Genomic DNA, 114,338 nt, shown 5'->3' with positions numbered 1-114,338 from the left:
ACACCAAACCGCTCGCCGTCCAGCGCGGCGAATTTCCCCTGGCGGTCTCCTTGGAGAACGCGCTCCGCTACCCGCCGCCGGGGCTCGTGCGCGCCCTGGCCGAGCCCGTCCCCGCGGGGACCTACGTCCGTGAGCCCGCGACCCAGGCGCCGCCCCTCGTGGCCCGGCGCGTACCCGGCGCGGGGCCGATGCCCTACGAGCGGTTCGGCTACGCCCTGCTGCCCGACTATCGTGGCATCGATAAACCGGAATTCCTGTCGCCGCCTGCCGCCGGGACCCTGTGGCAGGACCAGCAGGCCGAGCGCGGGCGGTCCGAGAACTCGGAAGGGAAGCGGTTCCAGATGCCCGGCCGCTCGGCCTACGACACATCCGCCACGACCGAGCGGACCACCCCGTGAGGCGCGCGGCGATCCGCTCGGTCCGGCTCTTTGCCGTGGCGTGGCTCCTGCTGCCTGCCGGCGCGCGGGCGCAGACGGTGCCGGTCCTGACGCTGCCCGGCGCCGGGGCGCTGACCGCGGTGATCGAGACCCGCGAGCGCGACGGGTTCGACCAGCGGTTGCGCTACGCCGGCGGCGACGGTCGCAATCACGCCGAGATCGCCCTGCGGCGGGAGACGGCGGACCTGCTCCTCGCCTTCCCGCCGCGGCTGGCCAAGCCCAGCGAGTTCGGGATCGCGGGTGAGATCGCCGTCCGGTTCCCCGGGCAGGCGATGACGGTGCGGCCGCCGCTCCGGAACGCCTACGGCCCGGTGGGCATCGCGCTGGGTACCGACTGCCTCTACGCGTGGCAGTGGATCGGGGGCGGCCGCGGCGCCGCTGTCGCCGGCGGGCAGCCGCCCGCTCTGTTCCAGGCGGAGCCGACCGCGCGCCGCGCGATCTCCCTGCGGATCCGGCTGTGCCGCACCGCCGACGCGAGCCTCGGGGACCTCGTGCGGTCGGTGGAGAGCCTCCGGATCACCTTGCCGGGCACCCGCCCGCCGCCGGCCGTCGTGCGCGAGCGGCCGCGCCGGGCCGTGCCCCGAACCGTCGTCCGGCGCCCGAGCCGACCGGCCGCGGCCGAGGCGCGGAAGGACGAGGCCCCGCCGCCCCGGGCGCCCGCCGCGCCACCGCCGCAGACGCCGGTGGCGCCGCCCGTCGCGCCGCCCGTCGCACCCCCTCCCAGCGCCGCGACGCCGGATCAGAAGCGGTACATCGTACCGCCAACCCCCCAGGCCCCCGCGGCGGTCCTGCCGGAGCCGGGCGGCCAGCGCTACATCACGGAGGGGAGCGGCAGCGGGATCGCGCCCAAGCCTGCCCCGGGGCAAGCCCCCGGCGAGACGTTCTTCCGCGACCTGCCGCCGGAGGCCTATCGGCCGCCCAATTGAGCCTGCCGGACTGCGTCATCAGAGCACGAAACGCCCCAGCTCGTTGGCCGGGAAGGTGCGGAAGCGCCGGTATCCGCTCTGCACGGCCTGGGCGACGGCCGCGATGCCCTCGAGATCGCCCCGGTCGGCCCGACGCGAATCCTCTTCGGTGAGGACGAGGCCCACCGTGATCGAGACCGCGCCGATCGCGACCGGCACGGCGAGAACGTGGCGGCCGGTCTGACCGTCGGAAGCGGCCACGTCGACCGCGTAGAGGCTGAACCGGTAGGCGCGCTCCGCGATCAGCGTCCGTGCCGCCGCCAGGACGTAGCGCGGCTCCGCTCCCGGGAGCCGACGGTATCGGGACATGTCCGGTGCTATCACCCCACCGCGAGACCTGACGTTGCTGGACGGGACGCGGGGCTCGGAAGCCCCCGTGCGGCCGGCGCCGCGACGATCAGGCGGCGATGCGCTCCGGCTTGTCCGCGCTCGCGTCGGGCTCCGGCTCCGCGCGGCCTTGGCTGGCGCGGAAATGATCGAGGAGGCTGTCGCCGAGGCCGTCGAGCACGAGGTCGGTCGCGGCCTGGACCTCCGGGTCCAACCCCTCCGGGCGATACCAGGCCAGGATCTGTTCGGGCAGCGCGTCGAGGATCGCGCCGACCGGGTTGACCGGCTCGACCTCGGGCGGGACGTCCGCGGTTTCGGGGACCGCGACGACGAGCGGGGCTTCCGTATCGGCCTCCTTCGCGAAGGCGGTCGAGCGCTGGGTCTCCAGGGCGGCGCGCCACGCGGCGTCGGCGGCCTCGGCCTCCCGGCGGGCCGTCTCGCGCGCCAGCGCCTGGGCGGCGATGGCGCGCGCCACCTCGCGGGCCTCGTCGCGCGCCGCCTCGGCCTCGTAGCGGTTGAGCAGCGCGATCACCGGATGCATGTCCGGATCCGACAGGTCACCGCAGGCCGCGATGGCGGACTCGATGAGGCGCCGGGACAGGCCGGTCCCGCGAACGGGGGCCGCCTCGCGGACGAGATCCTGCCACGCGGACAGCGCCGCCTGCATCGCCGGCAGGAGCGCGCCGGGCAGCCCGGCGCGGTCGTGCAGGTCGGCAAACAGGCGCGGGTCGCGCATGGCCCGGGCGACGCCGGCATGATCCTGGCCCGACAGGTCGGCCAGGGCGGCCAGGGCGAAGTCCGTCCGGCCGGACAGCACGGCGCGCAGGATCAGGCCCGCGGTCAGCTGGCGGGTCGCGCGCAGGTGCGTCACCAGCCGCGTGACGGCGGCCGCGCCGAAGCCGTCGCAGGCCTCGAGCGCCACCCGCTCGCCGGCCTCGCGGCTCATCCGGTCGCAGCGCTCGGCGCCGAGCCAGGCGCGGTCGGTGACGAACCCCGTCAGCGCCCGCGCCACCGCGATCCCGAGGGCGTGGCGCACTTCCGGAGGCAGGTCGGCGCGGGTGAGGAGTGCCTCGCGCAAGGCGGCCTCGTCGCCCCGCCGCTCGATCATGCGCAGCATCCGGCCCGCGGTGATCTTCGCCGTCGGATTGGCCGCGAGCACGACCAGCGTGTCGGTCTCGCCGATCTCGGAGAGCGCGCCCGCGACCGCGTGGGACAGGTGGTGCCGGGCGGCGATCACCGCGCGGGTCGATTCGTCGCCGAGGGCGGCCGCGTCCACGAGGTCGGCATCGGTGAGGACCGGCGACCGCGCGAGCACCGGCCGCGCCACTTCCGGAACGTCGCAGGACAGGGCGACGACCAGCGGCCGCGGTGTCCGCGCCGAGGCGGCGCAGGTCTCGGCGAGCGCCCGGCGCACCCGGGGCGACGGGTCGTCGAGGAGCGCGAGCAGCGCGGTCTTGGCCTCCCAGGCCGCCTCGGCGCCCAGGTCGCCGTACAGGTAGGTCCGGGCCAGCGTCGCGGTCGCCTCGGCCCGGCGCTCGGCCGAGGCGTCCTGAGTCCAGGCCAGAAAGTCGCGGATGATCATCGACCGCTCCGGGGCGCGAACAGGCTGGTCCTGTTGCCGGACATGGACGCTGCGGCCGCGAGTTCCGCGGGTCGGCGGGGCGGCAGCGGCGGATTGAGGAGGGCGGCGCCCGGCGGCGTCGCCGGTTCGCTGAGGGCGCCCGTGACGTCGGGCTCCACGGCGGCGACGCGCGGCGGCGGTTCCGAGTCGGAGCGCGGGAAGTAGGTGGGCGCCGCGTGCTGCACCGGCGCAGCGCCGTTGCGCGCCTGCCAGAGTCGGGCCGCGGCGTCGGAGGCCGCGCCGCGCTGGTCCGTCTGGAAGAGGCTGCGCAGATCCGAGGTCCCGCCGAAGGCGGTCGCCGCGCTGGCGTAGGCCGACACGGCATGCGGCGCCGCGGCGCCGTCCTGGCGCAGGCCGGTCAGGTCGGTGGCGGCGGCGCCCTGGGCCGCCGCCGCGAGGCTGGCATAGAGTTCGGCGGCGCTTCGCGGCCGGCCGGCGCGGTCGTAGAACAGCGCCCGGTTGGCGCCGGCCGCCTCCGGCAGGTCGAGGGCGGCGGCGCGCTCCGGAAAGGCGCGGGCGGTCGAGATCAGGGCGGCCGCGCCCTTCGCGCCCAGCACGTGCGCCGCGTAGAGATCGCCCGCGGTCGGCTCACGGCCGAGGGCGCTCGTGAGGGCGTCGGCGTTCTGCTGAGTCAGGGCGCCGGCCAGCGTCGCGGAGATCTTGGGATCGCGGCGCAGGTCGAGGATCGCCTGCCGCTGGCTCGCGTCGGGCACCGTGTAGGTGCCGTCCGACTGCCGGGTGATGGCGTCGGCCTGCGCCTGCAGCCCGAGCCGCGGCCCGGCATTCTTCATCACCCCGAGCCAAGTCTGCTCGATGAACTGGAACAGGCCGGTGGCCGAGGAGGTCCCGGCCTTGGCCGCGGGATCGAGGGCGGATTCGCGCCGCGCCGTGGCGAGGAGATAGTCGAAGCCGACGCCGCTCGCCGTCGCCCCGTCACGGATGGCCTGGACCACCGGCCCGGAGGCGGGCGTGCCCGGCAGCGCCCGCGCCTGGGGCGGCGGGTTCTCCGGTGGGCTCGACGGCGTGGTGAACAGGAACATCCGGGCGGGCACGGTGCTGGAGACCGCCCGAACCTGCGCCCGCTATGGTAAACAAGTCCTCAATCGGCCGCGCACAACCGGTTCCTGTTTCAGGACCCGGTGAACTCGCCCGCGCCCTTCGGCCGGCGCATCTGGAAGCGCGTGTCGGCGGTCGCGTGGAAGTAGTCGAAGTATCCGCCCCGCATGATCGGATGCATCGCCGCCGTATCGACCATGCCGTCCGTCACGAAACGTTCGTCGACGTAGATCGACACCACCTGTCCGATCACCAGGAAATTCTCCGCCTCGCCGCCCCCGAGAGGCACCAGCGGCACGGTCTGAAGCCAGCGGCACTCCAGAGCCGCCGGTGAGGCGGCCACACGCGGCGGCCGCACCTTCCGCGAGGGGGCGGTCTCCAGATTGGCGAAGGCGAACTCGCTCGTTCCCCGCGGCAGCGGCGCCGAGGAATCGTTCATCCCGTCGCGCAGGTCCCAGGTGGCGAGGCTGCAGACGAATTCCCGGCCCTCCTCGGCGAAAGTCATCGCGTCCTTCCGGCCAGAGGACGAGAACGCGACCATATTGTCGGCCACGGCGTTGAAGAACGAGTAGGGCGCGAGGTTGAGCGCGCCGTCGTGATTCATGGCGCTGATCCAGCCGATCGGACGCGGCGCGACGATGGCCTTGAGCGGGTTGTGCGGGAGGGCGCGCGCCTCGCGCGGCAGGTCGAGATCGTAGTGCACGGCCGGTCCCTTCAGAGGTAGGTGACGATCTCGTCGAGCGCCGGCCGCGGCCGGTCGGAGGGCACCTCGCGCGCCCGGCCGATATGGACGAAGCCCGCGAGTTTCTCGGTGGGCGCGAGGCCGAGGGCGTCGAGGACGCGGCGGTCGTAGGCGAACCATTCGGTCAGCCAGGACGTGGCGAAACCGGCGGCGTTCGCGGCGATCAGGAGGTTCATGGTCGCGGCGCCGGCGGAGAGCACCTGCTCCCATTCCGGGATCTTCACGTGCGGCCCCGCCCGCGAGACCACCGCGATGGCGACCGGAGCGTGGGTCAGGCGGGCCCGTTCCTGGGCGAGCCGCTCGGGTCCGGCGTCGGGATTGTCGGCCGCGAAGGTCGCCGCGATGACCTCGCCCACCTTGGCCCGGGCGTCGCCGGCGATGACGATGAAGCGCCAGGGCGCCAGCTTGCCGTGGTCGGGTACGCGCGCGGCGGCGGTCAGGATGGTGTCCAGCTGCGCCCGGTCTGGCCCGGGCTCGTCCAGCAGCACCGGCGGCACCGAGCGGCGGGTCTTCAGGAGATCGAGGGTGGCGGTCATGCGCTCCGTCCCGGTATCGCGTCCCGACCGGGATGTGGCATGCGCGGGCCGCCTGTGGAAGAGCGGCCTTGCCGCCGCCATGGTCGGGGGTCAGAGGCGGACCCGGACGATCCGGTGTCGCGACCGGCGTGACGAGCAGAGAAGGGCCGACCGATGCGCATGAGGCTTGCAGCGACCGCGCTGGCGATTCTCGCCGCCGGCCCGCCGGCCGCGCGCGCGCAGCAGGACCCGTTCCAGAACCGGCTCGGCGGCGCTCTGCCGTCGCCGTCGATCACCACCCCGAACCTGCCGCCGTCTCTTCCCCCCGCCGAGCCGGAGGCGCAGCTGTCCCTGTCCGCGCTCCTGTCGGGCCCTGGCACGGCCCTGCGCCAGGGGCTCGCGTGGCGGATCTACGAGGATCGCGGTGACGGCACGCGCCCGTCGATCGTCGCCCGCTCGACCGAGGCCGAGCCGCACTTCACCCTCGCGCCGGGCGCCTACGTGGCGACCGTAACCTACGGTTTCGCGAGCGCGTCGAAGCGGATCGTGATGGGCGGTCAGCCGACGACCGACACGCTCCGGGTGGCCGCAGGCGCCCTCAAGCTCGCGGGCGCGGTGGGCGACCAGAAGATCCCGCCCGGGCAGGTGACGTTCTCGGTTTTCGTCCCGGTCGGGACCAACTCCGAGGGCCGGCTCGTGCGCGCCGGCATCAAGACCGGCGAGCTGCTGCGCCTGCCGGAGGGTACGTATCACGTGGTCTCGACCTACGGTGAGTCGAACGCGATCCAGCGCGCGGACCTGCGCGTCGAGAACGGCAAGGTCACGGAGGCGACGCTCAACCACCGCGCCGCGACGGTGACCCTGAAGCTTGTGGCCGCTCCCGGCGCCGAGGCCTTCGCGGGCACCGCCTTCTCGGTCCTGACCCCCGGCGGTGACACGATCCGCGAGGCGATCGGCGCCTTCCCACAGGTGACTCTCGCGGAGGGCGACTACGTGCTGATCGCCCGCCACGACGGACAGGTCTACACCCGGGAGTTCAAGGTCGAGAGCGGCCTCGACCGCGACATCGAGGTGGTGGCCAAGTCCGGCTGACGAGGGCCGGCCGACGGCGCCCGGCCCGCTCTCAAGCGAAGCGCCGCGCCAGCGCCACGCAGGCCGCCACTGCCAGGGCGGCGCCGATCATCGCGGGCTCGATCCGCTCGCCCAGGATCAGCGCGGCGACGCCGAGGCCCAGGAAGGGCTGCAGCAGCTGGAGCTGTCCGACCGACGCGATGCCGCCGCGCGCCAGAGCCCTGTACCAGAACACGAATCCGATCAGCATGCTGAACAGGGCGACGTAGCCGAGGCCCGCCCAGGCCGGCAGCGGGATCGCGGCCAGCTCGGCAGGCCGGAGCAGCAGGGCGAGGGGCAGGCTGACCGGCAGCGACAGGACGGTGGCCCAGGCGATCACCTGCCAGCCGCCCAGCCTGCGGGCCAGGACGCCGCCCTCGGCGTAGCCGAGCCCGCAGAGCAGGATCGCGGCCAGCATGAAGGCGTCGCCGGCACAGGGTGGTCCGTCGAGCCCGCGCGCGGCGAAGCCGACCGTCACCAGCGCGCCGGTGATCGAGAGCAGCCAAAAGATCGGCGACGGCCGTTCGCCGGAGCGCAGCGCACCGAACAGGGCGGTGGAAAGGGGCAGCAGGCCGACGAAGACGGTGCCGTGCGCGGCGCCGACCGTCCGTAGGGCCAGGGCGGTGAGGAGCGGGAAGCCGACCACGACGCCCGCGGCCACGATGGCGAGCGCCGGGAGATCGGTTCGACGCGGGCGGGCCTGTCGGAGCGCCAGCAGAGCTGTTGCGCCGGCGAGGCCCGCGAGCGCAGCCCGGGCCGCGCTGAGGAACAGCGCGTCCATGCCGGTCAGCGCGAGGCGTGTCGCCACGAGCGAGGCGCTGAAGATCGTGACGCCGATGAGGCCGTCCACCCAGGCGCCGGTCGCCGATCCGCGCCTCGTCTCGAGCACTCCTCCCGCCACGGTGTCTCCTCCCGACCTCTGCGAGTCCCGGCATGCCGTCCCGGGGTAAGGTCGGCCAGGAACGATCGGTGCGCAGTCGGGCGATCTGTCCCGGCCGATCTTCAATACAGTTGCCGCTTCGCCCACGGCGTGGCCGCGTTGCCACCCTGCCCGCGCACCGGGCGAAGGTTCCATGTTCCGCGCATTAACATTTCCGTGTTGTCGCGGAACGATGCGATCGAGGCGACGATTTCCGAGCACCCATACCGGGCCATTGGAGTTCACTATGCGCCGCCTCGTCCTCGCTGCCCTCGCATCCGCCGCCCTCGCCGGCCCCGCCTTCGCCGCCAACGAGGCGCCCGCGACGGTCGCGCCGAAATTCGAGACCGTCCCGCAGGACGCGGTGCTCAGCTACAACCTGATCGGCCTCAACGTCACCGACGCGCAGAACAACACGGTCGGCGAGATCAAGGACCTCGTGATCGATCACGAGAAGCTGGCCGGATACATCGTCTCCGTCGGCGGCTTCCTCGGTATGGGCGAGCGCTACGTCGCGGTGGCCCCGAGCTCGATCGCGATCGGCTACGACGCCGACGCCAAGAAGTGGAAGGCCATTATCGGCGCCAGCAAGGATCAGCTGAAGGCGGCGCCCGAGTTCAAGTACGAGGGCAAGTTCAAGCGCTGACGCTCACCAACGCCGCGGCCGGGCGCAGTGCCCGGCCGACCCAGCGGTCCCGCGGCCCCGACGCGGCGCGACCGCGCCTAGAGGGGTGTGTCGAGGGCCTGACGCGCCAGCCGGGCGACCAGGGCCTCCCGCTTGGCCTGACGCAGCACGATCCGCGCCGCGGCTCGCGCGTTGGACGCGCGCAATTCGGCCCGCGGACCGCCGTCGCGCAGGGCCCGCCACGCCAGCGCGCGGAACCACCGGACGTTGGCCAGCGCCGCCGCCCGGCGGCTCAGCGGCCCACCGACATCCAGCGGCTTCTCGAGTGTCCCGGACATCATTGTCTCGATCCTGAAGCGCGACCCGCCGCTTGTCCGATTACGGAACAAGAGATGGCGATTCCACGGGAGCTGGGCAATAGTGTTGCCAACGTGAACTTTTGAATCGACAGCGAAGACTGCGCATCCACGAAATGTGGTAAGCGCGTCGCCACGAAGCGTACGGCGTCACGGCGCCGCGCGGCGGGCGCGGCGGCCGGTTGAGCGGGAACGCCGCGGCGGGCGGGCGAATTCCCGGAGCGGAAGGCCGGCGCGGCGTAGCTTCGGGTCGGTCGTTCTGGGGAGCCGGGTGCGTGCCGACGATCTTCGATGCCCATACCTTCGCCCTCACCGCGCATGCGGGCCAGCTCGACAAGGGCGGCGAGCCGTGCATGCGGCACTTGGAACGCGTCGCGAACGCCGCCCAGGCCCGGGCCGGTCACGCCCGACTCATCGACGGGCTCGACATTGACCCGATGCGAGTCATGCAGGCCGCGCTCCTGCACGATGTGCTGGAGGACACGCCGCGCACGGCAGCCGACCTCCGCGCCGCCGGCTTCGAGGCGGACATCGTCGAGACGGTGACGCTTCTCACCAAGCCGCCGAGCCGGACCGCCTATTCCGAGCGGGTCACGGCCCTGATCGCCGCCGGCAATTTCGCGGCGCTGCTGATCAAGATGTCCGATACCGAGGACAACCTCTGTCCGAGCCGGATCCCGCCCAACGCCGCGTTCCTGCGCGAGCGCTACGCCACGGCGTTCGAGCGCCTGAAAGAGGCGGCCGCAGCTTCGGGGTATACAGGTCGCTGACGGCGTGCGTCGGACGCGCTGACACGACGTCGGATGAAGGCGCCGGCCTCGTCGAGGGCGCGGGTCGCCTCGGGGATCGGCGCCCCGACGAAGACGTGGCACTGGCCGGGATACCGGTACAGCGCCACCTCGCGCCCCGCCCGCGCCAAGCCGTCTGACAGGCGCAGGGCATCCGGATGAAGGATGTCCCGCGTGCCGGTGACGATCGCCGTCGGTGGGAGCCCCTCGAGGGACCCGAACAGCGGGCTGATCCGCGGATCCGTCAGCGGCGTGCCGCCCGCCCAGAGGCGCGCCGCCTCCCGGCAGCCGGGCACCGCCAGCATCGGATCTCGCGGCGCGATGGCCGCCACCCCGGGATCCGAGAACGTCAGGTCGAGCGCGGGTGAGAACAGCAGCAGACCTGCGGGGAGCGGCTCCCCCCGCGCGCGCAGCCGCTGCGCGATTCCGAGGGACAGGCAGCCTCCCGCCGAATCGCCCGCGACGATCAGCCGGTCGCGCGCCTCAGCGCCGATCGAGCCCAGGAGCTCCTCGAGGAACGCGTAAGTTTGGCGCCAGGTGCTCTCGGGCGCCAGCGGGTAGCGCGGGAGGATCACCCGGGCACCGGTGCGCGCGATGAGGGCGTCGACGATACGCCAATGCGGACCGAGAACGTCGAACACCCAGGCGCCACCGTGAAGGTAGAGGATCGTGATGCCCGAGCTTCCGCCGCGCGGGCTGACCGTGATCACCTCCGCGCCGTCCAGTAGGTCGGTTCGGACGCTGCGCTCGCGGCGCTGCCAGAGGGTCGGCCGTGCGGGCTCGATCCGCCGGTGCCGGGCGATCTCGCGCCGCAGCCCCTGCGCGTCGCGCGCCCTGCGCTTCATGCCGCACAGCGGCAGCGCCACGTCGTTCACCAGCTTGGCACGGACGCTGACCCGGGAACGCCGGGCCCAGGCGACGAGGCCGACGGCTGCGAGCGTGACGGCTCCTGCCGTCAGCGCGGCGACACGCGACGAGCCGTCCAAGAGAATCCTCCTCTGCGCCGAACCCGCCGCTTTAATGAACGGCGGATCGGCCTGTTCCCGAGTCCGAACGTACCGCCGCGGCACCGCTCCCGCAGGAACACCGTCGGACCCGCAGGGTTGGCCAGACATCGCCGACCGGTTTCGTGCCGCGCGGATCTTCGGAGAGACGGCCAGCGCGGCGGGCGCATCAGCAGGAACGGTATGAGCACATCGAAGAAGACCCCCGCAGCCGACCGTCATCACGGCGGACCGGGCAGCAGCCATCAGGATGCCACGAAGCCGCACGACGCGGCGGAACACGGGCCCGCGCCGGGAAGCCCGACCAACGACTCGAAGTCCCACGTCTCCGGTGGGGGCGGCGAGCGGGACAGCCACCATACCCACAGCACGAAAGGCCGAGCACCGGATCGCGCCGATCGATCGCACTGACGCGGGAGCGGCGGGCATACGGCCTGGCGCACGCCCGTGACCGCAGGCGTCAGCGGAAGCGCGTGCAGATCGGCGAGCGGGCGTTCCGGCAGATCGGGCCGGGCGGCTCTGCTTTAACCACCGCCCATCCCTCTGCACAGGTCGTCGACAGAACGACCTCATACCGACCGACATCGCTCGGCCACGCGAGAGCGTAGGACCTCGCCTGGCGGCCGGAGCCGGGAACATTCGGCTCCGGCCGCCGGTACATCCTGCATCGAAGCAGCTCCGTCCGCCGAGGATCCCGGCTTGATCCCGAAGACCCCGCAAGCGACGGCCCGAATCGCAGGTCACCCCATCCACGTGATGCTGGTCCCGATCCCGGTCGTCTGCTTCGTGGGGACGCTGGTGACCGACATCGCCTACTGGCTCACGGCCAACATGCAGTGGGCGAATTTCTCGGCCTGGCTCCTCAGCGTCGGCCTGATCGCGTCGACCTTGGCCGCGGTGGCGGGGCTCATCGACTTTCTCGGCGATCGCGGTATCCGCCGCCTTCGGCCGGCCTGGATCCACGCCGCCGGCAACGCGGTGGCTCTGGTCCTGAGCCTCATCAACGTCTTGGTGCACAGTCGCGACGCCTACACGTCGGTCGTGCCGACCGGTCTGATCCTGTCGACCGTCGTCGTGCTGATCCTGCTGGTCACTGGCTGGAGCGGCGCCGCGCTGGTGCACCGGCACGGTGTCGGCATGCGAACGGAGGAGCCGGCATGATCCGGCGCGTCCCGCTCCTCGTCGCCGGCGTTCTGCTTCCGCTCGCCGCCTGCGGGCCCGATCCCATCGACCCGCAGACCCAGGTCGGACCGAACCCGCCACTGCCCGATCTGCATCAGTACCTGCTGCCGCCGATGCACGTCTCGAGCGCGGTCGGCTGGAAGGACGGCGAGACGCCCGAGGGCGAATCCGGGCTGCAAGTGAAGGCCCTCGCAACGGGCCTGAAGAACCCGCGCTCGCTCCTCGTCCTGCCCAACGGCGATGTCCTGGTGGCGGAGAGCGGCGGCCCGACGCCGCCGATCAACCGGCCCAAGGAGATCATCATGGGCTGGCTCGAGCGGAAGTCCCATTCCGCGGAGACCCCGGGTCAGCGCATCACCCTGCTGCGGGATGCCGACGGCGACGGCGTCGCCGAGCAGCGGACCGTGCTGCTCGACAAGCAGAACGCGCCCTTCGGCATGGTGCTGGTCGGCGGCGACCTCTACGTCGCGGAGACCGACGCGGTCGTGCGCTACCCCTACAAGTCCGGCGACACCGCGATCACCGAGCCGGGCGTGAAGCTCGTGGACCTGCCGGCGGGCCGCATCAATCACCACTGGACCAAGAGCCTGACCGCGAGCCCGGACGGCTCCAAGCTCTACGCCGGCGTCGGATCGAACAGCAACATCACGGAGAACGGGCTGGACGAGGAGAAGGACCGGGCCGCAATCTGGGAGATCGACCGGACATCCGGCGCGCACCGGCTCTACGCCACGGGCCTGCGCAATCCCAACGGCCTGACCGTCGAGCCGCAGACCGAGACCCTGTGGTGCGTGGTCAACGAGCGCGACGAGCTCGGGCCCGACCTCGTGCCCGACTACATGACCTCGGTGAAGGATGGCGGCTTCTACGGCTGGCCCTACAGCTACTGGGGCAACCACGTCGATCCGCGGGTGATGCCGCAGCGTCCGGACCTAGTCGCCGCCGCACTCATGCCCGACTACGCGCTGAGTTCGCACGTGGCGCCCCTGGGAATGACCTTCTCCAGCGGCGCGGGTCTGCCGCAGGCCTATCGTGCCGGCGCCTTCGTGGGCGAGCACGGCAGCTGGAACCGTGAGCCGCTGAACGGCTACAAGGTGGTCTACATCCCCTTCGAGAACGGCCGGCCGGCCGGTAAGGCCCAGGACGTGGTGACCGGCTTCCTCACGGATGACGGACACGCTCGCGGGCGCCCGGTCGGGCTGGCGATGGACGGTCACGGCGCGCTCCTCATTGCCGACGATGTCGGCGGCGCCGTGTGGCGCGTCACCGCCTCCGGCTCGCAGATGCGGGCCGAGCCGGCCCCGATCGTCCACTGACCCGGACCGCGATCGAGACGTCAGTGCTGGAGAAGTGCCGATGACGCCATCGACCCGTTCACCCGCCGCGATCAGCGACGAGGGGCGCCACGCCCGCGATCGCGGCGATCCGATCACCGCGAACCCCTATCCGCCGGACTCGGAGGCGTGGGCCACCTGGGATCGGGGCTACCGGATGCCGGACGAGCAGGCGCGTGTAGCTACCCCGGCGGCAGTCCGGCCGGACGCGCCGCCGGAGGCATCCTGATCCGGCACCCGCGCGGGCGCGTCGAAGACGTGGCCGGAACAGGCGCGGCGGCGTGCGGTTGCCCGGATGACCGGTAACGGCTCCGCGAGCGCGATTGCCGGACCAGAGGGAGATCCGCCATGAAGCTCACGAGTCTCGCCATCGCCGCCCTTCTCGCGGCCGCCATCCCCGCAGCGGCCGCGGAGAATACCGGCGGTGCGACCAGCCGGTCGGGCACGGCCAACAGCACCGGACCGAGCGATGCGGGGTCCGGCTCCACGCCGGGCGCCGCCGGGAGCGGACCGTCGACCGGCTCGATGAGCCGCTCCGGCACGACGAACAGCACCGGCCCGAACGATGCCGGATCCGGTTCCAAGCCGCCGGCCGGCAGCCGCTGACGGGACCGCGTCACGGCGCGAGCGGCGCTGTCCCGCCCGCGGACGGGCGCCGCTCACACGCCGCAGGGAGGATCCATGACGGTAGGAACGCGCATCGCGCTCGCCGGGCTACTGCTGCTCAGTCTCGCATGCTGCGATGACAAGCAGGCCCAGAACAGCACGCCGACCAAGCCCGACTCCACTAAGATGGAGCCGCAGACCGACCAGTCGGCACCGAACACGCAGAAGCGCTAGGCGCGCTCACGCTCGGATCGCATTTGCGCCGGTCTCGGGCGTGCCGGTATTCGAGCTCGCGGGCGGATCGCCGGACGGGTCGACGATCAGCGGCACGGCCGCGCCGAAACCGAGGGCGGCCTCGACGACGGAAGTCAGGAATCGATTCATCGGCCACCTCCCTCCCGCATCCCGGGGCGCCGTCGCCGGACGGCGGCGTCCCGGGATGCGGTCTTCATCCGCTTCGCACCCGCCGTCTCAGACGAAGTGCATCGGGAGGGCGCGGTCCAGGATCTCGACGTAGGTGCCGGCGAGAACCGCGACGGTGGCGGCGGCAGCGGCAGCGGCGAGGGTGAAGCGGGCAACGCGGGTCATCGAAGTCTCCATCAGGTCCGCGACTGTGTTCGCGGTATGACCCTGATGTAAGCTCAAGCTTTCCCCGCCGAGGTGCTGCGGCACACCCCGGCGATTGACTATCGAGCGCTGCCCTCGTCGCGCGGCGCGTCAGGCCGCGCGCACGGTGGCGAGGAACCGTCCGACCTCGGCCGACAGGTGTTCGGACTGGCGAGACAGCTCGGAGGCGGCGCCCAGAACCTGGCTCGCCGCGGCGCCGGTCTCCTCGGCGGCACCGGCCACGCCGGCGATGTTGCTCGTCACCTCGCCCGTGCCCTGCGCGGCCTGGGTGACGTTGCGGACGATCTCCTGCGTCGCCGCACCCTGCTCCTCGACGGCGGCCGCGATCGAGGTGGCGACGCCGTTGATCTCGCGGATGCGCCCGGTGATCGTCCCGATGGCGGAGACCGCCTGCCCGGTGACGCCCTGGATCCGGCCGATCTGGGTGGAGATCTCCCCGGTCGCCCGGGCCGTCTGCTCCGCGAGGGCCTTCACCTCCGAGGCCACCACCGCGAAGCCGCGGCCCGCCGCGCCCGCGCGGGCGGCCTCGATCGTGGCGTTCAGCGCCAGGAGGTTGGTCTGACCGGCGATCGAGGAGATCAGGCCGACCACGTCGCCGATCTTGGCGACGGCGGTGCTGAGTTCCTGCACGAGGGCCCCGGTCTCGTCCGCCTCGCCGGCGGCGGAACGGGCCAGCTCGGCCGAGCCCTGGACCTGACGTCCGATCTCCTGGACCGATGCGCCGAGTTCCTCGGCGGCCGCCGCGACGGTGCTGACATTCGAGGCCGCCTCCTCGGCGGCGGCCGCGACCGCACCGGACTGCGCCGAGGTCTGCCCCGCCATGGCCGACATGGAGCCGGCGGTGGCCTGCAACTCCGTCGCGGAGGCGGAGACTTGCCCGACGATGCCGCCAACCGCGGCCTCGAAGCTGTCGGCCATCTGGCGCATGCCGATCCGGCGCTGCTCTTCGGCGGCGAGGCGCGCCTGGGCGGTCTCGGCCTCCAGCGCCTTCATCTGGACGAGCCCCTGCTTGAACACCGCGACGGCGGACGCGATGGTGCCGATCTCGGTCTTCTCGCCCTGGTACGGGATCTCGGCCGACAGGTCGCCGGCGATCAGCGCCTGCATCGGCCGCACCACCGAGGCGATGCCGCGGGTGACGCCGAGGACGATGATCACGCCCGACAGCACCGAGACAGCCACGGCGAGACCGATGGCGACGAGGCTCAGCGTCCAGGTCTCGTTGAAGATCGCGGTGCTCTGAGCCTGCGCGGCGTCGGCGCCGGCGTTGTTGATGGCGATCAGCTTCTCCAGGGCCTTGGACGCGGCGCGACGCGGGATCAGTCCCTTCGTCTCGTAGAGCTGATAGGCCTCGGCCTTCTTCCCCGCCCGCGACAGGTCGACGACGTCGTTGCGCACCGTCTTGAAGGTCTGGGACTCCTGGTTGAACGCATCGAAGAGCGTCCGCTCGTCGGGGGAGCTGATCAGCCCCTTGTAGACGGCGATCCGGTCGGCCAGCTTCCGATCGAAGCTGTCCATGTCCTTCTCGATGGTGGCGAGCAGCGCCGGATCGGTCGCCTGTGTGTGACGCAGCAGGAGACCGCTGCTGCGTGCGGTGAGCGTGTCGATCTCGCCCAGCGCGCGGATGCTCGGCATCCAGTTCGTATCGATCTCGACCGCCTGCTCGCGGAGCTTGCGCGTACTCATGAGCCCGAGCATGCCGAGTCCGACCACGAAGACGGTCAGAATCGAGAATGCGACCACGAGTTTTGTGCGAATTGAGACACTCTGTAGCGACACGGCGGCCTCGCGGCAGCCGAATAGAACAATTCTGCGGCTGCAGGGCGCACGATTAGCCGAATGTATTTAATATCCCATAAATTGAGCTTGCTCGCCGGCGTGGGCCGGCGCCGGCCTCGCGGCATGGATCCTCGCCGCGGATCGGAGCCACTCGGACGCCGTGGCGCGCGCCGCAGAGATTAGGACGGGGTGCGACGCGCGTGCGGCGTGTGCGGAGCTCCCACAGCCTCTCCCACGCCCGACGAGCCTGTCGAGACGCCTATCGGGGCGCCGGCTGGGGCATCTTCACGATCTTGCCGTCGGGCAGGATGATGTCGCCGGGGCTCTGTCCAGCCTCACAGGGACCGATATAGGTGGCGTCGATGACCATCTGGCGCCGCATGGGCTCCTTGGCGTTCGGCAGGCCCGTCAGCGTCGTATCCACCTCCATGTGGATCTTGCTGTTGAAGTCACCGGTGATGACGGTGTTGCCCGCGGCCGAGATCGGGCCGAGCTTGCACTCCGTCTCGCCCTTGTAGCCGGTGCTCGTCTTCACGATGGTGCGCTTCGAGCAGTTCTGCCCACCGCCGAACGCGGCCTGCGCGATCTGATCGGTCTTCTCATCGATGCATTGGCGCGCCGTCGTGTTGCCGTCGGTCGAGGTGGTCTTGCTCTCCCACAAGCCGGCCTTGCGTGCCGGCAACGTTTCGGCGGATGCCGCGCCGGTCATCACCGATAGAGCCGTCGCGATCCCGACACCGACGATACGTCCTCGCATGGATAATTCCTGGGTCTCCGCGGCTCAGACGCCGCAACGGCGCTTGGCTAACCGATGCGATACAGGCGAACAAGCCGGGATCTGAACGAGGTACGACGCCGAACACTGGATCCCAACGGCGCTTCGGTGCTGCGGATACCCCGCATGTCCGGCCCGAATAGCCGCAATATCTGCGACGCGCGCCGGCGCAACTTTGCCCCGACGAGAACCCGGCTCACACCGCCCGCTTCAGACCGACCGCGCCGGCGCCGAGACGCGCCTGGATCACCTGCACGATGTACTCGGCGTCCCGGCCGACCGCGCCGAAGCGCCCCGAACCCCAGGTGTTCAGCCAGGGCAGGCCGACGAAGGAGATGCCCGCCTCTTGCGTGACGCCGCGCCGGTGCTTCGGCCGCCCGGCGCCGTTGAACACGGACGCGTCGAGCCACCGGAAATCCGGCGCGAAGCCGATGCACCAGACGATGCTGGTGATGCCGGATCCTTCGAGGGGAAGCGCGGTGACGGGCTCGCCCGGCTCCCAGACCGGGCTGTAGGGCGCCTGGACAGGCGCCGCGATGCCGGCCTCGGCGATGTAGGCGTCGATGGCCGCGTTGATGCCGTTGTAGGTCCGGTCGGCTTGGTCGAGCGAGCGCCGCAGGTTGTCGCGGAAGCGGAGCGCGCCGTCGGCGTAGTCGTCGAGAATGCCGTGCAGCGCCATGCCCTCCAGGGCGAAGCGGCGCAAGTCGATGTCCCGGCCACCGTCGCGACCAGTCACGTAGTGGTTGGTGTTGTCCCGGACGCCGTCGCGCAGCGGGTGATCGTCGACGGTCTTCTCGTAGTAGCCCATGTCGGCGAGCCACGCGACGACGTCGCGGCCGCGGTAGAATCGGGCGCAGCGGGGCGCGTCGCCGACGGCGAGGTGCACCTGCCGACCGGCGAGATGCAGGTCCTCGGCGATCTGCGCGCCGGACTGCCCGGAGCCGACGACCAAGACCGCGCCGTCGGGCAGTTGCGCCGGATTGCGGTACGCGTTCGAGTGAATCTGGGTGATCGCGGGCGGAAGCCTCTCGGCCAGGCGCGGGATGATCGGCGTGTGGTAGCCGCCGGAGGCCACCACGATCTCGTCCGCGGTGTAGTCGCCCTCCGAGGTCTGGACCGCGAACAGACCGTCGTCGCGCCGCGCCACGCGCGTGACCGCCACACCCTCGCGGATCGGCGGCCTCACCTTGGCGACGAAGGCTTCGAGGTAGGCGACGATCTCATCCTTCCTCATGAACCCGTCCGGATCCGGTCCATCGTAGCGGTGGCCCGGCAAGTCGCACTGCCAGTTCGGCGTGACGAGGCAGAACGTGTCCCAGCGCTGCGTCGCCCAGGTATGCGCGGCCGTGTGCTTCTCGAACACGAGGTGCGCGATGCCCCGCTGCTTGAGGTGGTAGCTGACCGAGAGGCCGGCCTGCCCCCCGCCGACGATGGCGACGGGAACGTGACGGGTCGTGGACGTCATGGCTCCAACTCCGTGAGGGCTGCCGGACCGGCGAGAGACTGGGAGCGCCCGGCGGCCGCGCCGCGGGCGCACCCGGCGTAGGCGTCGAGGTGGCGCGCGGCGCAGGCGCGCCAGGAATGGGTGGCCGCACGCGCCAGCCCCGCCGCTCGCAGGCGGGCGCGGGTCCGCGGCTCCAGCGCCGCCGCCATGGCGTCCGCGATGGCGTCCGGGTCGGCGGGATCGACGAACAGCGCGTCGGTCGGCGCGAGGTACTCGGTGAAGGGGGGGCGGTCGGAGACGATCGCGGGCGTTCCGCAGGCCATGGCCTCAAGCACGCACAAGCCGAACCCCTCCGTCCACGACGGGAAGGCCAGCAGGTCCGCGGCTCGGTAGAGCGCCGGCATGTCGGCCTGCGGGACCGGGCCCGTCGCGACGACCGCGAGGCCGCGACCGACCTCGAGGCCCGCGGCGGCCAGGGCCGCGCGGCAGCGGTCGCGATAGGCGGCGTGGTCGAGGAGCGAGGCGCCGCCGGCGACGACGAGCTGCGCGCCGGGGTGGCGCGCCCGCAGGCGCGCGAAGGCCCCGACGATGCCGAGCGCGTTCTTGCGCGCCTCGAAGCCGCCGACGCTCAGGATAATGGGCCCCCCGCCGAGACCCCACCGGTCCCGGAACGCGGCGTCCGCCCCGGTCGGCGCGGGCCGGTAGACCGACAGGTCGACCCCGTTGCCGACGATCCCGGCCTCCGCGCCGAGCGTGTCCCGGATCCAGTCGGCCCAGAGGCGGCTGACACAGAGCAGCCGATCGGCCTCGCGGATCGCGCGGTCCTGCCACGACGCGAGCACGGGATCGGCGAAGCTGTCGACGTGATGCACGGTGCGGACGAAGCCCGGGATCAGGCGCCGGTGCCTGAGCGTCGCGAGGGCGTTGCCGCCGATCCCGTCATGGGCGTGGAAGACGTCGAAGTCGCAGGCGGCCGGCGTCGCGAAGTGGCGCAGGTAGTCGTGGATGCGGGCCCGCACGAGATCGACCGTCGCACCCTCGACCGGCTCGGCCGCCACCGCCACCGTGGGACAGGCCGCGTCCCGGTAGAAGCCGCGGCCTGCCGGGTCGGGCGCGTGCACCACCGCCTCGTGGCCGAGGGCGCACAGGGCCTCGGCGAGCGCGAGGCTGTGGGCGACGCCGCCGCGCGGGTTCGTGGAATGGGTCAGGATCGCGACGCGCAGGCCCGTCACGGCACGGCCTCCGCTCTTTCGCGGCCGCAGCCGGTCAGCGCGTCGGCAGCGAAGTCCCAGACGACGGCCTCGTCGCACGTCCGGTCGCGCACCCGGGCGACCCGGCTGCCGTCGAGGCGCCCGATCTGCGCCGCCGCGATGCCGCGCGCGGCGAAGCGCGCCACCACGGCCGCCGTGCGGTCGGGTCGGACGCTCACGAGGTAGCCGAAGCTCGGGAAGGCGTTCACCCAGCGCGGCAGCGGGACGTGGTCGGGACGCGGGATCGCGTCGAGGTCGATGACTCCGCCCACCCCCGAGCACTCGAGCAGCATCAGCGCCGTGCCGACGATGCCGGCCATGCTGATGTCCTTCGCGGCGTGGGCCAGGCCGTCCTCGGCGAGGCCCGGCAGCAGCGCGAGGTCACCGCGCAGCCGCGCGCCCGGCGCGCCGGTGGAGGCGTCCCAGTACGGGTGCGGGTCGCGGAAGCGCCCGCGCAGGTCGATGGCGGCGACGAGGTCGTCGCCGGGCGCGGCGTCGAAGCTCGTCAGAAGGCGCGGCCCCGCCCGGCCGAGCACCGCGACCGCGAGGTTGCCGGCGGCCGCGCGCGTGTTGGTGTGGCCGCCGACCACCGGGACGCCGTAGAGCGCGGCGGCGTCGGACAGGCCGGCCAGGACCGGATCGGCGGCCGCTCCATCCGGGCTCCAGAGGGCGTCGACCACGGCGAGCGGGCGGCCGCCCATGGCGGCGACGTCGCTCAGGTTGACCATGATCCCGCAGTAGCCGGCGAAGTAGGGGTCGTCCGCCACGAAGCTGTCGAGGAAGCCCTCGATGGCCAGCAGGAGGTGCCCGTCGCCGTCGGGGATCGCCGCGCAGTCGTCGCCGACCGGCACGGCCGCGTGCCGGCTTCCGAGACCGAGCCGCCGCACGACCGCGTCGATGTCGCGCTTGTGGCCGACCCCGCGGGCCTCGCGGATCTGGCGGGCCAGCGCCCGTGTGTCGACCGCGGCGGTCACGCGGCCCTGCGGAAGGTGAGGAGCCCGTTCTCGGGATCGTGCATCGGCGGGTAGGCCGCGAGATCCGCCTCCATCAGGCGGTGGGGCCGCCCGTGCAGGTCCAGGGCGTCGAGGCTCTCCCAGTGCAGGGCCTCGAACAGCGCGACGTTGCCCTCCTGCACGTGCGCGAGGAAGCGGGTGCAGCCCCGCGCGCGGGCCGAAGACACCGCGACCCGGATGAGCCCGGTCCCGAGGGCGGCGGCGCTGCGGAAGGGCTTGGCGACGGCGAGGCGCGAGCCCCACCACGTTCCCGGACGCGCGCGGTCCTCGTGGATCCGCACGGTGCCGACGACGGCGTCCGCGTCGCCGCCGAGCGTCGAGAGGGCGCAGATCGGGAGGGCGTGCGCGTCGATCGCGTCGCAATCGTCCTCGGCGAAGATCCCCTGCTCCGCGCAGAAGACCTGCCGGCGCAGGGCCGCGCAGGCGCGCCGCTCCCAGGGCGCGACCGCGAACTTCACCCGGAAGTGGCTGGGCCGGTACGGCGGCACGGGGTCGAACATCACGCCGCCCCGCCCGCGCGCTCGTAGGTGGAGAGCGCCGAGCAGGCGCCGCACCGCCCGCAGCCGGCCTTGATGTCGGCGGAGCGCAGGTCCGCCCGGCCCAGCATCTCCGCGAGCGGCTTCAGGACGGCGTGCATGAAGTCGGGCCCGGGGGCCGGATGGCTCTCCAGCGGCGTGCCGGAGATCGGCACGAAGGGCACCACGAACGGGTAGACGCCCATCCCGATCAGACGGTCGGCCGTCGCCAGGATCGCGTCCGGCGCGTCGCCGAGGCCGGCGAGGATGTAGGTGGAGACCTGGCCGCGCCCAAAGACCGGCACGGCCGCCGCGAAGGCGTCGAAGTAGCGCTCCAGCGGCACGCTCGCCTTGCCGGGCATGATCCGCGCCCGCACCTCGGGCGTGACGGCCTCCAGGTGCATGCCGAGCGCGTCGACGCCGGACGCCCGCATCCGCTCGAACCAGCGGTCGTCGTCGGGCGGCTCGCACTGGGCCTGGATCGGCAGGTCGACGGCGGCCTTCACCGCGAAGGCGCTCTCGCACAGGATCGCGGCGCCGCGGTCGGTAGCGTTCGGCGTGCCGGTGGTCATGACCATGTGCTTCACGCCGTCGAGCAGCACGGCGGCGCGGGCGACCTCGGCGAGCTGCTCGGGCGTCTTGCGCGCCACGGTCCGCCCGGCGGCCAGCGACTGGCCGATCGAACAGAACTGGCAGGTCTTGGCGCGGCTCTGGTAGCGGATGCAGGTCTGCAGCACCGTCGTGGCGAGGACGTCGCGCCCGTGCAGCACCGCGATCTTCGCGTAGGGCACGCCGTCGAAGGTGGAGAGGGCATAGAAGCGCGGGCGCCCCGGGAAGGTGACGCGGCCGACCACGACGCCCGCGTGCTCGATCACCGCGATCCCGTCCGCGTCCGGCGGGCGCACGAGGAAGGGCGAGTCGAAGGCGGCCTCGGTATGGACCGGCACCATCACGGTGCGGCCCGCGATGGTCATCGCCTTGTGATCCGACGGCCCGGCGCCGCCGCGGCGGCTCGGCGCCCCGGCGCGGCTGTCGGCGAGCCTAACGCCGTAGGATTGCAACGCGTTGATCAGGCGCTCCGTCGGCATCCCGATGAGGCCCGTCGGGACCGGCGGGGACGCGCGACGACTCGTCGGAAGCGGGCTGCTGCTCATGGTCGAGGCTCCGGTGGGCGGGCTGCGAACGGGCCGGCCGCTGCACGGAGGCGGCCGGGCGGTCGTCGTGGAGCAGGCTGAGGAGTTCGGGCCGCGCGTAGTGGCCGACCGAGTCCATCATCCGCTTGCGCTTGGTCACCAGCGCGAGGTCCATGTCGGCGATCAGGATGCCCTCGCCCGGCCCGAGAGGATCAGCGAGGTGCTTGCCCTCGGGCGACACGATGGCGGTGCAGTTGCCGCCCCGGCAGGCGCCGCGCAGGCGCTCGTCCGGGCAGACCTGCGCGACCTGCTCGTCGGTGAGCCAACCCGTGGCGTTGACCACGAAGCAGGCCGCCTCCAGGGCGTGGTGACGGATCGTCACCTCCATCTGGTCGGCGAAGATCTGGCCGACCAGGGAGCCCGGGAACTGAGCGGCGTGGATCTCCTCGTGGCGCGCCATGAGGGCGTAGCGGGCGAGCGGATTGTAGTGCTCCCAACAAGCCAGCGCCCCCACGCGGCCGACTGCCGTCTCGACCACGGCGAGCCCGGCGCCGTCGCCCTGACCCCAGATCATGCGCTCGTGGTAGGTCGGTGTGATCTTCCGGCGCTTGAGCTTCAGGGCGCCGTCCGCGTCGAAGATCAGCTGCGCGTTGTAGAGCGAGCCGTGGTCGCGCTCGTTCACGCCCAGCACGATCACCGCACCGTGGCGCCGCGCGGCCGCCGAGACCGCCTGCGTCACCGGGCCCGGCACGGCGACCGCGCGCTCGTAGAGTCGCAGATGCTCGGGCCCCTGGAGCGCGGGCGGAAGGACGAATGAGAAGTAGGGGTAGTAGGGCAGGAAGGTCTCGGGGAAGACCATGAAGCGCGCGCCCTTGGCGGCGGCCTCGTCGACCGCATTGAGCACGCGCTCCAGGGTGCCGTCCGGGCGGTCGAGGTCCGGCGCGATCTGGACCGCGGCAGCCCGCACGATCTGCGTCTCTGACATGGGTGGTCCTCCGGCTGAGCCGGCGGCCGCGCGCGTCCCGCGCGGCCGCCGGGAGCGTTAGCGCGGTCGTCAGACGGTCCAGGTGTCGATGATCACCGCGTTGTCGCGCTTGTGCAGGAGGATGCAGTCGAGCACGTCGAGGGGGTTGATCATGCGGATGCCCTCGATGAAGGCCGCCTCGCCGTGCCCGTACAGGGCCTGTGTCGAGAAGCGGCAAGCGTAGACCTTGCCGCCTTCGGCCATGAACTTCTCGAGCTGGTTGTTGAAGTTGAGATGGCCCGGGAAGGCCTCGTCGCCGAGCCGCGGGAAGCCCCGCTGGACACCGAGGGTGATGCCGGGGCCGTAGAGCAGGATCGAGGTCTCGAAGCCTTTGCGCTGCAGGCGCGTGGCCTGGAGCAGGTTGACGAGGCCGATCGAGCCCTCGAACGCGACGGTGTGGAAGGTGACGAGCGCCTTCTGACCCGGTTCGGCCTTCACGTCCTCGAAGACCTTCTCCTCGTAGTCGACCAGAACGTCGCCCTTCTTGTGCGGCTCGCGATTCACGGCAGGCATTGCTCACGCTCCTCGGTGATCTGGACCGCTGCAGTCGGCGCTGCGCGCGATCAGCCGAGGCAATGGCAAGCGGTGTGCCAGAACAGCGCGATCATGGATCCAGTCAATGCGTCGCCCTGCGATACATACAATATTGCGATCAATGGACAGTCGGCGACCGGCGAAGATCTATTTCCTTTCGCACATTTCATCACCAAGTCGTGCGCATGCCATGGTCAATCGACGCCTGTTTCGGCGTCGAATATTGTACGCATTGAACGGATCGTATGAGCCGTGACACGCGATGCGGCGCCCGGTACGGTGCTTGCAAGCCATACAATCGATCATTGATCGCTTTTCACGACGCGGGTGCAGGACGGATGAGGGCGAGCGGGCGGGGAGTTCGGTTCGTCGATAGGGGCGGCGCGGACAATGTCTGGACGCCCGACCTCAAGCGCTGGGGCAAGCCCCATTACCTCGCTATCGCGGACGCGCTGGCGGACGATATCCGGACCGGTCACCTGCTGCCGGGCACGCGCCTGCCGACCCAGCGCGCGCTCGCCGCCACGCTCGACCTCAACTTCACGACCGTGTCCCGCGGCTATGTCGAGGCTCACAGGCGCGGCCTGATCGAGGGGCGGGTCGGCCGGGGCACCTTCGTGGTCGACCCGGCGGACACGACCCGTCCCGCTGAGGCCGCGCACGCCCGGCGGCCCGGACCGGTCGACTTCACCATGAACCTGCCCCCGGAGCCCGACCTGCCGGGCCTGCAGGCCCGCATGCGGTCGTCCTTCGCGGAGCTGTCCGGCAATCTCGCCGACCTGCTGCGCTACCAGGGCTTCGGCGGGACGGAGGCGGACAAGGAGGCCGCGCTGCGCTGGCTCGGGGGTCGCGGGATCGTCGCGGCGCGCGAGCGCCTCCTGATCTGCCCGGGCACGCACAGCGCCCTCTCCAGCATCCTGGGACAGGTCGCGCAGGCCGGCGATACCATCTGCGCCGAGCGCATCACCTATCCGGGCATCCGGACCCTCGCGGCGCATCGGGGCCTGCGCCTCGTCGGCCTGCCGATGGACCGCCACGGGATCGACCCCGACGCCTTCGCGGCCGCCTGTACCCGCGGCGCGCCGAAGGCCCTCTACCTCAATCCGCTCCTTCAGAACCCGACCACGGCAACCCTATCCCGCGCGCGGCGCGACGCCATCGTGGCCACAGCCCGCCGCTACGCGGTCACCATCATCGAGGACGACGCCTACGCGCGGATCTGCCCGGCACCGCCGCCGAGCTTCGCCGAACTGGCGCCCGAGATCACCTACTACGTGGCGGGCGTCGCGAAGTGCCTGGGCGCGGGGCTCCGCCTGGCCTTCCTGGTCGCGCCGAACGCGCGGGCCGCCCTGCCCCTCGGCGATGCCCTGCGCGCTGCGACCGTGATGGCGTCGCCGATCTCGACCGCGCTGACCACGCGCTGGATCGTGGACGGGACGGCGGACGCCATCGTGGACTTCGTCCGCGCCGAGTCGGCCGCGCGCCAGAGCCTCGCGGCCGCGCTGCTGCCCGCCGAGGCCTACGTCGCGGACCCGCACGCCTTCCACATCTGGATCACCCTGCCGGCTGGATGGACGCGCTCGGCCTTCGCCAGCCAGGGCCGCGCGGCGGGTCTCGGGGTGGTCGGCAGCGATCCCTTCTGCGTCGCCGGAGCGCCACCCGAGGCCGTCCGGCTCTGCCTCGGAGGCCCCTCGACCCGACAGCAGATCGCCCACGGCCTGGAGAGACTGGCCCACGCCCTGGACGGCTCGCCGGCGCTCGCCTCGACCTACATCTGAGCCGCCCGGCCGCGTTCCCACGCCCAAGGATCGTGGTCGGCAGAATCTTTCCGGCGTGTCGCGTCCAGCTCGCGTCGCGCGGGCGGTGCGCCGAGCTGGCCGTGAAGATCCGAAGTCCTATCCGGCGGATCGGTGTTGCCAAGCGCCACGGAAGGTACGCCGTGGCCGGCTCTCAGCGCCGAAATCCGTGCTCTCGACTGCACCAATCTCGGTCATTGAAGTCGAGAATTGGGTGAAAGTCTATCGCGATCGCAAAACACGGCCGCCCGCTGCGTCGGGACCATCGCGGGCGGCACGGCGGCGGTCGCGCGGGCCGACGAGCAGGTCGCCCCGTCCGGTTTCGTAAGCGCGGATTCGCGAGCCGGCCGCTTTGGCCGGGACCGGTCGCCCGTGATAGCGAGGGCGCGGCTCCGATGCCGACCCGGGTCGGCGACGCGACGCGCGGGAAACGACCTTGGCGGCGATTTGGCTGACGGCCCTGATCCGGGCGCTGACCTCCGGGACCGTGGTGGTGCTCGCCTCCGTCCTGGCCGAATGGCTGGGGCCGGTCTGGGGCGCGCTCGTCGTCAGCCTGCCGGTGTCGGCCGGGCCGGCCTACGTGTTCATGGCGATGGAGCACGACGCCGCGTTCGTCGCCGGGGCGGCCCTCAACGGCTTCGCGGCGAACGCCGCGACGGGCCTGTTCCTGATCGTCTACGCCCACCGGGCGGCCGGTCGCGACATGATCGCCACCCTCGGGCCGGCGATCCTGGCGTGGCTCGCGGCGGCCCTGCCGGTCTCGGCGCTCGCGTGGACGCCGACGACCGCGTTCCTGCTCAATGCCCTCGTCTACGGGGCCGGCGCCGTCTCGACCCGGCACGTGGTGCGCGCGACCCTTGTGCGGAGCGCCGTCGTCGCGAGGCCGCGCCCGCTGGATCTGCTCATCCGCGCGAGTGCCGTCGCGCTGTTCGTCGCGGCCCTGCTGGCGCTCAGCACCGCCCTCGGTCCTGCCCGGACCGGGGTGATCGCCGCCTTCCCGGTTACGATGACGAGCGCCTTCGTCATCCTTCATCGCCGAATCGGAGGCGCGGCGATGGCGCGCTTGGCGAGCGTCGCGATCCGCGGGGTGTTCGGCTTCGGCCTGACCCTGCTGACGCTCCACGTGATGATTCAACCGTTCGGTGCCGCGCTCGCGCTGACGGTCGCGCTCCTCGTCTCGCTGGTCTACTCGGCCGGACTCCTCGTGGTTCAACCCCGTCCCGGCCGGCAGGAGCCGAGCATCGTCACGCGCTGACGCGGCCCCTGCGGCCGCGACGGTGCCGTCTCCCGGTCCGGACGGGCGGGGGCTACGCGGGTTCTCGGTGACCGAGATCCTCGGCGAGGCGCACGAGGTACCCGTCGGGATCCTGGACGAGGAATTCCCGCTGGCCGCCCTCGACCGGACCCGTCCGGTACCAGGCCTCCCGCGGCGCCTCGAACAGCGGCCATCGCGCGCCGGCGAGCGCCGAGAGGATCGGATCCAGCCGATCGACCATGATCTGGAAGTTGACCCCGCGGCCGCAGGGCGGATCCAGCGGGCCCGTGCTCCAGCGGCCGTTGTGCTGGCACAGCATGATCTGCGCGCCGCCTCGCGTCAGATAAGCGAAGCGCGCGGCCGGTCGATCGTAGGCGACCGTGAAGCCGAGCAGATCGCACCAGAAACGCAGGCTCACATCGAGGTCCCGGACGCTCAGCTCGGGGGTCAGGGCGGCGAATCCGCCCTCCGGGGGCTGACCCGTACCGGGAGAGCGAGCGCGCGCGATCGGGTCGGTCAGCGGTTCCATCGCGCCGATCAGGCCACGCTGGAGAGACGATGGTCAAGGCGCGGGCAGGCGGTGTCGTCCGCCGCCGGCGCGCGCGCCCCGCCCGTCGACCGGGCGCCGTCGACGGTGCGCCGGCACCGCCGCCGCGTTGGCCGGATCGCCTCAGAGCCGACCGGCCTCCGTCTGCAGGGCCCGCTTGCGCCAAGCCGTGAGGAGCGTAGCGAGCGTGTCGGGATCCAGTCCATAGTTCTCCGGCAGCACCGCGTTGCGCCCGATCAGGCGACGGTTCATTGCCCCGAGGCGGGTCGTGATCGCGCTCGCGTCGTCGAACGTGACGAGACGTTGGCCCGAGCCGGCCGCGGCGACCGCCGCGAATTCGCTCACGTCATGCCACCGTACGCGCCGCGACCGGCCCAACTGCACGACGGTGAATCCGGTCTCGTCGAGGTGCAGCGCCGAGCCGCGGATCGCCGTGAGGATGAGGACCGGGACGCCTCCGAGGAAGAGCACGACACCCGGCCACAGCAGCAGGTGCATCGTGGTTGAACGCGTCTCGTGCAGCAGGATCCAGAGCGTCACCCCGCCGAAGCCGGCGGCCATCAGGGCGAGGAACAGGAGTCTCTGCAACGAGGCGCGCAAGGTCACTGGGGCAGGAAACTGGGCCGCCAGTGACCCCGCCGACCGGCTCTCCGATTCGAGGAGGTCCGGCCGCAGCTGCCAGACGGCGACGGCCGCGCAGACGCCGAAGAACACCGTCGTCGCGACGCCGCCATCCGCGCCGGTGACGATCATCCCGAGACCGGCGGCGACGAAGAGGAGGCTGATGCCGAGCAGCACGAGGTTCCGGCCGCGGTCGCCGCGCGCTTGTTCCAACACGAACGCCATGTCCTCCCGCGAAACCCGTGGCCTGCCGTCGCCACCGGATTCCGGAAAGCGACCATATCGGAGCGGGTCCGGCAATTCCCGGTCCTGCGGAGGCTGTCGCCCCGCAGCCTCTCGCGCTTCGCGCCGATCTCACACGCCGCTCCGCGAGGCCGCACTCACGCGCGCCGTGCCGCGTCGCCGTTCGCGCCCAACATCGCCAGCACCTGCGCGGCCCCCTCCTCCGGGGCGATGCGGGACGTGTCGAGGAGCGGCAGCCGCAGCTCCTCCGCGAGCGTCCGGTAGCCGGCGATCCGGTCCTCGGTCATGTGCTCCGACGGGTTGGGGACGCCGCGCGCGACCATGCGGGCGATGGTGGTGGGACGGTCGGCCCAGCACATGACGGTGAACGGGCGCGGCTCCCATCCCGGACGATAGGCCGGCGACAGGAGCTGCGAGGCGGTGAACCAGTGCCGATCGAAGACGACCGGTCCCGGCGGCGCGTTGGCGATCGCCGCCGCGACGGCCGCGTGCGCTACGTCGTCGGCGAGCGCGTGCTGCCCCGTCCGGGCCAGATGGACCAGGATCGCGCCGACCTGACCGCTGAAGGGATTGAGCACTGTCGCACCGAGCGCCTCGGCGACGCGACGCGCGATGCTCGACTTGCCGGAGCCGTCGAGCCCGTCGACCGCGAGCGCGATCCGCGATGCCTGGGCGGCCTTCTGCTGCGCCCGCGTCAGGTTCGAGGGGTAGATCCGGCCCTCCCGCCGGCCGTGCTCGAGGTAGTGCAACTGCCCCTGCCACGCGTGCTCGAACAGCGCCGCGAGGTCCGGATGCAGCCGGATATAGCCGAGCGCGTCGAAGTCCTCCGGCAGCGCCCCGTCCCGGCGGGCGAGGTCGGCGAGGCGCAGCACGGTCTCGCGGGGCGGCGTGCCGGACGGGCGCGCCGCCGTGGCCCGGTCGGCCCGCAGCGCGATCGCCTCTGCGACGGCGGCGAGCAGCCCGTCCGCGTAGGTGTCCCAGTCGAGCGCCCGGATCCGCGCCCGTCCCGCCTCGGCGCGGGACGCGGCGGCGGCGGGATCGGTGACGATCCGGTCCGCGGCCAGCGCGACGGCGGCACCGAGCGCCGCGTCCGGACCGTCCGGCACCACCAGGGCGGTCACGGCGTCCTCGGCGAAAGCCAGCGTGCCGTGCACGGTCGTGACGAGCGGCGTGCCGCAGGCCATCGCCTCCGCGGCCGGGTTGCACCAGCCGGCATGCGCCTCCGCGCTGCAGAACGCGTCGAGCCCGTGGTACCACGCGGGCAGGTCGGCCTCGACCAGCGGCCCGTGGACGACGAGGCGGCCCGAGGCCACCAGATCGGCGCGCGCGCCCACGAGCCCCCAATCCGGCCGTCCGAACCAGTGCAGCGCCCACGCGTCGCCGAGCCTGTCGAGCGCGGCGAGCTGCGCGGCGGGGCGCTTGTTGGCGATGCCGCCGAGCCGGTGCCGCGCGCCGCGCGCCGGCCTCGAGACGGGCGGCGCGAACAGGCCGGCATCGACTGCACCGACGAGTCGGCGCCACGGCAGGCCGAGGGCGTCGAGGGCCGCATCGTCCCAGTGGGCGTTGTTCGCCACGACGAGGTCGGGCGCGAAGGTCCGCGTGACGCGCGCGTAGGCGTCCCGTCGCGCCGGGGCGTTGAGGAAGTGCTGAATCCGGGCGCCGAAGTTCGGGGCCCGCAGGTCCGCGAAACCCTCGATCGTGGCATCCGGGAAACCGCCGCCCGGCACCATGACGGCGTCCCAGCTCTCGCGCGCGGCTTCCTCGGGGTGCAGGACGCGGTGACGCGTCTCGAACCCGTCCTCGCCCGTGCCGAACGTGAGGAAAGAGAACGTGTGCCCGCGACGCGCGAGCACGCGCCCGACCCGCTCGAAGCGCAGGAGGCCGCCCGTCAGCGCGAGGTGGTCACAGGCCACGAGCAGCCGCATCACGGGGTCCCTCTGAGCAGGCGCAGGAGGCGAAGGGGCAGACGGCGCCCGTAGGCGGACGAAGCGCGGCGGGCGTCGAGCGTGTTTTGGAGGTGGTCGCGCGCGCGGTGCAGTTCGGCCGCGTAGGCGATCACGCGGTCGGTGCGACGGGCGCTCTCGCACTCGGTGTCCGCATGCGCGGCGGCGTCGGCGGTGCGCGCGGCGCGCAGGGCCGCATTCTCCTCGCGCAGCCGGGCGATCTCGGCGGACGCCTCGACGAGCGCCGCGCGCGGATTCGCGCCGCTGCGGGCCGGACCGCCGGCCGGCAGGCGCGTCGCCGCCGCCCAGCCCAGACCGCGCTCGATCACGCGGTCGCTGACGATGGACTGGAACCGGCTCTCCCGGGCCAGCCGGTCGGCGAGCTGCGCATCGTCCAGGGCGTATCCGAGCCTCGGCAACAGGGTGCGCAGGGCGTCCAGCAGGATCAGGCCGGACCCTCCGCCGGGCCGCCAGTCCGGCGCGTCGGTCAGCGCGTTGACGAGGCCGCGCACGGCGAGATGACCCGCGTCCAGAGGGACGCCGAGGTCCCATTCCAGGTCTATGAACGTCCGGTTTGTACCCGAGACGAGGTTCTTCGGGATCGCGTCGAGCGCCCGTGCTGGGAGGAACGTGTCCGGTCCCATCCGCGCCCCGGCCGCGAAGCAGCGGGAGACGGCCTCCAGCCACGTCCCGGCCCAGGAGGCGACCGCGTCCGGGCACCAGCCCTCCCGCGCGAGCCGCGCCTCGAGATCCGCCGACCAGAGGGAACCGGGCGCGTAGGTCTCCGATGGCAACAGGTTCGTCACCCCTGCGACCGCGGCGGGAAGATCAGGGTTCACGCGCGCGCGGCGCACCGCGATCCGCGACCCGGCATCCGCGAAGGTCACCAGACGCTCGAATTCCGGGCGGCGGCGCAGTCCGAGGTGGATCGCCAGCCGGTCATCCGGCGGCAGCGGCGCTTCCGACGCCGCGACCGCGAAGGCCGGCGCCAGATCGCCGGTGAGCCCCAGATCCGCCACCGGCCCCCAGGCGCGCCGGGGCGAGAAAAGTGCGCCCGCGCAGGCTGCGGGTTCCGGGCCGGCTGCGCCGATCGCGAGCATTCCGGGGTCGAACCCACCCGGCCGCGCCAATCCGCGCTCGGCGACGAGGCTCAGGGGTCGCCCCTGGTCCGGAAACGGGAACCACCAGTCCTGATGGACCAGGCCGCGGGCCCCCAGGGACCGCTTCAGACCTGCCCGCGTCGGCAGCCGGGCGCCGTCGGATCGGGGGCGCCCTTCGAGGCTCGGGAAGCCGCGTTCCCCCGCCGTCTCGGACCCCGAGGCGAGGCCGTGGAGCGACAGCGCGTTGTCGACGACGAGGATCAGCCGCCCGCCGGGTCGCAGCCGCTCCTGAGCCCAGGCGATCGTCGCGTCGAGCGCGCACCCGCCCCCGTCGTCTCGTCGGAACAGGAGACCCAGCAGAACGACGGCATCGAAGCGCGTCGAGGCCGGAAGGTCGGCGCCATCCGCCGTGTGGACCACCGCGGCGGTGGGTGCCCAGCGCGCCCTGCTCCCCGCGTCGGGCCTCGGTCCCACCAGCAGAAGGCTGCCGGTCAACCACGGCAGGAAGGGGTGCAGCACCTCCGCGCACGGCTCACCCGGTGGGGTCGGCGCGCCTATTGCCAGTTTATCCCGTTCCATACTTCCTAATTGCCAACAGTAGACTGCCCGGAATTTCCCGCGCGACAGGAGAGTGGGGGAAATTAATGTCCGAAATGGACACGCGACAGTTGCGTGTCTACTTACAATTGGCGTTAACCTGCAAACAAAACTGGCCTGTCTCGCCGAGGTCAATAGGGATGAATTTCGTCAGCGCGATCTCGTTGGCCGGGCCGCACGTGCTGGTCACGAGCACCTTCCCCGATGCGCTCAATCGAAATCCCGGGATCCGGAGCGATCTCGCCGAGGGCTTTGCCGAACTTCTCGGTGCTGAGCGGGTCGCGCAGACGCCTCTGGAACTTGCGGACGCGGCAATCCGCGCGTCTCGCCCGGATGTCGTGGTCGCGGTCGGAAGCCTCGTGCCTGACCTGGCGGATCTGCGCGCGCTTCGCCGGGCGGTGGACGCCGTCGGTGGCGTGCTGATCTTCTGGCTGACCGATGACCCGTACGAGTTCGACTACGCCTTCAAGGCGGAACTCTACGCCGACATCGTCGTGAGCAACGATTCCTGGGCGGCGCAGCATTACCGTCACCCGGACGTCCATCACCTGCCCCTGGCGGCCGCGCCCAACCGGCACTTCCGACCGATCGTCCCGGTCGCGGAGCGGGAGACCGTCCTGTTCTTCTGCGGCGTCGCCTACCCGAACCGTATCGCCCTGATGCGTCGGATCGACGATCTCCTGTGCCGCCACGTCGTGGAGATCCTGGGCGCCGGGTGGCCGGACACGCTCCGGTGCGCGGTGAACCGCCGCCTCACGCCGGCGCAGATGGCCGACTACGCCGCGGCGGCCCGGCTGACGCTCAATATCGGCCGCGACCTCGACGTGGCCAATCGCCGGCTGTCGCTCCCGCAGGCGACGCCGGGGCCGCGGACCTTCGAGGTCGCCCTGTCGGGCTCGGCGCAGGCCTTCTTCGTCACGGGCCTGGAAGTCTGCGAGCATTTCGAGCCGGATACGGAAATCCTGCTGGTGGACGGCGCGGCCGACATCGCGCGCGCCATCGAGCGGTCGCTCGACGAGCCCGCCGCCATCGAGGCGATCGCGCGCCGGGCGCAGGCGCGGGCGCTGCGCGACCACACCTACCGGCACCGGGCGGCCCGCCTGCTCGATCTCAGCCGCCTGACGGTCATGGCCTGATCACGTCGCCACAGAGCAGACCCGACCGACCATGTCCGACCTGTCGATCCTGTTGCTGGACACCGAGCCGCAGACGCACAACCGCTACCTCGTGCTCGCCATCGCGGACGCGCTGCGGCGCCATCCGGCGGTCGGCCGGGTCCAGGTCGGCGGGCATGGCGATGCCCTGGTCACCTTCGTCGAGCAGGGCCTCGACACGCTGATCGCGTTCGGCGGCGCCCGCGCGCACGCGCCCCTCGTCGGGCGGCTCGCGGGGCTCGCCCGCACCAGCGTGCTCTGGACCACGGAGGATCCGTACGAGCGCGAGGCGAACGTGCGCGGGTCGGCGGCCTTCGATCTGGTCTTCACGAACGACCGGGCCACGGTCGCGGCCTATGGAGGTCGGGCCAACCACCTCGCGCTGGGCGCCTCGTCGCTCTTCCACGATCTCGCGGTGATCGAGGACGACGCGCGCTACCGCTACGATCTGCTCTTCATCGGAACGGCGTGGCCGAACCGGGTCGCGACCCTGAACGCGCTGTCGGCGAAGCTGCCGCGGGACGTGAAGTTCAAGCTGGCGCTGCCGTGGAACGAGCATATCGGGCCGCCCGAACTGGAGGACGAGGCGCTCGTCACGGACTGGCGCTGCGGCAACCGGGACTTCGCCCTTCTGGCGAACCGCAGTCGCGTCGTGCTGACCCTGCCCCGGATCTTCTCGTCGGCGCGCGCCGATCAGGCGACCGGCTCGACGCCGCCACCGCGGCTGTTCGAGACCGCACTCGCCGGGGGCTACCAAGTCGTCGTCTCGCCCGAGCCGGAGACGGCCGCGTACTACGCGCCCGGCGCCGAGATCGCCCTCTGCGGCGACGAGGCCGCTTCGATCGACGCGATCCTGGCGGCCCTGACTGACCCGGAAACCCGCATCGCGCGCGCCCGCGCCGCGCAGGCCCGGACCCGCGCCGAGCACCTCTACGACCACCGCGTGGCGACCATCCTGGACGCGGTCATCGACCACCGGCAGACGCAGACGCGTCGGCCGCACCGGGCGGCGACCGCGACCCGCACGGTCCTGATGCTCACCCACAACCGCCTGGGACATCGGCACGGGGGCGGGGTCGAGGTCTATCAGGAACTGCTGACTGAACTCGGCGAGCCGTACCGGATCCTGTTCCTGTTCCCCGTCTTCGGCGACGGGCGCTGGGCGCTGCGGCTCGAGGGTCCGGGGATCGCGGAGAGCTTCGCCTGCGGCGCCGTCACGCCGCCGCTCTCAACGGACCCGTTCGTGGAGGGGCTCTTCCAGCGATTGCTGTTCGAGCATCAGGTCGATCTCGTCCACATCCATCATCTGATGCACGTCCCGCTGTCCCTGCCCCTCATCGCGCGGGCCTGCGGCATACCCACCGTCTATCACCTGCACGATCACTTCCTCATCTGCGAGCGCTGGCTGCTGCTCGATCACACCGGCCGATTCTGCGACGTCGTCAATCGCGGCGCGGACCAGTGCGACGCCTGCCTGATCTCGGGCAACAACTATCCGCCCGGGTCGAAGGCGCGCCGCGACGGCATGATGACCCTGGTGACCGACGTGATCGACGCGTTCGTCACGAGCACACCGGAGACGGCGCGATACCTCAGGCGCTACTATCCCGCCATTCCGGCCGAGCGGATCGTCGCGATTCCGATGGTGGCGCCGAGCGCCGCGCCCGCCGAGGTGCGGTCGGTCGCCCGGCGCAAGCGCGACGCCGATCGGCTGACCGTGGCGATCCTCGGCAACCTCGCGGCCCACAAGGGCGGGCAGCAGGCGATCAACCTGATCCGCAGCTGCGAGGCCTATCCCATCCACTTCAAGGTGATCGGCCGGATCGACGACCCGTACCGCGACGCGGTCGCGGGCTTCGGATCGGATCAGGTGAGCGTCACCGGCGCCTACGAGCAGCACGCGATCGGCGGCCTGCTGGCCGGGTGCGATGTCTCGCTCCACCTCTCCACCTGGCCCGAGACGTTCGTCATCGCGCTGACCGAAGCGTGGCAGGCGGGCCTCGTCCCGATCGTCGCCGATATCGGGGCCCTTGCCGAGCGCGTCGCAGAAGGGATCGACGGATTCAAGGTGCCGCCTGACGACGCCGGCGCCGTCAGGGCGCGTCTCATCGGGCTACACTACGATCGCGCACGCCTGGGCCGGATGCAGGCCCTCATCGGCCGCAAATCCTTCCCCGACGTCGGCAGCCACCTCGTATCGGTACGCACCCTCTACGAGCGCCTGATCGAGGCCCGGCCCGTCCGCCACGGACGGGTACCCAGCCACCTGCGGCACGGGTTCGACCTCCGGCTCGAGACCTTGGGGGTGCGGACGAACGCCGCCTCGTGGACCAGCGGCGCGATCCAGTGGGACGAGGCCGCTCGTCCTCCGGCCGCGCCGTCCACCGCAACGGCGGGCGCACGGGCGCGCCCGCTGCCGGATCTGCCCGACGAAGTCCGGCGCCTGACATCGAGGCCGATCCGGCGCAGCGAGTGCGGATGGAGCCTCGACGTGCTGCGCACGGACGAGCGCCTCAACCGAAGCCTGGATCTCTCGTCGGTCGTCGCGCGGGCCTCCGTGTTTCTGCGCGGGTGGCTGCACGTCTCGGGACCGGCGCCGAAGGCGATCTACCTGCGGCTGACGGGTCGCAGCGGGACATCGTGGGTCGCGCTTCAGAGCGATCTGCGTCCGGACGTGGCCAAGTGGTATGGCGAACCCGCCGCCGCGACGTCCGGCTTCACCGGCCAGATCGACGTCGCGGGAATGACGTTCGGTCGCTACGCGCTCGCCATCGTCCAGGTCGCCGACGGCTGCCTCCGAACCCTGGACGACGTCGCGTCGATCTTCATCGCACCCGACACCGAGCCGCCGGCGCGCTTCGTTCCGGAGCCGCGCCAACTCGTCGGCGGGCCGCCGCACAGTCTGACCCTGCACCACAGTCTCCCGGACACCGACGAGGCACCCCAGGTCTCGCCGGGGCAGCTCTGGGCCGCGGAAGTCGCGTTTCCGGGAACCGCGCCCAAACTCGGCAAGGACACGCTGGCGGTGTTCCGGGCCGCCAACGGTCAGACGTGGCGGGCGCCCGTGCTCCAGATCGACGAGCGGACGGTGCGCATCACCGCCGCCGTCCCCCACATCGATCCGGGCGCCTACACGGTGTCGCTCGCCGAGCCGCACAACAGGACGTTGCGGAGTCTCGCGACGCTGTTCCGCGCGCAGGTCGCGCGTTCGGAGTGAGGGGAACACCGGGAAGCGCGGCGTCGCTCCCCGATCCCCGCCGACCAAGCCTCGACGCGCTGACCGCAGAAGATGCAGGCGGTCGGGAGCTCGAAGATGAAGCAGCGGCTGAGCTTCGGCGGAGCGGCGGCCTCGTCGAGGCGGGCCTGGGCTCGGCGGTCAGGCGCCCCGCCAGTCGCGGGCGACCTCGGCCGCGAAGGCGCGGTAGCTGCGGGGCCTGCGGCCGAGCAGGGTGGCGAAGCGCTCCACCTCGGCCTCGGTCGCGACGGCGCCGTCCTCCTGGTAGCGGCGCATCATCACCCGCAGGTCATAGGCGAGCCAGGCGGGCGCGAAGCCGCGGAGCCGCTGCTCCAGCCCGTCGAGATCGTCGCCGCCGTAGCGCACCGCGCGCCCGAGGGCCTGAGTCCAGATCTCCGCCAGCGCGTCGCCCGTCAGGGCATCCGGCCCGACGACGTCGTAGGTCTCGGCCGGCAGCCTCTCCGGCGCGCGCTCGCGGCGCAGCAGCGCGATGGCGGCCGCCTCGGCGATATCGCGCACGTCGACCATCGAGACGCCGGCCTGCCCGACGGGCACGCCGAAGATTCCCGCTCCGAGGAGCGGCTCCTTCTGGGCGAAGTCATTCTGCATGAAGTAAGAGGGTCGCAGCACCGTGGCGGGCAGGTCGAGGGCCGCGATCATCCGCTCGACGGCGTGCTTGCCGGTGAAGTGCGGGGCGTCGACGTAGGCCTCGCTCTTGAAGACCGAGAGATAGACGATGCCGCGCACGCCCGCGTCTCGGGCCAGGCTGAGCGTCGTGATCGCCTGGGTCAGCTCGTCCGGCACGTTGGCGACGAGGAGAAACAGGGTATCGACACCCGACAACGCCGCGCGCATCGCGTCGATGTCGGCGGGATCGCCGCGGACGGCCTCGACGCCCGACGGGAAACGCGCCGTCTCGGGCGCGCGCGTCAGGGCGCGCACGGCGGCGCCCTCCGCCACGAGGTGATCGACGACGGCGGAGCCGATGCGGCCCGTGGCACCGGTGACGAGGATGGTCATGACGAATCTCCTTGAAGCGCGGAGGCCCGGGGCGGGCCGCCGATGTCCCGAAGATGCGCCGTTCCTATTCTGAGCCATAGATGGCAGGATCGGGACTGGGTGTCCCGCATATGGAACAGCTTATGGACCTCTCGGCGCTCGCCGACTTCAACCTCGTCGCCACTCACGGCGGCTTCGGCCGCGCCGCCCGGGCGAGCGGGCGGGCGAAGGCGACGCTGTCGCGCCGCGTGTCCGAGCTCGAGGCGAGCCTCGGGGCGCGGTTGATCGAGCGGGGCGAGCGCAGCCTGCGCCTGACCGAGGCGGGCGCGCTCCTCCATGCCCGGACGGGGCCGCTGCTCAGCGAGATCGCGGAGGCCGGCGCGGTGGTGGGTGGCGGCCTGGACCGGCCCCGTGGGCGCCTCCGGGTGAGTGCTCCGCTCCTCCTGTCCGACACGCAGCTCGGCCGCGTCGCCGCGGACTTCGCCCGCGCCTATCCCGAAGTCGAGCTGGAGATCTGCGCCGAGGACCGGTTCGTCGATCCGATCGAGGAGGGTTTCGACGTGATCATCCGGGTCAATCCGAAGCCGGACGAGCGGCTCGTCGGGCGCTGCGTCCTGCGGGACGAACTCTGGCTGGTGGCGCCGCCGGATCTCCCGCGCCCCGATACGTCGGCCGAGAGCGACGTGACGCCTGTGCCGGCGGCGGTCCGCTGGACGCCGCGTCCGGAGGAGGCGTGGCAGGTCCATGATGGCCGGACACGTCGCGCCTTCGCGCCCGTGCCGGTCCTGCGGCTGTCCTCGCTGCCGACGCTGCGCGACGCGGTGGTGGCGGGCGCCGGCGCCGCCCTGCTGCCACGCTCGCTGGTCGGGGGTGACGTGGCGGCCGGACGGCTGGCCTGTTGGGGCTGGCTCGAGGGGCCGCCGACGGAGCTGTGGGCGCTCCACACGTCCCGACGTCTGGTCAGCCCCAAGGTGACCGCCTTCGTGGCCCACCTGGCGACCGCGCTGTCGACGGATCTGTCCGCCAACCGATAGAGCTTCCGTCCGGGATGAGGGGGCGCCGGGCAAGGCCGTCGCGCGTGCCGGACGCGTCCCTATTCGCGGTTCAGCGCGCCGTCCGGGAGGAACGGTTCGGGCGAGCCCGGCGGCCCCGCCATGCTCTGGCCGAGCCAGTCGACGAAGGCTGCCGCCGGCCCCGCGGGCGGCAGGGCACGCACGAGAACGAAGTACCGGAGCCCGCTCATGACGGCCTCGCCGCAGGCGGGCACCAGGCGCCCGTCGGCGCGATAGGGCGCGACGATCAGTGACCGTCCGAGCGCGATGCCCGATCCGCCGAGCGAGGCCCGCAGCGCCAGTTGCGCGAGGTTGAAGTAGAGGTTCTGGATCCGGCCGTCCCAGGGCGCCCCGTGGACGCGCAACCAGCGATCCCACTCCTCCGAGACGGTCGCCGCGGCCTCCCACGGTGTCGCGTCGTGGAGCAGGACGACGGCCCCGCCGGGCGTCGCGGCCGCATCCCGGTAGGCCGGGGCGCAGACCGGGTAGACGGGCTCGGGATGGTCGAAGACGACCGTCGCACCGGGGGGCGGCGCCGGGCCGTAGCGGATCGCGACGTCGATGCCGGACTGCGCCATGCGGTCCGGGTCCAGGTCGTGGGTCTCCCCGAAGACGGCGACGTCGATGCCGGGATGCCCGTCGCTGAAGGCTTTCAATCGGGGCGCGAGCCACTCCGATGCCAAGGAGGGTATGCAGCTGATCCGGAGCGTCTCCCGGCCCGCGCGCCGCTCCGCCCGGAGCAGGGCCTCGCCCATCCCGTCGAAGCCGTTCCGCGCCGCGGCGAACAGGTCGTGGCCCTCGGCAGTCAGGCGGATCTCGCGGGCGCCCCGCTCCAGCAACGGGTAGCCGAGGCGCTGCTCCAGCCGCTGGATCCGCTGCGTGACCGCGCTCTGCGTCACCGCCAGGCGGTCGCCCGCCCTGGCGAACCCGCCCGCCTCGACCAGAGCGCGGAAGAAGAACAGGTCGCCGACCAGGCGCGCATCGAGCCTTACGGGCATGCGCGATCATAAGCTGGCCTAATAGGCTGCACCAGAGAATATAATTGGCCGCCCGTCGGTCTTTCGCGCAGGTTCGGCGCGCACGTACCCAGCAGGATCGGAAGCGCCATGGCAGCGGCCGTCGAGATGCAGTCCCGACAGTGGGGCGACCGGATCCCGGATGCCGTCAGGCATGCCAGCCCCGCGATCTGGACGAACCCGTCGCTGACCGCCACCGCCTCCGTGCTGCCCGATCTGGCGATCGGCCGCGCCGACGTGGACGGGGCCGTGGCGCGCTGGAACCGGTTCGCACCGCTTCTCGCCCGGCTGTTCCCTGAAGAGGGTGCCGGCCGGATCGACTCGCCGCTCGTCCCGCTCGACGGACCGCTGGCCCGGGACATCCTGGACGGGGCCGCCGGGCGCGTGCTTGTGAAGGCCGACCACGCGCTGCCGGTGACCGGCTGCATCAAGGCGCGCGGCGGCGTCTACGAGGTCCTGGCCTACGCCGAGGAACTGGCCCTACGGGCCGGCCTGCTCGCCGAGGGGCAAACCTACGCGGCCTTCGCCGATCCGGACTTCCGCGCCCTGTTCGCCCGCCACATCATCGCGGTCGGCAGCACCGGCAACCTCGGATTCAGCGTCGGACTGATGGGCCGGGCGCTCGGCTTCGCGGTCGAGGTCCACATGTCCCACGACGCCAAGGCGTGGAAGAAGCAGCGCCTGCGCGAACTCGGCGCCCGCGTCGTCGAGCATCGCGGCGATTACGGCGCCGCGGTCGCTGCGGCGCGCGGCGCCTTTGCCGGCCGGGCCGACGCCCATTTCGTCGACGACGAGGATTCGGTCGATCTGTTCCTCGGCTACGCGGCCGCGGCCCTCGACCTGCAGCGGCAGCTCGCGGAGGCCGGTATCGCGGTGGGGCCGGCGCATCCCCTGTTCGTCTACCTGCCCTGCGGCGTCGGCGGTGCGCCGGGCGGCGTCGCCTTCGGGCTGAAGCTGCTGTTCGGCGACGTGGTGCACCCGGTCTTCGTCGAACCGGTCGCGTCCCCGTGCATGCTGGTCCAGCTGGCCGCCGGCCTCGACCGCTCAGTCAGCGTCTACGATGTCGGCCTCGACAATCGCACCGCGGCGGACGGGCTGGCCTGCGCCTCCGCGTCGATGCTCGTCGCCCGGACGCTGGAGAAGCTCGTCGCGGCCGTGGTCACGGTGCCCGACGACGCGCTCTATCGCTGGCTCAAGGTGATGTGGACCGAGGCCGCCGTTCGCCTGGAGCCCTCGGCGGCGGCCGGCTTCGCGGCTGCCGGGCGCTTCGCCGCCTCACTGCCCGCGGAGGCGCGCGCCGACGCCACCCACGTGATCTGGACGACCGGCGGCGCGCACCTCCCGGCCGAGGAGTTCGAGGCGGCCCTCGCCCGCGGCTGAGGCGCGAGCCGGCGCATCGATGCCGGCTGAGGATCGGAGAACGCGCGGCCCTCGGCGCCGCGTGCACGGGCGGCCGAGCCCGACTCGGCAACCTGCGCGGGGATTCGGCTCCGCGCGCGCTTTATCGAACCGGAGCCAGACCATGGACCCCGCCCAGCCCGCGCGACCGGGCCGACCCTATCTGGGTTTCGCGCTGCTGTACGCCGCCTACTGCATCTCCTACGTGGACCGCGCCGCGATCGCGCTGGCCCTGACCCAGATCGGGCGGGAGTTCGGCCTCAGTCCGACCGAGTACGGCGTGGTCCTGAGCGTCTTCTTCTTCGGTTACTCGCTGATGCAGCTGCCCGGCGGCTGGCTGGCGGACCGGTTCGGGTCGAAATACGTCGTCATCGGCACGGCCGTCGCGTGGTCGATCTTCACCGCGCTGACCGGGCTCGCGTGGTCGTTCACGTCCCTGATCGTCATCCGGCTGATCTTCGGTCTGGCCGAGGGCGGCTTTCCGGCGGCCTGCATCAAGGCGGTCTCGGAGCAGTTCACCGGACCGGCACGCCCGAAGATGTCGTCGCTGATGATCTCGTCGAACTACGTCGGAAGCCTGCTCGCGCCCCTGGTGATGGCCCCGCTGCTGATCTATTTCGGCTGGCGCCACGCCTTCTTCATCGTCGGCGCCGCGGGCCTCATCTTCGGGCTCGTCTATGACCGCATGATCCCGCACCGCCCCCCCGCAGAGGTCCCCGGCGCAGCCCGCGCCGGACGCGGCCCGTCGGCTCCGGCGCGCGAACTCCTGCGCAACCCGCTCCTGTGGCAGCTGATGCTCGTCTGGTTCGGCCTCGGCTGCATCAACAAGGGCCTCGACGCGTGGATGCCGACCTACCTGCTTCAGGCGCGCGGTCTCGACCTCAAGGCGGTCGGCCTGCTGACGCCCCTCCCCTTCATCATGGCGAGCATCGCGACGGCGATCGGCGGCTGGGTCATGATTCGATTCTTCGATGGCCGGGAAAAGTACATGATCGTGGTCAGCACGATGCTGACCGGAATCTTCCTCTATCTGATGTACCAGGCACCGACGATCGCGGGCGTGATCACCTTCCAGTCGATCACCTACTTCTTCAAATCGTTCGTCTTCGCCGCGGCCTTCGCCCTCCCGACCAAGCTCATGCGGGACGATCAGATCGGCACCAGCATCGGCATGGTCAATCTGGGAGGCCAGTGCGCCGGCTTCATCGCGCCCCTGGTGATGGGCCTGCTGGTCGATCACTACGGCACTTACGACGCCGCGTTCGACTTCCTGCTGACCGCCGCCGCCGTCGCGACCCTGGTCGCATTGACCATCCGGAGCCGCTCCACCGCCGTCGTGCCGCAGGCGGCCTGACGACGTTCCCATCGATCCGCGTGCCGAATTCTGACGGAGATGACGCCGTGACCGACCTTTGCGACATGTCCGCGGTGGACCTGCGCCGCCTCATCGGGCGCGGGGATATCTCCCCCGTCGAACTCCTGGACTCGTGTCTCGACCGGATCGCCCGGATCAACCCGGCAGTGAACGCGGTCGTCGCCCTCGATACCGAGCGGGCGCGGGCCGCGGCGCGGAGAGCCGAGGCCGCGGTCCGCGTCGGCGAGCCCCTTGGCCCGCTCCACGGCATCCCGGTCGGCATCAAGGATACCGAGGACACGGCCGGGCTGCGCACGACCTACGGCAGCCCGATCCACGCCGACAACGTCCCGGCGCGGGACCTCGGCCTCGTCGCGCGGCTGCGCGAGGCCGGAGCCATCGTGCTGGCCAAGACCAACACGCCTGAATTCGCGGCCGGCGCGAACACGCGCAACACCGTCTACGGTGCCACCGGCAACGCCTTCGATCCGACGCGCTCCGCGGCGGGTTCATCGGGTGGCTCGGCGGTCGCCCTCGCCTGCGGCATGGTCCCGCTCGCGTCCGGCTCGGATACCGGGGGGTCGCTGCGCAACCCGGCCGCCTACGCGGGGATCGTCGGGATGCGCCCGTCCTCCGGACTGGTCCCGAACGAGCGTCGCGGGCTCGGCTGGGCCAATCTTCCGGTGAACGGGCCGATGGCCCGGACGGTGGGCGATGCCGCCCTCATGCTCGGCGCGATGGCCGACGATGATCCGCGCGATCCCCTCGCCTACACGCTGCCGGGCGAGCCGGTGCGCGGGCGCGCGGATCGCTACGACCCGCACCGCGCGCTCGACCTCGGCGCCCTCCGCGTCGCGTTCACGGAGGATTTCGGCTTCGCGCCGACCGAGCAGCACGTCCGGCGCGTGTTCCGTCACCGGGTCGCCTCCCTGTCGCCGCTCTTCGCCACCGCCGAGACGGCGACACCGGACTGCGCGGGGGCGGATGAGGCCTTCGCGATCCTCCGGGCCGCGCAGTTCCTCGCGCTCCACCTCGACAATTACCGCACCCGGCCGCACCTTCTCGGACCGAATGTCCGCACGAACGTCGAGGAAGGCCTCGGCTACACGCTCGCTGACTATGCCCGGGCGGCGAGCGTCCAGACCGCCATCTACCGGACTTTCGTGGACTTCTTCCGTCGGTACGACCTGCTGATCAGCCCGACCATCACGCTCTCGCCCCGCCCCTGGACCGAGCTGTACCCGACAGAGATCGACGGTGCCGCCACCCGCTCGTACTTCCACTGGCTGGCCCTGGCCTACGGCGTGACCCTCGCAGGCCACCCGGCGATCAGCCTGCCGCTCGGTGTCGACGAGGCCGGCCTGCCCTTCGGCGTACAGGTCGTGGCCCGGCGCGGCGGCGACGCCGACCTGCTCGCGGCGGCGGCGGCCATCGAGGCCCACTGCGCCGGCCGACCGGAGCTGACCCGTCCGAGACCCGACCTCGCTGGACTGGCCGGGCGGGCGCCGATCGCCCGGAGCCCCGGCTTCTTCGATCTCGGCTGATCGATCGCGCCCCAGTGGAGCCGTCGGCACCGGCCGGCGGTCACTCCATCAGGTCGGTCAGAGCCCCGATCTCGTCGGCATTCTTCCAGACCGTCTCGCAGCCGATGACCTTGTCGGTGGCGTCGATGGTCAGCGTGAACGCGGAGGGAACCCGATCGGTCCCCACGAGCCTGAGGCGGACGCCCCACCGCGACATGTCGTGCACCACGCAGGGGATGGCGGGGTGGCCGGCCACCGAGATGCGTCCGTTCAAGTTGACGGATACGCGCCGGGCGTTGCGCTGGTTATCCATAAGTACTCCGCGCTCAAGCGCCGAAGACTAGACCGCCACAGTTCAATAAGCCGTTCACAAACTGACGCCAATTGCGCTTAGAACCCGCGTCGGGCCGCCTCATCCTGGGGCTTTCGGTTGCCGGTTGGGAAGCCACCGGGAGACGAAGGGTAGCGGCCGCACCGCCCCGGACCGGGTGCCGGCATCACCGTGCGCCTCGTCCGGAAGCAGCGACGCGATCAGATCGAGCAGCTTCTCCCGCTCCTCCCCGGTGAACAGCACGAGGAACGAGCCGAGATCCAGCTGCACCTCCGGCGCGTCATCACAGGGGCGATGGGAGACGTAGGGCTGCCCGGACTGGCCGTCGCGCATCAGCGCCCAGCGTTCGCCGCCGACACCGACATGGAATTCGCGCGCGATCCGTGGGGCCTGTTCAATCATCGCTCATCCAGCGCGCGATCAGCGTGCAATGTTCGATGAAATAGAGTGCACAAAGGCGACGAGATATAACCTGGTACAAGGATTCACAGTTTTCGGCGGCCGCCGCGTGGTCGCGCGGGACAGCGCGTCGTTTCCCAGGTTGCGCGCCGCCGTCGAGGGGTTTCCGCAGCGGCTCCGACCGGGCCGGCCGCGGTAGGGACGCGATGTTCGGCCCCGCGCGTGTCGTCGGCCACTGCAACGGCGACCATGTCGACCACGGCGCCCGGGATGGCATGCTCGGCTGGACTCCATCCCGCACGTCGATTGCCGGGGCGCGGACCGTCGGGTGCGCCGGATCGTGCGCGGGCGGCACCCGAGCGCCGGTTTCGCGCCCCGCTACGGCAAGGGGCTGCACGACTCTCTGACCTGATCGCCTCCGGTCCGGCGGGCTCTGTCGCGCGCTCGGCGCGGGCTCGTCGCCCGCTCTCGGCCCCTTCGACGAACGGCTCTAGCGATACGCGTGCGGGCGAGAGCGCTCGAAGGCGTCCGCGCAGGCGGTGTCGAACAGCTTGCAGGGCGGCTGAGCGTCGCCCGGCTCAGCCATCATCGGCTGTCCGCGGATGTCTCCGGCGGAGTGGACCTGCGCGTACCGCGATCGCGGATCGAAATAGGGATCCGCGGTGTAGCTGCTCATGAACGCACCGCCCGCCGGCATCTCGCTCTCGGACAGCGCCGGGCCGATCTGCAGCGGAAGCGACAGCGCCAAGACGAGGAGCCGTGAACATCGTCTGACCATGGGCGCGTTTCTCCCCGAGCGCGCGTGATCGGCAGCGCGCAGGCCGGTCGCCGAGTTTCTCAGGCTGGAATGACGTCGCCGCCGCGAGATAGGCGGCCGGTCTATTCAGGAGGGACCACCTTCACGCGGGCATTCCAGGGACAGCTTTCCGCTGCGCATTCAGCATAACCGCCCCCCCCCCGCCCCGACCGCTTTCGCCGGATCGGCCAGTCCCGTTTTCGGGACGATCGTACAAGATGACCTCGGGCCGCAAGAAAATAAGATTTACGCCAGCAAAGATCGAATTTCTTTTCAAAATCTTTTTTCAATACCCGGTGCGAGAAACGGCGATAGCGATCCGCTGCGCAGGATGGGCCGGTGGCGGATCAGTCTCACACTTCAGAGAACCGGTGTCGTTTTAAGTTTCTTAAAACCGCTTCAGTTTGTCGTGCCGAATTCATTCGAACAGCGATTTTACGAAGGCTATATCTGCGTCGCGCCGGGCTATTGCCCAGGCTTCTCTTCGCAAACGAGGCTCGATCGGCTCGTTGTCCAGCGGACACGCCGCGCGGAACGAGGCCAGGCCACGGCAGGACATCCGACTGATCTCATGGAACTCGTCCGGTTCGCCCTGAAATTTCGCAAGAGCTTCTATGTTCTCGCCGTCCTCATGTTCCTCACGGGGCTCGGCTCGATCGCCGTCGCGCCGAAGGATGTGCTGCCCGCCGTCGACATCCCGGTGGTGGTCGTGGTGTGGACCTACAACGGTCTCGACGCGACCGACATGGTCCAGCGCATCACGAACTACAGCGAGTTCTCGCTGTCGAGCAACGTGAACAACATCCGGCGGATCGAGTCGACGGCGATCCAGGGCACGGTCACCGAGCGGATCTACTTCGACTCTGCCGTCAGCATCGACTTGGCGATGACCCAGGTCGACTCGGCGATGAACGCGATCCGCTCGCGCATGCCGCCGGGCGTGCAGCCCCCGGTCATCATGCGCTTCTCCGCGTCCTCGGTGCCCGTCATCCAGATGGCGCTGTCGTCCTCCAAGCTGCCGCTCACCGAGGTCTTCGACTACGCCCAGTACCGGACCCGCCGGCGGCTCGCCGAGGTGCCGGGCTCCACGCTGCCGTCGCCCTACGGCGGGGCGCCGCGTCAGGTCATGGTCGATCTCGACCCCGCCAAGCTGCGCGCGATCGGCATGACACCGCTCGATGTCCTGAACGCGGTCCTCACGCAGAATCTCGTGGTTCCCTCGGGTCTCGCGAAGATCGGGACGCAGCAATACACGGTGCGGCTGAATTCGAGCCCGCAGCTGATCGATCAGCTCAACCGCATCCCGATCAAGGTCGAGAACAACCAGCCGGTCCTGCTGCGCGATGTCGCCCACGTCCGGGACGGCGCGCCCCCGCAGATCAACGTCGTCCGCGCCGACGGCCACCACTCCGTCCTGCTGCAGGTCCTCAAGAACGGCGCGGCCTCGACCCTGGACGTCGTCAACGCTGTCAAGGCCGCCCTGCCGGACATCCACGCCGCCGCGCCGAAGGGGATGATTATCACGCCGCTGTTCGATCAGTCGGTCTTCGTCTCCGACGCCATCTCCGACGTGGTGCGCGAGGCGGTGATCGCGGCGGGGCTCACCGGTCTCGCCATCCTGCTGTTCCTTGGCTCCTGGCGCTCGACCATCGTGGTGCTGGTCTCGATCCCGCTCTGCATCCTGACCTCCCTGTCGATCCTCGTCGCCCTGGGCCAGACCATCAACGTGATGACCCTGGGAGGCCTCGCCCTGGCCGTCGGGATCCTGGTGGACGACGCGACGGTGGCCATCGAGAACACCTTCCGGATGTTCGAGGAAGGCTTCTCGTTCCGGCGCTCGGTGGTGGAGGGCGTCGCCGGCATCGCCAAGCCGGCCCTGATCTCCACGCTCGCGATCTGCTCGGCCTTCTCGGCCGTCTTCTTCCTCACCGACGCGCCCCGCTACCTCTTCGTCCCGCAGGCCGAGGCTGTGGTCTTCGCGATGCTGACCTCCTACCTGCTGTCGCGGACGCTCGTGGCGATCCTCATCGACGTCCTCGTCGCCCCGGAATACGCACGGCACCACGGCGGCCCGATCGCTGAGACCGAAGGGGCGTCGCCCCGCCGCTCCGTCCTCGGCCGGATTCTCGGCGGCGTGACTCGGCCCCTCGCCTGGATCCTCCGGTATCCGCTGCGCGGGCCCCTCGCCTTCCGCAACGCGTTCGAGCGCGCTTTCGCGCGCTTCCACGCCGGCTATGTCGGCCTCCTCTCCGCCGTGCTCGGCCATCCCGCCCGCGCGCTGTGCGGCGCGCTCGCCGTCGTCGCGGTGACAGCTGCGATCTTCCCCTTCGTCGGGCAGGACTACTTCCCGCAGATCGAATCCAGCCAGATGACCCTGCACATCCGCACGCGGCCGGGTGAGCGAATCGAGCAGGCGGAGAAGACCTTCGCGCAGGTCGAGGACGTCGTCCGACAGGTCGTCCCGAAGGACGAGCTCGGGCTCATTCTGGACAATATCGGCCTACCCGCCTCGAACTACAATTTCGCCTTCATGGACGCCTCTTTCGTCGCGTACAATGACGGACAGATGCTGATCAACCTGAAGGGCGAGCACAAACCGATCTCCTACTACGAGAAGCGGCTGCGCCAGATCCTGCACGAGGCCTTCCCGGACGATACCTTCTATTTCCAGCCGTCCGACATCATCACGCAGATCCTGAATTTCGGGACGGTCGCGCAGATCGACGTGCAGGTGTCCGGGCGTCACGATGCCGAGGACCTCGCGCTAGCGCAGGACCTCGTCCGCCGCATCGGGGCGGTCCGGGGTGCGGTCGACGTCCACCTGCATCAGATCGTCGACGCCCCGCAGATGTACGTGAACGTCGACCGCAGGCTCGCCTCGGAGATGGGCGTGAGCGAACAGTCCATCGCGCAGAACCTCAACGTCTCGCTCTCCGGCTCCTTCCAGGTCAGCCCGAACTTCTGGGCCGATCCCAAGTCCGGCATGCCGTATCAGCTCTGGGTCCAGACGCCGGAATGGCGCAACGCCGACATCACGCAGCTGATGAACACGCCGGTCTCCGTGCACGCGACCGCGCATGACAGGCCCGGCATCCCGATCCTGCTGTCGAACATCGCCACCATGCAGCGGCGTCCCGAGCAGACGGTGATCAACCACGTCAATCAGCAGCCGACCTACGACATCCTCGCCAACGTCCAGAACGCCGATCTCGGCAGCGTCCGCAACGCCGTCGACCGGATCGTCGCCGAGGAGCAGGTCCGGCTCCCGGCTCCGGACAAGATTCTCGTGCGCGGCCAGATCGAGAGCATGGAGAGCGCCTTCTCGCGCATCGAGATCGGGCTCGGGATCGCGCTGGTCGCGGTCTATCTGCTGCTCGTCCTGAACTACCAGACCTGGGTCGATCCCTTCGTGGTCATCGCCGCCCTGCCGCTGGCCTTCTGCGGCATCGTGATGAGCCTGTTCATCACCAGCACGGCGTTCTCGATCCCCGCCCTGTTCGGCGCGATCATGTCGGTCGGCGTGGCGAGCGCGAACTCGATCCTGCTCGTCACCTTCGCCAAGGAGCATCGCGAAGCCACCGGCTGCTCGGCCAGCGAGGCCGCCCTGATGGCCGGCCATACCCGCCTCCGGCCGGTGCTCATGACCGCCTCCGCCATGTTCCTGGGACTGATCCCGATGGCGATCGGGGCGGGCGAAGGCGCCGAGCAGAATGCCGCCCTCGCCCGCGCGGTGATGGGCGGGATCGGGATGGGCACCGTCTCGACCCTGCTGTTCGTCCCCCTTCTCTACACCCTGCTCCGCCGCAACCCGATCAAGCCCCTCGAGGATTATTGATGACCGACTTCAACGACGCCCCCGGGAGCGGCGCCGAAGCCGCCGCGCGGGCGCACCGGCTTGCGGTCGAGATCGACCCGCTGCGGCAGGACCAGGCCGGCGAGGCGCTGGTCCACGCCGTGCCGCCGCCGCCGCGCAAGCGCCCGTTCCTCGTGGCGCTCCTGGCGCTCGGAAGCGCCCTCGGGCTCGGCGCGTGGCGCCACTGGGAAACCTATCAGGCCTCTCTGTTGACGCAGTCGGAGGCCGTGAACTTCGTGCCCAACGTCCGCACCGGGCCGGCGCAGGTGGATGACGGGCCGATGATGCTGACCCTGCCGGGCCAGACCGAGGCCTTCGACCATGCCGACATCTTCGCCCGCGCCACCGGCTACATCGCCGAGCGCCGGGTCGACATCGGGTCGCGGGTGAAGAAGGGCGATCTCCTGGTCCGGATCACCGCGCCCGACCTCGATCAGCAGGCCCGGCAGGCCGAGGCCCAACTCGGCCAGTTCGAGGCGCAGCTCGCGGTCGCGCGGGCCGACGTGGAGCAGGCCGAGGCCAGCGTGACGCTCGCGAACGTCACCGATGCCCGCACCGCGACCCTGGCCGGGCAAGGCTGGGCCTCGAAGCAGAATGCCGACCAGACCCGGGCCGGGATGCTGACCGCCACCGCGTCACTCGCCGCCGCGCAGGCGAAGGTGAAGGTCGCGGAGGCCAACATCACCGCCCAGCAGGCGACCGTCGACCGGCTCCGGACGCTGACCACATTCGAGAACGTCGTCGCGCCGTTCGACGGCATCGTGACCGCCCGCAAAGTCGATGTCGGCGATCTCGTCCACGGCGATGCCGGCTCCGGGACGCCGCTCTTCACGATCGACAGCACCGATGTGCTGCGCGTCGCGGTGCAGGTGCCGCAATCGGCCGCCGTGGGCATCCGCGACGGGGTGAAGGCGCGCGTTCAGGTCGCGCAGATCCCGGACCGCGCGTTCTCCGGCTCGGTGTCGCGCAGCTCGGTCGCTCTCCGATCCTCGGTGCGGACGCTCGACACCGAGGTCGACGTCGCCAACCCGGACGGGGTTCTCCGGCCCGGTCTCTACGTCGCCGTCACCTTCGCGGTGCCGCGCACGCATCCGCGCGTGATCGTGCCGTCCGAGGCGCTGATCTTCGACGCGGACGGGACGCGGGTCGCCGTGGTCGGGGCCGACGGCACCGTCCGGCTGCGCCCGATCACGATCGCGCGCGATCTCGGCACGCGCCTCGAATTGCGCAGCGGCCTCGAGAGCGGCGACACCGTGGTCCTCAACCCGCCCGCCGGCCTCCAGGACGGCAGCCGCGTCAACCCCAGGAGTTCCGTCGCCTCGCAGGGCCCGACAGCCAAGCTCTCAGAGCAGGCGAGCGCGGAGTGAGGCGCATGGTCCAGAGCCCCCGCTCTCCCGTAAGCTTCGCCGCCCCGATGATGCAGACCGCCGGCCGCGATCGGACCCCATTTGACTCCGGGACCGAAGAGGATAATTGCACTCCTCCCTCCGAGCCGCAGGAGACCAGACAGGGCCGGCGAATACAAAATAAGAAGGAAAAACGAATGGCCAACGTATTGGTAGTCGAGGACGACCGGCGGGTCGCCGCCGAGATCGGGTCGGCCCTCGCGGAATACGGATTTCAGGTAGACGAAGCGCCGAGCGGCAGCATCGGACTACGCAAGGCCCTCGACGGTAACTTTGACGTGATCGTGCTCGATCGGATGCTCCCGGAGATCGATGGCCTGTCGCTGCTCACCGAGCTGCGCGCCGCCAAGGTCTCGACGCCGGTCCTGATCCTCAGCGCCCTTTCGGCCGTCAACGAGCGCGTCGACGGGCTGCGCGCCGGCGGCGACGACTACCTCGCCAAGCCGTTCGAGTTCATCGAGCTGACGGCGCGCGTCGACGCGCTCGCCCGGCGCAAGATGGCGGCCGAGGCGGTGAACGAGCTGGTGGTCGGCGATCTCCGCCTGGACCTGATCGAGCGCGTCCTCTACTGCGCGGGGCGCGAGATCGAGCTCCTGCCCAAGGAGTTCGCGATCATCGAGTTTCTGATGCAGAACGCCGGCACGCTGGTCAGCCGTAAGATGATCTTCGAATCCGTCTGGGGCTACAGCTTCAACCACCAGTCCAGCGTCATCGACGTCCATATCGGCAAGATCCGCAAGAAGTTGGATCCCGACGGGCTGAACCCGCGAATCCACACGGTGCGCAACACCGGCTTCATTCTCCGTGCGCCTTCTTGAGATCCGGCGCACCAGCGGCTTCCGGGTCGCCTGCCTGTTCTTCGCGACCTTCGGGACCGCGTCGCTCGCGCTGTCGGGCTTCCTATACGTCGACACGCGCAGCTACGGCCGCAAGGCCGCGTTCGAGTGGGTCGGGTGGGAGTCGAAGCACCTCCTGAGCCTGTCGCCGCGGGCGCTGCGCGAGCGCATCGACGCCTCCGAGGATTTCGCCGAAGGCGGCCGTCCGCTCGTCCTGTTCGGACCAGACCACGTGCGCCGGGCGGGCGCGCCGATCGACTTTCCCGATCAGGCGCCGATCGGGAGGCCGTTCATCCTGTCGCAGCCGGTGGACCACCGCAGCCGCACGCTGTTCAGCCAGCTCACCGAGCTCCCGAGCGGCGAATACGTCCTGGTCAGCCGCTCGGCCCAGGATCTTCAGGCTCTCGAGAAGGCGCTGGTCGAGACCTTCGTCTGGGGGATGGCCGCCACCATCGTCATCGGCCTGATCGGTGCCGTGGTCTTCGGCGCCGGCTCACTGCGGCAGAACGATGCGATCACCAAGGCGGTCGAGCGCATCATGCGCGGCGACCTGAGCGAGCGCCTGCCGACGCGCGGCGTCTCGGCCGACCTCGCCCACCTGACCCGCGTCGTCAACGACATGCTGGATCAGCTCGAGCGGCTGATGCTGGAGATCAAGGGCGTCAACGAGAACATCGCCCACGACCTGCGCACGCCGCTGACCCGGGTGGTCGGCACGCTGGAGCGCTCGCTCCGCAAGGCCGACAGCGTGGAGACCTTTCGCACCTTCAACGAGGACGTCCTCGCCGAGGTCAAGACCATCGTCGTCCGGTTCTCGGCCCTCTTGCGCATCTCCGAAATGGAAGACCGTCTGCGCCGGTCGGGCTTCACGCAGGTCGATCTCGGTCGGCTGCTCGAGGACGCGGTGGAGTATTACGAACCCCTCGCCAACGAGCGCGGCATCGAACTCCTCTGGGACCGCCCGGAAGACACCTGTGCGATCGAGGGCGACCGCAGCCTGATCTTCGAGGCGGCGAGCAACCTGATCGACAATGCCCTGAAGTTCACGCCGGCCGGAGGAGTGGTGACGGTCGCGCTGATCCGGAATCCGCTGGGAATCCAGGTCACGGACACGGGCTGCGGCATCCCGGCCGAGGAGCTGAGTGCCGTCCGGGCCCGGTACCGCCGCGGGGCGCTGAAGACCGACAAGAGCGGCTTCGGGATCGGCCTGAGCCTGGTCGACTCCATCGCGCGGCTGCACAGCGCCGCCTTCGACATCGCCTCCGACGGGACCGGCTGCCGCGTGACCCTTAGCTGGACCCACACGGTCGGGACTGATCCGTCCGTCGATCTCCTGCCCGCCGCGTCCCACTGACGCCGTCGCGCCCGGCCGATCCCGTCCCGCGGGATCGGCCGGGCGCATGGCCTCGGAGGGGTCTCAGTAGGACAGCTGACCGCGCCGACGCTCGCGGCTGTTGAGGCGGCTCCACTGCCGATTGGCCGGGACGGTCTCGATCGCGCTGGGCCGCTGGACCGCGGCGCTGTAGCCGGTCGCGCCTTCCCACATGCCGCCCGCCTTGTCGTTGCCCTCGGACGCGGACCATGGGTCGAGGCCGCTGCCGTTCGTCCGGATGATGAGGCTCGGATCGATCGCCGCGCCCGCGTTCTGGGCGAAGGCGGGACCCGCGACCAGCACTGCGCCCATCGAGCAGGCCAGGACGATGTTCTTCATGATGTTCTCCCGCTTCTCGAGCTGTCGCCCAACGGCGACGTACCTGCAAGATGCCGCATGACTGATTTAAACTCTATATTTTATTGAATAATAATTCTTCTACTCTTTGGGTAGTTTTCAATATTACAAATATTTTTGTTTTCCCGGGTGCAGTGGTACAGATCCGCCAGGATCGCGACCACCGCGACCGCGTGTGGGGCTGCGCCGCTCGATTCTCGCGGACTGCCGCGCACGGCGGGAGCATGCAGCGGACATGAAAAAGCCGACCGGTTGCCCGGTCGGCGAAGTCTTATGGGTCTGAAGCTCTGGGTCAGACGGGCCATGCCCTGGTACCCGGGACAGCCACTCTGAAACCATAGCATCCGCTCGCTCGGCGGCGAAGCAGGCCGCTGAAGAGCTGCCCTCTTTGTAGATGATTCCGCGCGATGCGCAAGCAAAAGATCTTTTATTTGTTTAATGTACTCGAATTCATTCGACGATGTATGTCCGCAGCCAAATATAAAAGCCCGACCTCGCGGTCGGGCTCAAGATTAGATCGTGCGTTCGCGATGAAGCGTCACATCGGCTCAGAAATCTCGCTGCACGCGGAACCGGAATTGGGCCGCGTCCTGCGAATTGACGTAGCGTAGCGCGTTCTTCGAGATGTCCGGCGTGACGCCGCTATTCAGCGCCGTGCGGATGTACTCGCCCTCGACGCCGATATCGAGGTCCTTCACCGGGGTCCAGATAAGGCTGGCGCCGGTGATCATCTGGTTGTTGCCCCGCAGGATGGGGCTCGTGGCGAAGGCCAAGGCGTTGGACGCGCTGGCCCCGGCCGGGGCGAAGCCGAAGCCTAGCAGACCCAGCGCGTTGCGGCCCTTGGAGTTGTAGTCGATCTGCGCGTAGCTGCCGAAGAAGGCCGATCGCCAAGCGGGCGACCAGTAGTGGAGCAGGGACGCCACGGCGGAGAACGAGGTCGATAGCTCGAGTCGACCGGTCGTCGGGTTCAGCACCGCGTCCGCATAGTATTGCGCGAACGAGCCGCCGCCGACCGGCGCCGCACCGAGAGCGTCGTACGGCGCCGTGTAGTTCGAGATGCCCGTGTAGGCGATGGCACCCTGCCCGTAGGCGCCCTGCAGGTAGAGCGTGTCGCCCGTCGCGATGAACGGCAGGTTGACCTTCAGGCCGCCCTGAACTGCCCAGCCGTAGGCGTTGGAGGCGCGTCCCGTGGGCGAGATGCCAAGACCGGCCGTCGCGGTGGTAATGCCCGCGACCGTGCTGCCGGCGTCGCCGGCATTGATCTCGTGAACGGCGGCGGAAAGCTGTGCCGAGCCCCAGGCTTGGTCGATGCGGGCCACGCCGATGAAGTCCGGCATGCGGCTCTTCTGCGTGACGTCGACGAAGGCGACGTTGCCCGCACCGACGACGATCGGCGCGAGCCAGGTCGACGGGGTGAACGGGTTGAAAGCGTTGCTGTAGCCGGCAAACCCGCCGCCCGCCGTGAACGCACCGACCGCCGAGCCCGTGCCGAAGATCGGAAAGCGCCGGTAGGTCGGGTCCTCCATCGAGGCGGTCAGCGTGATGCCGTTTCCGAAGACTGCCGAGTAGGCGAGCAGGTTCGTGCTGAACGTATCGGAGCCGGCTGTACCGCCGATCAGCTCGAAATCGTGCGCGTAGAAGTCGAAGAACGAGGACGCACGGCCCGCGGTGAGTCCGGCGAACTGGATGAAGGCCTTGTCGGCATTGACGTAGGTCTGTGTGCGGCCGAAGGCGTCGGCGCCGAGGCCCGCAATGGCCAAGCTCTCGCGCTGCCGGGATCCCGAGGTCAGGAACGGCCCGCTGCGGTTGGCGACGTCGATGCGCAGGAACGCGCGCAGGGTTCCGTAATCGGTCTGGGTCCGCGAATCGAGATTCAACCGCATCAGGCCGAGATAGCCGGTGAGGTCGCCGCCGCCGCCCGTACGAACCTTGCTGGTCTGATACAGGAAGTCATACCGCGCTCTTCCGGACAGCCGGATGCAGGTATCGGTCCCTGGGATGTAGAAGAATCCGGCGCCATAGGCGTTGCAGACGCGTACGAACTCGACCGGCGCCGCCTTGAATGTCGGGAGATCGGCGGCGTACGCACCGCCGATCGGGATCATCAGGGCCGAGCAGCCCAGTAGCAGCGCCTTGATTCTGGTCATCATAACCCCGCATCCGACGCCGTGGACGTGCCACTGCAGGCGTCAACCCAACAATCCGCGTTCACGCACGTGTTCGGGTGCCGACACGATGCGACGTCGCAGTGGTTTGGAGAATTGGCCGCTCTATCGAGAGGCAGCTTGACCGTATCCGTCAAGGATTGATTTTACAAATAAATTGCGCTTCTATAATTCAACGGGAATTGACTTCATGAAATTTGTTTCGGTATCTTAAGCGATCGCGAGAAGGTGAGCGCGCGTTCGGCGCATCCCGGCCATCGCGGCCGCGTCGGATTGGCGGAACGGGTCGGGCCGCACGAGAGGAGCCGCCCTGCAAGAGGACCTCGCGGGCCGGATCGTGTTCAGATCTCGATGTTGAAGTGGCGCGGACCGAGACCCGCCGCGCTGCCCGTTGCGGGCAGCGGCGAGCGACCGTCCGCCACCCATCAGGGGACAACTGATCCGACGACAGAGTTGGGGGCGGCCTCGGAGAACGCGTTCCGAAACGGCCACGAAGAAGAGGCCGCTGCCGCGTACGGGTCCGCTATCGCGCGGATAGCGAGGCCTATCGGCCTCGTCTGACGATGTGCGCCGTCGGCGCGCCTTGTCCTGCCGGCGCTGCGGCGGGGCGGCAACGCCGCGGGCCCGCCCGACGCGCGCGGACGATCGCGCCCGTTAAGCATGTTCCTCAAGAGTTCAAGATTGCAAAGCTCGGCTATATCCGCGAGCCGTCATCGTGATTTACAAAGTTCTAACGTAGCGAGTCCAATTTGCGGCGACGGTGCGGAGAAACGAATGTCGGAACCGCTGACCCTCTCGCCGCATCCGCCCGGCGGACCCGACGCCGCCTCCGGTTGGCGCAGCACGCCCGCCGCGCGGGCCGACCGGCATCCTCGCTCCGATGTCGGGACGATCGTCATCCACTGGATCGTCGCTATCGCCATGGTGGCGAGCCTGCTCACCGGCCTGCGCATCTCGGCCGACGCGCCCGTGGCGCGGACCGCGAAGTTCCTGGCGCCGATGCTCCCGCAGGGAGAGGTCTGGACCGTCCATTTCGTGGCCGGCCTGACCCTGTTCTTCGGCATCACGGCCTATCTCGTCTACCTCGTGCGCGGGCGTCTCACCGACCGCAACAGCCTCTCGCGGCTCCGCGCCCTCCGCGTCAGCGGGCGGACGAAGGCGGCCCGGAAGGCCCGGTGGGGCGGCATCAACGTCGCGCTGCACTGGCTGATCTACGCGGTCACGCTCATCCTGACAGGCACAGGGGTCGCGCTCTACCTGGGCTACGGCGGCTGGGTGGTGTGGCTGCACGCCACCTGCGCGCTGGTGGCGATGGCCTACATCGCGGTCCATACCCTCGCGCACTTCATGTACGGCGGGCTCTGGCAGCTCCTGCGGTTGTTCCGTCCCGCGGCCCTGGCGGACGGCGCGGCGCGGCGGCGGCGGCCGCTCCTGGCGGCCGCCGTGATCGGTCTCCCCGTCGTCGGCGGCCTGGCCTTCGCGGACGTGAAGGGCCGCTCCACACTCGTCGTCGACAAGGTGTCGGCCGGACCGGACCTGTCCAAGCTCCTCGAAGACCCGGTCTGGCGCACGGCGCGGCCGGTCTCGGTCCGGACGATGCAGGGCGCCAATTTCGGCGGGACCGGCGAGACGACCGTCGAGATCCGCGCGGTCCGCGACGACGCGAACGTGTACTTCGCCTTCCGCTGGTGGGATCCGTCGCGCTCACTGAAGCGCGTCCCGATGATCAAGAAGGCGGACGGCTGGCACCTCCTCGACGCGGACGCCGCGCGCGCGGACGTGACCGCCTACTACGAGGACAAGCTGGCGGTGATCTTCTCGCGATCCGACGCCTTCGGCAGCGGCGGATCGACCCATCTCGGCGCCCGGCCCCTGCCCGACGCCCCCGCCCCGCTCAACGGCCGCGGCTACCACTACACCACGGACGGCAGCTACATCGACATGTGGCAGTGGAAGGCGGCCCGGGGCGGCATGCTCGGCGTCGTCGAGGACATGCATATCGGGCCGCCCACCGAGCCGACCGCCGCCGAGCGGGCCGTGAAGGGCCGCTATCAGGCCGGCTACTGGGGCGATCCCGGCACCAGCGCGTACCGCTACAACTTCAAGTTCGAGGGTCCCGGCGGTTACGCGGGCGCGGTCGAGCCGCTGCGGCTTCCCAAGGACTGGCGCGCGACGGTGGCCAAGCTCGGCACCGTGGATCTCGCCTTCGACGCCAGCACCTCGCCGGGCTCGGAATGGTGGATGGTCGAGAAGACCGACACGGTGCCGTACACAGCGGCCGCAGACGCGGAGATCCCGGTCGGGACCGTCATGCCGGGCGTCCTCATGACCGACGGCTATACGGGGGATCGCGCCGGGATCTCGGCGGCAGCCGACTGGGCCGACGACCACTGGACTCTGGTCGCCTCCCGCAAGATCGCGACCGGCAGCAAGTACGACGTCGATTTCCTGCCCGGCAACACCTTCTACCTGTACGTCTCGGCCTTCGATCACACGCAGACCCGCCACACGCGGCACATGCGGCCGGTCGAAGTCCTGTTGCGCTGAGGCGGGAGCGCGCCATGGCCGATCGCGTCGACCTCATCATCAACGGACGGCGCGTCAGCGCCGTCGCGGGACAGACCCTGCTCGACGCGGGTCTGGCGGCCGGACGCGCGATCCCGCACGACTGCGCCACCGGTCAGTGCGACACCTGCCGCGTCCGGATCCATTCGGGCTCGGTGGACGATGCGGGGACGCGCATCGGCGAGACCGTGCAGGCCTGCCGGGCGCGCCTGACCAGCGACACGGTCATCGAGTTCGACGAGGTTCCCGAGACCGTCCGGCGCGCCGGCACTGTGGACCGCGTGGTCGATCTCACCGCCGAGATCGTCGAAGTGACGGTCGCGCTGCGCAAGCGGCTGATCTACCTGCCGGGCCAGTATGTCCGGGTCTCCTTCGCCGGGCTGCCGGCACGGGACTACAGCCCGACCCTGCGCTCGGATGGATCGGGCGAACTGAACGAGTTGATCTTCCAGATCCGCCGGCAGCCCGACGGCGCGGTCTCGCCGCTGCTCGGCAACAAGGTCGGACCGGGAACGGCGGTGAAGGTCGAGGGTCCGTTCGGGGCCGCCTTCCACCGGCTCGGACGCGGTCGCCTCGTCGTCGTCTCGTCCGGCGTCGGTTGGGCGCCGGCCTGGGCGGTCGCACGCGCGAGCCGGCTGCGCGAGCCGGAGCGCGAGCTGCTCGTCGTGGCCGGCGCGCGGCACCCGCAGAACCTCTACATGCGCCCGGCGCTCGACTGGCTGCGCGAGCGCGGGGCAACGACGATCCTGACCTGCAGCGGCAGTAACCCACCTCCGGATGCCCGGGCGGGGCGACCGACCCTCCACATGCCGATGCTCACGCGGGACGACATCGTCCTCGCGGCCGGCGCCCCGGAGATGGTCGCAGCGGTCCAATTCCTGGCCGCGGCCACCGGTGCGACCTGCTACGCCGATCCCTTCTACGCGGCCGCGCGCGGCGCGGAGGAGAACCCGCCGTCCGACACGAATTTCCTGCAGCGCTTCCTGCAGCGCGTGGCGGGCCATCGGACCGCTAAAACGGAGCCCGTCGCCTAGCAGATCGTCAACCACACCTTCAATGTACGGTATCCGGTGACCTCGAGTTAAGCACTCAAGGCGCATTCTCCGGTCATGGCACTGTCATTCTCGAATCTTCGGCGCGTCATCGCGGGTGGAATCATCCTCCTCGCCCAGTCGGGCGGCGTCCGGGCGGACGATCTCCCGATCGTCGGCACGGGTGACGGGATCGAGATGCTCCAGGCGGTCGCGGCCGCCTACAATGCCGAGGGCGGCGACGCCCGCGTCTCGGTTCCTCCGAGCATCGGCTCCGGCGGCGCCGTCGCGGCCGTGGGCGGCGAGCGCCAGCGGCTCGGACGGGTGGCGCGCCCGCTCACCGAGGCCGAGAAGGCCCAGGGCCTGGTAGAGGTGCCGCTCGCCCGCATCCCCTCGGCCATCTTCGTCCACCGGGGCGCCGGCGTCACGAACCTGACGAGCGCGCAGGTCGCGGCCATCTTCGCGGGCACGACCGACAATTGGAGCGCCCTCGGCGGACCCGATCTCAAGATCCGCGTCGTCCGCCGCGAGGAGACGGACAGCACGCTGTCGGTGCTTCGGGCGACCATGCCGGGCTGGCGCGACCTCGTCCTGACCAGCCGCTCCAAGACCGCGACCACGACCCAGGACGCGATCGCCACGGTGCGCGAGACGCCCGGCGCGATCGGCTTCGGTCCGTACTCCCCGGCGCTCGCGGGCGATCTGACAGTGCTGACGATCGACGGCAGGGCGCCGCGCGATCCGGCCTATCCGAGCGCCGTGACCCTCGCGCTGATCTACAAGGCCGCCACGCGCGACGCCGCGGCATCCGCGTTCCTCGCCTTCGCGACGTCCGATCGCGCGGGTCAGGTCATGGCGGAGCGGGGCGGCGCCCCGCTCAGGCCGTGACGGGCACCGTCTTCTCGCGTTCCCTGCGCGCGCGCCTCGTCGGCGCGACGCTCTCGACGGCCGCGGTCGCGCTGGCGGCCCTGGTCTTCCTGGTGGTCCTGCGCTCCGGGCAGACGCTCCGCGAGCAAGAGCGAGAGGTCTCGACTTGGTCCGAGGCGCAGCTCTCCGACCGCCTGTTCAGCGACGCCAAGCTCGCCGCCGCCCGGCTACAGATGCAGCGCGAGGACGTCGAGCGGCGCTTCGCCACCATGGCCAAGCGCTGGGACGTCGCCAAGGCGGTCTTCTCCGGCAACACGGTGGCGGCCTCGGAGCTGCTCCGGCCGGCGCTGGCGCTTGCGGACCTCGACGGTGCCATCGCCTTCGACCTCAATCTCCGCGCATTGACGGCCGACCGCGTCGACGCGGATCTCCTCGCCGCCAACGGGGCGTTCGGGACGTCACCCGTCGCGACGGCCCTCCGGACGGTGCTCGCCCGCAACGATAGGGAGCACGCGGACGGGTTCGTGCTGTCGCTGCGCTGGGACGACGCGCTGGCGCGCGCGCTCGCCGCGAACGAGAGCGGCACGGTCGCCGACATCTTCGGCCAGCCGCTCTTCGACGATTTCGGCGAGGTGATCGGCGGCCTCGTCGGATACCGGGTCCTGCGTCCGCACGAGCCGACCTTGACGGCCTTCGCGTCGCTCAGCGGCCGCGACGTCCTCATCCTCTCCGGCCAGAGTCTGCTCTCCTCGGCGGGCGCGGAGGTCTCCCACGCCCAACTCGGACCCGCGTCGGGTGCTGAGCTTCACGCCGTGGTAGGAGCCGAGAAGGTAGCGCGCTGCATCGCCCAGCCTGCCGACATTCGCCTCTGCGTCGCGGCGCCGCTCAAGGAGCTGCAGCAGCTCACCGGCAAGGTCGTGGGCATCGGCGAGGAGAGCTCGCGCTCGCTCCTGCGGACGCTCAGCGTCGTGGCGGGTCTGACCCTGTGCCTGGTCGCGGTCGTCCTGCTCTTCCTGTCGAGCCGGATCACCCGACCCCTGGTGCGCATCACCCAGACGGTCTCCGAGGTCGCGCGCGGCAACTGGCACGTGAGCGTGCCGGATACCGACCGCGCCGACGAGGTCGGCGATATCGCGCGCGCCGTCGTCGTGCTCGAGCACTCCCTCTCGGAGCGCGATCAGCTGCGCGACGACGTGTTCCGGCAGAACACGATCCTGACGGAGCGCGAGCGGCAGCTCCAGGAGCAGAACGAGCGGTTCGACGCGGCCCTGAACAATATGTCCCAGGGCTTGTGCATGTTCGGGGGCCACGGCCGGCTCAAGGTCTACAATGCCCAGTTCTGCCGGATCTACGGCATCGCCCCGGGCGCGCTCGATACCGAACCGGCGCAGGCAGAGGTTCGCCGGCTCGCCGGTCTCGCGGACTGGCCGGACGCGGAGAGCGGGCCGAGCCGCCGGACCCTCACCCGGACGCTCGCCGACGGCCGCTGCGTCGAGATTACGGTCGAGCCGATGGCCGATGGCGGCTGGGTGGAGACCCACGAGGACGTCACCGCGAGCGTCACCGCGCAGGCGCGGATCGCGCATCTCGCGACCCACGACGCGCTGACCGGCCTGTCGAACCGGGCCCTGCTGGCCGAGCGTCTGGCGGCCGCCTTCGCGGATCATGCGGGCGGTGGCCGGGCAGTGACGGTGATTTGCCTCGACCTCGACGACTTCAAGGGCATCAACGACACCCTCGGGCATCCGGCCGGCGACGAGCTTCTCCGGCAGGTCGGGCGTCGCCTCACCGCCCTGTGCCCGCCCAGCGGCACGGTGGCGCGCCTCGGCGGCGACGAGTTCGCGATGGTCCTCTGTGAGGCGGATCTGCCGGACGGAGTCCTCGTCCTCGCCGAGCAGATCCTGACCCAGCTCAGGCGGCCGTTCTTCCTCGCTGGCCAGTTCGTTTCCGTGGACGGGAGCCTCGGCATCGCCGTCTCCGGCACGGAGGATGCCGACGGCGACGATCTCCTGCGGCGCGCCGACGTCGCCCTCTACGCCGCCAAGGCCGACGGCGGTCGGCGCGTCCGCGTCTTCGAGCAGGAGATGGAGGAGCGCCAGAACCAGCGGCGCTGGCTGGAACGCGAGCTGCGGCTGGCGATCGGCACCGCGCAGATCGAGCTGCACTATCAACCGCTCTTCGATCTGGCGACGAACGCGGTGACGAGCTTCGAGGCGCTGGCCCGGTGGCATCACCCGGAACGCGGGATGATCTCGCCCGGCGAGTTCATCCCGGTCGCCGAGGCGACGGGGCTGATCGACGCCCTCGGCGCCTACGTGCTCGAGCGGGCCTGCGCGGATGCCATGACGTGGCCCGGCTCCCTGCGGGTGGCCGTCAACATCTCGCCGATCCAGTTCCGCGAGGGCAATCTCGACCGCTTCGTCGAGGAGGTCCTGCGCAAGACCCGGCTGCCGAGCCACAGGCTTGAGCTGGAGATCACCGAGTCGGTGATCCTGAGCCAGGATCAGGCGAGTTTCGACATGCTGAGCCGCCTGCGCCGCCTCGGCGTGCGGTTCTCGATGGACGATTTCGGGACCGGCTACTCGTCCCTCAGCTCGCTGAACACGTTCCGCTTCGACAAGATCAAGCTGGACCAGTCCTTCGTCCGGAACCTGCTCGAGAAGGACGAGGCCGCGGCCATCGTCCACGTCGTGGCAGAACTCGGCCGCAGCCTGAAGATCACGACGACGGCCGAGGGTGTCGAGACCCCCGAGCAGCTGGCCCGGCTGCGAGCGAGCGGCTTCTCGGAGGTCCAGGGCTACCTGCTGAGCAAGCCGATCCCGGCTGCCGGCGTGGCCGCCTTCATCACAGCGCAGCAGCATCTCCACGTCGCGGCCTGACGGGGCGCAGGCACGGCTTGCGCGGAACGGCGCGGAGGACCGCGGTCAGCCGGGCACGCGCTCCACGCGCACGAGCAGGCACCCGGGTCGGGCCGTGTGGACGTTGACGAACCGGGTGCGCGGGTCGGCGAGGGCGCGGCGGAGCGGACCCTCGGCCTCGCTCCCGGCACAGACCTGTCCGAGATCGTAGAGACAGAGATGCTCCGCGTCGTAGGCGCGAACCGACACGAGCGCGTTCGCGCGGACGATCGGCGCGAGTTCGTCGACCGTCTCGGCGCGCGGGCAGTCTCGCGCGTGCAGGAAGATCGGGCTCGGGGTCCAGTAGATGCCGCGGGGCTCCGGCAGATCGTAGGATCCGAGCAGCATGGACTCGCCGGGCTGGCCGAGTCGCAGGCAGTGGCGGCACGGAAAGCCTCCGTTCGCCGTCGCGGCGACCCGCCGGATCGGGTTGCCCCGGTCGTCCAGGCCGGCGCTGCGGAAGCGATCGGCGGTCTCCGTCGGGATCGGAACGCATCGAAAACGGGTCATAGTGCACCTCCGGGACGGGCCCTAGGCCCCGTCCCGGCCCGCCGCATCCCGCTTCTTGCTGCGCAATCCGGAACGCTCCGCGGCCGCCGAGGCCGTCTCAGGCCCGGTCCGCGTCGCCGGCCGCGAGGGCGTGGCAGTACACGTCGACCGCGCCCTTGCCCTTCAGCGTCACGGCGCCGATCGGCCGGACGTCGCGTGGATCGGCCAATCGGTCGAAGGCCTCGCGCGACAGGTGCAGCGCGCACCCGTCGCCGAGCCCGGAGAGGCGCGCGGCGACGTTCACGGTGTCGCCCCACAGGTCGAAGGTGAACTTCGTCCGGCCGACGATACCGCCGACCACCGGCCCGATGTGGATGCCGCCGCGGATCCGCCAGCCCGGCTCGCCCGCCGCGGCGATCTCCACCATGTCGGCGGCGCAGCGGATGGCGGCGGAGACCGGGTCGTCGTGGGGCCGCAGCAGGTTGGCCGTGGCCATGAAGGCGTCGCCGATCGTCTTGATGTTCTCCAGGCCCCGCGCCTGCGCGACCACTTCGAAGGCTTCCGCCAGGCGCTGGATCTCCGCGACGACGACGTCCGGGCCCTGGTCGTGGCACCACGTGGTGAAGCCGACGAGGTCGATGAACAGGACCGCGACGTCGTCGAACAGCCGCGGCTTGACCTGCCCGGTCTCCATCAGCTCCGCCACCGCCGAGACCGGCAGGATGGCGTGGAGCAGCTCGTCGGCGCGCTTGCGCTCGCGCTCGATGGTCCGCAGATGCGCGACTTCACGGTCATGCGCCCGCTTCCGCTCCAGGCAGGAGCGGATGCGGGCCTCCAGGATCACCGGCTCGAAGGGCTTCGGCAGGTAGTCGAAGGCGCCGAGCTCGATGCACCGGACGATGCTGCCGATCTCCATCAGAGCGGAGATCATCACGACGGGCGTGTGGCGCCAAGCCTCGTCGGCCTTCATGCGCTCGAGCACGGCGTAGCCGTCCAGGGCCGGCATCATCACGTCGAGCAGGACGAGGTCGAACGGCTCCTCGCTCAGCCGGTCGAGGGCCGCCCGCCCGTTCGCGGCCCGCACGCTGGTATGTCCGAGGAGCTCCAGCTCCTGCTCCAGCAGGTCGAGGTTGAACGGCTCGTCGTCGACGATGAGGATGCGGGCTGGCTCCAAGGGTCCTCCCTTCCTGGCGTGCGACGGCCGCGCTCAGCCGAGCCAGTGCTGCAGCTTGGCGAAGAGGAGGTCCTCGTCGACGGGCTTGGTCATGAAGTCATCGCAGCCGGCGGCCCGCGCGCGGTCCTCGTCGCCGGTCATCGCGTTGGCGGTGATCGCCATCACCGGAATGGCGGAGGTGGTCGCGTTCGCCTTTATGCGGCGCGTCGCCTCCCAGCCGTCGACGAGCGGCAGCGACAGGTCCATGAGGATGAGGTCGGGCCGGTGCGCGATCGCCATGTCGACACCGGCGGCCCCGTCGACGGCGATCAGGATCTCGTACTCGTCCTCCAGCAGCTGGGTCAGCAGATCGCGGTTGAGCGCGACGTCCTCGACGATGAGTATCCGCTTCATGGGCGGATCCCGGACGATGCGGGCCGCCGCGCCCAGATTGTCCCGAGCCTCATCGGCCACCGTCGGCGGTCTCAGTCTCCAGGACCGGCAGCACGCGGCGGACCTCGCGAACCAGGGCGGCGCGGTCGAGCCCGCCCTTGTCGATCAGCCCAAGCACACGCTCCCGCAGCATGCCGCGCTCGGCTGAATCAAGCGACGCGGCGGTCAGGACCACGACAGGGATCGATCGGGCGGCGGGATCAGCCTGCAGGGCATCCAGGAAGGCCAGGCCGTCCATCCGCGGCATGAGCAGGTCAAGGAGGATGACGCTCGGCCGGGCCTGCGCGATGCGTTCCAGGCCGGCCGCGCCGTCGGCCACCCAGTCGACGGTGCAGTGCTCCGAATCCAGCAGCTGGCGCACGAGGTCGGGCACGTTCGGATCGTCGTCGATCACGAGGACGCGCTCGTTGTCGGGGGCGATCCGCGCGAGGGCGCCGATCAGGGCCTCCCGCTCGAACGGCTTCACGATGTAGTCGGTCGCGCCGAGCCGGAAGCCGAGCTCCTTCTGGTCGACGATCGAGATCAGCACCACCGGGATGTCGCGGGTCAGCGGATCGGTCTTCAGCGCGTGCAGCACCTGCCAGCCGTCGGTGCCGGGCATCATGATGTCGAGTGTGATCGCCCGCGGCTGCAGCTCCCGGGCCTTGACCAGCCCTTCCTGGCCGCTCGCCGCCCCGACGACCGTGTAGCCGGCATCGGCGAGATTCTCCTTCAGCAGGTAGACGACGTTGGGATCGTCGTCGATCGCCAGCACGACCTTGGCGCCCGAGCGCGGCGCGGTGACGGTGGCGGGCGCCGGCTTCGGGGGCGGCGCCTCGGCGCCGCCGGCGATCCGCGGCGGGATGGTGAGGGTGAAGGTCGAGCCCTCGCCCTCGCGGCTCTCGACGTCGATCCGGCCGCCGAGCAGGCGCGCCAGCCGGTGGCTGATCGCGAGCCCGAGCCCGGTGCCGCTGTGGGACCGGGTCGCGCTGTTGTCGACCTGATGGAACTCCTCGAAGATCGCGCTCAGGGCGCCCGCCGGGATGCCGATGCCGGTATCCATCACGGCGAACTCGATCCCTTCATCGACCGAGCGGACGCGGAGCGTGACCGATCCGGCCTCGGTGAACTTGATGGCGTTGCTGAGCAGGTTGATCAGGATCTGCCGCAGCTTCTCCTCGTCCGTGCGCAGCATCGGGGGCGGGTCCCGGACGTCCCGGACGAGGCGCACGCCCTCGTTCTTGACGAGGGGCTCGACGGTGCGGAGGCACAGGTCGAGGACCGGTTCCAGGGCGAAGTCCGAGGGCTTCACCTCCATGCGCCCCGCCTCGACCTTGGCGAGGTCGAGGATGCTGTTGATCAGCGAGAGCAGGTGCTCGGAACTCGCCAGGATCTTCTCGAGATTCTCGAACTGCTTGACCGGCAGGACATCCTTCGCCCGCCGCATCACCAGCCGGGTGAAGCCGATGATCGCGTTGAGCGGGGTCCGCAACTCGTGGCTCATGTTGGCGAGGAAGCTGCTCTTGGCGCGGCTCGCCTCCTCGGCCGCCTCCTTCGCCTGACGCAGGCTCTCCTCGGCCTGCTTGCGCTCGATCACGCGGCCGAGCTGCGCGCCGATGTTGCTCATGACCCGGAGCAGCGAGGCGTCCGGCGGGGACGCGTCGCGGGCGAAGAACTCCAGCACCGCGACGACGTCGCGCCCGACCGTCACCGGAAAGCCGAATCCCGCCCGGATGCCGTGCTCGACCGCCGCCGGCGCGCGCGGGTCCGCGGCCAGCGTCGGGTCCCCGACGCTCCATTCCGGCGCGCCCGAGACGAGAACGCGGCCGGCCAGGCCCGATCCGGCGGCCAGCGACGTGGCAGCCGTAGCGGCCTGGAATCGCGCGACATCCGCGCCGGGATCGCAGTGCCAGATGCCGGTCGGGAGCAGCGTCCGCGTCCCGTCCCGGGCCAGGATATGGGCGTGACCGACAGGCCAGCCGGCGTGCTGCGCGACGCGCTCGAGGCAGAAGCGCAGGGCGTCCTCGACCGTCGGCGCCTCGTTGGCGGCCGCGGCGGCGGCCTGGAGCAGCTCGACGAAGGCGGTCTGCTTCTGCAGCGCCAGCTCGGCTTCTTTGCGCTCGGTGATGTCGCTCCAGGACTCGACCACCTCGACGGGCTGTCCGCCCGGATCTCGCAGGAGGCGCTGCTCGTCCCGGACCCAGCGATAGGTGCCGTTCGCGTGCTGGAACCGGTACTCGATGACGTTGTGCCCGTCGGCGAGCAGGCGCGGGAACTCGGCGAGCACGCGGTCGCGGTCGTCGGGATGAAGCCGCTCCAGCCAGAATTCCGGCCCGGCCAGGTAATCGCCCGGCTCGTAGCCCAGGAGATCGCGCACGTTCTCGCTGATGAAGGTCGGCGCGTTCCTGCCGCCGACCTCGAAGCTGCAGATCATCGACGGGGACGCGGTGAGCAGGTAGGTCAGCCGCCCCTGCGTCGCTTGGAGCACCTGCTCGGCGCGCTTGATCTCGGTCACGTCGGTGTAGACGGCGACGACGCCGCCGTCGTTGGTCTTGCGCTCGTTGACCTGGACCCAGCGGCCGTCGACGCGCTGCTGGAGAAGCGGCCCTCCCGGCGCGCGGTAGTGGGCGATCCGCTCGGCAAGCCAGCCCTCGACGGTCATGCCGTTCGGGCGAACGACGCAGGTCTCGGCGACGGCGCGGGCGATGGCCTCGAAAGCTACGCCCGGCACGATGATCGTCGACAGGCCGGGATGGAGATCTTGGAAGTGCCCGTTGCATAGGACGAGGCGATCGTCCGAATCGAACAGTGCGAAGCCCTCGGAGCTGCACTCGATCGCCTCGATGAGCTTCTGCTTGGCGACGCCGACCTCGTCGAGCGGCCCGGCGTTCCGGACCGGGGCGGCGTCCGCGGCCCGGCCCGCTCCGTCAAGTGACCCGGCCGGCATGTGGGACATGACTCGAACCACTCCGACACCGATGCGCCATGGCGTGACGCCCTGCCCTAGAAGGCCTGATCTGCGCGATGCCCGAGGCTGCGCAATTCATTATTCGGCACCGTCGCATGGTCTATTTTGCGGATCAAGCTGTACGGAGACTGCTGTCCCGCTCCAGTCACGGGTTGACCGTTTCTGACCGATCTACCCGTATGTCGCCGCCGTTCCCGCCCGGAACGCATCGGTGCCATGTCTCGGCGCGACGTGGCGGCACGCCGAGAAGGTGTATCTTCCGTGAAAACGGAGGAAACGATGGCTTACAAAATCACTTTTCGCCGCGGGAAGCGCGAGAGCTTCACCAAACTGTGGCCGTGCGATCTCGAGGCGGCGACGGCCTACGCGCTCGCGCAGCTCCCCGTGCAGCAGCGCGAGAACGGGGCGACCTCGGTCAGCGTGGTCTGCGAGCGGACCGGCGAGGTCGTGTTCAACTCGACCGAGCAGCCAGAAGCCGCGACGGTCTAGAACCGCGCCCGGCCGCGTCGCGGCCGGGTCCGACATCCGGCGTCCGACGCGGCGCCCGGCCTGACGGCCGGCCGCGGACAGGACGCTTCCGGAGGGACCGCGTCATGCCGTCAGACCCGACCCGCGCGCCCGAGGGTGTCCCCGCGTCGCCGAGCCGCGACGAGCCGGACTTCGGCGCCTACAGCTCGCCGCCCTGCTTCCTGCACGAGCTCGACCCGAGCTTCCTGGGCCTTGCGGACGCGCCGCCGCCCGGTCCTGATGACATCCCTATGCCGGACGCCTCGCACGCGTCTTGGTCCCTCACGGCCGATGCGGACGTGGTCACGCCATCGGGCAACAGCCCGGATGGAGTCTCCGCATGCGAATCGTCCGCCACATCCTCGCCGAGTGCAGGGCCGACCACGTCTTCGCGCTGATGGTGGTCGCGCTCGGCGGGTGGTCCGCCGTGTCCCTCGCGCTGCTCGCACTGAACCTCTTCGAACCCCTGCAGGTCCGGTGAGCGCCGGAGTCTCCCCCGCCTGTCGCGGCGCCGCTGCGTCGCCGGCCGACGCGTCACCCTCGCCCTGCCCCATCGAGCCGCTCGCCGGACGCTGCGGCGTCTGCGGCCTCGGTTACGGCGGGATCCTCGGCCGAGAGGCCGGGGTGATCCGCCTGGACCGCGCCCGGTGGCGCGCCCTCTGCCCGGGGGCGGCTTGGCTGACCGTTCCGGCAGCCTGCGCGGGCCTCCAGGCGAGCTTCGGCCGACGCACCCGATCCTAACGCGACCCTTATATGTTCCGGCTCGGTCCTCGCTCGAACCCTAACGCGGTTCCCGGCGACACTGATGGTCGGCCAAGCCCGGTCGCGGAGCCTCCGCGGCCGGTCCGCCGAACCGGACCTGACCCCCATGCTCGACATCGTCTTCCTGGCCGGAGGGCTCGCCTTCTTCGTCGCGGCGGCCGGCTACGCGGCCGCCTGCGACCGGCTGTGAGAGAGGCCGCCATGACCCTCGACCTCGCCCTCGGCGCCTGCGTGACCGCCGGCCTCCTCGTCTACCTCACCTACGCCCTCGTCCGCCCCGAGCGGTTCTGAGCGGCCCGCAGGATCTCCCCCATGACCCTCAACGGCTGGATCCAGATCGCGCTCTACGGCGCGATCGTTCTGGCGCTCGTGAAGCCCCTCGGGTCGTACATGACCCGCGTCTTCACCGGAGAGCGCACCTTCCTCTCGCCCGTGCTCGGACCGATCGAGCGCGGTCTCTACCGTGTGTCCGGCATCGATGACCGCCAGGAGCAGCACTGGCTGGCCTACACGGGTGCGGTCATCCTGTTCCACGTGCTAGGCTTCGCGGTCCTCTACGCGATCCTGCGGCTGCAGGCGGTGCTGCCGCTGAACCCGGCCGACCAGACCGCGGTGGCGCCGGACCTCGCCTTCAACACGTCGACCAGCTTCATCACCAACACGAACTGGCAGTCCTACGGCGGCGAGACCACGCTCTCGTACCTGTCCCAGATGCTGGGTCTGACGCACCAGAACTTCCTGTCGGCGGCGACCGGCATCGCAGTGGCGGTGGCGCTGATCCGCGGATTCGCGCGCGCGTCCTCCGGCACGATCGGCTCGTTCTGGGTCGATGTGACCCGCGCCACCCTCTACGTGCTGCTGCCGATCTGCGTGCCCTACACGCTGTTCCTGGTCTGGCAGGGCATTCCGCAGACGCTCGGCGCCTACGCCGACGCCACGACGCTGGAGGGCGCCAAGCAGACCATCGCGCTCGGACCGGTGGCGAGCCAGGTGGCGATCAAGATGCTCGGCACCAACGGTGGCGGCTTCTTCAACGCCAACGCCGCGCACCCGTTCGAGAATCCGACCGCGCTGTCGAACCTCGTCCAGATGGTCTCGATCTTCGCGATCGGCGCCGCCCTCACCAACGTCTTCGGCCGCATGGTCGGCGACGAGCGGCAGGGCTGGGCCATCCTCGGCGCCATGGGGATCCTGTTCCTCGCGGGCGTCCTCGTCACCTACTGGGCCGAGGCCCACGGAAGCTCCGTCCTGAACAGCTTCGGGCTGACCGGCGGCAACATGGAGGGCAAGGAGACCCGCTTCGGCATCGCCGCCTCGGCGCTGTTCGCGGTGATCACCACGGCGGCCTCCTGCGGTGCCGTCAACGCCATGCACGACTCGTTCACGGCGCTCGGCGGCCTGATCCCGCTGCTCAACATGCAACTCGGCGAGATCATCATCGGCGGCGTCGGCGCCGGCCTCTACGGCATGCTGATCTTCGTGATCGTGGCGATCTTCGTGGCGGGCCTGATGGTCGGCCGAACCCCCGAGTACCTCGGCAAGAAGATCGAGGCGAAGGAGGTGAAGATGGCCATGCTCGGCATCCTCTGCCTGCCGCTGATGATGCTGGGCTTCACGGCGCTGGCGACGGTGGTGCCGGCGGGCCTCGCCGGCCCGGCCAATGCCGGCCCGCACGGCTTCACCGAGATCCTCTACGCCTACACGTCGGCGGCGGCCAACAACGGCTCGGCCTTCGGCGGGCTGACGGCCAACACGCTGTTCTACAACAGCACGCTCGCCATCGGCATGCTGGTCGGCCGGTTCTTCGTGAAGATCCCCGTGCTCGCCATCGCGGGCTCGCTCGCCGCCAAGAAGACGGTCCCGGCCTCGGCAGGCACGTTCCCGACCCACGGCGGCCTGTTCGTCGGGCTGCTCGTCGGGGTGATCCTGATCATCGGCGGCCTGACCTTCTTCCCCTCGCTGGCGCTGGGCCCCGTGGTCGAGCACCTCGCGGGCGCCGCCGGCCAGACCTTCGCGACGGGGGGCTGAGATGCCGCGCGCCCTCCCCGCCCGGCGCGTCGCGCGCCACCACCTCGTGCTGCACCGGCAGCCGCATCGCGCCGGCCGTGCCGGAGCCCCGCCCCCGCGGACGTCGGACCTCGTGCTGGCGCTTCTCGGCGTCGTCCTCCTCGGCGGCTTCGCCCTGCTGGCGGCCTACGCGCTGACCCTCGGCGTCGCGGGCTGAGCCCCTCCGCAACCGTCCTCGCGAGCGCAGCGCGGCCCTGGATCGCATCGCTCCGCCCGCGAGGACGGCAGCCCCACTTCCATCTCTCCTCCGGACATTTTCCATGTCTCGCCAGACGTCATCCCTGTTCAGTGCCGCCCTGATCGGGCCGGCCCTCATCGGCTCCGTCGGGAAGCTCGATCCCCGCGCCATGATCCGCAACCCGGTCATGTTCGTGGTCGAGGTCGTGGCGGTGCTCACCACGATCCTGTTCGCCCGCGACCTCATCACCGGCGGCAGCGATCTCGCCTTCTCCGGCCAGATCATCCTCTGGTTGTGGTTCACCCTGATCTTCGCCAACTTCGCCGAGGCCCTCGCGGAGGGGCGCGGCAAGGCCCAGGCCGACAGCCTGCGGCGCACCCGCACCGAGATGACGGCGAAGCGCCTCAAGGGACCGGGCCGCGCCTACGAGACGGTGCCGGGCACCGCCCTCAAGGTCGGCGACGTCGTGCTGGTCGAGGCCGGCGACCTGATCCCCTCCGACGGCGAAGTGATTGAGGGTGTAGCCTCCGTGAACGAGGCCGCCATCACGGGTGAATCCGCGCCGGTGATCCGCGAATCCGGCGGCGACCGCTCGGCGGTGACCGGCGGCACGCAGGTGCTCTCGGACGAGATCAAGGTCCGGATCACCGCCGCGGCCGGCTCGACCTTCGTGGACCGGATGATCGCGCTGGTCGAGGGCGCCTCGCGACAGAAGACGCCGAACGAGATCGCCCTGAACATCCTGCTCGCCGGGCTCACCATCGTGTTCGTCTTCGCGGTGGCCTCGATCCCGAGCTTCGCGAGCTACGCGGGCGGCGCGATCCCGGTGATCGTCCTCGTCGCCCTGTTCGTGACCTTGATCCCCACGACGATCGGCGCGCTGCTCTCGGCGATCGGCATCGCCGGCATGGACCGGCTGGTCCGCTTCAACGTGCTCGCCATGTCGGGCCGCGCCGTCGAGGCGGCGGGCGACGTCGACACCCTCCTCCTCGACAAGACCGGCACGATCACGCTCGGCAACCGGCAGGCCACCGAGTTCCGTCCGGTCTCCGGCGTGAGCGCGCAGGAACTCGGCGACGCGGCGCAGCTCGCCTCGCTCGCCGACGAGACGCCGGAGGGCCGCTCGATCGTGGTGCTGGCCAAGGAGAAGTACGGCATCCGCGCCCGCGACATGGCCGCGCTCAACGCCACCTTCGTGCCGTTCACCGCACAGTCGCGGATGTCGGGCGTCGACTTGGAGAGCGCCTCGATCCGCAAGGGCGCCGTCGACGCCGTGATCGCGTCGCTGTCCGGTCAGCCGGTGGCGAGCCGGGGCTCGAGCGCCGCCCTGGCCTTTCAGCCGGCTCCGGAGACGGCCGCCGTCAAGGAGACCCGCGCCATCGCCGAGGAGATCGCCAAGGTCGGCGGCACGCCGCTGGCCGTCGCCAAAAACGGCCGCCTGCTCGGCGTCGTCTACCTGAAGGACATCGTGAAAGGCGGCATCCGCGAGCGCTTCGCCGAGCTGCGCCAGATGGGCATCCGCACGGTGATGATCACCGGCGACAACCCGATGACCGCGGCGGCGATCGCGGCCGAGGCCGGCGTCGACGACTTCCTCGCCCAGGCCACGCCTGAGGACAAGCTCGCGCTGATCCGCAAGGAGCAGGCGGACGGCAAGCTCGTCGCCATGTGCGGCGACGGCACCAACGACGCTCCAGCGCTGGCCCAGGCCGATGTCGGTGTCGCCATGAACACCGGCACGGTGGCCGCCCGCGAGGCCGGCAACATGGTCGATCTCGACAGCGACCCGACGAAGCTCATCGAGATCGTCGGCATCGGCAAGCAGCTGCTGATGACCCGCGGCGCGCTGACGACCTTCTCGATCGCCAACGACGTGGCCAAGTACTTCGCCATCATCCCGGCGATGTTCCTCGGGCTCTACCCGCAGCTCCAGGCGCTCAACATCATGGGCCTCGCCTCGCCGCAGAGCGCGATCCTGTCGGCGATCATCTTCAACGCGCTGATCATCGTGGCGCTGATCCCGCTGGCCCTGCGCGGCGTCACCTACCGGGCCGTCGGCGCGGCCGCGCTGCTGCGCCGGAACCTCCTGATCTACGGCCTCGGGGGCGTCCTCGTGCCCTTCGTGGGCATCAAGGCCATCGACCTCGCCGTCAGCGCCCTCCACCTCGTCTGAACCGGTCCCTCGGAGACCCGCCATGCTGAAACAGCTTCGCCCTGCCCTTGTCCTGCTCACCGCCCTGACGGCGATCACCGGCCTCGCCTATCCCCTCGCGATGACTGGCCTCGCCGGCGCCATCTTCCCCGCCAAGGCCGCCGGCAGCCTGATCGAGCGCGACGGCACGGTCATCGGCTCCAGCCTGATCGGCCAGAACTTCACCGGTGCCGGCTACTTCCACGGCCGGCCTTCGGCGACCACGGCGCCGGACCCCGCCGACGCCTCGAAGACGGTGCCGGCGCCCTACAACGCGGCCAATTCCTCGGGCTCGAATCTCGGGCCGACCAGCGCGGCGTTGGCCGAGCGGGTGAAGGCCGATGTCGAGGCCTTGAAGGCCGAGAATCCGGGCGCCCCGGTGCCCGTCGATCTCGTGACGACCAGCGGGTCCGGCCTCGACCCGGACATCTCGCCCGAGGCCGCCTACTTCCAGGTTCCCCGCGTCGCCAAGGCCCGCAACATCCCGCAGGACAAGCTGCGCGACCTCGTGACCGCCCGCATCGTGGGCCGCACCCTGGGCATCCTGGGGGAGCCGCGCGTCAACGTGCTGGCGCTGAACCTCGCCGTCGACGATCTCGCCCGTCGCTGAACGGCGCTAAGTAGAGGGATCATGCCCGAGACCGGCCGCGACCCGACCCGCCCCTCGCCCGACGCCCTGCTCGAAGCGGCGCGCCGGGAAGAGCGGACGCGCGGCCGTCTCAAGGTGTTCCTCGGGGCCGCCCCCGGCGTCGGCAAGACCTACGAGATGCTGACCATCGGCCGGGCGCGCCTCAAGGCGGGGATCGACGTCGTGGTCGGCGTCGTCGAGACGCACGGCCGGGTCGAGACGGAGGCCCTCCTCGACGGCTTCAAGACGGTTCCCCGGCGGTCGGTGCCGTATCACGGCACCGTCCTCCAGGAGATGGACCTCGACGCCCTGCTCGCCCGCCGGCCGGCCCTCGCGCTGGTCGACGAGCTTGCGCACACCAACGCCCCGGGCTCGCGCCACCCGAAGCGCTACCAGGACGTCGAGGAGTTGCTCGACGCCGGCATCGACGTGCTCACGACGCTCAACATCCAGCACGTCGAGAGCCTCAACGACGTGGTCGCGTCGATCACCCGCATCCGGGTGCGCGAGACGGTCCCGGACGGCGTCCTCGACCGCGCCGACGACATCGAGGTGGTGGACCTCAATCCCGACGACCTGATCCAGCGCCTGAAGGACGGTAAGGTCTACGTCCCGACCCACGCCGAGCGCGCGCTCAAGCACTACTTCTCCCGCGGTAACCTGACGGCGCTCCGCGAGCTGGCCCTCCGGCGCACCGCCGACCGGGTCGACGACGAGTTGCTCGGCCACATGCGGGCCAACGCCATCGCCGGTCCCTGGGCGGCGGGCGAGCGCGTGCTGGTCTGCGTGAACGAGGATCCCCGCTCCTCCGGCCTGGTGCGCTACGCCAAGCGGCTGGCCGACCGCCTGCACGCCCCCTGGACGGCGCTCTCCATCGAGGGCGCGCGGGCGGCGGCCCTGAGCGAGGCGGAGCGCGACCGGATCGCCGAGGCCCTTCGGCTCGCCGACCGGCTCGGCGGCGACGCCATCACCCTGCCCGGCGGGCGCCGGATCGCCGACGACGTGCTCGACTACGCGCGCTCGGCCAACGTCAACCACATCGTCGTGGGCAAGGCGCACCGGTCCTGGCTGTTCGAGCTGCTCAACGGCTCGGTGGTGCACGACCTCGTGCGGCGGAGCGGCGCCATCAGCGTGCACGTCGTCCCCGGCGAGGCCGTCCCCGACGAGACGCCGCCGCGCCGCGCCGTGGCGGTGACCGCGCCGCGGCCGGGATTCGACGCGCGGCCCTACGCGATCGCCCTGGCGGCGATCGCCGCGGGGCTCGGCGCGGCCATCGTCGCGGAGCCCTACGCGGGCGTCGAGAACGCCGACCTGTTCCTGCTCACCGCCGTCGTGGCGGTGGCGGTGCGCTGGGGTCTCGGGCCGGCGCTCGCCGCGGTCGTGGCGGCCTCGCTCGCCTACAACTTCTTCTTCCTGCCGCCGGTCTACACGCTCACCATCGCCGACCCGACCAACGTCGCGGCCTTCCTGCTCTTCACCCTGGTGGCCGTCCTGGTCTCGAACCTCGCCTCGCGCGCGCGCCGCGTGGCGGTGGTCAGCCAGGGCCGCGCGCGGGCGACCGAGCGGCTGTTCGGCTTCTCGCGGAAGCTCGCCGCCTGCGGCACCCTCGACGACGTGCTCTGGGCCACCTGCGCCCAGGTCGCCGCGATGCTGAAGGTGCGCGTCGTCCTGCTGCTGCCCGACGGCCAAGCCGTGACGGTCAGGGCCGGCTACCCGCCCGAGGACATGCTCGACGAGGCCGACCTCGCGGCCGCGCAGTGGGCCTTCGACAACGACCGGCCCGCGGGCCGGGGCGCCGACACGCTGCCCGGTGCCAAGCGCCTGTTCCTGCCGATGCGGACCGGGCGCGGCACGATCGGGGTGATCGGCCTCGATTCCGACGGCACCGGGCCGATCCTGTCGCCGGAAGGCCGCCGCCTCCTCGACGCCCTGGCCGACATGGGCGCCCTCGCCATCGAGCGGGTCCGGCTCGTGGAGGATCTCGACCGGGCCGAGCGCGCCGCCGAGACCGACCGCCTGCGGCAGGCGCTGCTCACCTCGATCAGCCACGACCTGCGCACGCCGCTCGCCTCGGTGCTGGGCGCGGCCAGCACGCTGCGCGACCTCGACGCGGCGCTTCCCGCCGAAGCCAAGGCGGAGCTGCTGGCGACGATCATCGAGGAGTCGGAGCGGCTCAACCGCTTCATCGCCAACCTCCTCGACATGACCCGGCTGGAAGCCGGCGCGGTGGCGCCGAACCTCTCCGCCCAGGACGTGGCCGAGACGGTCGACACCGCTCTGCGCCGCACCCAGAAGATCCTGGCCGACCACCGCGTGGCCGTGGAGGTCGAGGCCGACCTGCCGGCCCTGGCGCTCGACCCGGTCCTGTTCGAGCAGGTCCTGGTCAACCTCCTCGACAACGCGGCCAAGTACGCGCCCGAGGGCTCGACCGTGACGGTCCGGGCGCGCCGCGCGGGCGACCGGGTCCGGATCGCCGTGCTGGACGAGGGCGACGGCCTGCCCGACGCCGATGTCGAGCGGGTCTTCGACAAGTTCTACCGCGTCCGGAAGGGCGACCGGGTCCGGGCCGGCACCGGCCTGGGCCTCGCGATCTCCCGGGGCTTCGTCGAGGCGATGGGCGGCACCGTCACGGCCGAGAATCGCCGCGACCGCGGCGGGGCCTGCTTCACCGTGAGCCTGCCGGTTCCGGCCCGGAATGCACCCAGGGACATCGCCGCATGAGCCCCGCCGTTCTGGTCGTCGACGACGAGCCGCCGATCCGCAAGCTCCTGCGCATGGGCCTGGCCACCCAGGGCTACGCCGTCCTGGAGGCGCCCGATGCGCGAACCGCCCTGGCGCTGCTCGGCCGCGAGGGGGTGGATCTCGTCATCCTCGACCTCGGACTGCCCGACATGCGCGGCCACGACCTGCTGCGGTCGGTGCGGGCGATCCATCCGGACCTCCCCGTGGTCGTCCTGTCGAGCCGCGACGACGAGGGCGGCAAGGTCGAGGCGCTCGATCTCGGCGCCAACGACTACGTGACCAAGCCGTTCGGCATGGCGGAGCTGCTGGCGCGCCTGCGGGCCGCCATGCGACACCAGCTCGCCGCGCGGGGCGAGCGGCCGATCTTCCGCGTCGACAACCTGTCGGTCGATCTGGTCCGCCGGATCGTGAAGGTCGACGAGGCCGAGGTGAAGCTCACGCCGCGCGAGTACGACTTCCTGCGCGTCCTGGTCCTGCACGCCGGCAAGGTGCTGACCCACGCGCAGCTGATGCGCTCCGTGCCGTCCTCGTCCGACCCGCAATACCTGCGCGTCTACGTGCGCCAGCTCCGCCAGAAGCTGGAGGCGGATCCCGAGCGGCCGCGGATCTTGCTGACCGAGACCGGCGTCGGCTACCGCCTGCGCGCGCCGGACGACGAGCCGGCCCCGCATTCCCGCGGCGCCGACGGCGCGACCGCCCACTGATTCCGAGGACGAGTTGATGCTTCGCAGCGCCCGCGATCCCGCGCTATGACGATGGATCGGATCCTCGCGCCCGCCGACGTACTCGTCGGCCTGCGCGCCGCCAGCAAGAAGGCGCTGCTCGAGGAGATGGCGTGCCGCGCGGCCAGCGCCCTCGGCCTCGCCGTGGAGACGGTCCTCTCGGCGCTGATCCGGCGCGAGACCCTGGGCTCGACCGGGATCGGCGACGGCATCGCCCTGCCGCATGCGCGGCTCGAGGCTGTCGCGCGCCCGTACGGGATCCTGGCCCGGCTCCGCGACCCGATCGAGTTCGATGCGGTCGACGACCGGCCGGTGGACCTCGTCGCTCTGCTCCTGCTCCCGACCGCCGCCGAGGGCGAGACGCTGAACGCGCTGGCCTGCGTGGCGCGGCGCCTGCGCGACCCGGGGGCCGCCGCGGCGATGCGCGGCGCGCGGGACGCGGCGGCGCTCCACGCGGCCGCGACGGGCCGTTAGGGGCGCCGCGCGGGCGTCAATGCGCGCCGCCGGTCTCCACGAACTTGAACAGGAAGACCGCGGCGATCACCCAGACGATCGGCTTCACCTCCCGGGCGCGGCCCGCGAACAGCTTGAGCGCGGCGTAGGTGATGAAGCCGCACGAGACGCCGGTGGCGATCGAGTAGGTGAAGGGCATCAGCAGGGCTGTGACGCAGGCCGGCACGACTTCGGTGAGGTCGTCCCAGTCGAGTTCCGTCAGCTCGCGCAGCATCAGGCAGGCGACGTAGAACAAGGCCGGCGCCGTGGCGTAGGCAGGCACCGCGCCCGCCAGGGGCGCGAAGAACAGACAGGCGAGGAACAGTACCGCCACGGTGGCGGCCGTGAGCCCGGTGCGGCCGCCCTCCTCGACGCCGGAGGCGCTCTCCAGATACGCCGTGGTGCTCGACGTGCCGAGGAGCGAGCCCGCGAAGACCGAGACGGAATCGGCCATCAGGGCCCGGTCGAGGCGGCGCATCCGCCCGTCGGTCAGTAGCCCGGCCCGGTTCGCCACGCCCATCAGCGTGCCGGTGGCGTCGAACAGCTCCACCAGGAACAGGACCAAGATCACGTTGAGCAGGCCCGCGGAGAGGGCGCCCGGAATGTCGAGGGCGAACAGCGTCGGGGCGATCGAGGGCGGAAGGGAGACGATGCCCTGAAAGGTGTTGCCGGCGAAGATGAAGCTCAATGCCGTGACGGTGAGGATGCTGGAGAGCAGCGCCGCCCGGACCTTCCGGGCGGAGAGGACCGCCACGATCAGGAAGCCGATCACCGCCAGGATCGCCTCGGGCTTGTGCAGGTCGCCGAGCGTGACGAAGGTCGCCGGGCTCGCCGCGACGAGGCCGGCGTTCTTGAGCGCGATGATCGCCAGGAACAGGCCGATCCCCACCGTGATGGCGATGCGCATGGATCGCGGGATCCCGTCGACGATGAGCGCGCGCAGGCCCGTCAGCGTCACGATCAGGAAGCACACGCCCGAGATGAACACAGCGCCGAGGGCCGCCTGCCAGCTGTAGCCGAGCTGCTGGACCACCACGTAGGTGAAGTACGCGTTGAGCCCCATCCCGGGCGCTAGGGCGATCGGGTAATTGGCGTAGAGCGCCATGATCAGCGAGCCGAGCGCCGCGACGAGGCAGGTCGCCACGAACACCGCGCCGCGCGGCATGCCGGCATCCCCCAGGATGCTCGGATTGATGAAGACGATGTAGGCCATCGTCAGGAAGGTGGTCAGCCCCGCCAGCAGCTCCGTGCGCACGCTGGTGCCGTGCTCGGCGAGGCGGAAGGTCCGCTCCAGGAAACCCGGCTTCGCCGTCGGCATCGTGTCCCGCGCGCGATCCATCACGGGAGCCCGGCCCGGCCGGCCGCCACGGCCCGGTAGATCCTGTCGGGCGTGAAGGGAGTCGCGGTCAGGCGGGCCCCGGTCGCGTCCCGGATGGCGTTGCCGAGCGCCGCCGCCACCGGGTTGAACGGCGACTCGCTCATGGACTTGGCCCCGAGGGGGCCGACGCTGTCGTGGGTGTCGGCGAACAGGACCTCGGTGTCGGGCACGTCGGCGCAGGCGGGGATGTGGTAGTCGCGGAACGTCTGCGTGACGAGGCTCCCGTCCGCGGCGATGCGGACGTCCTCGTAGAGAGCTGCGCCGAGCGCCTGCGCGATGCCGCCCTCGACCTGACCGCGGCACTGCATCGGGTTGATCACCCGCCCGGCATCGGCGGCGTGGACGCTCCTGAGAATCCGCACCGCGCCGCTCACCGGGTCGACCTCCACACGGAAGGCGTGGACGTTGAACGCCACCGAGCGCGGGCTGCCGTCGGCCCGGCCGGTCGCGTCGAGGGGACCGACCGCCGCCAGCGTCACCGGCCCCGCCGGCGTCTCGACCTGCTCCCCGTTCAGGCGGCACGAAGCTGGGGGCGCGCCCGCGATCTCCGCCGCCCGCGCGCAAATTCGCACCGCGAGCGCCTCGGCCGCGCGCAAGGTCGCCAGACCCGCCACCACGGTGCCGGTGCTCCCGTAGGCGCCCGTGTCGTGACCGACGATATCGGTGTCCGCGCCCGCGATGCGGACACGCTCCGGCGCGGCGCCGAGCGCCGATGCGGCGATCTGCCGATGCACCGTGCTGGTGCCGTTGCCGAACTCCGCCGTCCCCACGCGCACCGTGAAGTGCCCGTCGGCGTCCAGGCTGACCCGCGCGTCGGCGTGGTGGCCGCGCGGCGGGATCGTGTCGATCATCGCCATGGCCATGCCGGTCCCGGCGCGCCAGCCGGCCTCCGGATCGGGGCCCGGATCGGCCCGCAGCGCCTCCTCGACCAGGGTCAGGCACTGGTCGAGCCCGTAACTGCCGAAGATCACGTCGTGCGGTTCCAGGCTGTTCGACACCATGGCGTCGCCCGGCTTGACGGCGTTGCGCCGTCGCAGGGCGAACGGGTCGAGGCCGACTCCGCGGGCGACCTCGTCCAGGGCGGATTCGAGCGCGAAGATCGTCTGGCTCAGCCCGTAGCCCCGGAAGGCGCCCGCCGGCACCGTGTGGGTGTAGACGGCGCGGCCGCTCACCTGCTTATTCGGGCAGACATAGGCGGCCAGCACCTCGTGGCAGGCGTGGTGGATCACGCCGCCCGCGTGGTTCCCGTAGGCGCCGGTATCGGACAGGACATCGAGGCTGAGCGCCGTGAGGGTGCCGTCCCGGCGGGCGCCGACTTTCACGTCCACCCGCATCGGGTGGCGCGTCGTCGTCCCGACGAACTGCTCCTCGCGGGTCAGCTCCCAGCGCACGGGCCGCCCGGTGTACAGGACCGCCAGGGCGACGAGGTCCTCGGTCAGCATCTCCTGCTTGCCGCCGAAGCCGCCCCCGACCCGGGCGCAGACGACGCGCACCGCGTCCTTCTCCAAGCCGAACAGGTCCGCCAGCGCGTCCCGGGTCAGGAACGGCACCTGGGTGCTGGTGCGCAGCGTCAGGCGGCCGTCCTCGGCGCGCCAGCCGATGCAGCCGTGGGTCTCCATGGCAGCGTGCTGGACGCGCTGCGACCGGAACGTCCCCGCGTAGACGAAGTCCGCCTCGGCGAAGCCCCCGTCCACGTCGCCGACGGCGCCGTGCACCTCTCCGGCGAGGTTGGGATGGCGCCCGAGGGGCGGTGCGTCCTCGCCCGGGCAGTCGCGGGGGTCGTGAACCCGGGGCGCGTCGGCCTCGAGGGCGCGCTCCGGATCGAGGAGCGCCGGTCGGACCTCGTAGGTCACTCGCAGGGCGCGACATCCGGCCTCCGCGGCCGCCTCCGTCTCCGCCACAACGGCGGCGACGCGCTGGCCGACGAACCGCAGGATCGGGTCGAGCACCCGCGTGTCGGAGGCGTCGTCCCGCGGATCCTCGTGGCGGGCGGTCGAGAACCGGCGCGGCGGTGCGTCGGCGTGGGTCAGCACGGCGACCACGCCCGGCACGGCGCAGGCCGCCGACGCGTCGACCGCGACGATCCGGGCATGGGCGTGCGGCGAGCGCAGCACCTTGAGATGGAGCGTGTCGCCGAGCGGCAGGTCCATCGTGAAGCGGGCGCGCCCGGACACCACCAGCGGCGCGGCCGGCGCCGCGAGGTTGCGGCCCACGGGATCGCCGCAGGCCCCGCTCTCGACCGGATGCGTGCCGCCCACGATGGCCTCGCGCACGGCCCGGTAGCCGGTGCAGCGGCAGAGATTGCCCTTCAGGGCGGTGCCGAGATCCTGCTTCTGGCCCTGGTTGAGGCTCGCGGCCGTCATGATCATGCCGGGCGTGCAGAAGCCGCACTGGAAGCCCTGGGCCGCCAGGAACGCCTCCTGCATCGGGTGGAGCGCCGTCGGCTCGGCCGCGTCGGCACGGCAGGGACCGGCCAACCCCTCGATGGTGGTCACGCTCCGCCCCTCGGCGCGGAAGGCCGGCATCAGGCAGCTGTGCACGGGCTCGCCGTCCAGATGGATCGTGCAGGCGCCGCAATCGCCGGCGTCGCAGCCTTTCTTCACGCCGAACCATCCGGCCTCGCGCAGGTAGGTCCTGAGGCACTGCCCCGCCCGCGGCGCACCCTCGTGCGCGGCACCGTTGATCGTGAGCTTCATGACGCGGCTCCCGGCGACGGCGCCGCGTCGAGCGACCCGCGGATCTCCTCGGCGAAGTGACGGGTCATGTGGCGGCGCCAGTCGGGCCGCCCGTGAACATCGTCATGGTAGAGGGCATCCGGGACCGCGTCGTCGAGCGCCCGCACCAGCTCGGCCCGACCCGGAAGCCCCTCGAAGGCGAGGCGGAGCGGCCGCTTGACCGAGGCCGTGACTGTGAGCGCGAACGCGCCGTCGGCGCCGCGCGTCCCGATCAGCAGCGCGCCGGAGCGGCCGTTCGGGCTGAGGCTGACGCGGCGGAAAGCCGTGCGCCGCGCGAGCGCGGCGGCCGGCATCGACAGGCTCCGCAGGATCTCCCCCGGCGCGAGCGCGTTCCGCTGCGGCGCGAGGACGAAGTCGAGGATGGAGACGGTGCGCTCAGCTCCGTCCCGGGACCAGATCGTGCAGGTGCCGTCCAGGGCCGTCGCGAGGGCGATCATCGGGCCGGCCGGGAGGGCTAGGCAGATATTCCCGCCGACCGTGGCCACAGTCCAGATCTTGAAGGAGCCGAGCAGGGCGCGGCAGCACTGGCCGACAAGCGGCGCCGCGTTCCATCCCGACGGCAGCTCGAGCCGGTCGAGTTGCGCGATGGTGCAGGTCGCCGCGAGGGTGAGGCCGTGCGCGTCGATCGCGTGCGGAGTCCATTCCAGGGCCGCGAGGTCGACGAGGCGCCGCGTCCCGACCTGCGGCTCGGAGAACAGCCACGTCCCGCCCCCCAAGCAGGCATCGCCGTCCGCCCAGGCGGGGAGCTCGGAACGATTCTTCGGCCGGACGACGGTCTCGATCGTGTGGAGGTCCATGCCCGCTCGCCGGTCCGAGGCCGGTTCGGCCCGGCCCTGCACTATGCCGGTTTCCATGAGGCCTCGGTCAAGCCGCACCGACACGTTCGAACCTTGGCGCCCCCACGCGCGTCGGCCTAGGATGAATAAGATTTGCGTGAGATGGCCGGCGACGGTCCGGTCGGAGATCCCCATGGCCCTGACGGCATCGCGGTACGGCAAGGAACGGGTCCGGGTGCTGCGCCTCGCCCGTGACGGCGACCACCACACGCCGCGCGAAGTGACCCTGTCGGTCATGCTGACCGGGCGCTTCGAGGCCGCCTGGACCGGGGGTGACAACCGCGCTTCCATCGCCACCGACAGCATCCGGAACATCGTCAACGTCACGGCGGCGCGGAACCTCGCGCTCGACGCCGAGGGATTCGTCGTCGCGGTTGCGCGGGTGCTGCTCGAGACCTATCCCCAGGTCGAGACGGTGGCGATCGAGGCGGAGGAGGTCCGCTGGCTGCGGCACGCGATCGCCGACGCGCCGCACGGCCATACCTTCACGCGCGACGGGAACGGCGCCGGCTTCGCGGGTCTCACCGCCGATCGGAGCGGCTCGACCCTGCGCTCCGGTCTGCGCGGGTACACCTTCATGAAGACCACGCAGTCGGGCTGGACGGGCTTCGTGGCGGACCAGTACCGGACCCTGCCAGACACGACCGACCGCATCGCCGCCACCAGCATGGACGCGACCTGGACCTGGGCCTCGGCCCCGCAGGATCACGGCGCGGCCAATGCGCGGATCCTCGCGACGCTGCTGACTGTGTTCGGCACCACCTACAGCCGCGGGATTCAGGACAGCATGTACCGGATGGGCGAGGCGGCCCTGGCCGCCGTCCCCGAACTGGCCGAGATCGGCTTCGTCATGCCCAACAAGCACTACCTGCCGATCGACCTCGCGCCGTTCGGCCTCGACAACCCGGGCACGGTCTTCCTGCCGACCGACGAGCCCTACGGCCGCATCGAGGCGACGATCGGCCGGACGGGCTGACGCGGGCACCGACGCCGGCCTCGTCCCGCGGCGGGCGCGTCGGACCGACCGGACTCCGCACGTCATCGTGCGGCGTCGCCGGGCGAGATGCGGCGCTTCGCGCAGATCCTACAAAGGCGGGCCGGAAGGCCTCCCGGGTGGCGTCGGCCACACACAACGTAAAATAGTGGCGCCCTTGATCAAGGCTGTTTCGCTGCGCCTTACAGCTGTGTTTGTGGTCTTTATCGAACATCGCTGCACGCATCGTCCCACTCCACGCTTTTTGGTCAGGAGGCGAACCATCTTAACGGCCGCGCAACGGTGTCGTCCTATGCCAGACATCGCTATAGCAGGGCCTCGACAGACATCTGACGTCGCCCAGCCCGATAGAAAGCGGACTCGGTCAAGAAGATCTTGATCTGACCGCCCAGGTGCGCGTTTCGGCCGCACCCTCATCACGGGATGCGGAGGAATCGATGTTCGAGGGCGCGAAGGTTCGGAGAGATCAGGCTGCCAAGCTCGCGGCCCTCAGCCGGTCACTGGCCGCGATCGAATTCGCGCTGGACGGCACGATCCTCGACGCGAACCCGAATTTCTTGGCGACGGTGGGCTACACGCTCGAGGAGATCCGCGGCCGGCATCACAGCCTCTTCGTTCCGCCGACCGAGCTGGGGAGCGACGCCTATCGGGAGTTCTGGGACAGCCTGCGACGCGGCACCTTCGCCAGTGCCGAGTACAAGCGGCTCGCCAAGGGTGGACGGGAGGTCTGGATCCAGGCCTCCTACAACCCGGTGCTCGACGCCAGCGGCAAGCCGGTGAAGATCGTCAAGTTCGCCACGGACATCACTGACCAGAAGCTCCGCGCCCTCGATCTCGAAGGGCAGATCAGCGCGCTGCACCGCTCGCAGGCGGTGATCGCCTTCTCGCTCGACGGCACGATCCTGACCGCCAACGCCAATTTCCTCGACGCCGTGGGCTATCGGCTCGACGAGATCGTCGGTCGGCATCACAGCCTGTTCGTCGGCGAGGCGGAGCGCGTCGGCGAGGAGTACCGGATGTTCTGGGCCGCACTCGCGCGAGGGGAGTTCCAGTCCGGCGCGTTCAGGCGCACCGGAAAAGGGGGTCGCGAGATCTGGATCCAGGCGACCTACAACCCGATCACGGACGCGGATGGACGGCCCGTCCGGGTCGTCAAGTTCGCCACAGACATCACCGCCCAGGTCCACGAACGGCAGCAGCGCGCCGCCGCGCAGCGCGCCATCGGCGCGGAGCTGGACGCCATCGGCGACGCCGTGGCGGACGTGACCCGGCAAGCCGACGCGGCGGTCGCGCGCGTGGGCCGCGTGTCCGGCGACATCCGGTCGGTGGCCACCGGCGCGGAGCAGCTGTCGGCCTCGGTGGACGAGATCAGCCAGCAAGTGAGCCACGCCGCCGAGACGGCCGGGCAAGCCGTGGAGCAGGCGCAGCGCACCGGCCGGATCGTGACGGGCCTCAGCGACCAGGCCGCCCAGATCGGCGAGGTTCTGGGCCTCATCTCCGGCATCGCCGCGCAGACGAACCTGCTCGCGCTCAACGCCACCATCGAGGCGGCCCGCGCCGGCGAGGCCGGTCGCGGCTTCGCGGTGGTGGCGTCGGAGGTGAAGATTCTGGCGGCGCAGACCGGCCGCGCCACGGATCAGATCCGCCACCAGATCGCCTCGACGCAGGCGGCGACCCGCGAAGCCGTCGACGCCATCGACGCGATCCAGGGCACGATCCGGACATTGAACGCGGTCTCGTCGACCATCGCGGCGGCGGTAGAGGAGCAATCCGCGGTGATGCGCGAGATGTCGGGCAGCATGCAGACCGCCGCGGAGGACGTCTCGGCGATTTCCGGCGGGATGACCACGATCGCGCAGGCGAGCGGCCGGGCGGACCGAGCGGCGCGGCAGGTCCGGGAGACCGCCCGGGCCTTCGGGTGAGGCGATCCGGGCGGTCGACGCCGGCTCAGGGCGGTTCGGCGCCTTCGTCCGCGCGCTCGTCCTCGACCAGGCGCCCGATCCGCGGGATCAGCGGGCAGTCGACCGTGCAGCGCAACCCGTCGGGCTCGAAAGCGAGCGCGACGGTCGCGCGCAGCTCGTAGCTCAACATCTCGGTGAGCACCTGCATGCCGAAGCCGCGCCGGCTCGGCGGCGTGACGCCCGTGCCGCCCGTTTCCTTCCAGACGAGCGTCAAGTCGCCGGGCGCGCTCGTCCCGTCCCCCGCGACCGCCCAGGTAACGTCGACACCGCCCTTCGAGAGACCGAAGGCGCCGTGCTCGACCGCGTTGCTGCAGAGTTCGTGGACCGCCAGGGCCATCAGCTGCGCGGCCTTAGGCCTGAGGCGCACGGAAGGGCCCTCCAGCGTCGCCTGCTCGCCTTCGCGGATCAGGTGGACCATCAACTCGTCGGAGATCAGCGTGTGCAGGCTGACCTCGCCGAAGGTGTCGGCCGCGACCCGCACGCGCGCGATAGCGTCGAGCCGACCTTCGAGGTGCGTCGCGTAGCCGTCGACGGTCTCCGCGGTCTCGGCGGAGAGCCGCAGGACGGCCCGCAGCATCGCCAACGTGTCGCGCAGGCCGTGACGCAGACCGTCCGGTGTCCCGGTCTCGTCCAGGAGGCGGCGCAGACGGGCATTGTCCGCTTCGAGCTGCGCGAGGCGCGCGTCCGTTGCTGCAGGCTCTGCCATGTTCGCTCTCTCAGCGCCGAAAGCCGGGAGGGTTCGTGTATCTCAGATAACGTGCGACGGTCCTGCGCCAGCATCACAGGCCGGAGATTTTTGCTCAACCGGGCCGGCGAAGCCGGCACCAGAGCAGCTGATCTGAACACGGGCCGACGCGTCAGAGTCGTGCGGGACCGGAAACCGCCTAGGCCGCGAGCCCGGCCGATCGTCGCAGATATTCACCGCGTTGCCGGAGTCTGATCCGATCTGGGCACGCGGACCGGCAATGGTTCTCCCAGCTGGTCCAGAATTCTCAGACCTCCGATGAACGAGGCAAGCATCGCGCCAACATGACGCACCGGAATGCTCGCGGTACCATCGGGTATGCCCGGGGACGACGTGACCTTCGCTGAAGAAGCACGATCGACGCCCTTTGGGCCCGACGCGCCGGCCTCTCGATACTCCTGATCCTGCGAGTCCGCCGACGAGCGAGCGCCGGTTGCGTGAGAATCCAGGGCTACGGCCGCGCCCTGCGCGATACGGCCGATCCGCCGAGAGACGCGAAATCGCGAGCGGTAGGGCGACGCGTGCGCCTGCCCAGGGGGGCTCGCATACGCCCGACGCCGGGCCGGCGTCCGACCCTTGTTTCGGCCCCGCTAACCATCTTAGAGGCCCTCGCCTACCCGTGACCGCCTTTGATGCGCGGGAGACAGATGCGTGGCGGAACGTAGCTTGCGGAAGGCGGGACGGCTGAAGCGGCTCTGGCCCGGGCGCTCGGCCGCCCTTCCGCCTGCACCGCGCCCGCCGGGACCCGCCCTCCTTCCCGAGCCGCCGCCGCTCCGAAGCCTCACGGCCTCGGAGTTGATCGCTATGGCGCGGCAAGCCCGCGCCGCGTCCGCTGAGCGGGATCCGGCAAAACCCCCGAGCGTTTCCTGACGTTCACTGCGCTCTGCCGGGAGGTCCCATGGGACTGGTCGCTTTCATCGTCTTCGTCTGTCCCTGGATGGGCGTCGCCGGTCTGCTGTGGCTGCGCGCCCAGCAGGCCAAGCCGCTCTGATGGGCCCTCATCGCGGCGGCGCTCCGCGATGATCGCTGGCAAGTTTCTTCCGTCGACGCGTCCGCTCGGGCGCGCGCCACAGGGTGCGTCCACACCGCCCGCGGACCGGGGAGCGGATGCCCCGTGCTCCCGACCTGGGCTCAGGCCTTCCGCGAGGGGACAGAGAGGAGTCCGGCCTGCACTTCCGCGCGTACCGCGCGCTGACGAGCGAGGCCGGTGACCTGTTCCGTTCCAGTCACGGTCTCCGCAAGGCGCACCAGCACCGCCGAGTCGTTCTCGTTCGGTACGGTGAAGCGGGACAGAACATCCAGCTCGACCGCCGCCCAGTTGCCCGGCTCCCGACATCGCGCGTCTCCACACTGCTGCCCATCGATATTGATCTCTGATGGTCAAGCGGGCGGTCGAGATGCATTAGATGCGGGCCTGCCCGAGGTAAATACATGACAACTTTCGATCGATAATCTCAATTTTCGTAAATTCGAACTGTCGCGCCGGCGCGTGTAATTCTCGTGAGCGATTGATTTTCTGCGGCTCGTAAAATAGACGCGGTCTCGAGGTCATGCCTCGGACCGCATCTATGGTATCTTTCCCTATTCGGCGTGATGATCACTATGATTTGGGTTTCCGGACCGTCGTGATCGGCTTCACGGCCTCGATATTGTGTATTCCGTTCGCATTCGGTTGCGTTTCGGCATTTCAATTCGGCACCATCGACTCCTCCAGTCGGTCCCTGGTCAGAGAGATCGAAGTTGTCAGGCTTCTCGGCACCATGAAGCAGCTGACTCAGGAACTACGCGCGCTCGACCATCTGGCGCACGCCGCATCGACCGATCGGGCGCGCCGCGACGAGGCCGCCCGGACTGCGCAGGTGCGCGACGCATTCACACGGGCCTGGAGCGCCTATGCGCCGACCGTCCGGACGGCGGATGAGCGGAAGCGGGCGCAATGTCTGTGGGAAGCCTGGCAGCACTTCCTGACCGCGGAGGCCGAAGCAGCCGCCCTCGACCGAGCCGGGGAGCGCGATCTCGCCGAGACGGTCCTGATGACAGTGTCGCAGGCCGACGCGGCGGCCTTCACGCAGGCGGCCGACGCGGTGCTGAGCGACCACGAGGCAGGGATCACGGAGCTGATCGATGCTGTCGACGCCGCCGGCACGACCTATCGTCTGGCGCTCGCGATCGGCTCGTGGGGCGCCGCCCTCGCTGCCCTGGGGCTGATGCGTCTCGCCCTGCGCCGCGTCGCGCACCCGATGACCGCGCTGGCCTCCGCCCTGCAGCGACTGGCCGACAACGACCTCACGGTTTCGATCCCTTCGACGTCGCGTCCCGCCGAACTCGGCGTCATGGCGGCCGCGACGAGAGCCGTTCAGGAGACCCTGCGGAACGCGGCGCGGCGCGACGCGGAGGCTGCTCGGTTGCAAAGTCAGGGCGAGCAGCGCCGCATCGTGGTCGAAGAAGCGACCGTGCGGGTCGAAAGCGCGATCGCCGGCATCGTCGAGACCGTGAGTTCCAGCGCCGCGGCGCTGCGCGGCACCGCCGACGGCGTCGGCCGTTCGATCTGCGAGACGGCACGTCGATCGACGATGATGAACGACCTGCTCGCGCAGGCGCGATCCAGCGTCCGGCGGGTCGCCGACTCCGCCGGCCTGCTCGGGGCGGCGGTCGGCGAGGTCGGCGCGCAGGCGGAGGCCGCCGCAACCCTGGCCGAGACAGCCGCGGCGGAGGCGGAGCAGTCGACCGCCCGTGTGCAGGCGCTCAGCGGCGCCGCGGACCGGATCGGCGACGGAGTCCGCCTCCTCGCCAAGGTCACCGCCCAGACCGATCTTCTGGCGCTCAATGCCACGATCGAGGCCGCCCGGGCCGGCGACGCGGGCCGCGGCTTCGCCGTGGTCGCTTCCGAAGTGAAGGCGCTGGCCGCGCAGACCAAGGACGCCACCGACACCATCGGCCAGCACGTGGCCGAGATCCGCGGCTCCACCGCGGAGGCGGTATCGGCGATCGCGGGCGTCGCGGCGCGGATCGAGGGCATGAGCCGCGCCGCGCGTTCCATCGTGGATGCCGTGGAGCGGCAGGGCGCGGCCGCGCGGGAGATCGCGCAGACCATCGCGGCGGCGGCCGACGGCACCGACCGGTTGGACACCGACAGCGCGGGCGTCGCCGACACGCCGGAGGCGGTCGATCGGGCCGCGACCGCCGTGCTCACCGCGGCGGAGAGCCTGACGCAGGACGCCGCGCGTCTCGGCGACGAGATCGCCGGCATCTTGGAGAGCCTCCGTGCGGCCTGAATTGTGTGGCGCGGCGAGCGGGACGGAACACGCCTGATGACCTGGACCGTGTGGGTGCGCGGCCGCTTCGCCGGCGGATCGCTCCGAAGGGCAGCCCTCGTCCTCGTCCTCGTGGCTTGGACACTGCCGGCCTCCGCTACCACCATCGCGTTGCTGATGCCGCCGCCCGCCCTCGCCCGGCGCCTGCACGACGGCCTCGGCGAGCAGGCGCAGGCGCGCGGGGTGGCCGCCCGCTTCGCCCACGCGCCCGAAGGTGCGGGCGAGGTGCAGATCGCGCAGGCGCGGCGGTTCATCGCCGAGAAGGTCGACGCCCTCGTGGTGATGCCGGTCGACCCGACGGCCCGCGAGGAGATCACCCGGCTGGCCCTGGGGATGGATGTCCCGCTGGTCCTCATCGGCCAGGGCCCGCGCACGGACTGGTTTGCCGGACGCGTCACGCATGTCGTTCCGAACGACCTCGTTGCCGGGCGCCTGCAGATGCGCAAGCTCGCCCAGATGCTGGGCGGGGCCGGGCGCGTCGCGATCATCGCGGGCAGCCTCTCCGACCCCGGCTCAGTGCTCCGCCAGAGGGGCGCCGGGGAGGTGCTCTCGGTGAGCCCGGGCCTCCGTCTCGTCGCGGAGACGACCGCGGATGGAAGCCGCGCGTCGGCGCGGGTCGTCGTCGGCGGGTGGATCGCCCGCGGCATCGGCATCGATGCGATCGCCGCCGGCAGTGACGAGATGGCGCTCGGCGCCGCCGATGCGATCGAGGCGGCCGGGATCCCCGTAGGCCGAATCCTCATCGGCGGCGCGGATGCAACTGCGGACGGCATGCAGGCGATGCAGGACAAGCGCCTCGCCGTGACGATCTACCAAGACGCCGGCACCCAGAGCCGTCGCGCGATCGACGACGCTCTGGGACTGATCCGGCGCGAGCCGGTTCCGCAATACGACTGGGTGCCGTCCGAACTCGTCACGGACCGCATGTCGACCACCCATTTCTCGCGCTAGGACCGCTCCGCCCGGGCAAGCCTCGGGCGGCTGGTCGACGATTCGGTCGGCCGCCGCGCCGGTTCAGCCCATCAATGCGCCATCAGGCAGCAGAGACTGTTCGCCTGCAGGATGTCGCGGGTAGCGCCACCGAAAGCCCATTCCCGAAGGCGCGAGTGGCCGTAGGCACCCATGACGATCAGGTCGGCCTGCTGCTCGCGGGCGAAGCGCAGGATTTCCTCCCCGTCGCTCACCGCCGTGGTCAGCAGGTGGGTCGTGACCGCCGCGCCGTGGAGCTTGAGATGGGCGGCGACCTCCTCGGCCCCTTCGAGACGGGCGCCCTGACCGGTCGTAACGACGAAGACCTGGCCGGCGGAGCGCAGGAACGGCAGGGCGCCCGACACCGCCCGCCGGGCCTCCGGCGTATCCTTCCAGGCCACGACGATCCGGCGGCCCGGTTCCCCGGCATGGTGCTGCGGGACGACCAGGACGGGGCGTCCCGCCTCCATCAGGACGGGTGCGACCGCCACGCCGAACGGGCTCGGATCGATCTCGGTCTCGCCGGCCCCGCCCACCACGATCAGGTCGGCGGCGCGGCCCCGCTCAACGAGATGGGCGAACGACCGCTCCGTGCCGCCCCGCCAGGCGGTGCGGGGCGCCGCGCCGGCGCAGCGGGCGAAGACGGCCTCCGCGCGCTCCACCTCCTGCAGGATCTTCGCTTTCGAGCGCTCGTACTGGGCCTGCGCATCCCGGATGTCGTGGGCGAAGAGCGGCGCCGGCACCTCGGCGGCGGCGGCGCCGGTCAGCGTCGCGTCGAAGCGGCGCGCCAGCGCGGCCGCGAGCCGGACGCGGTCGGCCGTCGCCTCGGCGAAATCCACGGATACCAAGATGTTGGCGTAGGACATGGCGGTCTCCTCGCGGGCCGTGACCGAACCCCCGCGCCACTGTCGGCGGACGCGCGAGCGGCGGCCTTGATCCAGCGCAATCGCCTCGCCGCGCTCAGAATCGCGGCCCCGGCCTTGAGCTGAATCAACGCGTCCGCGTCCGGGCCGCGGCAGAGCTGCCGCGTTTGTCCCCCCTGGAGACCGCGATGTCCGCCCTCGAACTGCCGAGTGCAGTCAACCTCGCGCGAGCCCAATTCGCGCTCACCGTCGTCTGGCACTTCCTGTTCCCGGCCTTCACCATCGGGCTCGCGAGCTATCTCGCCGTGCTCGAAGGCTTCTGGCTGCGGACGGGCAAGGCCGTCTATCTCGACACCTACCGCTACTGGCTCCGCATCTTCGCCGTCGCCTTCGCGATGGGCGTCGTGTCGGGCCTGGTCATGAGCTACCAGTTCGGCACGAACTGGTCGGTCTTCGCCGACCGGACGGCGCCGGTGCTCGGGCCGCTCCTCGGCTACGAGGTGCTCACGGCCTTCTTCCTGGAAGCCGGCTTCCTCGGCGTCATGCTGTTCGGCTTGGAACGGGTCGGCAAGGGACTGCACTTCCTGGCGACCTGCCTCGTCGCCGTCGGCACCCTGACCTCGGCGTTCTGGATCCTCTCGGCCAATTCCTGGATGCAGACGCCCACCGGCCACGTCGTCGGGCCGGACGGCCGCTTCAACCCGGCCGACTGGTGGGCGATCGTCTTCAACCCGTCCTTCCCCTACCGCTTCGCCCACACGGTCACGGGCGCCTACCTCACCACCGCGATGATCGTCGGCGCCGTGGGCGCGTGGCACCTGCTGCGGGACCGGGCCAATCCCCGGGCCCGGCTGATGTTCTCGATGGCCATGTGGATGGCCGCCGCGGTGGCGCCGGCCCAGCTTGTGATCGGCGACCTGCACGGTGGCAATTCCTACGCGCACCAGCCCGCCAAGGTCGCGGCCATGGAGGGGCACTTCCGGACGGAGCGCCGGGCCCCCGCGATCCTGTTCGGCTGGCCGGACGCGGAGGCGGGTGAGGTGCGCGACCGGATCGGGATTCCCGGCCTCGCCAGCCTTTACCTGACCCACGAGCTCGACGGTGAGGTCCGCGGGCTCAACGACATGCCGCGCGACCTCTGGCCGACCAACCTCCCCCTGGTCTTCTGGTCGTTCCGGATCATGGTCGGCCTCGGCCTGCTGATGATCGCCCTCGGCCTCGCCGCGCTGTGGTTGCGCCATCGGGGGCGGCTCTATGACACCCCCTGGCTGCACCGCTTCGCCGTCGGCATGGGACCGTCCGGCCTGATCGCCGTCACGGCCGGCTGGACGGTGACGGAGGCCGGCCGTCAGCCCTTCACGGTCTACGGCGCGCTGCGCACGATCGACAGCGTGTCCCCGGTGGCGGCCCCGGCCGTCGCGGCGTCGCTGGCGGCCTTCGCGGCGGTGTACCTCGCGGTGTTCGGCGCGGGCATCTGGTACCTCCTGCACCTGTTCAATCAAGCGCCGCATGCCCACGAGCCCGGGCCGCCGCCCGGACAGCCGATCCGCACCGCCGGCATCACGCCCGCCCCCGCCCTCGTCGCCGGCGCGCAGGATGCCGGCCGCCCCCTCGCGCAGCCCGCGGAGTAGTCCCGATGTCCCTCGATCTCACGCTCATCTGGGCGCTCCTCATCGCCACCGCGGTCTTCCTCTACGTGGTGATGGATGGCTTCGACCTCGGGGTCGGCATCCTGTTCCCGGCGGTCCGCGGCAAGGCGGACCGGGACGTCATGGTCAACACCGTTGCGCCGGTCTGGGACGGCAACGAGACTTGGCTGATCCTCGGCGGCGGCGGGCTCTTCGCGGTGTTTCCGCTCGCCTACGCCACGATCCTGCCGGCGCTCTACATGCCGCTGATCCTGATGCTCCTGGCGCTGGTGTTCCGCGGCGTCGCCTTCGAGATGCGGTTCCGCGCGGCCTCGCCCGGGAGCCAACGGACCTGGGACCGGTCCTTCTCGTGGGGCAGCTACGTGGCGACCTTCTGCCAGGGCATCTGCCTCGGCGCCCTGGTCCAGGGCATCCGGGTCGAGGGCCGCGCCTACGCGGGCGGCTGGTGGGACTGGCTGACGCCGTTCTCGGTGCTGACCGGCGCCGCCCTTGTGGCCGGCTACGGCCTGCTCGGCGCCTGCTGGCTGATCTGGAAGACGCAGGGCGACCTCCAGCTCCGGGCCTACCGGCTCGCGCGCCGGCTCGGCCTCGTCACTCTGGCGGCCATCGTGGTCGTCTCGGCCGCGATGCCGATCCTGAGCGAGGCGTTCCGGGCGCGCTGGCTGTCCTGGCCGAACCTCGCCCTGGCCGCGCCGGTGCCGGCTCTGGTCGCGCTGCTGGCGTGGCGCTTCTTCGTCGCGCTCGATCGACGGGCCGAGGTGACGCCGTTCCTCTGTGCCCTGGGGCTGTTCCTGATGTCGTATGTCGGGCTCGGGATCAGCCTGTGGCCGATGATCGTCCCGCCCGCGATCTCGATCTGGGACGCGGCGACCCACCCGAGCAGCCAAGCCTTCCTGCTGGCCGGCGCGGTGGTCCTGGTGCCGATGGTCCTGGCCTACACGGGCTACGTCTACTGGCTGTTCCGCGGCAAGGTCGCGGCGGGCGCGCCGGGCTATCACTGAGGCCGCGGCCCGTCGCGGGCGCGGGCCGGCGTGGGCGCCCTTGACGAAGCGCGCGACGTCGTCCGCGACCGAGAACCGGAGATTGAACGGGAAGCTCATCGCGTGAACGATCTGCCCGTGGCCGAGACCGGGGTAGATCTTCACGGTCTCCTTGCCGTCGAAGCCCCGCAGCGCGCGGTCGAGCGCGAGGGTTCCGGCAGGGTTGACGTCGAGATCCGCCGCGCCGGTGGCCAGCAGCATCGCGGGATGGGAACCCGCGGCGTGGTTGATCGGCTGCAGAGCCGGGTCGCTGCCCACGAACACCTGGCGATCCAGCGGATCGGTCAGAGCCGACGTCGCGTAGGGCCCGGCCAGACCGACGATGCCGGCGAGCTTCGCGGGACTCGAGCCGGCCCTGTCGAGCCAGGTCCGGTCGAGACCCAGCATCGCGGCGGCCCAGGCCCCCGAGGAATGCCCCACGACGGTGACGCGGGCGGGATCGCCGCCGTACGCGGCCGCGTGCGCGATGGTCCAGGCGACCGCGGCGGCGTTGTCCGCGAGGATGTCGGGGAGGGTCGCCGCCGGGACGTGGCGGTACTCGGGGATGACCGCGACGACACCCCTGCGCGCGAACGCCGCGCCGACATAGGCGACCTCGTCCTTGGATCCGGTCCGCCACCCGCCGCCGTACAGGAACACGGCGACCGGCCGCGGCTTCCCCGCGGGTGGCCGGTAGATGTCGGCCCGGTGCTCGCTCCCGGCAGCGTAGGGGACGCCCTTGTCGACGTGCACGTCCAGCGGCGCGAGCGCGTTCAGGACCGCGAGGGTCAGGCCGACAATCGTGTCACCCAGGTAGCTCAGCATGGACTCGGCCTCCGTCGGGTCGGAGTTCAGGCGCGTCTCTGAACGGGCCGCGTGGGCGGTCGCTCTACGTCAGCTCGACGACGCCGAGGCGGTCTGTGACCGGGATCGGCACCCGCCTGCCCGCGGGAAGATCCACCACGCTCACGGCGCCGTCGTCGTCGAAGCGATGGAGGCGTGCCCGCCGGGGCTGCCGTGACAAGCAGAGCTCGGCGGTGCGCGCCGGCATGTCCGGCCGCGCTGCCCGGCCGCGCCGGTCCCAGCCGTCGAGGCCGAGCCAGATCGGGACGAGCGTCGCCCCGTCCCGCCGCACGAAGCGCGCGGTGACGAGATCGGGAACGGGGGCGGCGAGCGTGACGTCGCGGTCGGCCGGAACCGCGGCGATCTCCGCGGCGGGGGCGCCGAACAGCCGGACGAGGTTGCGCACCGCCGCGAAGGCGGGTGTCGGCCGGCCATCGTGGGCGAGGAGGCCGAAACGGCTCTCGGGATCCGCGTCGCCGCGGTCGAAACTGGAGATCAGCTCGTACAGGTAAGTCCGCCGCACACCTTGAAGGTAGCTCCAGAGCAGCATCCGCGGGAGGTATCGGGCGCGCAGGCCCGGCGAGATCGGCAGGTGGGCGCTGCCGGTGGCGAGCGCCGTGTGATAGCCGTTCTCGGTCGCGATCACCGGCGCGTCACCGAAGACCGGGCGCGCGGCCGCGACGAAGCGCGCGAGGCTGCCCCCACCGTCGGTTTCCGGGTGCTCGGCCCCCGGATAGGCGTGGATGTTCGCGAGGTCGACCACCGCGGCGAGGTTCTGCGCCGCCGCGACGTTGCCCTGGATGTAGCTCGGTCCGGCAACGCGGACGGCCCGGGCCCGGTCATCCGCCCGCACCGCGCGGAACAGGGCCGCCTGGTGATCGGCCGACAGCCGTGCGAGGCCCGGCCGCGCCGCTACCGGCGGCTCGTTGCCGCCCTCCGCCACGAGGAGCCCGTCGCCGGCCCAGCCGGCGATCTCGGCGAAGCGCTCGGGTGGCACCCGCGGCCCGGGCGTGAGCCCGTCGTAGAAGATCAGGCTGAAGCGGTAGCCCCGGTCGGCAAGATCGGCGATCCGCTCGAACTGCCCGGCCGGCTCGTCACCGATCAGCACGATGTCGTCGCGCAGGTGCCGGATCCCGAGTTCGTCGAGGGCCTGGGCGCAGGCGGCGAAGCGGTCGACGTAGGGGCTGCCGCGATGGCCGAGATGCACGTTGACGCCGATCGAGTCGATCAGCGCCTCGCAGCGGTGCAGCGGCTCGGCCGCGGCGGCGCGACCGGACGCGAGGGCGCCCGCCGCCAGGGCGAGGGCCGACCGGCGCGTGAGCCGGGTCACGTCCGGCCCGCCAGGGTCAGCTCGCCTCGCGGCGCGGCGGCGGCCGCGGTGACGCGCGTCGCGTGGGCGCGCCGGACAGCCCGCAGGAGATCCTGCAGCGCCTCGGTGACGCGGGCCTGAGCCTCTTGGGAGCCGAAATTGTGGTCCACGCCCGGCACCACCGTCACGGGTGCGCCGACGCGGCGGTCCGCTGGGCCGGGCGAGCGTCCGAGATGGCGGCGGACGGCCGCGAGCCCGGGGTCGCCGGCACTGTAGAGCAGGCGGATCTCGGCCCCCCTGCGACGCAGGGCGGCGATCCGCCGGGCGGGCGAGCCCCCGGGCGGTCCGGGGCGGAGAGCCCGGCGGATCCTGCGAAACGCGGCCACGATTCCGCGCCGGGCCAGGGCGGCGGCGATCGCGAGGATCCGGATCTCGCCGCGGATCAGCCGGCGCCACGTCGCACCACGCTTGAGCAGAGCCGCGTAGGTGGACGCGCTGCCGAAGGTCTGCCGGATGACCTGGTCGAGGTCCTGATCCGGATCCCAGTCGAAGCAGTAGAGGTTGAGCAGCAGCGCCCCGTCGACCCGGCGGTCCCGACAGAGCGCGTGGAAGGCCGCGTAGGCGCCGCTGCACCCGCCCACGAGCAGGATCGGGCCGCCCGTTCCGGCGATCGCGTCGATCGCCGCCGCGACGTCGGAGAAGCCGTCCGCGGCGAAGAGGGGCTTGCGGCCGTCCGACCGGTCGTCGCTGTCGCCGATGCCGCGCAGGTCGAACCGGAACGACGCGACCCCCTCAGCGGCGAGGCGCCGGGCCAGATCCGTGGTCTGGCGCCCCCAGCCGGAATGCACGCTCATGCCGGTCGAGACGAACAGGATCGTCGGCGCCGCTCCCTCCCCTCGGTCCGGCCGGCACCGGATGCCGAGCAGGCCGTGGCCGAAGCGGACCGGCACCTCCGCCCAGCCCGGCCCGGTCAGACCGTTCGCGAGCCGGCCGTCGGCGGCGGTGCCGCCGGATCGCGGCCCGGCGACCGGCATGCCTTCGGTCGCGAAGCCGATCACGCGGGCGAAGTCCGCGTCCGGGACATCGGAGAAGATCGGGTCGGCGACGAGCGCCGCGAGACCCGGGAACGCGCCCGTCGCCACGTCGCAACCGAGGGCGCCGAGGCGGGCGGCCAGCGCCTTGGTCTCGGCCGCGAGGAGCAGCGCGTGTCCGGCAGGCGCCCGCCGGAGCCGCGCGAGATTCAAGTCGGCGAGATCGGCCAGGAACGCGGCTTCCATCCGGAAGCCGCCGACGGTGAGGCAATCCGGGTCCTGCGCCGGGGCGGACCCGTCCGGCAGGCGGCCGATCGTCTGCGCCCGCAGCCGCATCTCGCGGAGATAGGCGCGTCCGGTGGTGACCGGCGCCAGCAGGACGAGGCGGTCCACGGCCTCGCCCTCTGCGGCCAGCGCCGCGAAGGTCGCGCCGAGGCGCAGGCCGACGACGACGATCTCGGTGACGCCGGTTGTCGCGCGCAGGAAGCGGACCGCCCGCCAGACCGCCGCGACGCAGGCATCGACCCGGGCCTCCCCGGGATCGGCCGAGTCCCCCTCGCCCGGATAGTCGAAGCGCAGCGTCGGGCAACCTGCCGCGGCGAGGCCTTCGGCCAGCGAGCGCCAGGGCCGATGCGCGGCCATCTGCTCGAATCCGTAGGCCCCGCAGAGGACCACGCCGCGCATCCCGGCCGCCGGATGAAGCCACCCGAACAGCCCCTCGAACGTCACCGGCACCGCGGCCTCGGACCGGACCTCACCTGTCATGACCGAAGTCCACGATCTCGCCGCTGTTGATCGCCCGCACGCACCCGCGCGGAAGCCGGGCGGCTTCCGCGAACCTGATGATCCGGCTCGACCCGGGCGCGAGATGGAAGCCGCTGTCATCCGGCCGCGCTCCGGGGGCCAGAACCTGAACGCCGAGGGCGAAGCGCTCGGTGCTGATCCGCAGACCCGGTCCTGCCCCGGTCGCCACCGGCTCGGCCCTGAGCCCGACGGCCGATTGGTCGACCGGCCGCGCGCCGGGGAAGTAGAAGCTCTCGGCGATCGCGCGCCCGTCGGCGTCGCTCAGCCGCGCGTGCGCGAGATCGTGGATGCGCGGTCCGAAACAATAGCTGTCGGTGGCGTCGAAGAAGCGGCCGAGCAGGGCGGCAGAGGTGAGCGTGAGCGCCGCCCGCGAGCCGACCAGAAGGTCGCGCTCGGCGCGCGCCGCGACGCGGCCCGCGACATCGCAGAAGGTCAGCGTCAAGGTCAGCGCACGCGCCGCGGCCGTCTCGTTGAGGACGTGGACGTGCAGGCCGTCGAGGCCCTCGTCGGCGAGGAGAACCTGGACCGGGCGGAAGGCGCGCTTCAACGCGTACCAGGCGGATTTCGGCCGCTGCGTCCAGTCGATCACGCCCCAGCCGGCGCCCGGCGCGAGGTCGCGCAGCATCAGGACGATGCCGCCGGCCGTCGGCGAGCGCGGGCGGCGCCACTCCGCGAAGGTCGCCTCCATGACCTCGGCCACCGCGGCGCGGCCGAGGTCGAGGTAGCGGTCCGGGTCGTCGGCGCGCAGCGCGGCCGGATCGACGTCGTAGAGCGCGGCGACGTAATGGTCGCGCACCCCCTCGAAGTCCCAGTCGGCACCCCGATCCCGCGGGATGCCGGCCTGCCAGAGCGGATCGGCCGGCCCGGTCGGGCTCGGCGTGCCGGGATCTGGCGGGTTGGCGAAGGCGAGGCACTCGCTGGCGAACCCGACCTCGGCCCGGCGGGCATCCTCGAGCGGACGACGATAGGCGCCGACACCGAAATAGTGGGTGCAGCCCGCGCGCGGCGAGAAGGGCAGGTCGCCACCCGAGGGGGAGTTCGGCGTCACGACGAGATCGGGGCGCCGCTCCGCGACGCGTTGTGGAAGCGTCTCCACGCAGAAGGTGTCGGCCCAGACGGCGCGCGGAGCACCGAGCATCGCCGCCTGCTGCCAGACCTCGCTGCCGCCGCAGACCACGCAGAGCGACGGTGCGGTCTGCGTCCGGTCGAGGAATCCCGACAGCTCGCGCTCGAGCGCGGCTGCGAAGGCCGGATCGTCGTGCGGGTAGTCGAAGTTGGCGAGCATCAGGTCCTGCCAGACCAGGATGCCGAGCTCGTCGCAGAGGTCGTAGAAGTCCGGGGCTGGATAGAGCGTCGTCCCCGGGACGCGCAGCATGTTCATGCCGGCCTCGCGCGCCAGCCGGAGCAGCGTCTCAGTGCCGTCCGAGCCCAGCCCGACGAGGTCCGGCGGCGTCCAGACGGCGCCCCGGCAGAAGACCGGCACGCCGTTCACGGCCAGCGCGAGGCCCTCCTCGAAGGGCCGCGCGAGCGACAGGGTCCGGAAGCCGACGCGGCCCAGGTCGATCCGCGCACCGTCGACGCGGATCTCAACCGGGTGGAGGTTCGGCGCGCCGTGAGTATGCGGCCACCAGGGCGCGATGCCCGGCAGCGCCAGCTCGCCCGCGAACAGCCCCGGCTCGACCGCGGCGAGCGGGATTTCCTCGCCGCCGCACCGGAGGATCACGGGGCCGACCGGCCTGTCGACCCGCAGGCGCACGGCGAGGCGCCCGACGTCGCCGTCGAGCGTGGAACGCACATCCGCGGCGCTCGCGCGGGGGCGGACAGGCTCGACTGTCAGCGGGCGGTAGGGACCGACGAGGTCGATCCCGGGGCACCAGCCCGGCATGAAGCCGAGGACGCTCGTGCGCACATGGCGCAGCGACCCGGGCGTGATCATCCGCGGCCGCCAGCGCCCGCGCTTGGCCGGACGGTCGAGCTCCGACCCGAGCGCGCGGAAGCAGAGGACGAGATCGGAGACGTCGCCGAGGACCGCGTCGACGGCGTGTTCCTCGAACATCGAGCGCACGCACAGGAGCGGGACGCCGTCGAGCCAGACCTCGGCGATCGTGGCGAGACCCGCGAAGCGCAGCCGGGCCGAGCCGGAACCGGTGATGCGTGTCCGATACCAGACGTCGCGATCGTGGATCGGCTCCGGCGTCGCCTCGCTCCAGCGTCCGGCCGCCCGCAGGGCGGACGCGGCGGTGCCGGGAACCTCGGCCGCGATCCAGTCGGTGACCCCGTCGAGCTCGCCGGGGCCCGCGCAGGCGCCCGGCGGCGTCACGGCGAGCCGCCACGGCCCCAGCTGGACCTCCGGCGCCCGGTCGTCGAGGCTGCGGATGCGGGCCATCGCGGCGCTCAGCGGTCCAGCGCGCGGTCGAGATCCGCGAAGACGCGGTCGTAGGTCGCCGCGAGGCGGTCGAGGCGCGGCGCCAAGCCGTCGGCCGAGCGGCGGTGGAAGGCGCGGGCGAGCTGGAACTGGAAGGCCTTGGCCTCGCGGCTCAGATCCGCCGCGGCCGCGGCGGCCGGCGCGAATCCGCCGGCCTCCCGGTCTTCGAGCCACGTGAGATGGCTGGCGAGCATCTCGAAATTGGCGCCGAGCTGGCGCGTCGTGTTGAAGGCGTAGGCGTGGAACACGCTGAGCGGCCGGACGACCAGATCCCCGGCGGTCGCCGCGAGGGCGTCGCGGAACGCCAGGACGGGGTTGCGCCGGGGTGCGCGTGCGCGATGCCGGACGAGCAGTTCGCGCGCCACCGTCGGCAGCTCGGCCGTGCCGAGCGGCGGGGCGACAGTCTTCACGAACTCGGCGTAGGGCGGCAGCGTCGCCGGCCCGAAGATGCCGCCGTAATCGTCCCCCGAGAGCCGGAAACGACCCGCATTGTGCAGGTAATCGAGTTCCCGGGCCGCCGGATCGAGGGCCAGGATGCCGATCGTGGTCTTGCCGTGCTCGCGGCCGTAGGTGGTCCCCTGCGTGTCGGGCAGGTAGATCGCGTCGACTTCGACCAGGACCGGCCGGCCGGCCGCGGCCTGGATCTCCGCGTGGTTCTCGAGGCCGCCGTAGACCGCGAGTTCCAGCACTTCCAGACCGTAGAGGCGCTCGATATCGCCGGTCGGCGGCTTGAAGAAGGTGAACTGGTCGCCCTCGAAATCCTGCCGCAGGGTGAAGCCCAGCATCGCCTCCGGCACGAGGCCGCGGCCGTGCAGGAGCTCGATCCAGAGGTCGACGTAGCAGTTCGTCTCCGGCCAGTCGCGGCCGGTATCGTGGAGCGGGTGCGGGACGTGGGGTCCCGCGGCTCCGAGACCGACCGGCAGGCGCAGAGCGGCGGTCACCGCCTCAATCCCACAGCTCGGCGCGCACGGCCTCCGGCCAGGCGGCGAGATCGAGCCCGTGGTGGCGCAGGAGCGCCAGGGTGATCCGCTCCAGGCCGAATCCGACGCAGGCCGTGTGAGCAACCGCGCCGTCCGCCTGGCGCAGCTCCCATGTGCTGCCGAAATGGTCCTGGTGATAGTTGAAGCTGAGGCAGGCCGTCGGCTTGTCGACGCTGTTGACCGGGACGTTCAGCTCGAACTTCAGCCCCTGAGCCCGCTGGTTGTTGGCGAGCATCCGGCCGGCGCGGCCGAAGAACGGGTCGTTGGCCGCGTCGATGGCGAGGGGCAGACCGAGGGCGCGCATCATGGCCGTGCCGCGCTCGAGCCAGGTTTCGCGGAAGGCCAGAACCTGCTCGGGGCTGCCCATGCGCACGTACTCGCGCATCCGGAAGAGCTGCATCCGGGTCGGCTCCAGCGACGGCTCGCGCCGGAAGCAGTAGGATTGCAGGTCGAACAGGCGGCCCTCGGTCGGCAGCGCGCCCCGCGCGGCGGCGACCGGATAGACCGGGTAGCAGGCCGCGGGCGTCAGCACGACGTCGGTGGCCTCCTGCTGGCCGGTCCAGTCGGTCCCGGCCTCGAGGCAGGCGAGGATCTCGGCGTGTCCGCGCGCGTCGCCGCAGAAGCTGTGCACGGTCCCGGCGAGGTTCGGGAAGCCCTTGAAATAGCCGCTGCGCTCGAAGGCCGGGCGGCTCATGGCCGGCGGGAACCGCAGCACCTCGGCCCCCTCGGCGGCCCCGAGGCGCGTGATCATCCGGTCGAGGGCGTCGACGACGCTCTCGAAGCCGCCGCTGCGGCCGTAGAGGCCGTCGACGCCGGTCCGGACGAGCAGGCCGCGGTCGAACAGGCGTTCGAGGAAGGTCGGGCCGCCGGCCGGCTCGTCCTCGAGCAGGACGACGTCGCCGGCGGGAGAGGAGATCGATTCCATCACGCACTCATGAGCTGGCCGCTGCCCTTCTGCACGAGCAGGAGCTTGGCGGTGTTGGCGAGGATGCGGTCGTTGCCGATCATCAGCGGCGCGGAGAGGACGTCGCGCAGCGGCCGTCCCAGGCTGAAGGGCGTGTCGTTCCGGTAGCCGGCGAGACCGACGATCGCGAGCGCCCGCCGCACGATGTCGACCGCCATGTCGGAGACGGTGACCTTCAGATTGTTGAGCATCACGCAGAAGCCGACGGAGCCGATCGTGTCGGCGTCCCCGTGGGCGTCCTCGAAACGGCGTAGGGCCGACGCGATGGTGCCGCGCATGGCCTGGTGCGCGTTGGAGACCTCGGCGAGGCGCGTCGCCGTCGGCGGCACCTGCCCGGGCCGGCGCCGCGCCTCGGCCTGCACGAAGGCGCGGGCGCGATCGACCGCGTAGGTCGCGATCCCGTACCAGACGCTGCTCCACAGCAGGTGCGAGGAGGCCAGCATCGACTGGGCGGCGATCTCCGCGAACGGCTTCGGCAGGATCTGCTCGACCGGGACGTTCCGGGCCTCCAGGCGGAAGCCCTCGCTGCAGGTCCCGCGCATGCCGAGGGTGTCCCAGTCGCCCGTGCGCACGAGGGAGACCTGGTCGGCCATCAGCGCGACGAGGACCTGATCGGACGTCGCCGCGTCCGGATGGCGCCGCGCCGTGGCGAGGATCAGGTCGGCGTGGGCGCCGTAGGAGATCACCGACGCGTCCTTGCCGAGGGCGAAGACCTCGCCGTTGGTTTCCACCGCGCAGAGGCTGTTCCGGAGGTCGCCGCCGATGCCCGCCTCGGTGGTCGAGGAGGCGACCAGCAGTTGCTCCCGCGCGATCCGCTCCATCAGGCGTCCGTGCCAGGGGCTGTCCAGGCCGTGGGTCACGAGGCTGGACACCTTGATGTGGTGCATCGCGAAGGTCATCGCCGCCGCGCTGCAGGCCTGCCCGAGCGTGCTGCACAGCTCGGCGATCTGCACCAGCCCGGCCCCCTCGCCGCCGAGCTGACCCGGGATCTGGAGGCCGAGCAGGCGCTCGGCCTTCATGGCGGCGACAGCCTCCACGGGGAAGCGGCCTTCGCGGTCGACGGCGTCGGCGTGGCGCGCCGCCACCGCCGCGGCCCGCTCGGCGCGCGCGGCGAGCGTGCTCATGCGGCTTCCTGCTGAATCAGGGAGGAGACGGCCTCGCGGATGGCGCGGATGGACGAGAACGACTTCCGATTCAGGAGCTCGTCGGGGAACTCGATGCCGAAGCGCTCCTCGAGGCCCAGCATCAGCTGAACCGAACCGAACGAGTCCAAGCCGAGATCGAACAGGCTGTCATCCTCGGAGAGGTGATCCGCCTTCCCTGCGAAGGCTTCGTTCGAGCCGAGAATCTCACGGATGTCCTGAGCGATGTTCAAGGCGGAACTCCTTATTCCAGTTGTCGAGACGCTATTGAACCGATCGGCCCGGCGTCAAATTATCTAATGATTAATAGTAAATAGCGGCTGGCACTGGGCAGAACGGGGTGGCGCACTGTGCAAGCGGGAGCTCCGTGCGGCCGGCGTCCCACATTTGACGGCCGCCTCTTTACGATCACTTTCCAGCTCTTGATTTCGTGATCTTCCGTCCAGAGATTTCGCGGATCTAGCAACTCATGCGTGTAATCGCTCCGCCTGAGCTTAATTCGAGACCCGGAGCCATTTAGGACGTTTCGGGACTCGTCGTGACGCGGTGGGGCCATCTCGGCCATAAGGGCGCGATGTCGCCCGTCCCGGGCGGGCCCAGCGATCAGCCGGCGCGCGATGATCTACAACCTTCAAATCCTGCGCGCCGTCGCCTCGTACCTCGTCTTCCTCACGCATTTCGGCCTCTATGTCGGCCCCGTCCTGCCGCGGCCTGACCTCCTCGCCTTCGGGGCGAGCGGCGTCGACGTGTTCTTCGTGCTCTCCGGGTTCATCATGTTCGTGAGCACGAGCGGGCGCCGCGAGAGCCCGGGGGAGTTCCTGCTCCGCCGCGCCTCTCGCGTCGTCCCGGTCTACTGGATCGTGACGATCGGCCTGGCGTTGATCGCGCTCACCGGGCTGAGGCCCATCGGGATCGTGGAGATCCGGACGGATTACGTCGTTCAGTCCCTGCTGTTCCTGCCGTTCTCGCGGGGTGGTTTCATCGAGCCGCTGAACTCCGTAGGCTGGACCCTCAATTACGAGATGTTCTTCTACGTGGTTTTCGCGGGATTGCTGCTGGTGCCCAAGCCCGCCGTCCGGGCGCTCGGCGCAGCCGCGGTCTTCCTCGCGCTGATCCTGCTCGGATTGCTGCCGGCGTCGGGCCTCTACTGGGCGTACTACACCAAGCCGATCCTGATCGAGTTCGCTGCCGGCATCGGGCTGGGCTACGCCTACCTGAGGCTCGGAGTGTTGCCCGCAGGCTTCCCCGCCCGCCGCGTCGCCGGCGCGGTCGTCGCGGCCGCGGTGCTGCTCATCCTCGGCGGCCAGGTCGTCACCGAGGCGCTCGGCGCCAGCCCCGAACTGTCGGGGTTCGCCCGCCCGCTGGTCTGGGGTTTCGCGGCCGTCCTGATCGTGGGCGCGATGCTGCTGCTGGAGCGGGCCGGCATCGTGTTGAAGTCGCGCTGGCTGCTCTCGCAGGGCAATGCCAGCTACTCCTTCTATCTGGTTCACAATCTGCTGCTGCACAGCGCCGCCAAGATCGCGGCGCTCGTCGTCGCGCCCGGCATCGCGCGCGCTGTCCTGATCTTCGCGATCGCGTTCCCAGCGGCGGTGGCCGCGGGGGAGTTGCTGTTCCGGTATGTCGAGGCGCCGGTGATCGCGGCCCTGCGGCGCCGGCTCGACCGGCGCCCCTCGCCGGGCCCCCTGCCCGCCCCGATCGCCTCGTAGATCGCGGCGTCGAGTCCGCAGGCAACCCCATTCCGGCGGCGCGGCGAGCTCCTGACCTTAACGTTAATCGTTCGCAAAAATTAAGTTTACACGTCAGGTTTAAGGCTCGAATCAGCACTATTTTCGATAGTTGCTGGCGCGGTGACCCCTTTTTTAGAGATCACGTCTCTATTACCCTCACATGTGTGCCTACGCTCGCTGCCACAGGCGGGGCCGGCAGGACGGAATGCATTTTCCAGCGTCCGGCGCACCGACGAGGAAGCTGTGATGCGCGTCGCGATTGTTCACGACTGGTTGTATATCGTCGGTGGCGCCGAGCGTGTCCTCGAGCAGCTGCTGCGGATCTATCCGGACGCGGACGTCTTCGCCCTCTTCGACTTCCTGCCCGACGCAGACCGGGCGCGGCTGGGCTACACGCAGGCGCGGACGAGCTTCATCCAGCGCATGCCCTTCGCGCGGACGCGGCACCGCAACTACCTGCCGCTGATGCCGCTCGCGATCGAGCAGTTCGATCTGTCGGCCTACGATCTGGTCATCTCGAGCAGCTACGCGGTGGCGAAGGGCGTCCTGACCGGGCCCGACCAGCTCCACGTCTCCTACATCCACTCGCCCATGCGTTACGCCTGGGACATGCAGCACACCTACCTGCGGGAGAGCGGCTGCGACGCGGGCATGAAGAGCCTGCTCGCCCGGCTGATCCTGCACCGGATGCGCGTCTGGGATTTCCGCACGGCGGCCGGTCCCAACGCGATCGTGGCCAACTCGGCCTTCGTCGCCCGCCGCATCCACAAGGTCTACGGCCGCACCGCCGAGGTCATCCACCCGCCGATCACGCTGCCGACCCTGCGGTACGACGGCCCGCGCGCGAACCACTTCCTCGTGGCCAGCCGCCTCGTGCCCTACAAGAACGTCGAGGCGGTGATCCGCGCCTTCGCGCTGCTTCCCGATCTCGAACTCGTGGTGGCGGGCTCCGGGCCGGATGCCGCGCGGCTGCGCGAGATCGCGGGGCCCAACGTGACATTCTCGGGCTTCGTGCCCGACGCGGAGCTGCGCCACCTCATGGCCACGGCCCGCGCCTTCATCTTCGCGGCCGAAGAGGATTTCGGGATCATCGTGGTCGAGGCCACGTCGGAGGGCACGCCCGTCCTCGCACTGGGCCGCGGCGGTGCCCGCGAGACGGTCCAGACCCGCGGCCCGCAGCGCACCGGGATGTTCTTCGACGTGCCCGAGCCCGAGGCGATCGCCGAGTGCGTCCGGCGCTTCCTGCTGCAGGAGAGCCACTTCACCCGCGAGGCCTGCTGGGCGCAGGCCGAGACGTTCTCGGCCGAGCTGTTCCGCAGCCGGTTCTCGAACTTCGTCGATGACCAGATGGCCCTGCACCGGGCCGCCTGCGAGACGCGCCCGCGGATCGTGCCGCGCCTCGAAGCCGTCGGCTGAGGGCAGATCGCATGTCCTTCCTGACTGTCGATCTGGCCGACCGGGCGCCGGTCCGGGCCCTCCCCCAGGAGCCGGCGCGCGGCGGTCCGCTGGCCGCCGCCCTCGCGCGGATCTGGCATCGCCGGACCCTGTTCCTGGCGGTGTTCGCCGCGGTCCTCGGCCTCGCCGTCACCGCGCTGCTGATGATCCAGCCGCAATACGTGGCGAGCGGCTCGGTGATCGTCGCCGAGGCCGAGCCGGGCGCCAACAACGCCTCGATGGCCTGGATCCAGAAGATCGGCGACCCGGCGGACATCGAGAGCCAGATCCTGGTGATCCGCTCGCCACGGCTCCTGCGCCTCGCCATCGACGACAACCTCGTCGCCGCGGTCCTCGCCGAGTGCCGCTACGCGGCGACCGGCGGTCATCCCGACCGGATCAGCGACAAGAAGGACGCCGCCTGCACGAAGCTCACGACCGACCGCAACGCGCTCGTCGAGTATCTGCAGAGGCGCTACACGGTCCTGAGCTCCGGCCGCTCGCGCATCATCACCATCGGCTACAAGTCGCCGCTGCCCGAGACGGCGCAGACCATGGCCAACGGCCTGATCAACGCCTTCCTGGAAGACCAGCGCGAGGCGCAGGCCTCGAGCCGCAAGGCGGCGGCCGACTGGCTGCACACCGAGATCAGCCAGCTGGACGCGTCGATCCGGGCCGACGAGACCCGCATCCAAACGTTCCGGCGCCGCAAGGGCCTGCTGAAGGGCTCGCTGGCCCCGATCAGCGCCGAGCGGCTCACCAGCATCAGCCAGCAGCTCGCCGCGGCCGAGACCGCCAAAGCGGACGCCGCCGCGCGGCTGAGCGAGATCGAGGCCAGGGGCGCCCGCGGCGCCGACAGCGCCCCGGCCGTCCTGGCGAGCCCGACCATCGTCTCGCTGAAGCAGCAGCTCAGCGGTGTCAGCGCGCAGCTCGCCAACCAGAGCACCCTGCTGGGCGCGAACCATCCGGTCATCCGGGCGCTCGAGACCGAGCAGGCGAGCCTGCGCGCGCGGATCGAGCAGGAGATCGGGAACGTCGCGCGGGGCCTGCGCAAGTCCTACGAGGCCTCGAGCACCCTCGCCAAGTCGCTGCGCGCCCAACTCGAGACCGCGAAGACGGACGCCGCCGCCGCCATGGACGACGAGGCCTCGATCGAGGGCATGGTGCGCAACGCCGAGATCAAGCGCACCCGCTACGCCGATCTGGTGAAGCGCGCGGGCGAGCTCGAGACCGAGCGGCGGATCCTCACCGGCAGCACGCGGCTGGTCAGCCTCGCCGAGCTGCCGCAGGAGCCGTTCTCGCCCAAGGCCGTGCCGTTCCTGGCGGGCGGCCTCGTGCTCGCCGGCGTGCTCGCCGCCGCCGCCGCGCTGCTGCGCGACTACACCGACCGGCGCGTGCGCACCTCGGCGCAGCTGATGGCGGGCACCGGCGCACCGGTCTTCGCGCAATTGCCGAGCCTGGAGACCGCCGGCCTCGTCGGCCGCTTCTCCGAGCGCCAGCGCGAGCTCGACCTCGCGGAGGCCCTGGCGCGGGCGCGGGTCTATCCGGTGATGCAGAACGTCCTGCGCAACCTGCACGCCCATCTCGTGCTGGCCGGCGCCGGCAAGTCCCGCGTCATCCTGGTCACCTCGGCGAAGCCGCGGGAGGGCAAATCCTTCACGGCCTTCGCGCTCGCCGGGATCGGCGCCGCCAGCGGCCGACGGGTGCTCGTGGTCGAGTGCGACCTGCGGCGCCCGAACTTCGAGGCCTCCCTCGGGCTCGGCCGCGGCGCGGGCCTCGGCGGCGTGCTCCGCGGCGAGATCGACCCGGCCGAGGCCGTTGTCCGGGCCGGACGCTTCGACGTCATCCCCGCGGGAACGCCGACGGCCGACTCGACCGAGCTCCTGATGGGCGACCGGATGGCGGACTTCCTCAAGTGGAGCCGCCGCTACGACCTCGTCCTCCTCGACACGCCGCCCACGAGTCTCCTGATGGACGCGCCGATGCTCGCTCGCCAAGTCGACGGCGTGCTCTGCTGCGCCCGCTACGGCCGCTCGCAGCTCTCCGACACCGTCGAGACCGTGGCGAACCTGCGCCGCGCCGGCGGACACGTCCTCGGGATCGCCATGACCATGGTCCGCCCGGGTATCCAGTCGACCTACGACGTGATGCCGCTTCCCGATCCCCGGGCGGCCGCGAGCGCGCGATGACCGACGTGCTTCCCGCCGAAGCGCTCGCCGAGCGCGGCCTCCTTGACCGGGTGCGGGCCACCCGCTCCGACGTCGCCGCTCGGCCGCGCGTCCTGTTCGTGAGTCACACCGGCACCATGTCGGGAGCCGAGCTGGTGCTCCGCGACGCCGTCCGGCCGTGGCCGGGCTCGACCGCGTTCCTGTTCGAGGACGGCGCCCTCACCGAGGCCCTGCGCGATCAGGGCCTGGAGATCCGCCTCGCGCGCCGACGGTCCGCCCTGGCGGGCCTCCGGCGCGATGTCTCCCCCCTGAGCGCGCTGCCGGTCCTGGGCCAGCTCGGCGCCCTGGCTCTCGAGATCGCCCGGGCGGCCCGTGTTTGCGACGTGGTCTACGCCAACTCGCAGAAGGCCTTCCTGCTCTCCGCCCCGGCGGCCCGCGCCGCCGGGCGTCCCCTGATCTGGCACCTGCACGACATCCTCGACAGCGCGCATTTCGGCCGGGCGCAGCGCGTCCTGCAGGTCCGGCTCGCCAATCTCTGCGCCGCCCGGGTGATCGTGCCCTCCGAGGCCGCCGCGCGGGCCTTCGTCGAGGCCGGCGGGCGCCGGTCCCTGATCCGCGTCGTGCCGAACGGCCTCGACGTCGACCCGGTGCCCTGCGGTGCCGCCGCCCTGCGCGCGGAGCTCGGCCTGCCGGACGGTCCCCTCGTCGGCGTCTTCAGCCGCCTCGCGCCGTGGAAGGGGCAGGACGTCCTGATCGACGCGCTGGCGACCCTGCCCGGCCTGCGCTGCGTCGTGGTGGGGGCGCCCCTTTTCGGCGAGGATGCCTACGCGGCGCATCTGCGCGACCTCGCGGCGCGGCGCGGCCTGTCGGACCGGGTCCTGTTCCTCGGCCAGCGCGACGATGTCCCCAGGCTGATGCAGGCGGTCGACGCGGTCGTGCACTCCTCGGTCGATCCCGAACCGTTCGGCCGTACCCTCGTCGAGGCCATGCTGGTCGGCGTGCCGGTGATCGCCACCGACGCCGGCGCGTCCGCCGAGATCCTCGACGGCGGCGCGGCCGGAACCCTGGTGCCGCCGCGGCGGCCGGACCGCCTCGCGGCGGCCCTGTCGGCGCTGTTCGCCGCTCCCGACGCCTTCAGGGCGCGCACGGCGCTCGCGCGCGAGCGGGCGCTGTCCCGTTACGGCGCGGACCGCATGCAGCGCGATCTCACCGACATCATCCTCCAGGTCGCCGGCCGGGCCTGACGGGCCCGCGTTTCCCTTTCCCGTTCGGAGCCGTCAGACCCGCCATGCCGCGCGTCCTCGTCAACATGCCGAGCCAGCATGCCGGTCGGCCGTCGGGCGTCGCGCTCGTCGCCTTCCGGGTGATCGCCGGCCTCGTCGCGCGCGGCACCTTCGCGGTGGTGCTGCGCTCCCCCTGGCGTCGCGATCAGCTGCCGGCGGCGATCCGCGACTGCGTCGAGGTCGTGACGGTGAAGCGGCCGCGGATCATGCTGCTCGACGTCCTGCGCCAGTGCCTCACCGTCCCGCGGCTGTGCCGCGCCCGCGCCATCGACGTGGTGCTGAACATCGATCCCTACGGGGCGGCGTTCGGCGGCCGCGCCCGCGTCAGCGTCGTGCACGACCTCTATTTCCGCACGCTGCCCGGGCGCATCCGCTCCCGCGAGGCCCTGACCACCGACCCGATCTTCCGCCTGGTCCTCGGCAGCAGCGCCCGGGTGATCGCCGTCTCGGAGGCGACGCGGCGCGATCTGGAGCACCACTACCCGCGACTCCGCGCCCGGACGCGGACCGTGCCGTCCGCGGCCATGCTCGACCCGACGGCGGGTGGCTCCGCCGCCGAGATCCCCGCGGGGCCGTACGTGCTCGCGGTCGGCAACGCTCTGTACAACAAGAACTTCGCGACGCTCGCGCGCGCTGTGGTCGGGCTCGGGCGGCCGGGACTCGGGATCGTCCACGTCGGCGAGGATCATGACGAGGCGATCGCAGGCGCGCTCGGCGGCGCGCCGGTCCCGCTGACCCGCCTGTCGCATATCGGCGACGACAGGCTGGCGGCCCTCTATCGCGGCGCGCTGTGCCTGTGCGTCCCGTCCTTCGCCGAGGGATTCTGCCTGCCCGTTCTGGAGGCGCAGGCCCTCGACTGCCCGGTGATCTGCTCGGACCGCTCCGCCACGCCGGAGATCGCGGGCGCCGGCGCCCTCACCTTCGATCCCGCCGACGCGGCGGCGCTGACCGCGTGCCTGCGGCGCCTGCTGGACGAAACCGGGCTCCGGACCGCGCTGATCGCCCGCGGTCGCGACAATGTCCGGCGCTACGACTGGGCCGAGACCGCCCGCCGCTACGAGACACTGCTGCTCGACGCGCTGCGGGACGGCGCGACGGCGCGTACCGCCCGGGAGGTGCCGCATGCGCATCCTGCACCTTAGCTCGCTCTACGCGCCCGAGCAGGTCGGCGGCGCCGAACTGATGGTCGAGACTCTCGCCCGGACCCAGGCGGAGCTCGGCCACAACGTCGCCGTCGCCTGCGCGGCGCGGACCGAGGGCGGACCGGTCCTGCAGGACGGCGTCACCGTCTACCGGACCGGGTACGGAACGCCGTTCCACATCCTCGACTGGTCCCAGCGCGGGCGGGTCGACCGCCTCCGCTACAAGCTCGCGGCGCAGTGGAACCGCCACGCCCTCGACCGGATGATGCGGGCGGTCAGGGACTTCGCCCCCGACCTCGTCAACACCCACTCCATCTCCGAGCTGCCGCCGGCGCTCTGGCCGCTGCTTCGGCGACTCGGGGTGCCGGTCGTGCACACGCTGCACGACTTCACCAGCCTCTGCACCAACGGCGCCATGGTGCGCCACGGGCGTTCCTGCGCCGGCCAGCATCTCAAGTGTCGCCTCTACGCGGCGCCGCACCGGCGCTGCCAGCGCGCCGTGACGGCCGTCACCGCCGTGGGCTCGGACATCCTCGATCGCCACCTCGCCGCCGGCCTCTTCGCCCACGTGCCGCCGTCGCTGCGCCGAGTGATCTGGAACCCGATCCGGCCCGGTTCACCCGTGGCGCGGAGGCAGCGCGCGCCCGGCGCGCCGGTCCGGTTCGGCTATCTGGGCCGGATCGAGGGCGCGAAGGGCTTCGACGTGCTCCTCGAAGCCTGCCGACGCCTGCCGGAGGCGGGCTGGCGCCTCGCCGTCGCGGGCCGCGCCGTGGACGGGCTGGACCGTTACCGCACCCTGGCCGAGGGCCTGCCCGTCAACTTCCTGGGCTACGTGGAGCGCGACGCCTTCCTCGACGGTCTCGACTGCCTCGTGGTCCCGCCGGTCTGGCCCGAGCCCTTCGGCCGGACGGTGGCGGAGGCCTACGGGCGCGGCGTCCCGGTGATCGGCACCGCCACCGGCGGCATCGGCGAGCAGGTCGGGCCGGGCCCCTGGCTGGTCCCGCCGGGCGACGCGTCAGCACTCGCCGCCGCGATGACCCGGATCGTCGCGGAGCCGGCCCGCCTCGCCGAAGGTCTCGCCCGCGCCGCCCGGATCCGCGCCGGCACCGATCCGGTCGCCGTCGCGACCGCCTTCCTCGACCTCTACGCCGCGACCCGCACCGAACCGCTTCCCGAGCTTTCCGCCCGCGCGGAGCGCCCGCATTTCAGCGAGTGCCGTCCATGATGACCCCCTCCCTGTCGTCGAACTACGCCCGGCTCCTGACCGAGGAGCCGCGCGCTCAGGGCCAGGACCGGCCGAGGGATCAGGCCACCGCGCGCGCGGTGACCGGACCGCTGCGGATCCTGCATCTGAGCGCCCTCTATCCGCCCTACATCGTGGGCGGCGCCGAGCGCTCGGTAGAGCATCTCGCCGAGGAACTCGTCGCGGCCGGCCACACGGTGGCGGCGGCCTGCATCGCGCGGGAGCCGGAGCCCAAGAGCGTGCGCGGCGGCGTCACGGTCTACCGCATGGCCCACCACAACGATTTCTGGCTGGAGGACTGGCCCCAGGCGAGCCGGTTCGGCCGCGCCTGGGCCAAGCTCAAGCAGCAGTGGAATTTTGCCGTGGCGGCCGAGTTCGGCCGCGTCCTCGACGACTTCCGGCCCGACATCGTCAACACGCACTCGCTGCTCGACGTCTCGACCCTCGTCTGGCGCGAGGCGGCCAAGCGCGGGATCCCGATCGTCCACACGGTCTGCGAGTACGATCTGATCTGCGGCAACGCCGCGATGTTCAAGGACGGCAAGCCGTGCGACCGCTGGCACCTCGGCTGCAAGGTGGTCAACGCCGCCAAGCAGATCACCAACCGGTCGGTGGACGCCGTCGTCAGCGTCGGCACCGAGATCCTCAAGACCCATGTCGACCACGGGTTGTTCGCGCATCTCGCGCCCGAGCGGCGCCGGGTGATCTTCTATTCCTGCACGGTTCCCGGGGGCGACCCGGAGGCACGGCGCCGGATCGACCGGACCGGCAGGCCGATGACGTTCGGATATCTCGGCCGGATCAACACCGAGAAGGGGGTCGGCACGATGATCGATGCCTTCCGGCGGATCGGTCCCGGCGACTGGCGGTGCCTCGTCGCCGGCCACGCGATGGACGACTCCATCGAGCGCTTCAAGGCGCGGGCCGAGGATCTGCCAATCGAGTTCGTCGGCTGGGCGAAGCCCGCCGAGTTCCTCAGCGCCGTCGACGTGCTGATCGTCCCCTCCTTCTGGGCCGAGCCGTCGCCCCGGACGATCTACGAGGCCTACACGATGGGCGTTCCGGTCATCGGGGCGGCCTCCGGCGGGATCCCCGAACTGATCGGCGAGGACAACGCCGACTGGCTGTTCACGCCGGGCGACGACGCCGACCTCGCCGCGCGGTTGCGGACGGTGATCGACCGTGGCCGCGGGAACCTGCCGGACGAGCGCGCCTTCCAGCACGTCATCCGCGAATCAACCTCGGAGCGCGTCGCCGAGAAGTATCTCGACCTCTACGCCGAACTCGTCGCCGAGCGTCGGGCGAGCCGCCCGTGACCGCCGCCGCGCCGGTCCTGTCGGAGGCCGCCGCCGCCGAGGAGGAGCCGGGGCTCGCCTCCGGCGCCGCCGTGACGCGCCGCTCGTTCGACGCCGCGCGCTGGGTTGCGGTCGCCTCCGTCGGCAACGTGACCTTGAGCTTCGGGGTTTTCCTCGTGCTCGCCCGCCTGATCGGGCCCGCCGAGTTCGGAATGGTGGCGATCGCGGCGGTCTTCATCGACATCCTGCAGATCGTCGCCCGCTGCGGGCTGCCCGACGCGGTGGTCCAGCGCGCCGACCTCGACGAGGACTTCGCCGCCACCGCCTTCTGGGTGATGCTCGCCACGGGCGCCGTCTGCGCCGCC

General features: G+C 71.2%; 97 protein-coding genes and 1 pseudogene (2 of these 98 cut by a window edge). 52 read left to right on the top strand and 46 right to left on the bottom strand.

The window, feature by feature from the left end; all coding sequences use genetic code 11:
- Window positions 1–398, top strand: the final stretch of a protein-coding gene (locus tag BKE41_RS01565) for a hypothetical protein (RefSeq protein ID WP_083374257.1). 1,612 nt of this gene lie to the left of the window's left edge; 398 of the gene's 2,010 nt are visible here — the last part of the coding sequence; its start codon lies off the left edge, out of view; the stop codon is at window positions 396–398.
- Window positions 395–1,363: a cellulose biosynthesis protein BcsN gene (gene bcsN, locus BKE41_RS01560; protein WP_070998365.1), complete on the top strand. Its 969-nt coding sequence runs from the start codon at window positions 395–397 to the stop codon at window positions 1,361–1,363. The genes BKE41_RS01565 and bcsN overlap by 4 nt, the downstream gene beginning before the upstream one ends.
- 18 nt (window positions 1,364–1,381) lie before the next feature.
- Here the strand turns inward: bcsN and BKE41_RS01555 are convergent, their stop codons facing one another.
- The 5 genes from BKE41_RS01555 to BKE41_RS01535 all read right to left on the bottom strand — a co-directional run bounded on the left by BKE41_RS01555 (window position 1,382) and on the right by BKE41_RS01535 (window position 5,684).
- Window positions 1,382–1,711: a hypothetical protein gene (locus tag BKE41_RS01555; protein WP_053620650.1), complete on the bottom strand. Its 330-nt coding sequence runs from the start codon at window positions 1,709–1,711 to the stop codon at window positions 1,382–1,384.
- Window positions 1,712–1,799: 88 nt separating this feature from the next.
- Window positions 1,800–3,311, bottom strand: a complete 1,512-nt coding sequence (locus tag BKE41_RS01550) for a DUF2336 domain-containing protein (protein ID WP_070998363.1) — start codon at window positions 3,309–3,311, stop codon at window positions 1,800–1,802.
- Complete coding sequence (locus BKE41_RS01545; protein ID WP_070998361.1) at window positions 3,308–4,390, bottom strand: lytic transglycosylase; 1,083 nt, start codon at window positions 4,388–4,390, stop codon at window positions 3,308–3,310. The genes BKE41_RS01550 and BKE41_RS01545 overlap by 4 nt, the downstream gene beginning before the upstream one ends.
- An 89-nt stretch (window positions 4,391–4,479) precedes the next feature.
- Complete coding sequence (locus tag BKE41_RS01540; protein ID WP_012317291.1) at window positions 4,480–5,109, bottom strand: flavin reductase family protein; 630 nt, start codon at window positions 5,107–5,109, stop codon at window positions 4,480–4,482.
- Between the two features lie 11 nt (window positions 5,110–5,120).
- Window positions 5,121–5,684 (bottom strand): nitroreductase, encoded by a 564-nt coding sequence (locus tag BKE41_RS01535; RefSeq protein WP_024827764.1) that lies wholly within the window; start codon window positions 5,682–5,684, stop codon window positions 5,121–5,123.
- Window positions 5,685–5,837: 153 nt separating this feature from the next.
- On the opposite strand from BKE41_RS01535, the gene BKE41_RS01530 reads away from it, so the two are divergent.
- Window positions 5,838–6,755: a hypothetical protein gene (locus BKE41_RS01530; RefSeq protein ID WP_012317289.1), complete on the top strand. Its 918-nt coding sequence runs from the start codon at window positions 5,838–5,840 to the stop codon at window positions 6,753–6,755.
- Window positions 6,756–6,786: 31 nt separating this feature from the next.
- On the opposite strand, the gene BKE41_RS01525 is transcribed toward BKE41_RS01530, so the two are convergent.
- A complete protein-coding gene (locus BKE41_RS01525; RefSeq protein WP_083374256.1) occupies window positions 6,787–7,674 on the bottom strand; it encodes a DMT family transporter in 888 nt (295 codons plus the stop codon).
- Window positions 7,675–7,939: 265 nt separating this feature from the next.
- Here BKE41_RS01525 and BKE41_RS01520 point away from each other — a divergent pair, with 265 nt between their 5' ends.
- Window positions 7,940–8,338 (top strand): PRC-barrel domain-containing protein, encoded by a 399-nt coding sequence (locus BKE41_RS01520; protein WP_012317287.1) that lies wholly within the window; start codon window positions 7,940–7,942, stop codon window positions 8,336–8,338.
- A gap of 77 nt (window positions 8,339–8,415) precedes the next feature.
- Here the strand turns inward: BKE41_RS01520 and BKE41_RS01515 are convergent, their stop codons facing one another.
- A complete protein-coding gene (locus BKE41_RS01515; protein WP_029358344.1) occupies window positions 8,416–8,658 on the bottom strand; it encodes a hypothetical protein in 243 nt (80 codons plus the stop codon).
- A gap of 290 nt (window positions 8,659–8,948) precedes the next feature.
- Between BKE41_RS01515 and BKE41_RS01510 the strand changes: the two genes are divergently transcribed.
- Entirely contained in the window at window positions 8,949–9,443 is a 495-nt protein-coding gene (locus BKE41_RS01510) for an HD domain-containing protein (protein WP_029358342.1), read from the top strand.
- Here BKE41_RS01510 and BKE41_RS01505 read toward each other — a convergent pair.
- Window positions 9,380–10,747: an alpha/beta hydrolase gene (locus tag BKE41_RS01505; protein ID WP_083374255.1), complete on the bottom strand. Its 1,368-nt coding sequence runs from the start codon at window positions 10,745–10,747 to the stop codon at window positions 9,380–9,382. The two genes, BKE41_RS01510 and BKE41_RS01505, sit on opposite strands and share 64 nt — an antisense overlap.
- Here BKE41_RS01505 and BKE41_RS31880 point away from each other — a divergent pair.
- From BKE41_RS31880 to BKE41_RS31515, 6 genes are all read left to right on the top strand, one after another.
- The gene (locus BKE41_RS31880; protein ID WP_012317283.1) at window positions 10,649–10,876 is read left to right on the top strand and encodes a hypothetical protein; all 228 of its coding nucleotides are present in this window, start codon (window positions 10,649–10,651) and stop codon (window positions 10,874–10,876) included. The genes BKE41_RS01505 and BKE41_RS31880 overlap by 99 nt on opposite strands.
- 345 nt (window positions 10,877–11,221) lie before the next feature.
- A complete protein-coding gene (locus BKE41_RS01500; RefSeq protein ID WP_245295985.1) occupies window positions 11,222–11,626 on the top strand; it encodes a DUF2231 domain-containing protein in 405 nt (134 codons plus the stop codon).
- On the top strand, window positions 11,623–12,963 hold the full coding sequence (locus BKE41_RS01495) for a sorbosone dehydrogenase family protein (RefSeq protein WP_070998355.1): 1,341 nt from the start codon (window positions 11,623–11,625) through the stop codon (window positions 12,961–12,963). Before BKE41_RS01500 ends, BKE41_RS01495 begins: the two co-directional genes overlap by 4 nt.
- Before the next feature lie 40 nt (window positions 12,964–13,003).
- Entirely contained in the window at window positions 13,004–13,210 is a 207-nt protein-coding gene (locus BKE41_RS01490; RefSeq protein WP_029358337.1) for a hypothetical protein, read from the top strand.
- Between the two features lie 119 nt (window positions 13,211–13,329).
- Window positions 13,330–13,587 (top strand): hypothetical protein, encoded by a 258-nt coding sequence (locus BKE41_RS01485; protein ID WP_012317279.1) that lies wholly within the window; start codon window positions 13,330–13,332, stop codon window positions 13,585–13,587.
- A 75-nt stretch (window positions 13,588–13,662) separates the two neighbouring features.
- A complete protein-coding gene (locus tag BKE41_RS31515) occupies window positions 13,663–13,821 on the top strand; it encodes a hypothetical protein (RefSeq protein ID WP_164891328.1) in 159 nt (52 codons plus the stop codon).
- Between the two features lie 6 nt (window positions 13,822–13,827).
- Here BKE41_RS31515 and BKE41_RS30975 read toward each other — a convergent pair whose 3' ends face one another.
- From BKE41_RS30975 to BKE41_RS01435, 10 genes are all read right to left on the bottom strand, one after another.
- Window positions 13,828–13,971: a hypothetical protein gene (locus BKE41_RS30975; RefSeq protein WP_159392698.1), complete on the bottom strand. Its 144-nt coding sequence runs from the start codon at window positions 13,969–13,971 to the stop codon at window positions 13,828–13,830.
- Window positions 13,972–14,304: 333 nt separating this feature from the next.
- Window positions 14,305–15,993: an MCP four helix bundle domain-containing protein gene (locus BKE41_RS01475; protein WP_053620659.1), complete on the bottom strand. Its 1,689-nt coding sequence runs from the start codon at window positions 15,991–15,993 to the stop codon at window positions 14,305–14,307.
- A 259-nt stretch (window positions 15,994–16,252) separates the two neighbouring features.
- A complete protein-coding gene (locus BKE41_RS01470) occupies window positions 16,253–16,750 on the bottom strand; it encodes a DUF3617 family protein (protein WP_043072984.1) in 498 nt (165 codons plus the stop codon).
- A gap of 214 nt (window positions 16,751–16,964) precedes the next feature.
- The gene (locus tag BKE41_RS01465) at window positions 16,965–18,233 is read right to left on the bottom strand and encodes an MSMEG_0569 family flavin-dependent oxidoreductase (RefSeq protein WP_043072983.1); all 1,269 of its coding nucleotides are present in this window, start codon (window positions 18,231–18,233) and stop codon (window positions 16,965–16,967) included.
- Complete coding sequence (locus BKE41_RS01460; protein WP_012317273.1) at window positions 18,230–19,444, bottom strand: MSMEG_0565 family glycosyltransferase; 1,215 nt, start codon at window positions 19,442–19,444, stop codon at window positions 18,230–18,232. The genes BKE41_RS01465 and BKE41_RS01460 overlap by 4 nt, the downstream gene beginning before the upstream one ends.
- A complete protein-coding gene (locus BKE41_RS01455; RefSeq protein WP_024827774.1) occupies window positions 19,441–20,436 on the bottom strand; it encodes a sll0787 family AIR synthase-like protein in 996 nt (331 codons plus the stop codon). The genes BKE41_RS01460 and BKE41_RS01455 overlap by 4 nt, the downstream gene beginning before the upstream one ends.
- The gene (locus tag BKE41_RS01450) at window positions 20,433–20,978 is read right to left on the bottom strand and encodes an MSMEG_0567/Sll0786 family nitrogen starvation N-acetyltransferase (RefSeq protein WP_024827775.1); all 546 of its coding nucleotides are present in this window, start codon (window positions 20,976–20,978) and stop codon (window positions 20,433–20,435) included. The genes BKE41_RS01455 and BKE41_RS01450 overlap by 4 nt, the downstream gene beginning before the upstream one ends.
- Window positions 20,975–22,078, bottom strand: a complete 1,104-nt coding sequence (locus BKE41_RS01445; protein ID WP_012317270.1) for an MSMEG_0568 family radical SAM protein — start codon at window positions 22,076–22,078, stop codon at window positions 20,975–20,977. Before BKE41_RS01445 ends, BKE41_RS01450 begins: the two co-directional genes overlap by 4 nt.
- On the bottom strand, window positions 22,032–23,108 hold the full coding sequence (locus BKE41_RS01440; RefSeq protein ID WP_024827777.1) for a Nit6803 family nitrilase: 1,077 nt from the start codon (window positions 23,106–23,108) through the stop codon (window positions 22,032–22,034). The genes BKE41_RS01445 and BKE41_RS01440 overlap by 47 nt, the downstream gene beginning before the upstream one ends.
- Before the next feature lie 69 nt (window positions 23,109–23,177).
- On the bottom strand, window positions 23,178–23,660 hold the full coding sequence (locus BKE41_RS01435) for an MSMEG_0572/Sll0783 family nitrogen starvation response protein (protein WP_012317268.1): 483 nt from the start codon (window positions 23,658–23,660) through the stop codon (window positions 23,178–23,180).
- Between the two features lie 359 nt (window positions 23,661–24,019).
- On the opposite strand from BKE41_RS01435, the gene BKE41_RS01430 reads away from it, so the two are divergent.
- Both BKE41_RS01430 and BKE41_RS01425 read left to right on the top strand, forming a co-directional pair.
- Window positions 24,020–25,459, top strand: coding sequence for a PLP-dependent aminotransferase family protein (locus BKE41_RS01430; protein ID WP_070998353.1), 1,440 nt, complete (start codon window positions 24,020–24,022; stop codon window positions 25,457–25,459).
- A 454-nt stretch (window positions 25,460–25,913) separates the two neighbouring features.
- On the top strand, window positions 25,914–26,732 hold the full coding sequence (locus BKE41_RS01425) for a hypothetical protein (RefSeq protein ID WP_024827779.1): 819 nt from the start codon (window positions 25,914–25,916) through the stop codon (window positions 26,730–26,732).
- A gap of 52 nt (window positions 26,733–26,784) precedes the next feature.
- On the opposite strand, the gene BKE41_RS01420 is transcribed toward BKE41_RS01425, so the two are convergent.
- The 4 genes from BKE41_RS01420 to BKE41_RS01405 all read right to left on the bottom strand — a co-directional run bounded on the left by BKE41_RS01420 (window position 26,785) and on the right by BKE41_RS01405 (window position 31,705).
- Window positions 26,785–27,261, bottom strand: coding sequence for a VOC family protein (locus tag BKE41_RS01420; protein WP_024827780.1), 477 nt, complete (start codon window positions 27,259–27,261; stop codon window positions 26,785–26,787).
- Window positions 27,262–27,402: 141 nt separating this feature from the next.
- Entirely contained in the window at window positions 27,403–28,200 is a 798-nt protein-coding gene (locus BKE41_RS01415) for a hypothetical protein (RefSeq protein ID WP_245295881.1), read from the bottom strand.
- Window positions 28,201–28,280: 80 nt separating this feature from the next.
- Window positions 28,281–30,068, bottom strand: a complete 1,788-nt coding sequence (locus BKE41_RS01410) for a glycosyltransferase (RefSeq protein WP_024827782.1) — start codon at window positions 30,066–30,068, stop codon at window positions 28,281–28,283.
- Window positions 30,068–31,705 (bottom strand): hypothetical protein, encoded by a 1,638-nt coding sequence (locus BKE41_RS01405; protein WP_245295880.1) that lies wholly within the window; start codon window positions 31,703–31,705, stop codon window positions 30,068–30,070. The genes BKE41_RS01410 and BKE41_RS01405 overlap by 1 nt, the downstream gene beginning before the upstream one ends.
- Before the next feature lie 134 nt (window positions 31,706–31,839).
- Between BKE41_RS01405 and BKE41_RS01400 the strand changes: the two genes are divergently transcribed.
- Window positions 31,840–32,919, top strand: coding sequence for a glycosyltransferase (locus BKE41_RS01400; RefSeq protein WP_245295879.1), 1,080 nt, complete (start codon window positions 31,840–31,842; stop codon window positions 32,917–32,919).
- Between the two features lie 31 nt (window positions 32,920–32,950).
- On the top strand, window positions 32,951–36,154 hold the full coding sequence (locus tag BKE41_RS01395; RefSeq protein WP_070998348.1) for a glycosyltransferase: 3,204 nt from the start codon (window positions 32,951–32,953) through the stop codon (window positions 36,152–36,154).
- Between the two features lie 159 nt (window positions 36,155–36,313).
- Here the strand turns inward: BKE41_RS01395 and BKE41_RS01390 are convergent, their stop codons facing one another.
- Entirely contained in the window at window positions 36,314–37,192 is an 879-nt protein-coding gene (locus tag BKE41_RS01390; protein WP_012317259.1) for an NmrA family NAD(P)-binding protein, read from the bottom strand.
- Window positions 37,193–37,314: 122 nt separating this feature from the next.
- Here BKE41_RS01390 and BKE41_RS01385 point away from each other — a divergent pair, with 122 nt between their 5' ends.
- The gene (locus BKE41_RS01385) at window positions 37,315–38,205 is read left to right on the top strand and encodes a LysR family transcriptional regulator (RefSeq protein WP_083374254.1); all 891 of its coding nucleotides are present in this window, start codon (window positions 37,315–37,317) and stop codon (window positions 38,203–38,205) included.
- 59 nt (window positions 38,206–38,264) lie between these two features.
- Here the strand turns inward: BKE41_RS01385 and BKE41_RS01380 are convergent, their stop codons facing one another.
- Window positions 38,265–39,221 carry a LysR substrate-binding domain-containing protein gene (locus tag BKE41_RS01380; RefSeq protein ID WP_070998344.1) on the bottom strand — a complete coding sequence of 319 codons (957 nt, stop codon included), beginning with the start codon at window positions 39,219–39,221 and terminating at the stop codon, window positions 38,265–38,267.
- Between the two features lie 108 nt (window positions 39,222–39,329).
- On the opposite strand from BKE41_RS01380, the gene BKE41_RS01375 reads away from it, so the two are divergent.
- The 3 genes from BKE41_RS01375 to BKE41_RS01365 all read left to right on the top strand — a co-directional run bounded on the left by BKE41_RS01375 (window position 39,330) and on the right by BKE41_RS01365 (window position 43,535).
- Window positions 39,330–40,619, top strand: a complete 1,290-nt coding sequence (locus BKE41_RS01375) for a D-serine ammonia-lyase (RefSeq protein WP_070998342.1) — start codon at window positions 39,330–39,332, stop codon at window positions 40,617–40,619.
- Between the two features lie 142 nt (window positions 40,620–40,761).
- The gene (locus BKE41_RS01370) at window positions 40,762–41,991 is read left to right on the top strand and encodes an MFS transporter (protein ID WP_053620672.1); all 1,230 of its coding nucleotides are present in this window, start codon (window positions 40,762–40,764) and stop codon (window positions 41,989–41,991) included.
- Window positions 41,992–42,038: 47 nt separating this feature from the next.
- Complete coding sequence (locus tag BKE41_RS01365; protein ID WP_070998341.1) at window positions 42,039–43,535, top strand: amidase family protein; 1,497 nt, start codon at window positions 42,039–42,041, stop codon at window positions 43,533–43,535.
- A gap of 40 nt (window positions 43,536–43,575) precedes the next feature.
- On the opposite strand, the gene BKE41_RS01360 is transcribed toward BKE41_RS01365, so the two are convergent.
- From BKE41_RS01360 to BKE41_RS01350, 3 genes are all read right to left on the bottom strand, one after another.
- Window positions 43,576–43,788, bottom strand: coding sequence for a PilZ domain-containing protein (locus BKE41_RS01360; RefSeq protein WP_245295878.1), 213 nt, complete (start codon window positions 43,786–43,788; stop codon window positions 43,576–43,578).
- 138 nt (window positions 43,789–43,926) lie between these two features.
- The gene (locus BKE41_RS01355) at window positions 43,927–44,247 is read right to left on the bottom strand and encodes a hypothetical protein (protein ID WP_070998339.1); all 321 of its coding nucleotides are present in this window, start codon (window positions 44,245–44,247) and stop codon (window positions 43,927–43,929) included.
- Between the two features lie 487 nt (window positions 44,248–44,734).
- Entirely contained in the window at window positions 44,735–45,022 is a 288-nt protein-coding gene (locus BKE41_RS01350; protein ID WP_070998337.1) for a hypothetical protein, read from the bottom strand.
- Window positions 45,023–45,611: 589 nt separating this feature from the next.
- On the opposite strand from BKE41_RS01350, the gene BKE41_RS01345 reads away from it, so the two are divergent.
- The 4 genes from BKE41_RS01345 to BKE41_RS01330 are packed head-to-tail and all read left to right on the top strand — an operon-like array spanning window position 45,612 to window position 52,489.
- The gene (locus BKE41_RS01345; RefSeq protein ID WP_070998336.1) at window positions 45,612–48,875 is read left to right on the top strand and encodes an efflux RND transporter permease subunit; all 3,264 of its coding nucleotides are present in this window, start codon (window positions 45,612–45,614) and stop codon (window positions 48,873–48,875) included.
- Window positions 48,875–50,260, top strand: a complete 1,386-nt coding sequence (locus BKE41_RS01340) for an efflux RND transporter periplasmic adaptor subunit (protein ID WP_070998333.1) — start codon at window positions 48,875–48,877, stop codon at window positions 50,258–50,260. The genes BKE41_RS01345 and BKE41_RS01340 overlap by 1 nt, the downstream gene beginning before the upstream one ends.
- Window positions 50,261–50,265: 5 nt before the next feature.
- A complete protein-coding gene (locus BKE41_RS01335) occupies window positions 50,266–51,117 on the top strand; it encodes a response regulator transcription factor (protein ID WP_312892335.1) in 852 nt (283 codons plus the stop codon).
- Window positions 51,104–52,489, top strand: coding sequence for a HAMP domain-containing sensor histidine kinase (locus BKE41_RS01330; RefSeq protein WP_024827795.1), 1,386 nt, complete (start codon window positions 51,104–51,106; stop codon window positions 52,487–52,489). Before BKE41_RS01335 ends, BKE41_RS01330 begins: the two co-directional genes overlap by 14 nt.
- A gap of 63 nt (window positions 52,490–52,552) precedes the next feature.
- Here the strand turns inward: BKE41_RS01330 and BKE41_RS01325 are convergent, their stop codons facing one another.
- Window positions 52,553–52,846 (bottom strand): hypothetical protein, encoded by a 294-nt coding sequence (locus BKE41_RS01325; protein WP_070998331.1) that lies wholly within the window; start codon window positions 52,844–52,846, stop codon window positions 52,553–52,555.
- Window positions 52,847–53,412: 566 nt separating this feature from the next.
- Complete coding sequence (locus tag BKE41_RS01320) at window positions 53,413–55,014, bottom strand: porin (protein ID WP_083374253.1); 1,602 nt, start codon at window positions 55,012–55,014, stop codon at window positions 53,413–53,415.
- A 789-nt stretch (window positions 55,015–55,803) separates the two neighbouring features.
- On the opposite strand from BKE41_RS01320, the gene BKE41_RS01315 reads away from it, so the two are divergent.
- The 4 genes from BKE41_RS01315 (at window position 55,804) to BKE41_RS01300 (ending at window position 62,371) form a co-directional block, all read left to right on the top strand.
- Complete coding sequence (locus tag BKE41_RS01315) at window positions 55,804–57,576, top strand: ethylbenzene dehydrogenase-related protein (RefSeq protein ID WP_070998330.1); 1,773 nt, start codon at window positions 55,804–55,806, stop codon at window positions 57,574–57,576.
- Between the two features lie 14 nt (window positions 57,577–57,590).
- On the top strand, window positions 57,591–58,628 hold the full coding sequence (locus BKE41_RS01310) for a 2Fe-2S iron-sulfur cluster-binding protein (RefSeq protein ID WP_029358298.1): 1,038 nt from the start codon (window positions 57,591–57,593) through the stop codon (window positions 58,626–58,628).
- A 75-nt stretch (window positions 58,629–58,703) separates the two neighbouring features.
- Window positions 58,704–59,513 (top strand): substrate-binding domain-containing protein, encoded by an 810-nt coding sequence (locus tag BKE41_RS01305; RefSeq protein WP_024827800.1) that lies wholly within the window; start codon window positions 58,704–58,706, stop codon window positions 59,511–59,513.
- Window positions 59,510–62,371, top strand: a complete 2,862-nt coding sequence (locus BKE41_RS01300; RefSeq protein WP_070998328.1) for an EAL domain-containing protein — start codon at window positions 59,510–59,512, stop codon at window positions 62,369–62,371. Before BKE41_RS01305 ends, BKE41_RS01300 begins: the two co-directional genes overlap by 4 nt.
- Window positions 62,372–62,416: 45 nt before the next feature.
- Here the strand turns inward: BKE41_RS01300 and BKE41_RS01295 are convergent, their stop codons facing one another.
- The 4 genes from BKE41_RS01295 to BKE41_RS01280 all read right to left on the bottom strand — a co-directional run bounded on the left by BKE41_RS01295 (window position 62,417) and on the right by BKE41_RS01280 (window position 67,419).
- Window positions 62,417–62,899, bottom strand: coding sequence for a DUF1203 domain-containing protein (locus tag BKE41_RS01295; protein ID WP_070998325.1), 483 nt, complete (start codon window positions 62,897–62,899; stop codon window positions 62,417–62,419).
- A gap of 97 nt (window positions 62,900–62,996) precedes the next feature.
- Window positions 62,997–64,052 (bottom strand): adenylate/guanylate cyclase domain-containing protein, encoded by a 1,056-nt coding sequence (locus tag BKE41_RS01290; protein WP_070998324.1) that lies wholly within the window; start codon window positions 64,050–64,052, stop codon window positions 62,997–62,999.
- Between the two features lie 33 nt (window positions 64,053–64,085).
- Window positions 64,086–64,445, bottom strand: coding sequence for a response regulator (locus BKE41_RS01285; protein ID WP_043073025.1), 360 nt, complete (start codon window positions 64,443–64,445; stop codon window positions 64,086–64,088).
- A 49-nt stretch (window positions 64,446–64,494) separates the two neighbouring features.
- Window positions 64,495–67,419: a response regulator gene (locus BKE41_RS01280; protein WP_070998322.1), complete on the bottom strand. Its 2,925-nt coding sequence runs from the start codon at window positions 67,417–67,419 to the stop codon at window positions 64,495–64,497.
- A 291-nt stretch (window positions 67,420–67,710) separates the two neighbouring features.
- On the opposite strand from BKE41_RS01280, the gene BKE41_RS01275 reads away from it, so the two are divergent.
- From BKE41_RS01275 to BKE41_RS01235, 11 genes are all read left to right on the top strand, one after another.
- On the top strand, window positions 67,711–67,920 hold the full coding sequence (locus tag BKE41_RS01275; RefSeq protein ID WP_024827804.1) for a hypothetical protein: 210 nt from the start codon (window positions 67,711–67,713) through the stop codon (window positions 67,918–67,920).
- 358 nt (window positions 67,921–68,278) lie between these two features.
- Window positions 68,279–68,419, top strand: coding sequence for a hypothetical protein (locus BKE41_RS31510; protein WP_012317235.1), 141 nt, complete (start codon window positions 68,279–68,281; stop codon window positions 68,417–68,419).
- 324 nt (window positions 68,420–68,743) lie between these two features.
- Window positions 68,744–68,890: a hypothetical protein gene (locus tag BKE41_RS30970; RefSeq protein ID WP_012317234.1), complete on the top strand. Its 147-nt coding sequence runs from the start codon at window positions 68,744–68,746 to the stop codon at window positions 68,888–68,890.
- An 11-nt stretch (window positions 68,891–68,901) separates the two neighbouring features.
- The gene (locus BKE41_RS01270) at window positions 68,902–68,991 is read left to right on the top strand and encodes a K(+)-transporting ATPase subunit F (protein WP_020091582.1); all 90 of its coding nucleotides are present in this window, start codon (window positions 68,902–68,904) and stop codon (window positions 68,989–68,991) included.
- A 21-nt stretch (window positions 68,992–69,012) separates the two neighbouring features.
- Window positions 69,013–70,728: a potassium-transporting ATPase subunit KdpA gene (gene kdpA, locus BKE41_RS01265; RefSeq protein WP_012317233.1), complete on the top strand. Its 1,716-nt coding sequence runs from the start codon at window positions 69,013–69,015 to the stop codon at window positions 70,726–70,728.
- A gap of 1 nt (window position 70,729) precedes the next feature.
- Window positions 70,730–70,924: a hypothetical protein gene (locus BKE41_RS01260; protein WP_024827806.1), complete on the top strand. Its 195-nt coding sequence runs from the start codon at window positions 70,730–70,732 to the stop codon at window positions 70,922–70,924.
- Between the two features lie 103 nt (window positions 70,925–71,027).
- Window positions 71,028–73,118 (top strand): potassium-transporting ATPase subunit KdpB, encoded by a 2,091-nt coding sequence (kdpB, locus tag BKE41_RS01255; RefSeq protein ID WP_029358286.1) that lies wholly within the window; start codon window positions 71,028–71,030, stop codon window positions 73,116–73,118.
- Between the two features lie 22 nt (window positions 73,119–73,140).
- Window positions 73,141–73,746 carry a K(+)-transporting ATPase subunit C gene (locus BKE41_RS01250; protein WP_070998321.1) on the top strand — a complete coding sequence of 202 codons (606 nt, stop codon included), beginning with the start codon at window positions 73,141–73,143 and terminating at the stop codon, window positions 73,744–73,746.
- Window positions 73,747–73,767: 21 nt separating this feature from the next.
- Window positions 73,768–76,485 carry a sensor histidine kinase KdpD gene (locus tag BKE41_RS01245; protein WP_070998319.1) on the top strand — a complete coding sequence of 906 codons (2,718 nt, stop codon included), beginning with the start codon at window positions 73,768–73,770 and terminating at the stop codon, window positions 76,483–76,485.
- The gene (locus BKE41_RS01240) at window positions 76,482–77,210 is read left to right on the top strand and encodes a response regulator transcription factor (protein WP_070998316.1); all 729 of its coding nucleotides are present in this window, start codon (window positions 76,482–76,484) and stop codon (window positions 77,208–77,210) included. Before BKE41_RS01245 ends, BKE41_RS01240 begins: the two co-directional genes overlap by 4 nt.
- A gap of 45 nt (window positions 77,211–77,255) precedes the next feature.
- Entirely contained in the window at window positions 77,256–77,702 is a 447-nt protein-coding gene (locus BKE41_RS01235) for a PTS sugar transporter subunit IIA (protein ID WP_024827811.1), read from the top strand.
- Between the two features lie 16 nt (window positions 77,703–77,718).
- Here BKE41_RS01235 and BKE41_RS01230 read toward each other — a convergent pair whose 3' ends face one another.
- From BKE41_RS01230 to BKE41_RS01220, 3 genes are read right to left on the bottom strand one after another with little or no spacing between them, the layout of a single operon-like run.
- The gene (locus BKE41_RS01230; protein WP_024827812.1) at window positions 77,719–79,059 is read right to left on the bottom strand and encodes an NCS2 family permease; all 1,341 of its coding nucleotides are present in this window, start codon (window positions 79,057–79,059) and stop codon (window positions 77,719–77,721) included.
- The gene (locus tag BKE41_RS01225) at window positions 79,059–81,794 is read right to left on the bottom strand and encodes a molybdopterin cofactor-binding domain-containing protein (RefSeq protein WP_070998315.1); all 2,736 of its coding nucleotides are present in this window, start codon (window positions 81,792–81,794) and stop codon (window positions 79,059–79,061) included. Before BKE41_RS01225 ends, BKE41_RS01230 begins: the two co-directional genes overlap by 1 nt.
- The gene (locus BKE41_RS01220; RefSeq protein ID WP_070998312.1) at window positions 81,791–82,630 is read right to left on the bottom strand and encodes an FAD binding domain-containing protein; all 840 of its coding nucleotides are present in this window, start codon (window positions 82,628–82,630) and stop codon (window positions 81,791–81,793) included. Before BKE41_RS01220 ends, BKE41_RS01225 begins: the two co-directional genes overlap by 4 nt.
- A 172-nt stretch (window positions 82,631–82,802) precedes the next feature.
- Here BKE41_RS01220 and pucL point away from each other — a divergent pair, with 172 nt between their 5' ends.
- A complete protein-coding gene (pucL, locus tag BKE41_RS01215; protein ID WP_012317223.1) occupies window positions 82,803–83,645 on the top strand; it encodes a factor-independent urate hydroxylase in 843 nt (280 codons plus the stop codon).
- 455 nt (window positions 83,646–84,100) lie between these two features.
- Entirely contained in the window at window positions 84,101–85,585 is a 1,485-nt protein-coding gene (locus BKE41_RS01210; RefSeq protein ID WP_070998310.1) for a PAS domain-containing methyl-accepting chemotaxis protein, read from the top strand.
- A gap of 25 nt (window positions 85,586–85,610) precedes the next feature.
- Here the strand turns inward: BKE41_RS01210 and BKE41_RS01205 are convergent, their stop codons facing one another.
- The gene (locus BKE41_RS01205; RefSeq protein WP_070998308.1) at window positions 85,611–86,330 is read right to left on the bottom strand and encodes a sensor histidine kinase; all 720 of its coding nucleotides are present in this window, start codon (window positions 86,328–86,330) and stop codon (window positions 85,611–85,613) included.
- A gap of 1,664 nt (window positions 86,331–87,994) precedes the next feature.
- On the opposite strand from BKE41_RS01205, the gene BKE41_RS01200 reads away from it, so the two are divergent.
- Together BKE41_RS01200 and BKE41_RS01195 are read left to right on the top strand one after the other, a co-directional pair.
- Window positions 87,995–89,644 (top strand): methyl-accepting chemotaxis protein, encoded by a 1,650-nt coding sequence (locus tag BKE41_RS01200; protein ID WP_245295877.1) that lies wholly within the window; start codon window positions 87,995–87,997, stop codon window positions 89,642–89,644.
- 36 nt (window positions 89,645–89,680) lie between these two features.
- Window positions 89,681–90,634, top strand: a complete 954-nt coding sequence (locus tag BKE41_RS01195; protein ID WP_244632904.1) for a substrate-binding domain-containing protein — start codon at window positions 89,681–89,683, stop codon at window positions 90,632–90,634.
- Window positions 90,635–90,705: 71 nt separating this feature from the next.
- Here the strand turns inward: BKE41_RS01195 and BKE41_RS01190 are convergent, their stop codons facing one another.
- Window positions 90,706–91,518: a universal stress protein gene (locus BKE41_RS01190; RefSeq protein ID WP_070998304.1), complete on the bottom strand. Its 813-nt coding sequence runs from the start codon at window positions 91,516–91,518 to the stop codon at window positions 90,706–90,708.
- Between the two features lie 185 nt (window positions 91,519–91,703).
- Here BKE41_RS01190 and BKE41_RS01185 point away from each other — a divergent pair, with 185 nt between their 5' ends.
- Complete coding sequence (locus BKE41_RS01185; protein ID WP_012317217.1) at window positions 91,704–93,146, top strand: cytochrome ubiquinol oxidase subunit I; 1,443 nt, start codon at window positions 91,704–91,706, stop codon at window positions 93,144–93,146.
- Between the two features lie 5 nt (window positions 93,147–93,151).
- Window positions 93,152–94,165, top strand: coding sequence for a cytochrome d ubiquinol oxidase subunit II (gene cydB, locus BKE41_RS01180; RefSeq protein ID WP_012317216.1), 1,014 nt, complete (start codon window positions 93,152–93,154; stop codon window positions 94,163–94,165).
- Window positions 94,166–94,423: 258 nt separating this feature from the next.
- Here cydB and BKE41_RS31875 read toward each other — a convergent pair.
- The 8 genes and pseudogenes from BKE41_RS31875 to BKE41_RS01140 form a co-directional block, all read right to left on the bottom strand.
- Window positions 94,424–95,008: pseudogene (locus BKE41_RS31875) on the bottom strand (alpha/beta hydrolase); the annotation flags it as partial.
- A gap of 64 nt (window positions 95,009–95,072) precedes the next feature.
- On the bottom strand, window positions 95,073–96,356 hold the full coding sequence (locus BKE41_RS01170; RefSeq protein WP_058607534.1) for a hypothetical protein: 1,284 nt from the start codon (window positions 96,354–96,356) through the stop codon (window positions 95,073–95,075).
- Window positions 96,353–98,131: an alpha/beta fold hydrolase gene (locus BKE41_RS01165; RefSeq protein WP_070998300.1), complete on the bottom strand. Its 1,779-nt coding sequence runs from the start codon at window positions 98,129–98,131 to the stop codon at window positions 96,353–96,355. Before BKE41_RS01165 ends, BKE41_RS01170 begins: the two co-directional genes overlap by 4 nt.
- Entirely contained in the window at window positions 98,121–100,556 is a 2,436-nt protein-coding gene (locus BKE41_RS01160) for a beta-mannosidase (RefSeq protein ID WP_070998298.1), read from the bottom strand. The genes BKE41_RS01165 and BKE41_RS01160 overlap by 11 nt, the downstream gene beginning before the upstream one ends.
- A gap of 8 nt (window positions 100,557–100,564) precedes the next feature.
- The gene (locus BKE41_RS01155) at window positions 100,565–101,536 is read right to left on the bottom strand and encodes a DUF1839 family protein (RefSeq protein WP_070998296.1); all 972 of its coding nucleotides are present in this window, start codon (window positions 101,534–101,536) and stop codon (window positions 100,565–100,567) included.
- A 4-nt stretch (window positions 101,537–101,540) separates the two neighbouring features.
- Window positions 101,541–102,500, bottom strand: a complete 960-nt coding sequence (locus tag BKE41_RS01150; RefSeq protein WP_107645281.1) for an amino acid--[acyl-carrier-protein] ligase — start codon at window positions 102,498–102,500, stop codon at window positions 101,541–101,543.
- A complete protein-coding gene (locus BKE41_RS01145) occupies window positions 102,500–103,663 on the bottom strand; it encodes an acyl-CoA dehydrogenase family protein (protein WP_012317209.1) in 1,164 nt (387 codons plus the stop codon). Before BKE41_RS01145 ends, BKE41_RS01150 begins: the two co-directional genes overlap by 1 nt.
- A complete protein-coding gene (locus tag BKE41_RS01140; protein WP_199825845.1) occupies window positions 103,660–103,908 on the bottom strand; it encodes an acyl carrier protein in 249 nt (82 codons plus the stop codon). The genes BKE41_RS01145 and BKE41_RS01140 overlap by 4 nt, the downstream gene beginning before the upstream one ends.
- 390 nt (window positions 103,909–104,298) lie before the next feature.
- On the opposite strand from BKE41_RS01140, the gene BKE41_RS01135 reads away from it, so the two are divergent.
- The 8 genes from BKE41_RS01135 to BKE41_RS01100 form a co-directional block, all read left to right on the top strand.
- Window positions 104,299–105,387 carry an acyltransferase gene (locus BKE41_RS01135; RefSeq protein WP_024827826.1) on the top strand — a complete coding sequence of 363 codons (1,089 nt, stop codon included), beginning with the start codon at window positions 104,299–104,301 and terminating at the stop codon, window positions 105,385–105,387.
- A gap of 267 nt (window positions 105,388–105,654) precedes the next feature.
- Window positions 105,655–106,824 carry a glycosyltransferase gene (locus BKE41_RS01130; protein WP_053620690.1) on the top strand — a complete coding sequence of 390 codons (1,170 nt, stop codon included), beginning with the start codon at window positions 105,655–105,657 and terminating at the stop codon, window positions 106,822–106,824.
- A gap of 11 nt (window positions 106,825–106,835) precedes the next feature.
- Window positions 106,836–109,031: a polysaccharide biosynthesis tyrosine autokinase gene (locus BKE41_RS01125; RefSeq protein ID WP_029360463.1), complete on the top strand. Its 2,196-nt coding sequence runs from the start codon at window positions 106,836–106,838 to the stop codon at window positions 109,029–109,031.
- Complete coding sequence (locus BKE41_RS01120; protein ID WP_199825823.1) at window positions 109,028–110,254, top strand: glycosyltransferase; 1,227 nt, start codon at window positions 109,028–109,030, stop codon at window positions 110,252–110,254. Before BKE41_RS01125 ends, BKE41_RS01120 begins: the two co-directional genes overlap by 4 nt.
- 44 nt (window positions 110,255–110,298) lie before the next feature.
- Window positions 110,299–111,435, top strand: a complete 1,137-nt coding sequence (locus tag BKE41_RS01115) for a glycosyltransferase family 1 protein (RefSeq protein WP_043072936.1) — start codon at window positions 110,299–110,301, stop codon at window positions 111,433–111,435.
- Window positions 111,416–112,660: a glycosyltransferase family 4 protein gene (locus BKE41_RS01110; protein WP_029360460.1), complete on the top strand. Its 1,245-nt coding sequence runs from the start codon at window positions 111,416–111,418 to the stop codon at window positions 112,658–112,660. The genes BKE41_RS01115 and BKE41_RS01110 overlap by 20 nt, the downstream gene beginning before the upstream one ends.
- A 110-nt stretch (window positions 112,661–112,770) precedes the next feature.
- Window positions 112,771–113,994, top strand: a complete 1,224-nt coding sequence (locus BKE41_RS01105) for a glycosyltransferase family 4 protein (protein WP_029360459.1) — start codon at window positions 112,771–112,773, stop codon at window positions 113,992–113,994.
- Window positions 113,991–114,338, top strand: partial view of a lipopolysaccharide biosynthesis protein gene (locus tag BKE41_RS01100; protein ID WP_070998294.1) — the start only. The gene runs 1,164 nt beyond the window's last position; 348 of the gene's 1,512 nt are visible here — the first part of the coding sequence; it begins with the start codon at window positions 113,991–113,993; its stop codon lies beyond the right edge, outside the window. The genes BKE41_RS01105 and BKE41_RS01100 overlap by 4 nt, the downstream gene beginning before the upstream one ends.

The organism is Methylobacterium sp. C1, from assembly GCF_001854385.1.
GTDB lineage: Bacteria > Pseudomonadota > Alphaproteobacteria > Rhizobiales > Beijerinckiaceae > Methylobacterium > Methylobacterium radiotolerans.
The sequence above is the reverse complement of the archived record's forward strand: the minus strand, read 5'-3'. Positions and strand labels throughout refer to the sequence as shown.

Bases quoted from the DNA above. Each gene is read 5' to 3' on its own strand.
- BKE41_RS30970 (WP_012317234.1), top strand. From the start codon at position 68,744: ATGGTCGGCCAAGCCCGGTCGCGGAGCCTCCGCGGCCGGTCCGCCGAA.
- BKE41_RS01435 (WP_012317268.1), bottom strand. From the start codon at position 23,660: ATGCCTGCCGTGAATCGCGAGCCGCACAAGAAGGGCGACGTTCTGGTC.
- BKE41_RS01345 (WP_070998336.1), top strand. From the start codon at position 45,612: ATGGAACTCGTCCGGTTCGCCCTGAAATTTCGCAAGAGCTTCTATGTT.
- BKE41_RS01110 (WP_029360460.1), top strand. From the start codon at position 111,416: ATGCGCATCCTGCACCTTAGCTCGCTCTACGCGCCCGAGCAGGTCGGC.
- BKE41_RS01355 (WP_070998339.1), bottom strand. From the start codon at position 44,247: ATGATTGAACAGGCCCCACGGATCGCGCGCGAATTCCATGTCGGTGTC.
- BKE41_RS01280 (WP_070998322.1), bottom strand. From the start codon at position 67,419: ATGTCCCACATGCCGGCCGGGTCACTTGACGGAGCGGGCCGGGCCGCG.
- BKE41_RS01250 (WP_070998321.1), top strand. From the start codon at position 73,141: ATGCTGAAACAGCTTCGCCCTGCCCTTGTCCTGCTCACCGCCCTGACG.
- BKE41_RS01320 (WP_083374253.1), bottom strand. From the start codon at position 55,014: ATGATGACCAGAATCAAGGCGCTGCTACTGGGCTGCTCGGCCCTGATG.
- BKE41_RS01220 (WP_070998312.1), bottom strand. From the start codon at position 82,630: ATGGACCTCCACACGATCGAGACCGTCGTCCGGCCGAAGAATCGTTCC.
- BKE41_RS01420 (WP_024827780.1), bottom strand. From the start codon at position 27,261: ATGGAACCGCTGACCGACCCGATCGCGCGCGCTCGCTCTCCCGGTACG.
- BKE41_RS01135 (WP_024827826.1), top strand. From the start codon at position 104,299: ATGATCTACAACCTTCAAATCCTGCGCGCCGTCGCCTCGTACCTCGTC.
- BKE41_RS01160 (WP_070998298.1), bottom strand. From the start codon at position 100,556: ATGGCCCGCATCCGCAGCCTCGACGACCGGGCGCCGGAGGTCCAGCTG.
- BKE41_RS01490 (WP_029358337.1), top strand. From the start codon at position 13,004: ATGACGCCATCGACCCGTTCACCCGCCGCGATCAGCGACGAGGGGCGC.
- BKE41_RS01120 (WP_199825823.1), top strand. From the start codon at position 109,028: ATGACCGACGTGCTTCCCGCCGAAGCGCTCGCCGAGCGCGGCCTCCTT.
- BKE41_RS01240 (WP_070998316.1), top strand. From the start codon at position 76,482: ATGAGCCCCGCCGTTCTGGTCGTCGACGACGAGCCGCCGATCCGCAAG.
- BKE41_RS01385 (WP_083374254.1), top strand. From the start codon at position 37,315: ATGGACCTCTCGGCGCTCGCCGACTTCAACCTCGTCGCCACTCACGGC.
- BKE41_RS01145 (WP_012317209.1), bottom strand. From the start codon at position 103,663: ATGAGCACGCTCGCCGCGCGCGCCGAGCGGGCCGCGGCGGTGGCGGCG.
- BKE41_RS01445 (WP_012317270.1), bottom strand. From the start codon at position 22,078: ATGCCGACGGAGCGCCTGATCAACGCGTTGCAATCCTACGGCGTTAGG.
- BKE41_RS01270 (WP_020091582.1), top strand. From the start codon at position 68,902: ATGACCCTCGACCTCGCCCTCGGCGCCTGCGTGACCGCCGGCCTCCTC.
- pucL (WP_012317223.1), top strand. From the start codon at position 82,803: ATGGCCCTGACGGCATCGCGGTACGGCAAGGAACGGGTCCGGGTGCTG.
- BKE41_RS01520 (WP_012317287.1), top strand. From the start codon at position 7,940: ATGCGCCGCCTCGTCCTCGCTGCCCTCGCATCCGCCGCCCTCGCCGGC.
- BKE41_RS01430 (WP_070998353.1), top strand. From the start codon at position 24,020: ATGAGGGCGAGCGGGCGGGGAGTTCGGTTCGTCGATAGGGGCGGCGCG.
- BKE41_RS01550 (WP_070998363.1), bottom strand. From the start codon at position 3,311: ATGATCATCCGCGACTTTCTGGCCTGGACTCAGGACGCCTCGGCCGAG.
- BKE41_RS01295 (WP_070998325.1), bottom strand. From the start codon at position 62,899: ATGACCCGTTTTCGATGCGTTCCGATCCCGACGGAGACCGCCGATCGC.
- BKE41_RS31880 (WP_012317283.1), top strand. From the start codon at position 10,649: ATGAGCACATCGAAGAAGACCCCCGCAGCCGACCGTCATCACGGCGGA.
- BKE41_RS01340 (WP_070998333.1), top strand. From the start codon at position 48,875: ATGACCGACTTCAACGACGCCCCCGGGAGCGGCGCCGAAGCCGCCGCG.
- BKE41_RS01515 (WP_029358344.1), bottom strand. From the start codon at position 8,658: ATGATGTCCGGGACACTCGAGAAGCCGCTGGATGTCGGTGGGCCGCTG.
- BKE41_RS01350 (WP_070998337.1), bottom strand. From the start codon at position 45,022: ATGGTCAGACGATGTTCACGGCTCCTCGTCTTGGCGCTGTCGCTTCCG.
- BKE41_RS01115 (WP_043072936.1), top strand. From the start codon at position 110,299: ATGCCGCGCGTCCTCGTCAACATGCCGAGCCAGCATGCCGGTCGGCCG.
- BKE41_RS01500 (WP_245295985.1), top strand. From the start codon at position 11,222: ATGCTGGTCCCGATCCCGGTCGTCTGCTTCGTGGGGACGCTGGTGACC.
- BKE41_RS01205 (WP_070998308.1), bottom strand. From the start codon at position 86,330: ATGGCAGAGCCTGCAGCAACGGACGCGCGCCTCGCGCAGCTCGAAGCG.
- BKE41_RS01165 (WP_070998300.1), bottom strand. From the start codon at position 98,131: ATGACAGGTGAGGTCCGGTCCGAGGCCGCGGTGCCGGTGACGTTCGAG.
- BKE41_RS30975 (WP_159392698.1), bottom strand. From the start codon at position 13,971: ATGAATCGATTCCTGACTTCCGTCGTCGAGGCCGCCCTCGGTTTCGGC.
- BKE41_RS01325 (WP_070998331.1), bottom strand. From the start codon at position 52,846: ATGAAGAACATCGTCCTGGCCTGCTCGATGGGCGCAGTGCTGGTCGCG.
- BKE41_RS01150 (WP_107645281.1), bottom strand. From the start codon at position 102,500: ATGGAATCGATCTCCTCTCCCGCCGGCGACGTCGTCCTGCTCGAGGAC.
- BKE41_RS01245 (WP_070998319.1), top strand. From the start codon at position 73,768: ATGCCCGAGACCGGCCGCGACCCGACCCGCCCCTCGCCCGACGCCCTG.
- kdpA (WP_012317233.1), top strand. From the start codon at position 69,013: ATGACCCTCAACGGCTGGATCCAGATCGCGCTCTACGGCGCGATCGTT.
- BKE41_RS01305 (WP_024827800.1), top strand. From the start codon at position 58,704: ATGGCACTGTCATTCTCGAATCTTCGGCGCGTCATCGCGGGTGGAATC.
- BKE41_RS01535 (WP_024827764.1), bottom strand. From the start codon at position 5,684: ATGACCGCCACCCTCGATCTCCTGAAGACCCGCCGCTCGGTGCCGCCG.
- BKE41_RS01335 (WP_312892335.1), top strand. From the start codon at position 50,266: ATGGTCCAGAGCCCCCGCTCTCCCGTAAGCTTCGCCGCCCCGATGATG.
- BKE41_RS01260 (WP_024827806.1), top strand. From the start codon at position 70,730: ATGCCGCGCGCCCTCCCCGCCCGGCGCGTCGCGCGCCACCACCTCGTG.
- BKE41_RS01125 (WP_029360463.1), top strand. From the start codon at position 106,836: ATGTCCTTCCTGACTGTCGATCTGGCCGACCGGGCGCCGGTCCGGGCC.
- BKE41_RS01495 (WP_070998355.1), top strand. From the start codon at position 11,623: ATGATCCGGCGCGTCCCGCTCCTCGTCGCCGGCGTTCTGCTTCCGCTC.
- BKE41_RS01190 (WP_070998304.1), bottom strand. From the start codon at position 91,518: ATGTCCTACGCCAACATCTTGGTATCCGTGGATTTCGCCGAGGCGACG.
- BKE41_RS01185 (WP_012317217.1), top strand. From the start codon at position 91,704: ATGTCCGCCCTCGAACTGCCGAGTGCAGTCAACCTCGCGCGAGCCCAA.
- BKE41_RS01285 (WP_043073025.1), bottom strand. From the start codon at position 64,445: ATGAAGCGGATACTCATCGTCGAGGACGTCGCGCTCAACCGCGATCTG.
- BKE41_RS01465 (WP_043072983.1), bottom strand. From the start codon at position 18,233: ATGACGTCCACGACCCGTCACGTTCCCGTCGCCATCGTCGGCGGGGGG.
- BKE41_RS01380 (WP_070998344.1), bottom strand. From the start codon at position 39,221: ATGCCCGTAAGGCTCGATGCGCGCCTGGTCGGCGACCTGTTCTTCTTC.
- BKE41_RS01400 (WP_245295879.1), top strand. From the start codon at position 31,840: ATGGACACGCGACAGTTGCGTGTCTACTTACAATTGGCGTTAACCTGC.
- BKE41_RS01545 (WP_070998361.1), bottom strand. From the start codon at position 4,390: ATGTTCCTGTTCACCACGCCGTCGAGCCCACCGGAGAACCCGCCGCCC.
- cydB (WP_012317216.1), top strand. From the start codon at position 93,152: ATGTCCCTCGATCTCACGCTCATCTGGGCGCTCCTCATCGCCACCGCG.
- BKE41_RS01375 (WP_070998342.1), top strand. From the start codon at position 39,330: ATGGCAGCGGCCGTCGAGATGCAGTCCCGACAGTGGGGCGACCGGATC.
- BKE41_RS31515 (WP_164891328.1), top strand. From the start codon at position 13,663: ATGACGGTAGGAACGCGCATCGCGCTCGCCGGGCTACTGCTGCTCAGT.
- BKE41_RS01210 (WP_070998310.1), top strand. From the start codon at position 84,101: ATGTTCGAGGGCGCGAAGGTTCGGAGAGATCAGGCTGCCAAGCTCGCG.
- BKE41_RS01395 (WP_070998348.1), top strand. From the start codon at position 32,951: ATGTCCGACCTGTCGATCCTGTTGCTGGACACCGAGCCGCAGACGCAC.
- BKE41_RS01410 (WP_024827782.1), bottom strand. From the start codon at position 30,068: ATGCGGCTGCTCGTGGCCTGTGACCACCTCGCGCTGACGGGCGGCCTC.
- BKE41_RS01440 (WP_024827777.1), bottom strand. From the start codon at position 23,108: ATGTCAGAGACGCAGATCGTGCGGGCTGCCGCGGTCCAGATCGCGCCG.
- BKE41_RS01530 (WP_012317289.1), top strand. From the start codon at position 5,838: ATGCGCATGAGGCTTGCAGCGACCGCGCTGGCGATTCTCGCCGCCGGC.
- kdpB (WP_029358286.1), top strand. From the start codon at position 71,028: ATGTCTCGCCAGACGTCATCCCTGTTCAGTGCCGCCCTGATCGGGCCG.
- BKE41_RS01275 (WP_024827804.1), top strand. From the start codon at position 67,711: ATGGCTTACAAAATCACTTTTCGCCGCGGGAAGCGCGAGAGCTTCACC.
- BKE41_RS01555 (WP_053620650.1), bottom strand. From the start codon at position 1,711: ATGTCCCGATACCGTCGGCTCCCGGGAGCGGAGCCGCGCTACGTCCTG.
- BKE41_RS31510 (WP_012317235.1), top strand. From the start codon at position 68,279: ATGCGAATCGTCCGCCACATCCTCGCCGAGTGCAGGGCCGACCACGTC.
- BKE41_RS01230 (WP_024827812.1), bottom strand. From the start codon at position 79,059: ATGGATCGCGCGCGGGACACGATGCCGACGGCGAAGCCGGGTTTCCTG.
- BKE41_RS01195 (WP_244632904.1), top strand. From the start codon at position 89,681: ATGACCTGGACCGTGTGGGTGCGCGGCCGCTTCGCCGGCGGATCGCTC.
- BKE41_RS01315 (WP_070998330.1), top strand. From the start codon at position 55,804: ATGTCGGAACCGCTGACCCTCTCGCCGCATCCGCCCGGCGGACCCGAC.
- BKE41_RS01370 (WP_053620672.1), top strand. From the start codon at position 40,762: ATGGACCCCGCCCAGCCCGCGCGACCGGGCCGACCCTATCTGGGTTTC.
- BKE41_RS01310 (WP_029358298.1), top strand. From the start codon at position 57,591: ATGGCCGATCGCGTCGACCTCATCATCAACGGACGGCGCGTCAGCGCC.
- BKE41_RS01470 (WP_043072984.1), bottom strand. From the start codon at position 16,750: ATGCGAGGACGTATCGTCGGTGTCGGGATCGCGACGGCTCTATCGGTG.
- BKE41_RS01390 (WP_012317259.1), bottom strand. From the start codon at position 37,192: ATGACCATCCTCGTCACCGGTGCCACGGGCCGCATCGGCTCCGCCGTC.
- BKE41_RS01130 (WP_053620690.1), top strand. From the start codon at position 105,655: ATGCGCGTCGCGATTGTTCACGACTGGTTGTATATCGTCGGTGGCGCC.
- BKE41_RS01235 (WP_024827811.1), top strand. From the start codon at position 77,256: ATGACGATGGATCGGATCCTCGCGCCCGCCGACGTACTCGTCGGCCTG.
- BKE41_RS01485 (WP_012317279.1), top strand. From the start codon at position 13,330: ATGAAGCTCACGAGTCTCGCCATCGCCGCCCTTCTCGCGGCCGCCATC.
- BKE41_RS01225 (WP_070998315.1), bottom strand. From the start codon at position 81,794: ATGAAGCTCACGATCAACGGTGCCGCGCACGAGGGTGCGCCGCGGGCG.